88 protein-coding genes and 1 pseudogene are annotated in these 111,047 nt (G+C 37.1%); 22 read left to right on the top strand and 67 right to left on the bottom strand.

The window, feature by feature from the left end:
• Window positions 1–381 precede the first annotated feature (381 nt).
• The 4 genes from DWW96_RS08765 to DWW96_RS08755 form a co-directional block, all read right to left on the bottom strand.
• Window positions 382–672 (bottom strand): cyclase family protein, encoded by a 291-nt coding sequence (locus tag DWW96_RS08765; protein ID WP_117910151.1) that lies wholly within the window; start codon window positions 670–672, stop codon window positions 382–384.
• Window positions 618–1,193, bottom strand: a complete 576-nt coding sequence (locus DWW96_RS08760; protein WP_117910150.1) for a hypothetical protein — start codon at window positions 1,191–1,193, stop codon at window positions 618–620. Before DWW96_RS08760 ends, DWW96_RS08765 begins: the two co-directional genes overlap by 55 nt.
• A 161-nt stretch (window positions 1,194–1,354) precedes the next feature.
• On the bottom strand, window positions 1,355–1,504 hold the full coding sequence (locus DWW96_RS14265) for a hypothetical protein (RefSeq protein ID WP_181988212.1): 150 nt from the start codon (window positions 1,502–1,504) through the stop codon (window positions 1,355–1,357).
• Complete coding sequence (locus tag DWW96_RS08755; protein ID WP_117910149.1) at window positions 1,501–1,875, bottom strand: MmcQ/YjbR family DNA-binding protein; 375 nt, start codon at window positions 1,873–1,875, stop codon at window positions 1,501–1,503. The genes DWW96_RS14265 and DWW96_RS08755 overlap by 4 nt, the downstream gene beginning before the upstream one ends.
• A gap of 247 nt (window positions 1,876–2,122) precedes the next feature.
• Here DWW96_RS08755 and DWW96_RS08750 point away from each other — a divergent pair, with 247 nt between their 5' ends.
• Window positions 2,123–2,446: a MobC family plasmid mobilization relaxosome protein gene (locus tag DWW96_RS08750; protein WP_055180592.1), complete on the top strand. Its 324-nt coding sequence runs from the start codon at window positions 2,123–2,125 to the stop codon at window positions 2,444–2,446.
• On the top strand, window positions 2,413–3,771 hold the full coding sequence (locus DWW96_RS08745) for a relaxase/mobilization nuclease domain-containing protein (protein ID WP_117910148.1): 1,359 nt from the start codon (window positions 2,413–2,415) through the stop codon (window positions 3,769–3,771). Before DWW96_RS08750 ends, DWW96_RS08745 begins: the two co-directional genes overlap by 34 nt.
• A gap of 176 nt (window positions 3,772–3,947) precedes the next feature.
• Here DWW96_RS08745 and DWW96_RS08740 read toward each other — a convergent pair.
• Window positions 3,948–4,297: pseudogene (locus DWW96_RS08740) on the bottom strand (helix-turn-helix transcriptional regulator).
• Between the two features lie 147 nt (window positions 4,298–4,444).
• Here DWW96_RS08740 and DWW96_RS08735 point away from each other — a divergent pair.
• From DWW96_RS08735 to DWW96_RS08715, 5 genes are all read left to right on the top strand, one after another.
• Window positions 4,445–4,642, top strand: a complete 198-nt coding sequence (locus tag DWW96_RS08735; RefSeq protein WP_015515114.1) for a helix-turn-helix domain-containing protein — start codon at window positions 4,445–4,447, stop codon at window positions 4,640–4,642.
• Window positions 4,623–5,312: a response regulator transcription factor gene (locus tag DWW96_RS08730; protein ID WP_117910147.1), complete on the top strand. Its 690-nt coding sequence runs from the start codon at window positions 4,623–4,625 to the stop codon at window positions 5,310–5,312. Before DWW96_RS08735 ends, DWW96_RS08730 begins: the two co-directional genes overlap by 20 nt.
• Window positions 5,309–6,250, top strand: a complete 942-nt coding sequence (locus DWW96_RS08725) for a HAMP domain-containing histidine kinase (RefSeq protein ID WP_117910146.1) — start codon at window positions 5,309–5,311, stop codon at window positions 6,248–6,250. The genes DWW96_RS08730 and DWW96_RS08725 overlap by 4 nt, the downstream gene beginning before the upstream one ends.
• A 98-nt stretch (window positions 6,251–6,348) precedes the next feature.
• Entirely contained in the window at window positions 6,349–7,272 is a 924-nt protein-coding gene (locus DWW96_RS08720) for an ABC transporter ATP-binding protein (RefSeq protein ID WP_117910145.1), read from the top strand.
• Window positions 7,265–7,972, top strand: coding sequence for an ABC transporter permease subunit (locus DWW96_RS08715; protein WP_117910144.1), 708 nt, complete (start codon window positions 7,265–7,267; stop codon window positions 7,970–7,972). Before DWW96_RS08720 ends, DWW96_RS08715 begins: the two co-directional genes overlap by 8 nt.
• Before the next feature lie 341 nt (window positions 7,973–8,313).
• Here DWW96_RS08715 and DWW96_RS08710 read toward each other — a convergent pair whose 3' ends face one another.
• The 33 genes from DWW96_RS08710 to DWW96_RS08565 form a co-directional block, all read right to left on the bottom strand.
• On the bottom strand, window positions 8,314–10,779 hold the full coding sequence (locus tag DWW96_RS08710) for an ABC transporter permease (RefSeq protein WP_117910143.1): 2,466 nt from the start codon (window positions 10,777–10,779) through the stop codon (window positions 8,314–8,316).
• Window positions 10,776–11,447: an ABC transporter ATP-binding protein gene (locus tag DWW96_RS08705; protein ID WP_005341592.1), complete on the bottom strand. Its 672-nt coding sequence runs from the start codon at window positions 11,445–11,447 to the stop codon at window positions 10,776–10,778. The genes DWW96_RS08710 and DWW96_RS08705 overlap by 4 nt, the downstream gene beginning before the upstream one ends.
• Window positions 11,448–11,555: 108 nt before the next feature.
• Complete coding sequence (locus tag DWW96_RS08700) at window positions 11,556–12,692, bottom strand: HAMP domain-containing sensor histidine kinase (protein WP_117910142.1); 1,137 nt, start codon at window positions 12,690–12,692, stop codon at window positions 11,556–11,558.
• Entirely contained in the window at window positions 12,665–13,354 is a 690-nt protein-coding gene (locus tag DWW96_RS08695) for a response regulator transcription factor (protein ID WP_117910141.1), read from the bottom strand. Before DWW96_RS08695 ends, DWW96_RS08700 begins: the two co-directional genes overlap by 28 nt.
• Window positions 13,355–13,692: 338 nt before the next feature.
• Window positions 13,693–16,449 carry a YodL domain-containing protein gene (locus DWW96_RS08690; protein ID WP_117910140.1) on the bottom strand — a complete coding sequence of 919 codons (2,757 nt, stop codon included), beginning with the start codon at window positions 16,447–16,449 and terminating at the stop codon, window positions 13,693–13,695.
• 80 nt (window positions 16,450–16,529) lie between these two features.
• Window positions 16,530–24,212, bottom strand: a complete 7,683-nt coding sequence (locus DWW96_RS08685; protein ID WP_117910139.1) for a DEAD/DEAH box helicase family protein — start codon at window positions 24,210–24,212, stop codon at window positions 16,530–16,532.
• Window positions 24,213–24,280: 68 nt separating this feature from the next.
• The gene (locus DWW96_RS08680; RefSeq protein ID WP_117910138.1) at window positions 24,281–25,369 is read right to left on the bottom strand and encodes a DUF5688 family protein; all 1,089 of its coding nucleotides are present in this window, start codon (window positions 25,367–25,369) and stop codon (window positions 24,281–24,283) included.
• Between the two features lie 6 nt (window positions 25,370–25,375).
• The gene (locus DWW96_RS14260; RefSeq protein ID WP_008688072.1) at window positions 25,376–25,516 is read right to left on the bottom strand and encodes a hypothetical protein; all 141 of its coding nucleotides are present in this window, start codon (window positions 25,514–25,516) and stop codon (window positions 25,376–25,378) included.
• Window positions 25,517–25,604: 88 nt separating this feature from the next.
• Entirely contained in the window at window positions 25,605–31,895 is a 6,291-nt protein-coding gene (locus DWW96_RS08675; RefSeq protein ID WP_117910137.1) for a SpaA isopeptide-forming pilin-related protein, read from the bottom strand.
• A gap of 69 nt (window positions 31,896–31,964) precedes the next feature.
• Window positions 31,965–34,037, bottom strand: coding sequence for a DNA topoisomerase 3 (locus DWW96_RS08670; protein WP_008688070.1), 2,073 nt, complete (start codon window positions 34,035–34,037; stop codon window positions 31,965–31,967).
• Window positions 34,038–35,450 carry a DUF4366 domain-containing protein gene (locus DWW96_RS08665; protein WP_347496339.1) on the bottom strand — a complete coding sequence of 471 codons (1,413 nt, stop codon included), beginning with the start codon at window positions 35,448–35,450 and terminating at the stop codon, window positions 34,038–34,040.
• Window positions 35,422–35,724, bottom strand: a complete 303-nt coding sequence (locus tag DWW96_RS08660; protein WP_008688068.1) for a DUF4315 family protein — start codon at window positions 35,722–35,724, stop codon at window positions 35,422–35,424. Before DWW96_RS08660 ends, DWW96_RS08665 begins: the two co-directional genes overlap by 29 nt.
• Before the next feature lie 42 nt (window positions 35,725–35,766).
• Window positions 35,767–38,538, bottom strand: a complete 2,772-nt coding sequence (locus DWW96_RS08655; protein WP_347496340.1) for a peptidoglycan DD-metalloendopeptidase family protein — start codon at window positions 38,536–38,538, stop codon at window positions 35,767–35,769.
• Window positions 38,539–38,586: 48 nt separating this feature from the next.
• On the bottom strand, window positions 38,587–38,697 hold the full coding sequence (locus tag DWW96_RS08650) for a hypothetical protein (protein WP_008688066.1): 111 nt from the start codon (window positions 38,695–38,697) through the stop codon (window positions 38,587–38,589).
• Between the two features lie 16 nt (window positions 38,698–38,713).
• Window positions 38,714–41,170, bottom strand: coding sequence for a VirB4-like conjugal transfer ATPase, CD1110 family (locus tag DWW96_RS08645; protein ID WP_181988213.1), 2,457 nt, complete (start codon window positions 41,168–41,170; stop codon window positions 38,714–38,716).
• Window positions 41,052–41,516: a PrgI family protein gene (locus DWW96_RS08640; RefSeq protein ID WP_024720790.1), complete on the bottom strand. Its 465-nt coding sequence runs from the start codon at window positions 41,514–41,516 to the stop codon at window positions 41,052–41,054. The genes DWW96_RS08645 and DWW96_RS08640 overlap by 119 nt, the downstream gene beginning before the upstream one ends.
• Before the next feature lie 23 nt (window positions 41,517–41,539).
• Window positions 41,540–42,409: a VirB6/TrbL-like conjugal transfer protein, CD1112 family gene (locus DWW96_RS08635; protein WP_055057307.1), complete on the bottom strand. Its 870-nt coding sequence runs from the start codon at window positions 42,407–42,409 to the stop codon at window positions 41,540–41,542.
• 12 nt (window positions 42,410–42,421) lie between these two features.
• On the bottom strand, window positions 42,422–42,637 hold the full coding sequence (locus tag DWW96_RS08630) for a Maff2 family mobile element protein (RefSeq protein ID WP_017144663.1): 216 nt from the start codon (window positions 42,635–42,637) through the stop codon (window positions 42,422–42,424).
• A gap of 123 nt (window positions 42,638–42,760) precedes the next feature.
• Entirely contained in the window at window positions 42,761–44,620 is a 1,860-nt protein-coding gene (locus tag DWW96_RS08625) for a VirD4-like conjugal transfer protein, CD1115 family (RefSeq protein WP_330678029.1), read from the bottom strand.
• 23 nt (window positions 44,621–44,643) lie between these two features.
• The gene (locus DWW96_RS08620) at window positions 44,644–45,135 is read right to left on the bottom strand and encodes a PcfB family protein (RefSeq protein ID WP_117910135.1); all 492 of its coding nucleotides are present in this window, start codon (window positions 45,133–45,135) and stop codon (window positions 44,644–44,646) included.
• Between the two features lie 82 nt (window positions 45,136–45,217).
• The gene (locus tag DWW96_RS08615) at window positions 45,218–46,012 is read right to left on the bottom strand and encodes an ATP-binding protein (RefSeq protein WP_117910134.1); all 795 of its coding nucleotides are present in this window, start codon (window positions 46,010–46,012) and stop codon (window positions 45,218–45,220) included.
• On the bottom strand, window positions 46,012–46,830 hold the full coding sequence (locus DWW96_RS08610; protein WP_024720795.1) for a replication initiator protein A: 819 nt from the start codon (window positions 46,828–46,830) through the stop codon (window positions 46,012–46,014). The genes DWW96_RS08615 and DWW96_RS08610 overlap by 1 nt, the downstream gene beginning before the upstream one ends.
• A gap of 9 nt (window positions 46,831–46,839) precedes the next feature.
• On the bottom strand, window positions 46,840–47,718 hold the full coding sequence (locus tag DWW96_RS08605) for a replication initiator protein A (protein WP_117910133.1): 879 nt from the start codon (window positions 47,716–47,718) through the stop codon (window positions 46,840–46,842).
• Window positions 47,711–48,103 carry a hypothetical protein gene (locus tag DWW96_RS08600; RefSeq protein WP_008688048.1) on the bottom strand — a complete coding sequence of 131 codons (393 nt, stop codon included), beginning with the start codon at window positions 48,101–48,103 and terminating at the stop codon, window positions 47,711–47,713. The genes DWW96_RS08605 and DWW96_RS08600 overlap by 8 nt, the downstream gene beginning before the upstream one ends.
• 13 nt (window positions 48,104–48,116) lie before the next feature.
• A complete protein-coding gene (locus DWW96_RS08595) occupies window positions 48,117–48,515 on the bottom strand; it encodes a single-stranded DNA-binding protein (protein WP_117470892.1) in 399 nt (132 codons plus the stop codon).
• A 13-nt stretch (window positions 48,516–48,528) separates the two neighbouring features.
• Window positions 48,529–48,927: a hypothetical protein gene (locus tag DWW96_RS08590; RefSeq protein ID WP_008688044.1), complete on the bottom strand. Its 399-nt coding sequence runs from the start codon at window positions 48,925–48,927 to the stop codon at window positions 48,529–48,531.
• A gap of 131 nt (window positions 48,928–49,058) precedes the next feature.
• Window positions 49,059–49,370 carry a DUF6050 family protein gene (locus DWW96_RS08585; protein WP_022068206.1) on the bottom strand — a complete coding sequence of 104 codons (312 nt, stop codon included), beginning with the start codon at window positions 49,368–49,370 and terminating at the stop codon, window positions 49,059–49,061.
• Entirely contained in the window at window positions 49,367–49,528 is a 162-nt protein-coding gene (locus DWW96_RS14255) for a hypothetical protein (RefSeq protein WP_164468309.1), read from the bottom strand. The genes DWW96_RS08585 and DWW96_RS14255 overlap by 4 nt, the downstream gene beginning before the upstream one ends.
• Before the next feature lie 4 nt (window positions 49,529–49,532).
• A complete protein-coding gene (locus DWW96_RS14545) occupies window positions 49,533–49,667 on the bottom strand; it encodes a hypothetical protein (RefSeq protein ID WP_008371487.1) in 135 nt (44 codons plus the stop codon).
• Window positions 49,664–50,569 (bottom strand): ParB/RepB/Spo0J family partition protein, encoded by a 906-nt coding sequence (locus tag DWW96_RS08580; RefSeq protein WP_117470891.1) that lies wholly within the window; start codon window positions 50,567–50,569, stop codon window positions 49,664–49,666. The genes DWW96_RS14545 and DWW96_RS08580 overlap by 4 nt, the downstream gene beginning before the upstream one ends.
• Window positions 50,559–51,344, bottom strand: coding sequence for a ParA family protein (locus DWW96_RS08575; protein WP_117470890.1), 786 nt, complete (start codon window positions 51,342–51,344; stop codon window positions 50,559–50,561). Before DWW96_RS08575 ends, DWW96_RS08580 begins: the two co-directional genes overlap by 11 nt.
• A gap of 59 nt (window positions 51,345–51,403) precedes the next feature.
• A complete protein-coding gene (locus tag DWW96_RS08570; protein WP_117910132.1) occupies window positions 51,404–52,255 on the bottom strand; it encodes an Arm DNA-binding domain-containing protein in 852 nt (283 codons plus the stop codon).
• A 12-nt stretch (window positions 52,256–52,267) separates the two neighbouring features.
• Window positions 52,268–52,453: a helix-turn-helix domain-containing protein gene (locus tag DWW96_RS08565; protein WP_117910131.1), complete on the bottom strand. Its 186-nt coding sequence runs from the start codon at window positions 52,451–52,453 to the stop codon at window positions 52,268–52,270.
• Window positions 52,454–52,654: 201 nt separating this feature from the next.
• Here DWW96_RS08565 and DWW96_RS08560 point away from each other — a divergent pair, with 201 nt between their 5' ends.
• The 4 genes from DWW96_RS08560 to DWW96_RS08545 all read left to right on the top strand — a co-directional run bounded on the left by DWW96_RS08560 (window position 52,655) and on the right by DWW96_RS08545 (window position 55,086).
• On the top strand, window positions 52,655–53,266 hold the full coding sequence (locus DWW96_RS08560; RefSeq protein WP_117910130.1) for a helix-turn-helix transcriptional regulator: 612 nt from the start codon (window positions 52,655–52,657) through the stop codon (window positions 53,264–53,266).
• Window positions 53,267–53,297: 31 nt separating this feature from the next.
• Window positions 53,298–53,957, top strand: a complete 660-nt coding sequence (locus tag DWW96_RS08555) for a hypothetical protein (protein ID WP_117910129.1) — start codon at window positions 53,298–53,300, stop codon at window positions 53,955–53,957.
• A gap of 492 nt (window positions 53,958–54,449) precedes the next feature.
• Complete coding sequence (locus DWW96_RS08550; protein ID WP_117910128.1) at window positions 54,450–54,833, top strand: hypothetical protein; 384 nt, start codon at window positions 54,450–54,452, stop codon at window positions 54,831–54,833.
• Window positions 54,820–55,086, top strand: a complete 267-nt coding sequence (locus DWW96_RS08545; RefSeq protein WP_117910127.1) for a hypothetical protein — start codon at window positions 54,820–54,822, stop codon at window positions 55,084–55,086. The genes DWW96_RS08550 and DWW96_RS08545 overlap by 14 nt, the downstream gene beginning before the upstream one ends.
• 70 nt (window positions 55,087–55,156) lie before the next feature.
• Here DWW96_RS08545 and DWW96_RS08540 read toward each other — a convergent pair whose 3' ends face one another.
• The 12 genes from DWW96_RS08540 to DWW96_RS08485 all read right to left on the bottom strand — a co-directional run bounded on the left by DWW96_RS08540 (window position 55,157) and on the right by DWW96_RS08485 (window position 70,146).
• On the bottom strand, window positions 55,157–56,164 hold the full coding sequence (locus DWW96_RS08540; RefSeq protein ID WP_117910126.1) for an AbiH family protein: 1,008 nt from the start codon (window positions 56,162–56,164) through the stop codon (window positions 55,157–55,159).
• Window positions 56,165–56,594: 430 nt separating this feature from the next.
• A complete protein-coding gene (locus tag DWW96_RS08535) occupies window positions 56,595–58,247 on the bottom strand; it encodes an RNA-binding domain-containing protein (protein WP_243003054.1) in 1,653 nt (550 codons plus the stop codon).
• Between the two features lie 41 nt (window positions 58,248–58,288).
• Window positions 58,289–59,683: a nucleotidyltransferase gene (locus DWW96_RS08530; protein WP_117910125.1), complete on the bottom strand. Its 1,395-nt coding sequence runs from the start codon at window positions 59,681–59,683 to the stop codon at window positions 58,289–58,291.
• Window positions 59,684–59,695: 12 nt separating this feature from the next.
• Entirely contained in the window at window positions 59,696–60,790 is a 1,095-nt protein-coding gene (locus DWW96_RS08525) for an SAVED domain-containing protein (RefSeq protein WP_117910124.1), read from the bottom strand.
• A 232-nt stretch (window positions 60,791–61,022) separates the two neighbouring features.
• Window positions 61,023–62,273, bottom strand: a complete 1,251-nt coding sequence (locus DWW96_RS08520) for a hypothetical protein (protein ID WP_117910123.1) — start codon at window positions 62,271–62,273, stop codon at window positions 61,023–61,025.
• Window positions 62,274–62,332: 59 nt separating this feature from the next.
• On the bottom strand, window positions 62,333–64,990 hold the full coding sequence (locus DWW96_RS08515; RefSeq protein ID WP_117910122.1) for a DEAD/DEAH box helicase family protein: 2,658 nt from the start codon (window positions 64,988–64,990) through the stop codon (window positions 62,333–62,335).
• A gap of 12 nt (window positions 64,991–65,002) precedes the next feature.
• The gene (locus DWW96_RS08510; protein ID WP_117910121.1) at window positions 65,003–66,676 is read right to left on the bottom strand and encodes a site-specific DNA-methyltransferase; all 1,674 of its coding nucleotides are present in this window, start codon (window positions 66,674–66,676) and stop codon (window positions 65,003–65,005) included.
• Window positions 66,677–66,699: 23 nt separating this feature from the next.
• A complete protein-coding gene (locus tag DWW96_RS08505) occupies window positions 66,700–66,960 on the bottom strand; it encodes a helix-turn-helix domain-containing protein (protein ID WP_117910120.1) in 261 nt (86 codons plus the stop codon).
• A gap of 116 nt (window positions 66,961–67,076) precedes the next feature.
• Window positions 67,077–68,852, bottom strand: a complete 1,776-nt coding sequence (locus tag DWW96_RS08500) for a relaxase/mobilization nuclease domain-containing protein (protein WP_117910119.1) — start codon at window positions 68,850–68,852, stop codon at window positions 67,077–67,079.
• Entirely contained in the window at window positions 68,831–69,193 is a 363-nt protein-coding gene (mobC, locus tag DWW96_RS08495) for a plasmid mobilization relaxosome protein MobC (protein ID WP_044986917.1), read from the bottom strand. The genes DWW96_RS08500 and mobC overlap by 22 nt, the downstream gene beginning before the upstream one ends.
• A gap of 217 nt (window positions 69,194–69,410) precedes the next feature.
• The gene (locus DWW96_RS14015; RefSeq protein ID WP_158562675.1) at window positions 69,411–69,629 is read right to left on the bottom strand and encodes a hypothetical protein; all 219 of its coding nucleotides are present in this window, start codon (window positions 69,627–69,629) and stop codon (window positions 69,411–69,413) included.
• A 193-nt stretch (window positions 69,630–69,822) separates the two neighbouring features.
• Window positions 69,823–70,146 carry a hypothetical protein gene (locus tag DWW96_RS08485; protein ID WP_243003053.1) on the bottom strand — a complete coding sequence of 108 codons (324 nt, stop codon included), beginning with the start codon at window positions 70,144–70,146 and terminating at the stop codon, window positions 69,823–69,825.
• A 282-nt stretch (window positions 70,147–70,428) separates the two neighbouring features.
• Here DWW96_RS08485 and DWW96_RS08480 point away from each other — a divergent pair, with 282 nt between their 5' ends.
• On the top strand, window positions 70,429–71,022 hold the full coding sequence (locus tag DWW96_RS08480; protein WP_117910117.1) for a helix-turn-helix transcriptional regulator: 594 nt from the start codon (window positions 70,429–70,431) through the stop codon (window positions 71,020–71,022).
• Window positions 71,023–71,198: 176 nt separating this feature from the next.
• Window positions 71,199–72,449: a site-specific integrase gene (locus tag DWW96_RS08475; RefSeq protein ID WP_181991200.1), complete on the top strand. Its 1,251-nt coding sequence runs from the start codon at window positions 71,199–71,201 to the stop codon at window positions 72,447–72,449.
• 162 nt (window positions 72,450–72,611) lie between these two features.
• Here the strand turns inward: DWW96_RS08475 and guaA are convergent, their stop codons facing one another.
• The 12 genes from guaA to DWW96_RS08415 form a co-directional block, all read right to left on the bottom strand.
• Window positions 72,612–74,159, bottom strand: coding sequence for a glutamine-hydrolyzing GMP synthase (gene guaA / locus DWW96_RS08470; protein ID WP_117910115.1), 1,548 nt, complete (start codon window positions 74,157–74,159; stop codon window positions 72,612–72,614).
• Window positions 74,160–75,132: 973 nt separating this feature from the next.
• Window positions 75,133–77,973 carry an excinuclease ABC subunit UvrA gene (gene uvrA / locus DWW96_RS08465; protein ID WP_117910114.1) on the bottom strand — a complete coding sequence of 947 codons (2,841 nt, stop codon included), beginning with the start codon at window positions 77,971–77,973 and terminating at the stop codon, window positions 75,133–75,135.
• 128 nt (window positions 77,974–78,101) lie between these two features.
• Window positions 78,102–80,078 carry an excinuclease ABC subunit UvrB gene (uvrB, locus tag DWW96_RS08460; protein WP_022088694.1) on the bottom strand — a complete coding sequence of 659 codons (1,977 nt, stop codon included), beginning with the start codon at window positions 80,076–80,078 and terminating at the stop codon, window positions 78,102–78,104.
• Between the two features lie 300 nt (window positions 80,079–80,378).
• Window positions 80,379–81,554: a S41 family peptidase gene (locus DWW96_RS08455; protein ID WP_117910113.1), complete on the bottom strand. Its 1,176-nt coding sequence runs from the start codon at window positions 81,552–81,554 to the stop codon at window positions 80,379–80,381.
• 99 nt (window positions 81,555–81,653) lie between these two features.
• Entirely contained in the window at window positions 81,654–82,925 is a 1,272-nt protein-coding gene (locus DWW96_RS08450; RefSeq protein ID WP_022088696.1) for a M23 family metallopeptidase, read from the bottom strand.
• Window positions 82,926–83,027: 102 nt separating this feature from the next.
• Entirely contained in the window at window positions 83,028–83,936 is a 909-nt protein-coding gene (gene ftsX, locus DWW96_RS08445; RefSeq protein ID WP_022088697.1) for a permease-like cell division protein FtsX, read from the bottom strand.
• 2 nt (window positions 83,937–83,938) lie between these two features.
• Window positions 83,939–84,607, bottom strand: coding sequence for a cell division ATP-binding protein FtsE (gene ftsE / locus DWW96_RS08440; protein ID WP_022088698.1), 669 nt, complete (start codon window positions 84,605–84,607; stop codon window positions 83,939–83,941).
• An 82-nt stretch (window positions 84,608–84,689) separates the two neighbouring features.
• Window positions 84,690–85,781, bottom strand: a complete 1,092-nt coding sequence (locus tag DWW96_RS08435) for a helix-turn-helix domain-containing protein (protein ID WP_022088699.1) — start codon at window positions 85,779–85,781, stop codon at window positions 84,690–84,692.
• 247 nt (window positions 85,782–86,028) lie between these two features.
• The gene (gene ugpC / locus DWW96_RS08430; protein WP_022088700.1) at window positions 86,029–87,147 is read right to left on the bottom strand and encodes a sn-glycerol-3-phosphate ABC transporter ATP-binding protein UgpC; all 1,119 of its coding nucleotides are present in this window, start codon (window positions 87,145–87,147) and stop codon (window positions 86,029–86,031) included.
• A gap of 164 nt (window positions 87,148–87,311) precedes the next feature.
• Window positions 87,312–88,142 carry a S1-like domain-containing RNA-binding protein gene (locus DWW96_RS08425; RefSeq protein ID WP_117910111.1) on the bottom strand — a complete coding sequence of 277 codons (831 nt, stop codon included), beginning with the start codon at window positions 88,140–88,142 and terminating at the stop codon, window positions 87,312–87,314.
• A 249-nt stretch (window positions 88,143–88,391) separates the two neighbouring features.
• Window positions 88,392–89,099, bottom strand: coding sequence for an acyl-ACP thioesterase domain-containing protein (locus DWW96_RS08420; RefSeq protein WP_022088702.1), 708 nt, complete (start codon window positions 89,097–89,099; stop codon window positions 88,392–88,394).
• Between the two features lie 3 nt (window positions 89,100–89,102).
• Window positions 89,103–90,617 carry an immunoglobulin-like domain-containing protein gene (locus DWW96_RS08415; protein ID WP_022088703.1) on the bottom strand — a complete coding sequence of 505 codons (1,515 nt, stop codon included), beginning with the start codon at window positions 90,615–90,617 and terminating at the stop codon, window positions 89,103–89,105.
• A 366-nt stretch (window positions 90,618–90,983) separates the two neighbouring features.
• Between DWW96_RS08415 and DWW96_RS08410 the strand changes: the two genes are divergently transcribed.
• From DWW96_RS08410 to DWW96_RS08395, 4 genes are all read left to right on the top strand, one after another.
• The gene (locus tag DWW96_RS08410) at window positions 90,984–91,766 is read left to right on the top strand and encodes a hypothetical protein (RefSeq protein WP_117910110.1); all 783 of its coding nucleotides are present in this window, start codon (window positions 90,984–90,986) and stop codon (window positions 91,764–91,766) included.
• Window positions 91,767–91,789: 23 nt separating this feature from the next.
• Window positions 91,790–92,584 (top strand): MBL fold metallo-hydrolase, encoded by a 795-nt coding sequence (locus DWW96_RS08405; protein WP_117910109.1) that lies wholly within the window; start codon window positions 91,790–91,792, stop codon window positions 92,582–92,584.
• 84 nt (window positions 92,585–92,668) lie between these two features.
• Window positions 92,669–93,451, top strand: a complete 783-nt coding sequence (locus DWW96_RS08400; protein ID WP_158562673.1) for a fibronectin type III domain-containing protein — start codon at window positions 92,669–92,671, stop codon at window positions 93,449–93,451.
• Window positions 93,452–93,484: 33 nt separating this feature from the next.
• Window positions 93,485–94,519: an asparaginase domain-containing protein gene (locus DWW96_RS08395; protein ID WP_117910107.1), complete on the top strand. Its 1,035-nt coding sequence runs from the start codon at window positions 93,485–93,487 to the stop codon at window positions 94,517–94,519.
• 456 nt (window positions 94,520–94,975) lie between these two features.
• Here the strand turns inward: DWW96_RS08395 and DWW96_RS08385 are convergent, their stop codons facing one another.
• The 3 genes from DWW96_RS08385 to DWW96_RS08375 all read right to left on the bottom strand — a co-directional run bounded on the left by DWW96_RS08385 (window position 94,976) and on the right by DWW96_RS08375 (window position 99,670).
• The gene (locus tag DWW96_RS08385; protein WP_117910105.1) at window positions 94,976–97,093 is read right to left on the bottom strand and encodes a SulP family inorganic anion transporter; all 2,118 of its coding nucleotides are present in this window, start codon (window positions 97,091–97,093) and stop codon (window positions 94,976–94,978) included.
• Window positions 97,094–97,314: 221 nt separating this feature from the next.
• A complete protein-coding gene (gene rlmD / locus DWW96_RS08380; RefSeq protein WP_117910104.1) occupies window positions 97,315–98,709 on the bottom strand; it encodes a 23S rRNA (uracil(1939)-C(5))-methyltransferase RlmD in 1,395 nt (464 codons plus the stop codon).
• A gap of 10 nt (window positions 98,710–98,719) precedes the next feature.
• Window positions 98,720–99,670 carry an HD domain-containing protein gene (locus DWW96_RS08375; RefSeq protein WP_117910103.1) on the bottom strand — a complete coding sequence of 317 codons (951 nt, stop codon included), beginning with the start codon at window positions 99,668–99,670 and terminating at the stop codon, window positions 98,720–98,722.
• Between the two features lie 124 nt (window positions 99,671–99,794).
• On the opposite strand from DWW96_RS08375, the gene DWW96_RS08370 reads away from it, so the two are divergent.
• From DWW96_RS08370 to DWW96_RS08360, 3 genes are all read left to right on the top strand, one after another.
• The gene (locus DWW96_RS08370; protein ID WP_117910102.1) at window positions 99,795–102,167 is read left to right on the top strand and encodes an endonuclease MutS2; all 2,373 of its coding nucleotides are present in this window, start codon (window positions 99,795–99,797) and stop codon (window positions 102,165–102,167) included.
• Window positions 102,168–102,310: 143 nt separating this feature from the next.
• Window positions 102,311–103,015, top strand: coding sequence for a response regulator transcription factor (locus DWW96_RS08365; RefSeq protein ID WP_022088711.1), 705 nt, complete (start codon window positions 102,311–102,313; stop codon window positions 103,013–103,015).
• A gap of 127 nt (window positions 103,016–103,142) precedes the next feature.
• Complete coding sequence (locus DWW96_RS08360) at window positions 103,143–104,573, top strand: HAMP domain-containing sensor histidine kinase (RefSeq protein WP_117910101.1); 1,431 nt, start codon at window positions 103,143–103,145, stop codon at window positions 104,571–104,573.
• Window positions 104,574–104,788: 215 nt separating this feature from the next.
• Here DWW96_RS08360 and DWW96_RS08355 read toward each other — a convergent pair whose 3' ends face one another.
• Window positions 104,789–105,535: a sporulation initiation factor Spo0A C-terminal domain-containing protein gene (locus DWW96_RS08355; RefSeq protein ID WP_158562672.1), complete on the bottom strand. Its 747-nt coding sequence runs from the start codon at window positions 105,533–105,535 to the stop codon at window positions 104,789–104,791.
• Between the two features lie 223 nt (window positions 105,536–105,758).
• Between DWW96_RS08355 and DWW96_RS08350 the strand changes: the two genes are divergently transcribed.
• Both DWW96_RS08350 and DWW96_RS08345 read left to right on the top strand, forming a co-directional pair.
• Window positions 105,759–106,478: a helix-turn-helix domain-containing protein gene (locus DWW96_RS08350; RefSeq protein ID WP_022088714.1), complete on the top strand. Its 720-nt coding sequence runs from the start codon at window positions 105,759–105,761 to the stop codon at window positions 106,476–106,478.
• Window positions 106,479–106,717: 239 nt separating this feature from the next.
• Entirely contained in the window at window positions 106,718–106,888 is a 171-nt protein-coding gene (locus DWW96_RS08345; protein WP_022088715.1) for a 4Fe-4S binding protein, read from the top strand.
• Between the two features lie 84 nt (window positions 106,889–106,972).
• Here DWW96_RS08345 and DWW96_RS08340 read toward each other — a convergent pair.
• Window positions 106,973–111,047: fibronectin type III domain-containing protein (locus DWW96_RS08340; RefSeq protein ID WP_147339819.1), on the bottom strand; the 4,075-nt coding region annotated here is incomplete at its 5' end.

The raw sequence follows: 111,047 nt of genomic DNA, 5'->3' as shown, positions 1-111,047 counted from the left end.
TTTTATTATGAAATCCTTGAGAATAAGCTGTCAACTTTTTTTATACCACACCAAAGATAATGCACTATCAACACACTCTTAAGTTTGCTTCTAAGTCTTATTTCCATAACTTTAGGGTTAACCATACGCAAGACCAATCACTCTCGGACAATACTCATGATTTTCGGTAAAAAACGTAAAAGAAATAAGAACAATTAACAAAATGTATAATAACAATCAATAGCGACTAATGATTTTCATGTAAAAGGACACCAAACTATACGGTGTCCTTTTCAAATTCTTACGTCATATCAAGGCTCATTCAATCGTGGTAAATTCGTGGTAAAATGAGTGCTTTCCTATATTTCAAAATGCTTGAAAGTATAGTGTTTATGCGGATAATCAAAAATCAGATATAAAATTTAACTTTAAAGAATAGTCATTATTTTCTGCAACTTTTTGGGAACAGTCAATTACACATAGTGGCATTACACATTCTTTTAATTGAATTTTTTCCAATGTTCTACCTGTTTTATCCGCATGTGCAGGTACATCAACGTGGGTTCCATATTGTCCGGGAAATGAATATGTATATGCCTTTACTGGGTAGTGGTCAAAATCTAGTTTTATCTCCTTTTTTAAAGGTTCAAATCCTGGCCATCTAGGTGTATTTTCCCCAAACTCATGTGACAAATCTGAAACTCACATATTCTTATTTCTTCGCAGTCGAAATAAACGAATTTTACAAAAAATCCATCTATCCCCAAACGCTCGAATAAAAACAGGGTTTTTTCATTCTTTTCATATGTATTGCATAATGCAATAATCAATTTTCTTTTATCTTTCCCCCAGTAATCAGGATTATCCTTATCCATATTTTCTATATCAAATAATAATTTTATAAATGCTCCCCCTGGTTTTATATCATCTGGGTGATTGAAAATATAATTTTCCATCTCATATAATGCGTTTGTTAAATTATCCACATTCTCCAATACATTCTGATTGAATTCCCCTCTCATATTATCGTAATATTCCTTTAATTCCGTTACATCTTGATTTGGGGAATTAAAGTTTCCAAACCAAATTTCTAATATTTCTAAAGTGCGTTCAACTTTTCCCCAAAAATGCATTAATTCCTTTTCTGCATAATGGAATTCTTCCCCACTGAATTTCTCTTTCATTCTTTCAAAAAAATTTCTTAATGTGTTCAATTCAGTATCTGCTTGTTTAAATTCAACAAGTAGAAATAATATCTAATCACCACAACATCTTCTGTTTCTTTTTCCTTTGACTGCATACACACTTTCAACCTTTCTCTGTGTATCTCTTACAATTGGTCCACACGTTTTTACTCTATACACACAATACACCCTCAAAGTATGGGGGCAAATTTCCTGCTCAGATCTGCATCTGGCTGTTTTACAGCATCAATCAAATCGACCTGACACTCTTCTACTATGCCCTTTACTAATTTTTCTGTATTTCCATGATGCACAGATGCATATACAATTGCTTTTCTCATTTGTTTTCCTTTCTACCTGCTCCATCAATCAGGTCATAACTCATATCCAAAAAGTCCAGTATCTTTGCCTCACTGACCGAACCATCCAGTAAAATCGTGATCCAGTGCTGTTTATTCATATGGTATCCTGGCAAAAATCCATAAGTCTGAATAATCATGCGGGTCATTTCTGGATCGCACTTTACATCCATGATGTCAACCAGATCATTTCCCTCTAATCTCAGTTTCGATTTTTCAACCGTCATGATCACTGCATACCATTTCCCATTTTTATGTCGAAGTACTGCACTGTCCGGTAGTTTGCTCCATAAATATTCCGGAATTGTGCCATACTGATTCTGCACATATTCAAAAATTTCTTCTTTCTTCACAATCTATTCAACTCCTGATTCTTCTGATATCCTGCCCATAATCATACCACATTTTCGTATCCCGTACTACCTGCCAAATTCTTTTGCATTTTCCCGGTTCTCCTGACTTTAACTAATAGAGGGATAAAACAGCAAGGACAGGAAGTGTATATACACTTCCGAAAAACCAACAATTTAGGGAACCCTGCCCTAAATTAAAAACTCAGAAGTCACTACTTCGAAGAACCAATGAAAGGAGAATCTGCCTATGGCAAAGAGAAAAAGAAATATACAAATTTTGTTTTGTGTTTCCCCGGAAGAAAAAAAGCTGATTCGCAGAAAGATGATTGAATCAAAAACAAAAAATATGGGAGCTTACCTTCGTAAAATGGCAATCGACGGTTACATCGTCAACACCGACACTACTCCGCTAAAGAAACAGTATGAGGAAATGCACAAGATTGGCGTAAATATCAATCAGATTGCGAAAAAAGTAAACAGCACCGGAGATCTGTATCCGGAAGAAATGCAAGAATTGAAAGAGATGGTGAAAGAATTATGGCGTATCTTAAGATCTTCCCCATTAAAGTAACAGACAAGAAAGCTCTGGACTATATTACAAATCCAGATAAGACAGATGAAAAACTGTTAGTTTCCAGTTTTGGCTGTTCTCCGGAAACTGCAGATCTTGAATTTTCTATGACAAGAGAAATGACAAAAAAGAATGGAATGGACAAAGGTGATAACCTGGCATTTCATCTGATCCAGTCATTTAAACCTAGAGAAGTTGATGCCGAAACTGCCCATCGCTTAGGGCAACAATTTGCAGATGAAGTACTGAAAGGAAAATATGAATACGTGATCAGCACCCATGTTGATAAAAATCATATCCACAATCACATCATCTTCAACGCTGCAAGTTTTGTTGATCATCACAAGTATGTTTCCAATAAGCGGAGCTACCATAAACTCTGCAGAATCAGTAATCGTATCTGTCACGAAAATGGACTTGCCACCAGTATGCCAACCGGAGAAAAAGGCAAAAGTTATAAGGAGAACATGGAATATCATCGTGGCACCAGTTGGAAAGCTAAACTTCGTGTTGCGGTTGATAAGGCAATCTGGTCCTCTATCAATTATGAAGAATTTTTACAGAAAATGCAGTTGGCAGGATATGAAATACGACAGGGAAAAAATTTATCCTTCCGGGCACCTGAGCAGAAAAATTTCACCTATATGAAATCTCTCGGAAGCTACTATACAGAAGAAAATGTCCGACTCCGCTTAGAGAAAAATCGTTATAAGACGAAAACTCCGAAGCCTTTGTCCAGAGAAGCTCGCCTGTATATCAATATCTCCACCTATATCACAACAGGCAATCGTGAATGCTTTGAACGCTGGGCAAAACTGAATAATCTAAAAGAAGCTGCAAAGACGTTCAACTATCTCTCCGAAAATAATCTCTTAAACTACGAGGACTTCCAACAGCATATTTCCAATGTTGAAAATTCCATCAAAGCGGCTGATCAGCACATCCAGAAAATCAACACTGAGCTAACCACGCAGAAAGTCATTCAAAAACATTGTGACTCTTATCGGCTCTGTCGTAAAGTTATCGAAGATGCAAAATCAGCTCCAAATCCCACAGCATACCGGAGCAGACATCAGGCTGAATATCAGCTCCACGATTCGTTAAAAAAAGAGCTTCAGGATTTCGGCATTACCAAAATCCCAAGCTCTGAAAAAATTCAGAAACGAATTGACAATCTTGTATCTGAGAAAGCATCTACTATACGAGAGAAGCAGGAATTGCGGAAAAAGCAACTAACACTGGATATCATTCAGCAAAACTTTTCAGCACTACTCAACACGCAAAATATTGCATTATCCCATCCACTTCCCGAAGAAACTTTGTAATCGAATAGGCGGGGATTTTGATTAAATCCCCGCCTATTCGATTATTGAAGAGAAGATGTATCTTTCTACTGTTTGTTAGTCGAACATAATATACTTTACATTGCTTTATGATTACTTACTTTAAATTTTTAGATTTATTTTTCTCTACTCTCTCAACGATCTAAGCCTTGTTTGTGTTACTCCGTATTCCTCACGCTTTTATAAACTAATCTTTCTATTACAACAAGCTCTTTTTCATTCATAGAATTTAGGAGTACATCAATGTGCTTTCTGCAAGAGCTTGACCTTGCCCCTCCGTCCGCATGAATAAACTGGTCAACTGAAACGTCAAACATGGTAATGAGTTTAACAAAAAGGTCGAAACTGGGATACTGACCTTTGTTCTCAATATTCAAATGGTACGGGAGTCACGGTCTACTAATTCCGCAACATAGGATTGTGTCCATCCCTTTTCTTCTTTGGCTCGTTTGAGAGCCGCCCCGAGGCCGTGAAAGTCAAACCTTCTTTCTTCTTGGTCCATTCTCATATCACCCTATATCATTGTACATTTCGGGTCGGGTTATGAGAATGTAATGAGATTTTACACAAGGTAGTATTTCATTTCATCAATATGCAGCCTCCAACTTGTATTGTTCGAGATAAAGAACTATAATGTACTCTGTGGAGGTGCGAAATGGACTATATGACATTGAAAGAGGCCGCCGAGAAGTGGGGCGTGACACCTCGTAGGGTAAATTATTATTGTGCTGGTGGGCGTATCCCCGGTGCTGTGAAAATGGCCGGTGTTTGGCTGCTCCCTAAAACTGCGGAGAAGCCGACTGATAGGCGCAGAAAGGAAGGAAAAAAGAATAATGAAGATTCTCTTAATTGAAGATGATATAGAAATAAGTGAAATGTTATGTAGCTATCTTATAGCAGAAAATTTTGAAGTTGTCTGCGCTACCGATGGTCAAAAGGCATGTGAGGCTTTCGACATTGGTTCTTATAGTATCGTCTTGTTGGATTTGATGATTCCCAAAATTACAGGTATGAATGTAATGAAGTATATTCGTCAAAAAAGTACGGTGCCAATTATCATCATTTCTGCAAAGGATTCGGATTCCGACAAAACTTTAGGTTTGGGCCTCGGTGCGGATGATTATATTACAAAACCGTTTTCCATAACAGAGGTTATGGCGCGTATTAAAGCAAACATACGGAGAAATACCGAATATGCTGCCGTACAGCCAGAGCAAACGAAACTTGTGTGGGGCCCATTGGTTATGAACATGGAAAATCACACCGTCACAAAATCAGGCGAGATTATCGAACTGACCGCAAAAGAATTTGATATTTTACGACTGCTTCTGGAAAACCCACAAAGGGTCTACACAAAGGCTCAAATCTATTCTTTAATTTGGAATGATGCCTATATGGGGGATGAAAATGCCGTCAATGTTCACATCAGCCGTTTACGAACGAAAATTGAGGATGATCCACGAAAGCCACAAGTTGTTATAACTGTATGGGGAATTGGCTATAAGCTGGGAGAACAGAAATGAGCAATGCGATAATTATCTTTTTACTAACCCTCTGTATTATGATTTTAATCTGTATCATTGTGTACCAGCAGTTTGTATTCCATAACGGAACAAAAGCAAAAATACATGAGATCAGCAGCAAATTGAAAGAACTTCTTGACACCGACAGCGACGAAAAAGTGACAGTCTTTACCGATAATAAGGCACTGATAGAGCTTGCAACACAAATCAATCGAATGTTGGAAGATCGGCAAAAAGTAAAAGTTGAGTATCGGCGGGCTGAAATGGCATCCAAAAAGATGTTATCTAACATTTCCCACGACATTAAAACTCCCATGACAGTGATTCTTGGCTATTTGGAGATTATGCGTTTGAACGGAACCCAAAGCAATGAAATGTTGCAAAAGGTAGAAAGCACTGCCCAGCGGGTAATGGGATTGATTACACAATTCTTTACGCTTGCTAAATTAGAGGCTGGCGATACAGATATGCCATTGGAGCGTTTGAATGTGAACGAAGCCTGCCGGGAAAATATTTTGGATTTCTATGAACTCCTTTCACAAAAAAATTTTGAAGTGGAAATTAACATACCCGATCATGTATTGTATGCAAATGCCAATAAAGATGCGTTGCAAAGAATTATGTTCAATTTGATTTCCAATGCAATTCGCTATGGCGGCGATGGAAAATATTTAGGTATGTTTTTGTGGGCAGATCAGGCACATATCTATATAGACATTGTGGACAGGGGCCGTGGAATTGAAAAAGAATTTGCCGATTCGGTTTTTGATCGGCTGTTTATGATGGAAGATTCCAGAAATAGTGCTATGCAGGGAAATGGTCTTGGACTGACGATTGCGAAAAATCTTGCCTTGCAACTCGGTGGCGATATTACTTTAGAAAGTCATCCGCACCAGAAAACAGTTTTCACTATTACGCTCAAGAAAATGGCCTATTAAACCATAGGTCATTTTTTCAAGAAAGAAATTTGTAAGAATTATTCAAGAGTTTTGAAAATCGAACTTTCTATAATGTCAGTAGAAAGGAGGGCAAGACAATGCCATTTATTTTACAAACAAGTGGTCTTTCTAAAAAGATCGGTAGTAAGGCACTTGTCACTGATGTTAATATTCATATTCCCAAAGGGGAAATTTATGGTTTTCTTGGTCCTAACGGAGCTGGTAAAACCACAGTGATGAAGATGATTACTAACCTTTGGAAACCTACCAGTGGGACTATTGAGGTGTTTGGAGAGGTATTGACTCCAAAATCCTATGAAGTCTTAAAAAGAATGGGAAGTATCATCGAGTTTCCCACCTTTTATGACCACATGACCGGGCGTGAGAACTTACAGCTTCATTGTGAGTATATGGGCTATTACAATGTTGACAGTGTTGAAAGTGCGTTGCAAATGCTGGACTTGACATCAGCAGCCGATCAGCCGGTCAAGAACTATTCCCTCGGCATGAAAGAACGCCTCGGAATTGCAAGAGCCATTATGTGCAAGCCGGAACTGCTTATTCTCGACGAACCCACAAACGGCCTTGATCCAGCAGGAATGAAACAAATCCGTGATTTATTAAAAACACTTTGTTCGGAGTACGGTATTACCGTTATGATTTCAAGTCACATTTTATCTGAAGTGGAGAGTATTGCGGATACCGTTGCTATTATCCATCACGGAAAAATGATGAAAGAAATTCGTATGCAAGATATTGAGGAAATTAACCTCAATTATGTGGAGCTTTCTGTCACGGATGAAAAGCGGGCTGCCTATGTCTTGACTGAAAAGTTGGGTCTGCAAAATTTTAAGATTCTTGACAGCGGTAAAATTCGCATATATGACCATGCAGCGTCTACCCAGCAGTTGACGAAAATACTGGCTCTGAATGATGTTGAAGTTGTGAGCATTGGAAAGAAATCTGAAACGCTGGAGGACTACTTCTTGAAGCTGACCGGGGAGGTGAAATATCATGCTTAAACTCATTAGGCTGGAATGGAAAAAGAATAATGTAGGCAAGTACATTCGCAATGTGGTTATCATGTCGGCTCTGATCTGCCTGTTCATATTTGCCCTTTGCTATTTGGGAATTGCCAATGATCCTGATACGGGTGTTCCTGATGCGGTGCCGGGTAACAGTGCGATTTCTTCCTCTATCGAGCTGTTTACAAGCATGGCTTTTCTGGTGTTTACCAGTGTCATGTTGTCCACATACATTGTGAGCGCCTATAAAAACAAAACCATGAACTTAATGTTTTCGTATCCAATTAAGCGACAGAAAATTCTCGTTTCTCAAATGTTAGCTGTATGGATTTTCAATTTTGTGGCTCTGGTGCTGACAAAACTATTGATTTACGGCTGCATTTTACTTGGTTCACAATTCATGGTTTCCTCATTCCCACTGGACTACAACATGGCAAGTATGGGGTTCTATATTCAGTTACTCTTAAAGTCCGTTGTCATTGTAACCATGAGTTTTATCGCCTTGTTTATTGGTATGGCTATGAAGTCCTCAAAAGCTACCATCGTATCATCTTTTCTGCTGATTTTTTTGACACAGGCTAATGTGGGCGATTTTTCTTTGGCGGATAATGCCATTCTTCCTGTTGTACTTATGATACTTTCCTTAATCTTTGCGTTTCTCTCGATTTACAATGTGGAAACTAAGGATTTGAACTAAAATGCTCGATGAAAAGGAAAGTTCTTATAGTGATGCCAATTATAAATTGATATTAAATAGTTATTAAACTGCCGGGCGACGGCAAAAGAAAAAAAGCCGTCGTCCAGCAGACACATTTCCATGCGCCTATGAAGCGGCGGCTTTGAGAAAAATCAGAGCCGCCGTAATTTAGAAATGACGCGTGAAGATATGATATGCTCCCTTCTAAGTAGACAAGAGAAATAATAAAATCTTGTTTATTTAGAAGGGATTTCTTTATGGCACGGCGGTCCTTTTAATCATATTTGGCAATTCTGTTTTTTTATAGCGTTTCCCTTTGTATATATGATGTTTTTAATATATTACTCTGCATATCGTATCCGATCAATCAAACTCAATTTTCGGAAATTTGCAGATACTCCATATGTGAGCAGTACCTGTAAAAAGGCAACCACACAAATCAAAAGCACTGCTGGGACCACTGGAAAATGATACTCACTGATCTGAAACATGTGTTTGGTTTTTGCATAAAGAAATGCACCATATCCTACAAGACTTCCAATGCCCACAGAAACTGCCAATGTTCCCAAAGTATAGATGATTCCTTCCAGTTGCAGCATACGGATCAACTGTTTTTCAGACATTCCTATCGCCTGTATCATTCCAAGCTCCCGCCTTCTTGTGTAAATACTGTTCATCATAGTGTTCACAAGATTCATGATTCCAATTCCACCCAGAATAATCAGAAATGCATAACACAAAACGCTCATCAACCGCATATTCTTTTCCCACTTCTGAAGTTGCTCTTCATAACTTCCTGTCACCAGGTATTCACTGTTGTCGGCAAGTGCCTGAAGTTCCTGATATGCACTGTTCTTTTTCTGATCATTCACTGTGATTTCCAGTGTGTAGTTCAGATTATTGGGATTCATTTTTTCCAACACTGATTGGGGCAGATAAAATGAACTTCCGCCAAGGCTTTCATAGTAATCTCCGATGGCTCCTATCTCAAAAGTCTTTTCTACCTGATCATCTCCCATATTCAAAACCATCTTCAAGGAATCTCCCACTTTCAGTTCCGGGAACCAGTATAGCATATTAGCAGACATGAGGATTTTATCTCCTTTTTCCAATTCTTCATATGTCACATGTCCTTGTATCTCTCCTTTTTCCAGCGTTTCTGCATAAGATGCATCCAGTCCAATAATATCCGCGCCCCAAATTTCACCATCCATAGATAGTTTCGGAATTTCGCCATTCATAAATGTTTTTACCTTTACCTCTTCCACACCGTCTACATCACGAACCTGATCAATAAACGCTTTCGTCAAAGGGTTATTCTGCTGAACCTGTCTCCAGTCTCTGTCCGGATTCATTTTGTCCCCACCCCATGTTTCCAATTCAATTTTATAATCAGATTCAATATCCTTTCTTGCAATTTCTTTCGGTGCCGCGCAAGATAAAATAGTTGCCACAACCATGAACAGAATACCAGTTGCTCCTAATGTAACAATCGTAATCCCAGTCCTCTTTTTATTTCTTGCCATATTTGCTTTTGTCAAACGAAAAATCGTGAGATTCTGATAGCCTTTCCGTACTTTTTTCCCACGTTTTTCTAACCCCTGATAACGCATAGCCTCAATGGGCGAAACTTTGGCAGCAATTCGCATCGGTTTTGCCAAAGAAACTGCGGAAGTAAAGAGCACTGTCATAATGGTAATCGCATAAATCCACCAGTGCAACAAAGATACCTCACCATTTTTTACAAGTTCTGCTGCTACCTGCATTAGAGGGTCTTCGCCTGCCATAAAAGTAATCATCTGTTTCATAATCCATCTGGACAGGAAACTACTGATAAGCAATCCTACAGGGAGGGCAAGCGCCGTAACAAGCATTCCTTCACGGAATACCATCTGCCGAATCTGTCTTTTGGTGGAGCCTATGGCTTTTAATTTTCCATATTCCTGTACTTTTGGTATCATAGACACATAATAAATACTGTAAATAGTCAGGATTCCTGCTAAAACAACCATAACGATTACCACGATCATTCCTTTTACAAATGACGGATCCGTATAATTTGCAACCAAATACTCTCTGTTTTCTACCACATTTCCCTCAGGTACACCAAAATCCTCTCCGATTTCTTTTCCCCTCTCTTCGATTTCATCTGTTGTCATATGCTCTGCATCTGCCAGACGGAACATCACACGATATTCTCTGTCTGCTTCCGGTATCATCTGTTTCGCATATTCCATGGAATTCATCACAAAATACATTTTCTTTTCTTTATTCAAATCAGAAGATTCCATAAAGCCACAGATGCGGAAAGTGTCTTCTTTCGCATATCCCATACCGTCTTTTTCGTAAATTTGGTATGGAATCGTGATTTCATCACCCAATTTCCCCTGAATTCCCAGTTCCTCTAAAACTCCCTTGGAAACAACAATATCTTTTTCATTTTTTGGGAAAGTTCCTTCTTCTAACTCCGCTTTGTTCAACCGAATCCCATTATTATCCATAGCGGTCATAATGATTGTGGCATCATCATCTATAATCTGTCCCAAATCCATTCTCAGACCGATTTCTTCTATATCATTATGCACCTGAAGTGCTTTGGTGTTTTTCTCGGAAACTTGGCGGAACATAATATGGTAAGTTGGATAATAAGCATCCACCGATGCAAGCTGTACGCGGATCATTCCATATCCCACCGTTAAAACAACAAATATCAGAAACGTAGTCAGTGCAATGGCGCATCCACATAAAAAGTTTCTTCCTTTGTTCTGTTTTACATTGGCAAGCGCTGTTTTTGTTACTGTTTTCATGCTCTCACCACCTTACCGTCTTCAATGACAATCATACGGTCAGCCATCTGCGCAATGGTCTCATCATGCGTGATCATAACCAGTGTCTGCCCATATTCTGAAACACAGGATTTCAACATAGAAATCACTTCTAACTCCGTCTTGGAATCCAAATTTCCTGTTGGTTCATCTGCTAAAATAATCGCCGGGCGGGATGCCAACGCTCTTGCAATAGCAACCCGCTGCTGTTGCCCACCAGAAAGAGTATTCGGTAAGGATTTCAATTTATCCTCCATTCCGATTCTACAGATAATATCCATAACATACTCTGTATCCACTTTCTTTCCATCCAATCCAATGGGTAGCACAATATTTTCCCAAACATTTAAGGATGGTACTAAATTATAACTTTGGAAAATAAACCCAATCTTTCTTCTGCGAAACACTGCAAGTTTTTCATCTTTCAGTTGAAAAATATCTCTTCCTTCTATCAAAACCTTTCCGGAATCAGGACGGTCCAATCCTCCCAGCATATGAAGAAGAGTACTTTTTCCCGATCCAGAACGTCCTACAATTGCTGTAAATTCACCTGGTTCGATTATTAAATCTGTATGGTCAATAGCTTTCACCAAATTATCGCCTTTTCCATAATATTTCACAAGATCTCTTGTTTCTAATATTGCTTTCATAAACTTTGAAGCCTCCTCTTTCTTTGCTAATGTCATTCTATCAATCCAGTCTTACAGTAGGCTTACAAAAAGCATAACAATTTTGTAAGAAATCTTTTTTTCAGAAATCTATTTCTTTGGTAATGTCACCACAAAATTATTACCGCCTTCAGGTGCTACTTTTACACAAATCGTGCCTTTCTGCTCCTCCAAAATTTTTCTGGCAAGATAAAGTCCAACCCCAGAGCCCTCCTGTTTTTTTACATACTCTTGGTTTCCTCTGTAAAAACGCTGAAATACCCGATGCGCCTCTTCTGCCGGAATACCTGTTCCCTGGTCGATAAATTCCAGCATCATGCAGGTAGCAAGCTCTGTTACCCGAATTCGGATTTCTGTATGCTCCGGCGAATACTTTACTGCGTTGTCTAAAATATTTACGAACACTTCTCCTGTCCATTTCGAGTCGTGTACAATTTGCACATCCTGAAATTCATCCAGAGAAATATCTATGGATTTTTCATACGCTTTCATATACACACTGTTTACAGCCTGTACCAATGTATTTTTCAGACTGCCCATCTCTGGCTGAATCTGAATCATCCCAGATTCCAATCTGGACACATGAATCAGTGAATCCAAAAGATTTTCCAGTCTTTGAATTTCATCCCATTCCTTTTTATAAAATTCTTCCCGTTCCTCCCAGGTTAAATCGGCAGACCCCGCCAGTTCACAACTCATCTTCAATGAAGCAATCGGTGTTTTCAATTGGTGGGAAATATCTGTAATTAAAGATTTTGTATTGTTTTCTTCTCTGGAAAGTTTTTCTCTTACTTTTTCAAAATGATTCTGCAGTTCTATATATTTTTCCCGAAGTTCTTCCTGGTTATTTTCATCTTGCTGCCGGTCTCTTTTATTTTGCAAAAACAAAACCCATGAAACTCCAAGTCCTGCCACAAAAACCATCGCCATTCCTATTCCATATGCAGCAAAAGTTTTCACGCTTCTCCCATCAAAAGGAGTATACCCGTAACGCTCCTCCAGCTCTTTCCCCGCTTCCTCTTCCTGACGATTTCTTTGCTTTCCTCTGTCAAATAACTCTATATACTCCGTCTCCTGTTCCGGATGGGACAGCACTAACGCCCCTAATTTCCCCTGCTCTTCCTTGTATAAACTATTTCCTGCCAGAAACAGCAACAATATCTCTGTCACAAACAGAAAAAGCAGCCCTGCTGCCAGAGCTACTCCTGTACGCTTTCTTCGGTCCATATATATCCCATCCCCCTTACATTTTGTATATAATCATTCCCGATTTTTCCTTTCAATCGGCTGATATTTACAGGAACTGTATTATCGTCTACAAACTGCCCGTCAACATCCCAGACATACTCTAAAATCTGTTCTTTTGATAAAATCTGCCTTGCGTTTTCCATAAAGTAAATCATTATCTGAAGTTCCTTTTTACTTAATGTCAAAGGAGTCACTCCATCAGCATTTCGTTTTAACGCTCTCATTTCTCCATAATTTACTTCGATATTTCCCGATAAGATTCTGTTGTGTCCGCAGACTCCTTCCACTCTTCTCATAAATGCCTGAACTTTTGAAACCAGTACCATCAGGCTGAATGGCTTTGTAATATAATCATCCGCCCCTGCATCATAGCCGTTTACCATATCAATTTCCGAATCCATTGCCGTGAGAAACAGTACAAAGACTTTGCTCTTATTTCGAATCTTCCTGCAAAACTCCAGTCCGTTTCCGTCCGGCAGAGTAATATCACTGATTACCAGATCTATTCTATTTTCATCAAACAATTTTTCTGCCTCTGAAATCTGAAAAGCGGAAAAAACCTGATACCCTTCTTTCTGCAGTTTTAGCACGATTCCACGGTTCAGATTCTCATCATCTTCCAATAACAAAATTGTCCTCATTTCATCTACCTTCCTAATCTCCTAACATGATAAACAATCACATTTTACCACACTCCTCCAAAACTGCATAGTATCCACCTGCTCTCCAGAAAAGAAAAAGGACCGCTGCACCTCTATGGTGGTATGCGCCCCGTCAAGTAAACAATTAAAAAAAATATAGGTTTTTTGCTACCCAGATCATGCTGGGTAGCATTTTTATGCTGCCATAAGCATGTCATGGTATTCCATTGGAGTTAGAATACCGAGACCTCGTTGAGGTCTGTCGTTTCTGTATCATTCAAAACAAAAAAGCCGGAAGCCACGTTATCATCCGTGACCTCCGACTCATTGTGCTTATACTACACTGTCCTTACACCCAAATCAGCTCCTCTCTCCGGCTTATCTTTTCCCTGCTTTTCCTGGATGATTCTCTTATTGATTTCCAATCGTTCATGGATTGACGGTTTCTTTTCTTTTTCTGGCATTGTCTTTTTCTGTACTACTGCCTTTCTTTCAGCTTTCCCTGCGTCCTTAACTGCTGTATTTATTTCAACACCAGCTCTCGGCACAGCTTCTCTGCTCTCATTTTTCTCTGCCACCTGCTGTTCTCGTCTCTCCTTCACACCTTTTTCTTCCAGACTGCAAAAACTCTGCAAATGCGGCAGTACATGATTCTGCATATCCGTCAGATCTTCCATATACTTCTGATACTCTTCATTTCCTTTTCCTTGCTGATAACTAATCCAGCTTTCATCCGTCAATTTCATTTCATTCTGCATCTTTAACTGACTGATGATACCTCCGTTTCCGGTACCAATATCTATCTTCCCCTGAAAATGGTGCAGCATTTTGTCACCTTTCTCAGCATAATATACTGTAAAAAACATTTGTGCTGTCGTTTTTGGTTCGTTAGTGTTTGGATCACGATCAGCATACCAGGCTTTGTCCTGTTCTACGGTTTTTGAATCCAGATCAGATAACTTTTGACATCTTGGATTCCCCAGCTCACTTTTCTCACAATAATTCACATACACCATTGGTTCCATATCTTTTGGAAGCTCCGGTTCATAGGCTTTCAGTCTTTCCATCAATACACCTGCACGAACAGACAAGTCGCATTCTTCGTCTACAATATCCTTCAGATAAGAAATATAAGAATGTGTATTGCCACTCTGCAAATCCAACATCACCTCTTGTACCGTATTTTCTCCCGGCTCCACATTATCTCGATACTCATACGGATCAAAAGCTTCTGCAATCTCATCCAGTGCCTCTGCCAGCTGTTCTGTGGTCATCTTCTCTGGATACATTGCTTCTCGAACATCCCTCATCGGTACATACTTGTAGTCCGGCAATGCTTCATGAATTTTCTCAATCCCTTCCCGTACCAGTGCAAGCTCTCCATAAAACCGAACATCATCCATCAGATTTCCAAGTACTGTATTTCCTTTTACGATTGCAAATTCAGCATCATCGTAGTAACTGTCTTCCGGATCACGATAGATAATTCCCATCGAGCATCCCAGATACGCAGTTTCTGGATTCTCCTTATATTTTTCATAGACTGCAGCTATCTGATTAACATCGGTACTTTTTTCATAAGCTCCCATATCATGGAACTCATCACATTCTGTGGCAAAGTATTCCAGATAAGGTTCTTTCTTCAGTGGCATATTGTTAAGTACATTGTCAATCATGTTATAATTCGCCTCTTCCAGTTCTTCTACCTTAGCCAGTGGCTTATATTCGCCCTGGCTTTTCTGAATCTCTGCCATTACAACCTCATCCATTTCTTTCACTTTTTCCATCAACTGATCATAATCCCCACGGATGCGTTCTCCAGTCCAGCCTTCGTCTTCCAAAAGTTCCTCTGCCGCTTCTTCAATAGAAATTTCATCATTTTCATAGACGCCACCATCCATCAGACGGAAATCTTCATCGTAAAAGGAATAATCGTATCCTTCTTCTGTCCTCTGAATAGCAAAATACCGTTCTCCTACCTCATATGCCAGTTCACTAAGAACCTGTTCTTCCAGATTCAAGAAAGAATCCAGCTGTTCAAAACTGATACTGTCTACAAAATGAGCTGTTACTTTTTCCCCATCATTCAAAACAACGATATCACTGACAGACAGGGAATGCCCACGGAAGTCTTTCGGTCTATCAATGTTGAACCTTTCAAAAATATCATCCAGTGACGTATTTCCCAGTAATTCTCCAACATAGACCAGCTTATAATCTTCTTTTTTTATCTGCATACCATGACTTTCAATAAAACTCATATTCATAAATGCATAATTTTCGCCCGGTGAATCATCTTTGATCTGATAAATACCAAAGGTTCGCCTTGTTCCTAACAACAGGTTTGCCTCTTTCAAAGACTGAATCTGCGGATATTTCTGTATTTCCCATTCCATGTTACGGAAACGCTCCCGTTCTGCCATGGACATCTGATAATGCTGCGGTCCTCGTTCGATTTCCTTGCGTTCCGTGACATAGATTGGTGATGAAAAATTAGTGATCAGATAGATATCTGCTCCGGCATCGTATAATTTCAGTGCTTCTTCCTGGTCAATGACACTCATAGGCTCCTGAAATGCTCCAAAATCTTCATCGGCATAATCCAGATCCTGATCCCTTATCCGTTCCCACATCTGTAATTCCATGCCAAACAGCCCTTCGTGTGCCTGTATCATTTCTTTACTTGCATACTCTCCCTTACCGCCATCGCTACCCAGGCAATAAATCTTAGAACCCATTCTGTGATAATCCAAAGCTGCTTCTTTTCTGAGCGGCACCATGTCTTCTGCTGTATATCCATAATCACGTAATTCCAGCTTACCTATGGTTGGATCTGGTAGGTCCTGAATATCCATTTTTGCATCATCCAGAAGTTCCTCTACTTTATCTTCATCTGCCTGATTGATTGCATCTGTCAGATTTTTTACCAACGTCCTTACTTTCTCTTCCTCGCCAATCAGATTTGCATATTCAAAAATCTGTTCTTTTACATCTACTGGAAGCGCTATTCCCATGTGTTCTGCACGGTCTATCTGTTCCTGCGTAAATTCCTGCATTTTCTGCGTTTCTTTTCCTGTTATCATATTTCTCGCCATATAAATTCCTCCTGTGTTCTAAAAAAAGGCATAACCGGCAGAACCTTCTTCTACCAAATTATGCCATCTTTCCTGTTTATTTATTCCAGACCGAAGTCCCATTTTCTGGTTTCCTTGCCAGTTTCACTTTCCCGCTGACTCTTTTCTTTATAAATCTGCAGTTTCTCATGAATAGAACCTCGTACCGGTCTTTCTTCTTTCTCTTTTGATTCCGACTGCTCTGTTTCTGTATCTTCCCGCTCATCCATATTGAGAAGTGCATTTAACTCTGACAGTCGCTCCAGTTTCTGGTTCAACTCCTCTTCTTTTGGAAATGGCTTCCCGACTTCCTCTTTGGCATTTGTCATCTGCTCCTGTACCGTTTCCAGCCGTTGTTCTGCTTCTGCCAGTTTTTCCGGATAACTTTCTAAAAGATTATTGATACGAATGATATTTCCCAGGGCATCGGCTCCCAACCGAACTTTAGCTACCGATTCATGCTTTACAGACAGGATAAACTCTTTGCTCCAGCTGTCGAATTGGATTCTCATGTTAAATCCCTGATAACTTCCAATGTCCATAGCTGCATCTACAGACTTAATGTCTTTGCAGACCGCCAGAAGAGCCGCTCCTGCCTCTTTCTTTTCTGTGAACACTTTGCCACTGATTTCCATAGAAAACTGCTCTGGATCTGTAATTTTATGCTCAGAAAAATGAGCGATATCTGCCTTGTAGCTGTCAATGATCTCCATCAATTTTGCAATCTGTTGCGGAAAATTCCTTGCAATATCATCTTCCAGTCGGTATTGGTTATTCATGTGGTTCGCTTTTAAAAGCTTTAATTTCGCCACATCCACATCCAATGCCATCTTCTCTTTTACTGCTGGATTTCCGGTTGCCAGTGCTTTGACCTCTGCATAGGACAGTGCCGCTTCGTCCACATCTTCGCAGCTTCTGACCGGTGCTTTGCTGGTCATGATCTGGGAAATAAACTTCTGCTTGTTTTCGATCAACTGCCACATGTAGCTGTCAAATGTGGATTCAGTTACATACCGGAAGATATGAACCTTTTTATTATGGTTTCCCTGACGGATAATACGTCCTTCCCTCTGTTCCAAGTCAGATGGTTTCCAACCAATATCCAGATGATGCAGGGCAATCAAACGATCCTGCACATTGGTTCCTGCACCCATCTTTGCTGTTGAGCCAATCAAAAAACGAACCTGTCCGGATTTCACTTTCCCAAACAGCTCCGTCTTTTTTGCTTCTGTATTTGCATCATGAATAAACGCAATCTCTTTTTCCGGTACACCTTTCTCTATCAGTTTCTGCTTCAAATCATCATAAACATTGAAACTGCCATCGCCTTTCGGTGTGCTCAAATCACAGAAAATCAACTGTGCTGATTTCTGTGCTGCTGTATCTTTCCAGATTTCATAGCTTTTCTCTGCACAGACTGCTATTTTGCTTTCCGGATTATCTGGCAATAATTCATTCACCAAACGCTGATCCAATGCTAACTTTCTTCCATCATTGGTAATTTTCAGCATATTATCAACCGAGGCATCTACCCCACCGTTTCTGACAACTTCTGCACGTTCTCCCAGACTTTCTACGATTTCTTTCTGCTGTTCTGTTGGTTTCAGCACCACTGTTTCATATTCCGCTTCCGGCACAGGAAGCTTTAACTGATCAGAAGTCTTGATATCTGCAATCTCCTTGAACATATTCATCAGTTCCGGAATATTATAAAACCGTGCAAATCTGGACTTTGCACGATATCCTGTTCCTTCCGGTGCAAGTTCAATGCTCGTGACAACTTCTCCAAAAGTGGAAGCCCAGGAATCAAACAATCCAAGTCCCATATTTTGTAATTTGCTGTTCTGCAGATACCGCTGCATAACATATAATTCCGTCATGCTATTGCTGATCGGTGTGCCCGTAGCAAAGGTAATGCCTTTTCCTCCGGTAATCTCATCCAGATACTGACATTTATTGAACATATCCGCCGACTTCTGTGCTTCGTTCTGCGCAATCCCGGCTACATTCCTCATTTTTGTATAGAGAAACGCATTTTTATAACTGTGTGCTTCATCGACATACAAGTGATCCACGCCCAGTTCTTCAAACGTAACTACCTGATCTTTTTTCTCTTTCTGATTCAGTTTTTCCAGTCTTGTCTGCAGGGTTTTTCTGGTCTTTTCAATCTGTTTGACAGTATAACGTCCGCCGTCCTGTTCATACCTTGCACTCTGGATTGCCATTTCCAGATCATCAATCTGCTTCCGCAGCATAGCTTCCTGCCTCTCATCAGAGATTGGAATACGCTCAAACTGGGAATGTCCAATGATAATGGCATCATAATTCCCCATAGCAATTCTGGCACAGAATTTTTTTCGGTTTGCTGGTTCAAAATCTTTCTTGGTTGCAACCAGGATATTGGCTCCCGGATATAACTGTAGGAATTCTGCACCCCACTGCTCCGTCAAATGGTTTGGCACGACAAAGAGATTCTTCTGTGATAATCCCAGTCTTTTACTTTCCATTGCCGCCGCTACCATTTCGTAGGTCTTCCCAGCTCCTACTACATGTGCCAGAAGCACATTGTCTCCGTAAAGCTGGTGTGCAACTGCATTTTTCTGGTGCGGACGAAGTTCTATTTCCGGATTCATTCCTGGGAAAGTCAAATGACTGCCATCATATTCACGGGGACGGATGCTATTAAATCGTTCATTGTACACCTTTACCAGTCGTTCACGCCTCTGCTGATCTTTAAAAATCCAGTCTTTAAATGCTGCTTTCATGGCATCCTGCTTCTGCGATGCCAGCATGGTTTCTTTCTTATTGAGGACACGGATTTCATCACCATTCTCATTGACACTCTTATCATAGATGCGTACATCTTTCAGGTTCAGGGTATCTTCCAGAATCTTATAGGCATTTGCTCTCTCAGTTCCATACGTTGCATAGGCAAACGCATTTCTTGGACTGTCGGCATTCTTTCCTGTAATCCTCCACTCACCATTTACCTCAGAGAATTTTACCTGTATTTCCTTCTGTGCAAGATACCATGGCGTATGAAGCAGTTCTACCATAAAATCCTGATAATCCGAAGGTTCAATCCATGTGGCTCCAACACGTACCTCAATCTCAGATGCTTCCAGATCTCTCGGCTGAACCGCCTCCAATGCACGGACATTCGGTGTAAATTCCGGGTGACTCTCGGCAATGGTTCTCGCAGTGTTTAATTTATCCCTGACATTTCCAGATAAATACTCATCTCCACTCTCCCACTGGTCTGTCAGTGGATTCTTAAAGATAACTCCAACCAGTTCCTCCGTGATTTTCTCTTCAGTCTTTCCGGTCAGCTCTGCCATATAAGGAAGGTCTACCTTTGCCCTTTCATTCAAAGATAATGCTAACGCCTCTGTCGCTGTTTCTACGCTGGTTACTGCTACTGCCTTTTTGATGGTTCGTTTTGTAAACATATCTGCTTTTCGCTTCAATGTTCCATCTTCGTTCAGATCTTCCAGAGAACACAATAGGCAATAAGAAGAGTCATCAGAAAACGCCCGTTTGTTGGCATTACTTCCAATGACTCCATACTTTACCGTGTAGGTATCATATACTTGATTCAGTTTCTCCTGCTGTTTCTGGATTTCTTCGTCTGTGACGGATTCCTCCATCTGCATGGCGATCAACTCACGAACAGTATCACGGATTGCAACCATGCCTTTCACACGTTCTGCAGTGGCGGCAGGCATTTTCACCTGATTCATCAAAGAATTGACACGGTAATATACCTGATCATCTACTACCGTATAGCTGTAATTTCTAACATTTGGATCAGCCGGAATACTCTCTGGCATCTCATCCAGTTCTGCTTCCACATCTACTGCTGGTGCCATGCTTCCCTTGATGTGTTTTACTGCTTCTTGTAATTGTAATTCCAAATCAGCACCTTCCATTGGAGCACAGGTTGTTTCCATACCATACGGACCGGACACTTCTTTCATCTCACCCAGAATCATTTCCGGATGCTGAACAAAATACTTGTTAATGGTAATCCCATTTGCATCACTCTCCAAATTCACCCAGTCTGGCATCTCTTTTGTGAAACTCTCACGCTTCTGGAAAAACAAAATATCAGCACTGACTTCTGTTCCTGCATTTGCCTTAAAAGCTGTGTTCGGCAGTCGGATTGCCCCCAGCAGGTCTGCACGCTCTGCCAAATATTTCCGGACTTCCGGTGATGCCTTGTCCATAGTTCCCTTTGTTGTGATCAACGCAGCTACACCACCTGGACGTAACTGATCTATAGTCTTGGCAAGAAAGTAATCATGAATCATAAAATTGTAGCGGTCATATTGACGGTCATTGACCTTATATGCACCGAATGGCACATTTCCGATTGTCACGTCAAAGAAATCATTGGGATAATCCGTCTTCTCAAAGCCTTTGATCTGGATATTGGCATCTGGATAGAGAAGTTTAGCAATTCTGCCACTGATGCTGTCCAGTTCCACTCCATAGAGTTTGGACTGGTTTAGATTCTCTGGAAGCTTTCCAAAGAAGTTCCCGACTCCCATAGATGGCTCCAGGATATTTCCCTTTGTAAATCCCAGATTCTCCAACACCTGATACATACTTTCAATCACAATCGGCTGTGTATAATGAGCATTTAATGTGGAAGCTCTGGCTGCAGCATATTCTTCCGGTGTAAGGACGGTCTTTAATTCCAGATATTCTGTCTCCCATGCAGATTTTGTCTCATCAAATGCATCTGCAAGACCTCCCCAGCCGACGTACCTGGATAAGATTTCCTGTTCCTCTGGTGTCGCATTGCGGTTCTCATCCTCACATTTTTTTAACAGCTGAATAGCCATAATATTGGCTCGGAATTTCTCCTTCGGTGTTCCCTGTCCAAGTTCATCATCTGTGATATGGAAGTTCGTTGCTGGAATCAGTTCTGCTATTCCGTTAATCTCTTCCAATGATTCTTTTTCTTCCGATACCTCAACTTCTCCCGACAGTTCTTTTTCTTTTTTATCATAATCTGTCCACACACGTTTAGAAATAGCAGTAAAATAGGAAGACTCTTCCTCCATGATTTCTTCCTTGATTTCCCGTAATTTATCTAAGGTATCCGCATTTACAGTTTTGTTGTGATAATGATAATAAAGTACTTCTTGTCCGAGTTTTACATCCAGACGTTCCAATTCTTGTGTTGACATTCGATTCCAAATATCATCTTTTTCCGTATGAATCGTGAAACCTTCTCCATCATCATGATATTCTAATGTGTATTGAAGTCGATTCGCTTCTCCCTTAACTTTGCAATCAAAATCGTGGATTTTTGTTCTGGTACCAGACATATATTCTGAATCAACTAATCGCAAATCAGTTATATCTTCCGCTGTCAAAGTATCCTGCTCCAGCTGTTCTCCTAACATCTGCTGTGCTTCTTCCAAATCTGCCAGTCTTTGTGCTTCCTGTCGTTCTTCGTACTTTTCCATTTCTTCCGGTGACAAATAATCATCTGTGCGGATTAACTGGCGAACACGTTCTGCAACCTTGTTCCACTTTAATAAAACTTCTACCTCTGGACTGCCAATTTTCCCTTTTGCAAGTTTTAATCCTTTTGCATCATGGGATGCGTCGGAAGCATCTGCTCCTGGTATTCCGGGTGAGGAACCACCTGTTCCATACTCATTTTTCAGGAACTCAGCTGCATCTTTCATATCATGATGTTCCATGAAATACTCATAGATTCGGTTACGTCCTCCTGCAGTAATGCCGCCTCTTCTTAACACTGCGTCAATTTCATCCTGTGTGATAAAGGATAGTGCCGGACGTTCGACCGTAAATTTCTGGTCTACCCAGGAACGCTCCCTCTGAAGATCCTGAAAGCGTTGGAAATATTCCGGATTATGCTGAATCTCCCAGCGGTGATAATCTCCCGGATTCTCATCCATATATTTCTGTAGCCATTCAAAACGATAGACAATCGCATCTGCTTCCTCTTGATCTGTCCATGCTCCACTCACTACATCCTGCCAGTCTGAATATGATTGTTTCTTTTCCCAGTTTCTGCAAGTATCCCGAAAATGAAGTGCAAGAAGATTGGTCATTTCTTCCTGCTCCTGTTCAATGGCATTATTGGAAATCAAATTATCCACGTAATTTCCATCCTCATACATATCCCGAATTCTGTTCGCTGCTTCTTCCCACGTAACCATGCGGTCAAAGTTTCTTCTGGCAGAGTCCCCTCGCCGGATACGGATACCATCATTGTCATACCAGATACTGATTTTCCGACCATCTATGGTAAATCCTTTGCCACCAGTTCCATATTCATCTTTCAGAAAACTCCGCATTTCTTCATTATCCAGACCTTCAATCAGTCTTGCTGTAATATGAAACAGTGTATTTTTCTGTCCGCTTCCCGTGCGGAGAATATCATTTACCACTTCATCGGAAATAAGAAAAGCGGCTGGCTGTTCCAATGCAGCTGCCGCTTTCCTTATTTCTCCTAACTGTTCCTCTTCTGTTGGGAACAGACTTAACTGTAAATAATCTCCTGAATCACCAGCTCCTCTGCCTGTGCCTTGATCTGGTTCATGTGTCTGGTCCATGCCATCCCGTCTGCCATTTTGTCCGGTGCCGGATCTTTCTCCAGAAGTTCGTTCATCAGGTCGTCTACTCTCTGTCTTGCCTGGCTGTCGATCTCCATCAGATGACTGTCCAGACGGTTCTGCAGTGTCAGAATGTTGAACCTGGCTACCTTGTGATTTCTCAGATACTCTTTCCGCATCATTCCGTACTTGCCGATGGTTCCTCTCGTCTCTTCCAGGCTGATATCTGGAATCTGATACTCTCCGTTCTGGCTGTAACTGATCTCTCTCATAGTCTGTTTCCTCCTTTTTTTCTTCTTTATCTTCTGTGTTATCTGTATTACTTTCACGAATTAACGTGTTAAATTCATTATAAGCTACTTCTTTTTCTTTTGCAACCGTTTTCAGGTCATTTTCCAGATCATTCAGAACATATCGTCCAATCTGCATCAGAACTGGTCTGCTGATCTCGTTGACTGCACTTCCCAGATGTCCTAATACTTTCAGCTGATTGAAGTCCGTAATATGCCGAAAATCCTCTGCATCCAGATATTCCTGTACATCCAGTCCACACCGCTTTAGTAATACATACCAGACACTATTGGTCATCAGTTCCCGGAATTCTACTTCCTGATTCTGTTCGTCCAGTTCTTCCAAAAATGTCCCTGTCACATCCAGTCTCAGTTCTTCCAATGCATCTGGAAGCCATTCCTGCATACTCTCCTTCGCTGCCTGATGCAGACTTTCAGCAAGTCCTCCTTCTGTATCTTCCAGTGATAACTGCTCCTGCAGATAATCTGCCACCAGATGTTCTCCTTCTACTGGAAGATTCCATAACTGAGGATCCTTTCCAAGATTCCGCACTTTATAAGTGTCCTGCACATCAAATACATACCGAAGTTTTGTTTTCGGTCCGGAAGTGTTGTCAATCAAGGCAATCCCCTTGGATCCCTTTTTGATCCAGCGGTACATCTTCTGATTCCATATTTCCATGGATGCTACGGCAGTTGCTTCCGGTCGCTGTGCATAAATTAAAAGCTGTTCTGGAAAAGTGTATTTGTACAATCTGGATGCAGTGTTTAGGAATCGCATCCATTCCTGCGGACTGGCAGCTACATCTTTTGCCACCTCTTCCGTCAGCTGTTCCATTGCATATAATTTATTTGCCATGTGCTACTCCTTTTCATAAAATCAGGGACTGCTTGGCACAGTCCCCTTAATATCATCGTTGTTTCTCTTTATAATGCTGCGGCAAGATCTTTTGACTTATTCTTCGGCACTTTGTCTGCCTCTTTTGCCTTGATCTCTGCCTTGGCTTTCTCCAATCTTCCATGGATTCCACCTTTTACTTCCGCTTTTTCAGTTGCTTTTTCTTTCTCCAAACGAGCTTCCCTGCGCTCAGCATTTTCCATTAATGCGGTCTTTTTATCACAGAACTGAACCTTATCAGAAAGCTGTTCCTGTCTTTCCACCTGTGTTTCATTCACTTTTTGTACCATCGCATTTAATTCCGGAACCTGAAAAATACCGTTATCAGGGAGAATCAGCACTTCATGAACGGAAGATGGAATGACAAAGTAATCGCTTCCCAGGCATTCCCCGATCTGTTTTCGAATATCTTCCTGCAGTAACAAGGATGCTCCATTCAGCTTTGATTCATTCGTAAGGCAGAACATTGGATTCTCCACGGTTTCCATATCCAGTTTTTCATTTAAAAGATTTTTTGGTGTTCCTCCAAAAATCATGGATTCGATAATCTGTGTCATATCCACCAGTTGCACTCCTCTGTTCTTATCTGCCATCATCGCATCTGCCTGAATCTGTTCAACAGATACTCCCCATTCGTTCATCAGAGAAACTGTTACCGGAATACTGCTGATTCCCTCTCCATTTTCCTCCAGGTTTACTGCATAATAAGCCGCAAAATCTCCGTGTTCTGTGACTACCTTATCTGCCAGACGATCGGTATTCCATTCCTTGTCACAAATTCTTACCTGTAACTTATTTTTCATCTTTTCATAATCCAGAATATCTGGAACTCCCATATCAAAAAATTCTGCTTTTCCCTGTGCCTCAATACGCATATCAGCTACATCCCCAACACAAGAGTCTACATCTTTTCCATGGATATATTCCTGGTAGAGGGAATCCAGATAGACTGTCGGTACGATTCTCTGATCTCCGTTTGGAATCGTAATACCTGTCAGCTTCAAACCATTGTTTTTTTCTACTTCCTGAAGTTTAATTTCTGCGTCCTTATAAGACTCTGGCAGATACTCCTTTACATTGTCTTTGACATATTCATAAAATTCTTTTCTGTTCATCATACGCTTTTACCCCTTTCTGATCATGTGATGGTTCATTCTTTTTCTGCTGACCATCTGCTCGGCTTTCTTCTGATAAGCCATCATTCTCTTTACTGTTTTCTCCTGGTTTTTTCGTGCTTCCTGTCTTTTTTCCATTGCTTTCATCATAGTTTTCTGTTCCTTTCTGTGATTTTTTTGTATGAAAAAGGGAGCCTCACATAGAAGCTCCCAATCATAACCGTTGGTTTTAGTTTCCTTATTTCCTTTTCCTGCTGATATAAAGTCCTGCCATACCTCCTGTGGAGATTACAAGAAGCAAGATTGGCAGCCAGATATTCGTGCTGTCACCTGTTTTCGGTGCGTTTGATACCTTTGTCTCTTCATGGGACTGTGGTATATCCGGTGTGTTCGGTGTTTCTGGAACTTCCGGTTTCTCATTTGTCAGATTAAAGGTAACTTCTACAACCGGTGTACTGTCATCTGCATAGGCAAATGTCACTTCATGCTTGGTCTGATCCAGTGTGTATCCGTCCAGTGTCTTTGTTTCCACCAGATAATACTTGATAGCGGTATCATATTTGCCGTTCTTAAATGTGGCAATCTCATACAGCTTACTTTCTGCATGACCGGCAGCATCTGTCTTTAAGGTTTCCAGAATTTTTCCTTTGCTGTCACGAAGTTCAAATTCTACCCCTTTCAGCGGTTCTCCTGATGATTTATCTGTCTTATTGAGAATCACTTTTCCCTTGGCAGTGTCATCTTTCATAGCTACTTTCTGGATTTCTCCAGTATCCTTTACTTCAAAACTAACATCCGATGTCAGAAGATATCCTTTCGGTGCCTGCTCTTCACGTAAGGTATATTTACCGATTGGAAGTTTTTCGATATAGTGTGCTTCCTCTGTGGAAGTCCAGCTCTCTACTACCTGATCATCCTTATCGAGAATCGTCAGTTTCGCACCCGGAATTTCAGTTTCTCCTGTGATATCTGTCTTACTGATCTGCACTTTTGTCACATCATCTTTCATCTCTACTTTCTGAATCTCGGCTGTATTTTCTACTGTAAAGGTAATACTTTCTGCAGTGGCATATCCATCTGCCGGTTTTGTCTCTGTCATGGTGTATTCCTTGCCAACCACCAGTTCTTTGATCACATGGGATTCTTCCGTAGAAGTCCATTCATCTACTGTGTTGCCATCTGAATCCGTCACTTTCAGGTGTGCACCTGGAAGTTCTTTACCTGTTGTCAGGTCTGTTTTGGTCAGCTCCACTGTGGTTGGCTGATTCTCAAAAATAAAGTCGTAGCTTACTTCTGCCTGGTCTTCTCCGGCATATTCAAAGGTAAATTCCTGTACTTCTTCTGTTGTAACAAATCCGTCCGGCGCAAAGATCTCTTTCACATAGTATTTTCCGTCTACCGGAAGATCTGCCGTAAAAGTAATCTGTCCTTTTTCATCCGTTACCCGCTGCTCGATCAGACTGTCTTTCTCAAGGAGTACCTCGCCCTTTGCATTTTTGATATCTTCACTGGTATAAAGACCAAAGACACCACCTGCAAGAACACGTTCTGTATCTTTTTCTTTCTTCAGAACCGTAACCTTTACTTTCTGACGGGCATTCTGCCATTTCTCATCATAAGTGATGACTGGTGTGTCCTGATCACGGTAGGAAAGGTCAACATATCTCGGCTCTTTGTCCAGCACATAACCATGGGCTGTTTTTACTTCCTTCACATAGTATTTTCCTGCCGGAAGATCTCCCATCTGTGCAATACCATTGGAATCTGTGGTAATGGTTCCCACTTTTTCATCTGCTTTGAAATAATCTTCACTGACACCATCTGCCGCTTGGATATCTTCCGAAGCAAATACGTCGAACGTCACATCTGTAAGACTTCCGGTTACATACTCAAAAAGATGCTCCACAGTACCTTTTACATGATCCAAAAGTGTCACCTTATCCAGAAACTCTCCATTTTTGTTGATGATCAGAAGTCCTGTCGGAACTTCATCTTTCATCTCTACTTTCTGAATCTCAGCAGTATCTTCCAGCGTGAACTTCACATCCGTTGCTTTCAGATATCCATACGGTGCCATTTCCTCACGAAGAGTGTATTCCTCTCCAACTGTCAGTCGTTTGATCACATGTGGCTGATCTTTTACAGAAGTCCACTGATCCACAACATTTCCTTCTTTATCAAGAACAGTGAGTTTTGCCCCATCCAGTTCCACACCTGTGGTTATATCAGATTTTGTAATTTCTACTGTTGTCGGCTGGTTCTTTTTCACTGTTTTCAGTTTTACTGTCTTCACATCCTGTCCCTGGTAAGAAGCATCCAGATTCAGAACTTCATCAGAGGATACAAATCCCGCCGGTGCTTTTAACTCTTTCACATAATACTGTCCAAGCGGCAGATCCAGCGTACATGCTGCAAGACCATCGTTATCAGAAGTCATTTCCTGCAGAAGTGTATCTGCCTTTACAATGATCTCACCTTTCTCATTCTTCAGATCTTCTGTGTTATAGATGCCAAAGACAGCTCCTGCTACGGTTGCACCATTTTCTGCATCCTGTTTTTCTACCTGGATTGCAACTTTCTGGCGGTCATCGCCAACCATCACTTCCTGTTCGATCACAGGTGTATCCTGATCCGCATAGACAAATGCGGCATCCGATCTGTCATGGTTCAGGACGAATCCTTCCGGTGCAGTCTTTTCTACCACATAGTAAGAACCAAGCGGCAGGTTATCAGCAACTGCTTTTCCGTCTTCCCCGGTCGTTACCGTTGTTACCAGTGCATCTTTTGCATAGATCAGCTGTCTGTTCCCGTTTTCATCTTTCTGATAATCCGGTGTATAGATATTTTCAGCTGCATAGACATGAAATGATGCACCCTTCAGGTATCTTTCTTCATAAACAAAATCCTTTTTAAATCCGGTCAGCATCTCACCTTTTTTATAGATCGTCAGCTTTCCTTTTACCGGATGGTTCTCATAGTCTACCGTAATAATGGCATCTCCGCTCTCAGAATCCATCTGGTATGCTGTATTTGCATCCACCGCAATCTCTACATAGTTCTTATTGATTGTGTACCCTTCCGGTGCGTTGACTTCCTCAATCCGGTAATGTCCGATCTTCAGATTCTTCGGCATGATCAGATATCCCTGGCTGTCCGTAAAATAGGACTTGTGAGTAGTTGTCACTGGGTAAGTTGTTACCTGCTCCACATACTTCTTGTTGTCCAGGTCATATACCTTAAATTCTGTTCCGGCAATCAATACAGATTTCTTTGTTTCATCGTCTTTTTTCACGATTTTCAGTTTTGCCTTAAACTCTTCATCCAGAAGCACTCGCCAGATCTGTGGCTCGTTTGGATGATGTTCTGTGATATTCACTTCAAAATCATCGACTGGCTTGTAATTGTGCGGTGTTGTAGTTTCACGCACGATATAGCTTCCAAATGGTAATGGAATACTGCAGGCATACCCTTTTTCATCTGTGAAAATCTCAGTTGCTCCATTTTCTCCACTCACTACTGGTTTGGCAGAATCAAAATCATAGCTTCCATCTGCTTTCTTTGTAAGGGAAGATTTCAGATAAACTGTAAATCCGGCTCCGGATAACAGATCTGCATCGGTCTTTCCATTGTTGGCTGCTTTGATGATCTGAAATGGCTGTTTGATGACCTGCTCACTGGAAGTGCACTCTCTTTTTACTTCTGCTGTCATATCTCCTTCATAACTGCACACAAGATCATGCTCTTCTGTATCTGCCAGGTATCCGGTCGGCGGTGTGATCTCTTTGACATAATATTTGCCAAGATATAAACCTTTTACAGAAGACTGTCCTTTGTCATCTGTTGTAAGAGATGCTACCTGTTCTCCTGCTTTATAAATAGTTCCGGTTGCTCCGTCCGGATGCACGATATCTTCACGGGCATACAGACCATAAACTGCACCTTTCAGTGTGGCATCTCCCTGTGGTACTGCTTTTCCTGTTTCTTTATCAACTTTGAATAAATTGATCTTTGCTGTCACACGGTCATTGCTGAAGGTATGGGCAAATGATACGGTTGCTTCTTTATCATTGGTGTAAGAAAACTTGAACGTATACACATCTTCTGTATTTCTTACATAGCCTTCCGGCGCTTGATCTTCTTTTACGGAATAGGAATATCCAATCGGAAGATCTGCTGTGAATTTTGCAGTTCCATCTGCTCCAGTAGTGGCTTTCTCAATCAGTGTTCCTTTTTTCTCAACAACGGTTCCGTCTGCATTTCTAATATCATCGGATGCATACAGAGCAAAAATACCGCCATTCAGTGGTTTCTTTGTATCTTTATCCTGTTTTACTACGGAAACATCTGCTTTCTGTCTTTCGTTGTTAAAAGTCACATCTGCAAATACAACTTCTTTATTCTGTCCGGCATAAGTCAGAGTCACTGGCTTTTCTTCGCTGCCGTTATAGAAATTGTCCGGTGCTTTTGCTTCTTTCACCACATAGCTTCCAAGATGCAGATTCTTCAGTATAACAGAACCATTCTCTCCCGTAGTCAGATTATCTTTTACCAGGTCACCTTTGCTGTACACTTTTGTGCCATAAGCAGTTACGATATCTGCCCCGGCATACACGTTATACACTGCATTTTTCTGTCTGCGGTTTTCATACTGGAATACTGTTCCATTTTCACTGACATCTGCTCCGGTAAGAACCTGTCCTTCTTTGTAAATGGTAAGCTCTGCAAGCTGTTCTTTATTTTCTACAGTCACAGAGGAAGTCTTACTTGCTACCAGTTTTACATTTGTTGCCGTTGCATTTACTACATATCCCTGTGGTGCTGTGATCTCTTTCAGATAAACGGTATCCTGTGTCTTGATGATCGTAACAGAAGATTTTCCATTCTTATCTGTTGCCGGCATCTGAGTGATCAGCTTTGTACAAGCCTCATCGCTGTATACACCGAATACTGCACCTGCAAGATTGACATCCGCTGTATCGTCTTTCTTTACGATTTCGATCGTAGCCTGTTCAATCCAGGACACCTTTAAGCTTACATATTTTTCATCAGCGACACCTTCTCCAAACACAAATGCCAGATCCTGAACACTTGCATTCGTAGTCAGTTTATATGCTGAATAATCTTTTGTAATACTACCCTTCATTTTTGCAGAAAAAGTAGCACTTACATCTTTTGTCTGTGTCAGAGGTGCTGAGAGATAAAACGTAGTTCCTCCTCCAATTGTTACGCTTGCACCTGCCGCACTTACAGTTCCAGTAGATACATTATGGAGCTTTACACCCTTTGGTAAGTCCATTGTAATTTTCTGCTGGGAAGATGCATTAAACTTAATGTTCTCCGTTCTCTGAACATTTCCATCTACATAAGCTTTTACATTCGGTTTTGAAAATGACATCGCTACATCTGGTATTTCCGGCTTATTCACACAATAATTATAGAGTTCTTTTGCCAAAGCCTCGCCTGTAGCATTTGTTCCATAGAATGCATCACTGCTTCCATTGGCATACGATGCAGCCATGTGAATAATGATGAATCTTTTTCCTTCTGAGAAATCCGTGTGTTTATTCGCAAAAAAACTTTCGCTCCCTGCGGCATCTGTACCGTAATAACACACTTTTGCTAACGCCTGATTGTCCCCGATCTTTGTGATTGTATAATTTCCAGATCCTGGTCCTGGTTTTGCTGGCTGTACACAATACGCAGTTGCTCTGACGCTTCCGTAGCTGATATAGTACGGCTCTGTCAGATAGGTTCCAAGATTATAATCTGCATATCTATACAGAGGTCCTTTTTCAATCGTTACCTGCTGTGTAGTTCTTGCTGAATAAGCCGAAACTGCTTCAAATGTTGCAATCTCTCCCTCTTCCATAGAATCAAGATCCACCCATTCGTCTCCTGCCTGTTCCAAAACATCGTGAAGCTCTAACCCTGATTCTTCATCATAGGTATCCTGATTCTGTGCCTGCTCTACTAAATCATCAAATTCATCAGCATCAATATCGGTAATCTCCGAGTCTGCTTCGGAATCCTCCGCTTCTTCTGTCTGCTGTTCACTGCCAGCTGTTTCGGATTCGGTTACCGCTTCACTCCCTGCAGTTTCTGTCTGCACTTCTGTTTCTTTCTCACGCACAATCAGCTTTCGGCTGATCTGATACTTCGGATGCTCCTGATTTACCGGTTCCACATAATAGACCGCTTTGTAAGTGTCCGCATGATCTGTCGTAAAATCCTCATCCTTGTCGTTCTTTGCTTCCTCGAATGTGACTTTAACCTTGTCAGCATCCTTGATTTCCAGTCCTGTGTAGTCTGATTTCACATCAAATACACTGCCTGTTTCGATTTCATAATCTTTGGCAGTCACCACCTCATCTTCATCCAGAAGGTCTTTCACTTCCTCATAAAGTGGCGGTTTTTCCTCTGGCTGAATCTCCGCTGCATATGCAGTCATCGGAGACAACACGGTACTAAGCATTGTCATGCCTGCCAGCAAGCCAGATACTACTTTTCTAAAATTACCTTTTTTCTTCATGCTAAGGTCCTCTCTTTCATAATATTTGTATGAAAACAGACAGTCCTTAGACTGCCTGCCATACACTACTTATCGTTGTGGGAAAATCAGATTGAACTGCACATTCCCCTCGCCGGGATCAACCATTTCCACAGTTGCTTCATACTGTCTCCCTGTTTTTCTGGATACCAGATCTTTATAATGGATTTTTCCTTTAGACAGGAACTTCTTTGCTGCCGCCTTATCCATCTTTTTTCCCTGGCTTGCAAGGAATTTATCATTCTTCCACAAGGTAAAAGCACAGTTCCGATCAGAACAGTAAAAGTTTACTTTTCCTTCCCTGACATCAGCTCCACAACGGGGACATTTGCCAATGACTTCTCCTTTTGCTTTTCCCTGAAACTGCTCTTTCTTTTCTTCTGAAATACCCTGATATCTGGCAACCAGTTCCTGCATCAGCTCTGTAATCCCATTTAGGAATTCATCTGCTGTCTCTGTATTCTGGGCAATGTGATTCAATGCCATTTCCCACTCTGCTGTCATCTTCGGAGATTTAATCTCATCCGGCAGAACCGTAATCAGCACATTGCCATCATCTGTCGGCACCAGATTTTTCTTTTCCCTTTTCACAAAACCAGACTGAATCAGTTTTTCAATGATTGCTGCCCTTGTTGCCGGAGTACCAAGTCCTTTCTTTTCCGTATCTTCGGTCAGTTCTTCATTTCCTGCACGTTCCATCGCAGAAAGCAGGGTATCTTCTGTGTACTGTTTCGGTGGCTGTGTAAAATGCTCCGATACAAAAGAATCACAAGGACCGTAATGCTTGCCTGCCCAGATATCCAGCTCCGGCTCTTCTTTCTCACTCTTTACGCCAAAGAACTGTTTCATTTTATTTTCGATTGCCTTGAATCCTTCCTGCTTTGTTTTCTTTGCCGTGAGATAAAACGTATGATAATTACAGGTAATCTGACATTTATGGCTCTCATAAATATAAGGATCTGCGGTTGCTGTCAGTACCCTGGCACTGATCAGATACAAAATCTTGCGGTTTCGCTCTTTCAGTTCACCAATATCTGCTTTGGCTACTTCCATGGTTGGGATAATCGCATGGTGATCAGATACTTTCTTTGAATTTAATACCTTACTCACGTCCGGCTGATATTCCAGGCCTTCAGCATAAGGCATTTCCCCAAGTAACATCTGAATCAGAGTTTCTGTGCTTTCTCCCATCTCATCTGTCAGATACTGGCTGTCTGTTCTCGGATAAGTGACAAGCTTCTGCTCATACATCTCCTGCACGGCATCCAGCGTCTGCTGTGCGGTATAGCCAAACATTCTGTTTGCTTCCCTCTGAAGAGTGGTCAGATCATAGAGTTTTGGAGGGCGTACCGTCTTCTCTTTCACATCATCCTTTTCCACTTCGCACATACGCTCCCGACAGTCTGCAACCACTTTATCTGCATCCTCTTTTTTCTGAAAATGCTCTGTGACTGCATCCATATCATCAAACTTGATATGAGCCATATAATATTTTTCTTTGGTAAATTCCTTGATCTTCTGATTTCGATCCACGATCATGGCAAGCGTTGGTGTCTGCACTCTTCCGACTTTCAGATTCTGGTTATACAGAACGGAAAAAAGACGGCTCGCATTGATTCCCACCAGCCAGTCTGCCTTTGCCCTGCAAAGTGCTGACTGATAGAGACTGTCATAACACGAACCGTCTTTTAATGACGCAAATCCATCTTTAATTGCCTGTTCTTCCATGGAAGAAATCCAGAGCCGCTTCATCGGCTTTTTGCATCCTGCCTGCTCATACACCAGACGAAAGATTAACTCTCCTTCACGTCCTGCATCAGTAGCACAGATCACTTCATCTACATTGGAATCTCTCATCAGTTTTTTCAAGATTCCATACTGCTTCTTTGTTCCATCCAAAACCTTGTGTCTCCAGCATTCCGGCACAATCGGCAGATCTTCATATCTCCATTTTTTATATTTTTCATCGTATTCCGATGCATCGCATAATCCAACCAGATGTCCTACGCACCAGGAAACGATATAACCGTTTCCCTCCACGTAGCCATCTTTTCTTGTTCTGGCTCCAAGCACGGAAGCCAGTGCCATCGCAACCGATGGCTTTTCTGCAATCACTAATTTCATTTACTCCTGCTCCTCTTCTTCATCTTCTAGTACATCATCATTGAAATCTTCATCTCTCAGAATTTCCGGTTCTGCACTTTCTTCCTGCTCATCTGCATCGTCTACTTCCCGTTTTTCTGACTCTGAATCTTCGGATTCATCTTCATCCTCTTCCATCTCATCCTCGTCATCATATTCATGCTTTGGTTTATAGACTTTGAAGTAATATCCCCCTGCCGTAGCTCCGACTGCAACCAGTGCGATCAAAAGATAGGTTCCAAATGGACTTTTATCTTCTGGCATCTGAATGTCATCCTCTACCTTATCTTTCTCGGATGACTCTGTCGTTTCCGGTTTTTCTTCCTCTGCTTTTTTCTCTGGTTCTGCATAAACCGTATCCACTTCCGGAAGTGTCACTGAATCAGAAAGTGTGAAGTTCATCAGATCTTTCTCACTGACTTCGGTAAGGAAATACACATTATCCTGAGATTTTGAATTGTCGATGATCAGATAGAAAATCTTACCACTCTTCGTTGAAATGGTATAAAACTCTTTTGTGCCTTCCGTAGCTGTTTTTGTAACGGATTCTGCCGTCTCGCCTTCTTTATTAAGCTGTTCCTCAATACCTGTCACTGTCCGATCATCCACGGTTCCTTTTGCATCTGTCGGCTCAGAAGCCTGTGCATCCTGTGGAAGCGGAGAAGTCGTTGTTTTTTCAGTCCCCGTTGCATCTGCACTGGTCGTAGTTGCCATTGCACCATTGCTGACACTGGAAGATTTCTGTTTTTCTGCCTGCTTCTTTGCCCATTCATAATAAGGATTCTGCAACACATACTTTTCAGAAGTATTTCCAGCTCCGTCTGTTACCGTAATCTCAATCTGTTTTGTAGTAAAATCTTTCTGTGTCAGTTGCACTCTCAGCATTCCATCCTTCAAGTCTGTATAAGTGGTGCCATTGACTGTTACCGCAGTAATCCCGGATACTGTATCATTCCCCTGAATCGTCAGCACACCATCTGTCAGAGAAGCAGAAAGTGTCGGCTTTTCCGTGTCATAACACTTAATAGAGCGATTCTGCTCATAGACCTTTCCCTCACCATCTGTCACACGCACATACACTGTCTGATTTCCAGTGATCGTGATACTTCCGCTTCCGGTTACATCCTGCCAGCTTCCATCTTTTCCTGCTTTTGCTTCCATCTTTGCTATTGAGAAACCTTCCGGCATATGGCTGGCATCTACCGTAACAGCAATGGTTGTTTCTCCCTGTTTCCAGCCATCCGGTTTCTCAATCGTAATCGCAGGTGTGGTATTCTCAGCTGCATAAGCAGTCTGTGTCTGGAGCAAAGGTGTTGTCAGGCAAAGAAATGTCGTTGCTGCAAGCAAGCCCTTTTTTACCCTGCTTTTAGTAATTGTTCTCTTCTTCTGTTTCATTTTTTCCAGATTCATCATCGGCTTTTGTTTCCTCCTTCTGTATTTCCACCCTGCCGGGCAGTTCATTTTTCATTCTCTTTTTGAAAGCTTCCAATTCCGGAATACTCATATCCATTGCACGGATAATTCTTACAATTTCCAGATTTTCCGCTTCTGTTTTTGCAATCTCCGCAGCCTTGAACCGCTTTAAGTCTGCTTCATATCTGGCTTTGGATGCTTCCATTTTTTCCTTGGCTTTCTCATAATCCGCCGTTGCTTTTTCAAGACTTTTCATCGCTTCTCCTTTCCGGACGGCTGATGCAGCCGCCCTTTTTTCTTACCATCGTCCAAATCCATAGAAATGGCTCTGCCAGTATGGTGAATTGATGGACGTGTACTGCACCGGATGACCGCAATGGATCATCTGACCATTGCCTACATAGATTCCAATGTGCGTTACCGGAACTCCTGCATCATAAGTGCCTGTAAAAAAGATCAGATCTCCCGGCTGTGCTTCTGACTGAGATACCGGCGTGCAGATGTCATACAGTCCCTGTGCAGTCAATCTTCCTGTATTCCTTACACCAGAGTTTGTCAGGCAGTAACTTACAAATCCAGAACAGTCAAATCCACTTGGAGAATATCCACCCCACACATACGGTGTTCCTAGATATCTCGCTGCTTCGTTCAACAAACGCTGTGCCGCTTCACTGGTGTATTCATTGCCGCCAAAGCCTGCCCCTTCTCCAGTTTCCAGATAAAAGATCGGGTTTAAGCGCTCTCCATTTTTCAGAAGTTCAATATGAAGATGGCTTCCTGTAGAATTTCCAGTATTTCCTACAAGACCAATCTCATCACCTTTCGTGACGGATACACCTGCAGATACACTCCGGCTGCTTAAATGTGCATACCGCAGTTCATAGCCTTTACTGTCCTTGATCACAACATAATTGCCATAGCTGTCGTTATAAGCAGAAGTTGTAACCGTTCCGGTCAGCCCTGCCATTACTTTTGTTCCCTCCGGCGCTCCGATATCCATACCATTATGAAGCTGATTTGCTCCTGAAATTGGATGAATCCGATATCCATAATAACTTGTCACACTGGAATACCAGTTAAAATCAACCGGTGTCGCAAACATCTGTAAATTACCTTTCGTATCGTTATAGGCACTGAACAGTTCTTTCTGGAAAAATCCCAGCCTGTCCTGACAGATCGACATCAGATTTCCGCTGTTTAAGGTGACATTCAGCACATCTACATCTCTTGTCCTGGTCACTTCCACTTCCTGGCTTCCATTATCATCTGCCAGATAGCATTCCCAGGTCTTATGACCATGTGCGGATGCTGCCGCATGACTGTCATAATAGACATCAAACTGTACACCGTATCTTGCGAAAGCTCCGGTATCTTCTACCGTATATTCGACACCATTCATGACCACCTTTGTTCCCATTGGAACAAACGGATTGGAAGCATCTACTGCTAAGGTATGATTGGCTGTTGGATATGCTCCACTGGCAGTCGGTCCTCCACTCCAAATACCACAACAGATTGGACAGTTACAATATCCGCTTGTTACAACCTGTCCCAACGATTCTCCAACTCTTACTGTTGCTGTCTCTGTCACAGTTTCATTGACTGCTTCAGTAGTCAGATGATATTGCTCTGCAAACAATGCATCCAGTTCAGGCTTGACCTGTTCAAAAGTAAACTCCTCATACTTTGCTGACAGATAACTGATTAGGATAAACGGATCATGCTCAATAGGTCCGATGTTATATCGGTATTCCTCATGTCCCGGTTCTTCAGACTCCATGTTGTTAATCCGCTCCTGCAGATTAGCTTCCAGCTGTGTATAATACAGTTCCGCTTCCCGGATTGCTTGATCCGATGACAGATAACTGGTTCCCGTGTAAGTGATCACATTTTGTAAAAACACTGCAGAGCATGACGTGACATTCGTTATAATCAGAAACATCAATCCGATCAGAACTGCCACACTGATATACACCTTCCGGTTTTCTTTAAAGAAGTTGGTGACTTTGCCGCCAATCTTCTTGATATAATCAATCGTACCTTTTGTAGCTGTACCTACGGTCTGTTCACTTCGCTTTGCTTTGGCATAATCCCGTTTGATCTGTTGCTTCTGAATCTGTTTTTTTAGCTTCTTCTGCTCCTGACGGGCTGCCGCCTGTGTCTGTTTCTCTGCCTGTCTCTCCAGTCTGCTTCTCTTTCTGGAAGCCCTCTGTTTCCTTCGTCTGGCACTTCTCTGTTCCAGCCGGTAAATACCTTCGCAGCCTTCTTCCAACTTATGGGCACCTTCTACTGCCGCATTATCGTCTTCATTTTTACTGATCTCACGGTGCAATGCTGCGGAAGTTGCACTTCCTGCTTTCTTAACAACAAAAGCTTTTTCTGTTTTCACAGATTCCCCTTCGCCAAACTTCAGGCGGGATTTCTTCTTTCCAGAACCCTCTCCTTCATTTGCCTGATAAACCTGTGCCTTCTTGGAATGCTGCTTTGCTTCCTTTTTCTTTCTTGCTTCCTCATAAGAAAACTTTTTGGCTTTTTCCTTCTGTTTCTGATGACGGAAATTGACTCCATCCGTATCCATCTGGTTCAATTTCTCCATATCTTTGTCATTTTTCACAGAAGCACCAGTCTCTTCATAAGCAAATTTCAGACGCTGTTTCTGCTTTGGTTTCTTACTTCCACCATTCTTCTTACTCCGGCTGTCTCCTCTGTTTTCTGAAAGATCCGCACGTTTTTCTTTCAGTCTCCCTGACTGGCTGGCTTCGGATTTTTCCGCAAATCTTGATTCTTTTCTGTTCTCAGCACGGATTCTTTTCCGGTTTTGTTGCTTTCTATTTTGTCCAAAATCCTCACTTTGGTTCTCCGTTCGCATCAGTTCCGGTGCATCCCTGGATTTTTGCACAGAGGGACGGATATTTTTCCCACTCCGCTTAGACTGGCGGGGAGACTTATCCACAAGGTTTTCTGCTTTTTCCCCCTGTTTTATTCCCATCTGCACATCACTGGCACGGTTACTGACACGAACAGAAGATTTATCCGTCAGGTTTTCTTCCACCAGACCATCTTTGGTCATCTTCTGGACCTTCTTATCCCTGACTTTCATTCTCTGTTCTGCCACTGATTACTCCTCCTTCTTCGGATACCCTTTCCCTGCCTGTAATAAACAGAGAAAAGCGATGCCAAATACAGCACCGCCACTAAAAGTTAATACATATGAAATTGCTCGTAACATTGTCTTCTCCTTTGATTTAACCTGCTTCGGAAGTTTCCTCCAAGCGGGTTGTCATGATTTTATAGAGGGAATTCTTCGGGAATCTGTCTACAAATGGGATAATGACATTTCCATAGAACAAAAGTCCTTCCCCCTCATTACTGTTGGTTACATAGGACAGCTGGGTTGGTGAGATATTCAGCTGTTTTGCAAGAATCTGCCTGTCTCCGGAAGCCTGGTTCAGCATATAAATAAAATCTGAATTTTCAAATATATTCTCTATCTCCCTGGAAGACAACAAATCCTTAATATTCTGGGTGATACCAGTTGGAATACCACCCCATTTACGAAATCTCTTCCAGATTTCCACACTATAAGCTGCAGTCTGCTCTTCCTTCAAAAGAAGATGGAACTCATCCACATAGTATCTGGTGGACTTATGGGCAGAACGGTTCATCGTTACCCTGTTCCAGACCTGATCCTGGATTACGAGCATCCCAATCTTTTTCAGCTGTTTGCCAAGTTCTTTGATGTCAAAGCAGACAATACGGTTATTGATATCCACGTTCGTCTGATGGTTAAATACATTCAAAGAACCTGTAACATAGATTTCCAATGAAGTGGCCAGTCGCTGTGCTTCTGGCTCTTCCTGTTTTCTCAGAAGGTTGTATAAGTCCTCCAGGATTGGCATCTTCTCCGGTATTGGATCGGCAAGGTATTCCTGATATACTAACCGAACACAACGGTCAATAATCGTTTTTTCTACCGGCTCCAGTCCATTCTTTCCGCCAACAATCAACTCACACAGAGATAAAATAAAATCTGCTTTTAATGACAGCGGATTGTCTTCCTCGGAATAATTCAGGTTCAGATCCATCGGATTGATATACTGGTCAGATACCGGTGAAACCCGAACCACCTGTCCATGCAGCGCCTGCACAAGTGCCGAATACTCGGCTTCTGGATCGCAGACAATGATATCGTCTTCCGTAATCAGAAAACAGTTCGTAATTTCCCTCTTTGCTGAAAATGACTTACCAGAACCTGGTGTACCAAGAATCAGTCCATTTGGGTTCTTCAGGCGTTTCCGATCAACCATGATCATGTTATTGGATAACGCATTCAATCCATAATAAAGAGCTTCCCCTTCCTGAAACAGTTCCTGTGTCGTAAATGGCACAAAGATTGCGGTTGATGATGTGGTAAGCCCTCTCTGAATTTCAATTCGATTGACTCCAAGCGGAATGCAGGACATGAGTGCTGCTTCCTGCTGATAATCCAGCTGTTTTAAGGAACAGTTATATTTCTGTGCGATTCCCTGTACCTGGAAAATATTATTCTCCAGCTTCTGCCGCTTCTTTGCGGTATTCATAACCAGAACCGTCACAAGGAACATTCGCTCATTTCTGGACTGCAGATCTTCCAGCAGGTTTTTCGCCTCTTCTCCATAGGTTACAAGGTCCGATGGAAGCACGTCCATATCATAACCGGAACGTACTGCCCGCTTCTGCTCTTCAATCTTCATCTTATCCAGATCTGAAATCTTGCTCTTGATCATCTTAATCGCAGAACTCTGGTCAATGGACTGGATATGAATGTTGACATTGATGCTGTCATCCACATCCAGGAAATCTGCAAGCATCCGGTCTGTCAGCTCCGGTGCAAGAATCTGCAGGTAACTTACACTTCCCATCGTTCTTCCCATCAAAAATGTCTGATTCTTGGAAAAGTTAAAGGAAGTCGGTGCAATAAAATCTTTGGTTTTTAATCCGGTTTCCGGCAGCATCTTATACTGGAACTTAAATGGTTCGATCCGATCCTGGTTGAACACATGATACAGAATCTCAAGCCTTTCCAGTCCATTCAAGGAATGTGCCTGTGCTCCCAGAACCTTAAAGTTGTTTAAGATATCTGTTTCGATTCTTTCAAGTCTTGGTCTTGCTACCTTCAGACTTTCTGCTTCGATTCCAAAAGTGATATACTTCGTCTTTACCAGACCATTATTTCCCTTGGAAAGCTGATTTTTCAGCATAGTACGGTACTCTTCACGAATGGCATTAAAGTCATCCGTCTGATCCGGAATATCAATGCTTTTTTCAAATTCTGCCACATCCACCTGCTGATTGATGAAGGACAGCTGCACACTAATGGAAGAATCAAAGTAATTTAAGAAATCACAGTAATTCTCAAATATCGTGGTCTTATCCTCGTTTAAAGCAAGCTGATAATTGATGTCGTAAAACTGAATCGTCTTGGAGAAAAAGGTCTTTGTCACCTGGCAGATACCATCCTGCAACATCCGAATATACGGAATACTCTGCTGTGCAGTTGTAGGAATGCTTTTCTGTTTCCTGCGGTCCCGTTCCTGTTTCTTCTTACGCTTTTCCTGTTCTCTTTCTTTTCTGCTTTTTTTGTTTCTTCTTTCCTGACGGTTTCTTTTTTCCGCCAGGGACAGACGCTCCTGCTGAGTCTCCTGCTTTGTCTTTTTTGCCATCCGGCACACCCTCCTTTTTTACAAGGGTGGAAATCTCCTGATAAAAATTTTCTGTCTTATATGGTCTTACTGCCGGACAGATAAACTTCTGTCGAATAATATTTGCCACCACTTTTTCAAAGGGAAGTCCGTCTTTTTCATACATTGCCATGAAGAAAAACGGAAGCATGATCGTTACCATCAAAATGGCAGCAATACTGGAACCGATTGGTTTTCTCATGAACAGATAAAACGGAATTCCCACAACTGCGGCAAGTGAAAAGAAAATCAGCTGCCGCTTTGTCAGATTTAATGCTACTTTTGTTTTGACCTTGGTAAGGTCTTTTGGTACTGGTACATACGCCATGGTATGCGCTCCTTTCCTGCCCGTTAGTGGGCATTGAATATCGATTTGCTAAGGCTTCCGGTCTTGAATAATGAAAATGCAAGAATCACGGTATAAGCCGCTACTGAAAACATTGCTGCATGAAGGTCACTGGATATGGTCATTGCATTTACTAAAACTGCATAAATTCCCACACAGACCATCATGAAGAATCCCTGAAATGCCAGTGCGAACAAGCCTTTTAAATAGTTGTTTCCGATATTGCCCCATTCCTTATTGGTCATGGTGGCAAACGGAATTGGTGCTATGGAAGTATAAAGGTAAATTTCTATCATTCTTCCGTACAAAATAACGGTTATGATGATTGACAGAATCCGCATGGTAATACTGATCAGCAGCGTTTCCATGGATAGCAGGAACAAATCCCCTAACTCCATATCCTCCAGGGCATCCACAATTCGTGTAATTGCTTCTGTTGCATCCACCGCAGTGTTTCCTGATATCACCCCGGCGGCATTATTGACCACATGTTGGCCAACGTCAAAGACCGCCATCGTGATATTGAACGTATTTGTCACCAGATAAATGGCTACATACGCTTTGAAGATCCAGAGGAAAATGTTATAAGTCTCAAATTCATGGAAATTGTTTTTTTGTGTTACCATCGTGATCAATTCATAGCACAGGACAAAGGTGATGATCAGTCCCGCAATGGGGACGATCACCGTTTGGGATATATTCTGAATCAGATTAAAAATCCCTGCATTCCACCCCTGCGGTGTCTGTCCCACCTGCCCGGCTATGGTTCCCACCTGCTCATTGACAGACGTGAACATGTTATCCAAACATGACTTGATAAGTCCGATCAGGATATCCTTTATCGCTTCCGTAATTCTCTCAATGATGGTGTTCATCTACCACTCCTCTTAAGAGAACAATGTTGCCAGCTGTGGAATCAGGGTAGTTCCCAGCAGCATGATTCCGGCACCAGCCATCAGCTGTTTGATGCCCTGGCTCTTAGCGCCGGGATTGTCATTTCCATATCCTTCCAGAAGGTTTACGACACCCCACACACCAAGACCTGCGCCGATTGCGACTACAAGAGTTTTTAAAGTTGTAATTGCACTGCTAAAAAATGCCATATATTCATAAACCAAAACTGACTTCTTTCAGGTGTTTACGGGAATGAAAAAACACCGACTAAAAAGCCGGCGCACCTAATGTCAGTTATTCCTTTCCTCATTATTTTTCGTTCATTCCCAAGGTTACTCCGACAGTTCTACATGAATCACTTCCACCTCTTCTTCGGGTTTCGGTGTGTACTGCGGATTTAACTCTTTCTCTACTTTGTACCGGTTCTTCTCGTTTTCATCTGCAAGAAGCCGATAGTTTTTGTGTTTCGTGATATCATATTTATCCGAGAAAAATGGTCTGGCACCACGGATCTGCAGGATACATTTTCCTCCATCCATGACTGCAATCTCATCTTCCGTCATCAGCTGTTTGCCTGTTTTCTGGTAATTCAATCCAAAGGACTTCTGATTACTCCTCGTCTCCGAAGTGTTATACAGGTCAATGGTTTCCTTCCCCAGAAGCTCACTCATTTCCTTTAAGGTGGTTTTCTCTTTGCCACCAAGAAAAAGTGTAGTATCACAGTTGCCCAGAATGGTATCTGCACTATCCTTATACATTGCCTTTAACTGACTCTGGGACTGCAAAATAATAGAAGCAGAGATTTCCCTGCTTCGTATGGTTGCAATCAGCTTGTCAAACTGAGGAATCTGTCCGATGTTGGCAAACTCATCAGCGATGACACGCACATGCACCGGAAGTCTTCCACCATATTCATCATCTGCCTTATCGCAAAGCAGATTGAAAAGCTGTGACTGTAACATGGCAATCACAAAGTTAAAGGTTGTATCTGTGTCGGACATAATCAAGAACAAGGCTGTTTTCCTGTCTCCGATCTTATCCAGTTCCATTTCATCGTAAGACATGATCTCACGAAGTTCTGCGATATCAAATGGGGCAAGTCTGGCTCCACAGGATATCAAAATACTTTTCGCTGTCTTTCCAGCCGCCATTTTGTATTTTTTATACTGTCTGACCGCAAAGTGCTGCGGATCTCTTTCTTCCAGTTCCTGGAACATCATATCCACAGGATTCTGGTAAGTTTCATCCTCTTCACGCGTTTCGCTTTCATTCAAAAGATCCAGAAGGGTATTCAGATTCTTTTCCTCTTCATCCCCTTCATACCAGATAAAAGCAATCAGTGCTGTGTACAGCAATTTCTCTGCTTTCACCCAAAAATCTTCGGAAGCTTTTTCCCCTTCGCCTTTGGTATTCACAATGATTGTTGTCACCAGCTTCAGGATATCTTTTTCAGACCGTATATAAGCAAATGGATTGTAATGAAGCGATTTGGAAAAATTGATGGTATTCAGAACCTTAATCACATATGGCTCATGAACTACTTTTCCGGATTTATCTTTCATGATATTTCCATTCTTATCTTTCTTAGGCGGTCCCTTTGCTAACATCTTCCCGCACTCCTCAATGAGAGTGCCCTTTGGATCTGTAATGACCATGGAACAGTTCATCTGCATGACCGACGGCTTTACAAAAAATCGTGTCTTTCCGGAACCACTGCCACCGATGACCACGATATTTTTATTTCTCGCATACTTCGGCTGCTTTGGTCTGCTCTCCATGGTCAGTGCTTCTGTTGCTGTCAACGGAATATTCATCCAGGGATCCTCTGACATATAAGGCTTTATATCCTCTGCAGTTCCCCATCTGGCTGAACCATACTCGATTCCCTTCCGAAGTTTCTTTGCATCTGACTGTTTCTGCCAAACCAATAGTTTTAAAATAACTGCGACAGTAACTCCAACCAATAGATCTCTAAGGTCAAAACTCAACAGAATCCCTGTAAAGATCCGATCTGCATGTTCCATCGCATATAACAGTTTGTTCCCTATATCTTCTCCGGGACTGCTTCTGTATAAGCAGGATGCCCGGTCCGCATAAAAAGCGGTCAGAACATAGGGAAGATTGGTAAGAACCAGTTTCTTTTTATCCAGGGCGGACAGCCTGACCCCAGCCTTATTCTTCCACTTCTGCATCAGTTTATTGCCGTTTTGTTTCTTCATCGGCTCTGTTCCTGATGTCGGTTCTTTACTTTGTCCTTCGTCTTCTTTGGCATCATTGCCCGGTAAGCTGCAAGACGCTTATGAATAGAAGGCTTATTCGCTTTTTGAATCTGTTTCTGGGAAAACTCACGGAAAGCAGCATTGAGGGCATCCTGATCACGTCCCTTGAAAAATACCAGATAAACCGGCGGCTCTTTGCTCTTGTCTTTTTTCAGAGCATAATTGATCCCGTATTTTCTGGCATAGCGTTCAAAGGACTTGATATTCTTATTTGTGATCTCGATATTGACCATCCCGGCATTCTGTTTTGCCAGCTCTTTTACCGTGACCTTTCCCTGTTTCGGCTGATTTTTCTGTGCTTTCTTCTCTACTGATTTCTGCCTCTGATGACGCAGATACGCAACAAGAACCTTTTTCAACAGGTCTGCCGTAATCTTAGTAGCCCGAATACAGAACGTGACCGTTTTCTGAGTTACCTCTTCCTGCATGACTTTTCCCTCCTTTCAGCGATTCAACTGCTGTCCAGATCTGTAATCATGGCAACCACCCCCTTTAATGAAAAAAGACAGATTAACCGGTAATCAGGTTCTGCACCTGTACGAGTTTTTCTGTCCCTTCTTCTTTTCTCTTATCTTCTCCACCACAATAGATGGGAACACACATTTCAAGTATTCTACTGTAAATACGCTGATGGGCAGTATCCAAGTCTGTGGATTTCATTTCATTCAGTCCCAGATTCGTTGTTACGATCAGCGGAAGCATTTTACAATAGCGGCTGTCTATCACATTATAGACCTGCTCCAAAGCAAACTCGGAATTTCGTTCTATTCCCAAGTCATCAATAATCAGCAGCGGATAATCCACAAGATTTTGTATAATCTGGTTCTTATCTGCCTGATAGCTGGTCATTTCATTTAAAATCCTGGAAAAGTTTGTCATCATGACACGTTCTCCCTGTTCCAAAAGTGCATTTGCAATACAGCCTGCAAAAAAGCTCTTCCCGGTTCCAACCGGTCCCATCAAAAGCAATCCTACATTTTTTCTCTTCATATCTGTCCAGTTTTCTACATACTGCCTGGCGATTAGTATCTTCTGGTTGCTTCCATTGTCATTTTCAAATTTCCATTCCCAGAATCTTCTTTCCCGAAGTCCGACGGATTTTCTCTGATAAAGCTGCCGCTGTTCTTCTTCCCGCTGCATCTTCTCATCCAGTTCCTGCCTGGCTTTTACCTCGCATTCGCACAAACAGGACACTACATGCTCAAAACCCATCAGACTGACTTTCATCTGTTTTCTTTTTCCACAGGTGCCACAATGAAGACATCCCTCTTCGTCCAGATAATCTGCTGTTACTTTGTTTTCCATCACAGGCTTTCTCCTTCCTGAAATTCATATTTATCCATTCCTATCCTGGTTCCATCCCTTTCTGCCCAAAGACAGATTGTTGCAAAATGGTTTTGATACTCTTTTCCACTGGATTTCATATAAACAGAAAGATGATCAATCCGTTTCTGGTAATCCCATGGAAATAGCGTCATCAACTCCTGCAGTTCAGCTTCCGACAGAACAACATTTTTAAATCTACCATATTGACTGAATTTTTCTTCCAAAGCGGGTGTATTGCCCTTACTCTTATCAGTATGATTCTTTTCAGTCTTATTTATCTTAGTATTACTTCCATCCAGATTCTTGCAGTCCGGACTTCTATTTTTTTGCGTTCCGGACTTCCAGTTTCTTGCAATCCGGATTTCCAATTCTTTGCAGTCTGGATTTCCAGTTTCTGGCATTCCAGAAACAAAGTATCTTACTGGCTTTCCTCTACTCCGTTTTACAAAATTTTTTACATATATGACAGAGGGACGATTATTCCCCTGCCGATACCGCTCGATCAATCCAATCCCATGCACACTATCCAGCTCATATAGAAGCTTTGTCACTGTCGTATGCGACATTCGCAACAGCTCCTGCAATTCTGCGATCGTGTAAATGATATAGACATAACCCTCACTGTCAATCCAGCCATTTTTCTTGGACAGGCTGATTCGATCAAGCAGAATTCCATAAAGGAGCTTTGCGTCTGTGGACAGACTTGCAAACTCTTTTTCTGTGAACAGAGCTTTTGGTATCCGAAAAAAAGAAAACTGGTCAGATTCTTCTGCTCTGAAATATTCAAAATCTGCCATAATATTTTCCTACTCTTCTACATCAAAATCACAATTTGCTGCACTGCCTGTACCATGGCACATCTCATCAAATACAAAATTGAATGATTGAATCATTTCGTCCAAATAATAATTTCTGGCCTTCTTGTTACAAGCATACATATCACCAATAAAGCCTTCATCATTCCCCATCGCATGAGCAAGGGTTTCCAGGACCTTCATAAACTTCTTTTTTGAACAGCTTTCATACTGTCTGTTCACATATTTCTGGATATCTAACACACGAGCAGGATTATTTTCATTTTCCTCCAGAATTCCAAATGCAAGATCCATACCAAACTCATATCCATCAGCCTCAATTTGATCAATATCCATCTCTCCAAGCTCATCCTGGTATCCTCGCTTTTCCATTGCAGTTAAAGACGTTTCATATTGATCAATATATCCCATATCCGCAATAGTTTCAAAAATATCTCTGGATGCTTTCACCATCTTATCCATAATAATTTCTCTTTCAGCCAGCGGCATATTTTCCATGATAGTATCTAATGTCATCATTGATTCTTCCTCCATCTCATTTTCATAAATACCATTGATATAAAAGTGGTTCGCCTTTCCATTGTTTGGAATGATACGCACCAGTTTACCAACCTGAACCAGTTCCTGTACTGCCTGATCTACTCCATACCGAGTCGTATTCAGGTCTTTCTTTATTTCACTTTTGGGATAGATAACAAACAGATTCCCGTTATGATCTACCCAGCCATTTTGCACCGCAAATTTCAAACGATCCAGAAATAAGCTGTATAGAATCTTTGCTGTATTTGACAGATTTTTGTATTTTTCCATCTGAAACAGCACCTTTGGCACCTGCAGACAATCTACCGGCATATACTCCATCTTACTCATTGATTGTTTCCTCCTTCTGTTTGTACAGCACTTCGGCTGAATTAATATTGATTTCCAGCATCCCTACAAACACCTGATAGTACAGCAGGCATATCTGTTCATCCTCTCTTGCCAGATACAATCCTTCCAGTTCATTGGACGGATGTTTCATTCCGTATACTGCCTGACAGATGTCATGGATTTTCTCACATTCCACACTTCTAAGATGCATCTCCAAGGTGTGATTAAATCTCTGCCAATCCTCCAGTTTCTGATTTACTGCCATCATGCACTGGAACAGTTCCGCTGCTTCACATGCTGCTGACAGCACTACATTTTTGTTGTTGATACTTCCATCGGCATTTTTCATATGCCCTACCATATACGCCTGATCTACTGAAACCATCTTTTATCCTCCTCTATCTAAACGGCATTTCTTCTTCCATACCCTCTGGGATCTCTAAGAACCCTTCCGCATCTTCTGGAAACGGTGGTCTGTCAACCATTTTTGCACCTGCGAATTCAATCCGGTTTGCATACACTTCGGTGGTATAGATCTTTTTCCCGGTATCCTTATCTTCATAATTACCTGTGACAATCTCGCCTTCCACCATGACCTTCGTTCCCTGCATCAGATAATCTCTGGCAAATTCTGCTTTCTTTGCAAAAGCCTTTACCGGAATGAAACTGACTTCATCGGAATAATTTCTTCTGACTGCCAGAACAAACTTGGCAATCTTATGAAGTCCTTTTTCATTCTCCACTTCGTTGTATCCGGGATTTCTTACTAATCGCCCGGAAATAACTATTGTATTCATTGGCTTACCCCTCCTATGCTTTCATTGATTTGTAACAGATACCGATACATGGTCCACATTTTCCATAGGCACATCCGTAACATTCATCTTTTTCCAACTCTTCTTGCTTCATTTCATCGGCAAACATTCCTAACAGTGTTGTGTAAATCTTTTTCATTGCCAGGAACTTTTCTTCTGCTTTTTCCATCTTCTCTTTGTAAAATGGGATCAGTTCACGAAGAACTGGATGGAAACGTTCATTTTCATCATCCCAGGCACAGGTTTTCATCATACAGCGTGGCTGTTTCTCATAATTGCCCAGATAATATGGGCAGAACGTACAGCCTCTTTCTTTAACAATTGCCACCGGAATCACTGGCATCTGACTTTTGATTTCCTTTGTTACATGCTTACTTTCAATTCGCTCTCTCATCTTAAAAATCCTCCAAGAATATATATATTTGCAAAAGGGAATTCCCCTGAATTGCCTGTTTTTAAGCACAAAAAAAGAGGCAGACTTACGATTTTTATTTTCGCAAGCCTGCCTCTTATCAATCTAATATTCTATTTTCCAATGACATACCGTATAAACACGTATATCGCTCTGATCACATACACTGGAATCATGATGCTTCCAATCAATGCTCCAATAATGACACTTAATGCAGCCATCCCAAGTGTTGCTGTGGTATCCATTCCTCTCGGAATTAGAATCAACCGCATTTTATGTATTCCAAATGGAAGTCCGGCAATAAATACCCACCAGAACCAATCCGTCTGCCCACTGACTTTCATAATTGTTTTTGTCATCCAAAACCAGAATACCATAAATGCCAGTGGCAGAATTGATTTTTTAATTACATCTTCAATCGTCATCTTTTTTTCTCCCTCTGTCTGATTCCTTCCGCCACCTCCCGATTAAGGTTTGCCAATATTTCTCTAACCACAGGAGAATCCAATCGAAAGGTTTCCAGATCTTTCTCCGTGAGCTCCCTTCCGTTCGCATCATATCTTCGTACAATTTTTAAAGCCATACTTTCACTTCCTTCCTGCTGATAATCCTAATGTTTTCAACAAATGTTTAAACTTCTCTCTTTTCATCCGTTTAACACGTATCTTTTCTATCTTTTTCAGATAGACTTGTATTCTACTTGCCATATCTTCATTGCTCATTCTTTACCCTCTCTTTCTGCCCACGATGCCAGAAGCATAAATATAATTTCTTCCATCTGAGTCTTTGTATATGTCTCTGGAAAATATTGTTTCAATTTCTTCGCCGGAATCTGCACCTGAACTTTTTCAGTACTTTCATTCATGCAAATCTGATCAATCTCCGAATACGTCAACATCCGCTCTTTTGAAATCTGTTTCAATTCCTTTGCCTGCTTCAAGGACGGTACCATATTGTGATTACTCATATACTGAAATAATATCTGCTGCTCTTCAGTTCTCAAATAAGAAAGTTCAACAGCTGTGTTAAAGGGAAGCTTCTTCTCGTCTGCCAATTCTAATAGCTCTGCTACTAACTCTGTCAGATGAATATATCGAAGAATCTGTCTGGAACTATCTCCTGTATTCTGACTGACTTCTTCTGCCGCCAACTTCTTGCCAACTTGGCAAGAAGTTAAATCAGATCGTTTTCCCTGACGCTTTAACGCCTCATATTTCATTTTATAAGCAAATGCCTTTTCGCTGATCAGCAGCTCTTCTCGTTGAATGTTGGAATCTACCATAATCACCGTCGCTTCATCATCTGTAAGATCTTTGATGATAACCGGCATTTTCTCTAGTCCAGAAAGTTCACATGCTCGTTTTCGCCGATGACCAGCTACCAGCTCATAACCACCGGATTCTCTCAACCGCACAATACCAGGAACCAACACGCCATATTGTGTAATACTTTCCGCTAATTCTTCCATTTTCTTATCATCTCTTACTTGAAACGGGTGATTCGTAAATGGATGAAGACTTCCTATTGCTATCTCACTAATTCCATTGGTTGTCTCTTCGTTTGTTCCAAACAATGCATCAAGCGGCTGTAAGGAAACGGGAGTTGCTCTTTTTTTAGATGGCATCTTTCAGCACCTCCTCCGTCACTCTCCGATAAGCTTCTGTAGCTTTGCCTTTCGGATCATAAGAGAAAATACTCTGTCCTTCTCTGACTGCTTCCTTCATTCTTACAGAAAATGGAATATAATTATCGAAGATATGAATTTGACCTCCATATACATTTCTGAGAAGTTCCATATTATTCCTGGCATCATTCGTATGAGCATCCACCATCGTAAACAGAATTCCACCGACTTGCAGCTTCGGATTGATTTGCTTACGGACCTTACCGATCGTTTTTAATAACTGCTGCAATCCTTTGATTGGCAGGTAAGACGCTTCAACCGGAATTAGTACTTCATCTGATGCAGCCAGTGCATTGATTGTGATCATTCCCAATGATGGCATACAATCAATGATAATTGCATCATATTGATCCTTGATACCATATAAAATCTGTTTCAATACATATTCCCTGCTCATTGCATTTACCAACTGTACTTCCGTACCTGCCAGTCCAATGTTAGAACAGATAATGTCTATTCCTTCTGCCTGATGCCTGATATAACAGTCTGAAGGAATATCTTCATCTTTCATTACTGTATCCATAAGAGCTGTAAGTGTTTCATTACTTTCATCACAATCACGATATCCAAATCCTGCGGATACATCAGACTGTGGATCTGCATCTACAATCAACACTTTCATATTCTTTTGTGCCAATCCTACTGCTAAATTAGCTGTACATGCGGATTTTCCCGTTCCCCCTTTTTGGTTTACAATAGAAATAATTCTAGCCATTTTTTCATCACCTTTCAATCAATAAAAATGACCGAATCAGCTAAACAGATTTTCATCCATTACGAGCTAATTCGGTCCTGTTTTTCGCTATTAAATTGTAATATCACCACTTTCGTGATACAGTAAAAGCATCTCAGATAAAAGCGGAAATTTTCTTTCATCTGAATAAGTTTTTTATAAAAGGTAGGCCTTTCCTTCATAAATTTGTTGATTCGTTGCAAGTTTTTTTCAGGACCAAATCGACTCAACCCCTTGTATTTACTGGGTTTCCGTTGATTTAGTCTTATTTTATCATCATCATCACCAATTCTAAGCCCACACCAATAAAGTATTTCAAATCCATAATATGATTGTGGTTTATCTGCCACCTGCTCAATAAATTTCTGGTATTCCTTCTGCGTCCAGAAATCAACATTTCTATCTCTTGCACTGCCCATGTTCCCAGCCTTGCTTGCGACATTCCATTTAAGCCCATAATATCTGACTGCATGATTAAGCATTGCACTTAGCTGATTATGAATTGTTCCAAGATATGATTTTGAAAAGCTCTTACCATTTTGAGTTGTTAAGCTCTGAATTTCTCTTTGCCACTCAAAAATGTCCGTTACCTTTAATTCATTTATTTTTCTCTTGCCAAGATAAGGAAGAATTTTTGTTAAAATTATGTATTCCTTTTCTTCCCAAGTGTTTGGTCTTACCTTATGACTTACATCTCTTTTATATAATTCAAAGAAATCTTCAATGGTCATATCCAGGTCCTGGTGGTCTTGCAGTTTGAAATGTCTTTCCCAATCAAGAGCTTCAGATTTTGTTCTGAAGCCTCTTTTGGTTTTCTGTTTTCGCTCACCTTTATAATTTTTGTAATAACATCTAACTTCCCATTTATCTGTTTTGGGATTCTTAAAAACCATTTATTTCACCTCCTATTTAGTCTTAATTCCATAGATTCGTTCTTCAAAATACTGTCTGCTAAGTCTCCCCTGAACAGTTACAAACCCCTGCTCTTTAAGTTCATTATTAAGTTTTCTAATAATCTTATAAGCCATAGCTTCTGAAACTCCCATTTCCTTTGCTACATCGCTTGCTCTAACAAAAAGTGTATCTGCCATAATATCACCTCCTACCTATTTAAATTTCATTACTTTGTACAGTGCATTTTTGAACTGTGTTGTACTCATTTTATCAGTTCACTTTTGCACTGTCAAGTAAAACATTTCACTTATGACTGTTTTGTAATCTTTATATTTCACAAATGAACTGTTTATGATATAATACAAGCAGTTATAAAATGATATGGAAGGATATGTTTTATGGGAAAAAATAAAAGAGATTTTTCTTTAAATGCTAAAAATCTTGCCTCAGCAAATTTAGGACAAAAGATTAGATTTTACAGACAAATTGCCGGCATGACTCAAAAAGAATTGGGATCTGCCTGTGGTGTAAATGAATCAACTATAAGAAATTATGAACTTGGAAATCGCTATCCGGATTCAGACACTATATTTGAGATTTCAAATGCTTTGGAGATTTCTCCATACGTGCTTGCAACTCCTGATCCTATTTCAGCTGCAAGTTCTCTACAATACTTATTCAGTATGGAAAAAACTTTGGATTTGACTCCAACAACTATAGATGGAAAAGTTTATTTAGAGGTATCTTCCGACATAGACGTAAACGATGCTACTGTTGCTCCTCTTTCAAATCTTAAAAGAATGTTTAGCCATTGGGCAACAATGTATGAGAAATTTATCAATGAAGAAATTGACGAGGAAACCTACCTATTATGGCAGGCAAAGTATTTAAGCTTTGGAACCGATTCAGCTGACTTCTTATTGGATGCAGAAAACGAAAAAGCTATCGAAGTGGATAAGAATATCTCTGATGCAAAGAAGAGATTTAGGAAAGCTAATTTGAAGGATTAAATTTATATGTTTATTTAAGAGAGATGATAAAATGGGAAAAAATATCAACGAATATATCAATAAATTTATTGATAGTTACCATAACGATAAAAACGGAAGATATAGATCATATGATCACTGTAGAGAAAGTTTCTTAAAATATAAAAATGATGAAACCATGTACAATTATATAACATTAAATTTATATGCCTACCTAGCTAGTTGGGGTATGCTACGAAATTCTTTTTTAATGCAAAAAGATTATTTATTTAGTAAGCCTGTTGTCGAAATACTTTGTAAGGATAAATATTCAAATTTAATAAGTTTTAATCCTTTTAAAGAGAATATTATCACAGATCTTGAAACTATAATGAGTTTAAGAGATGAAATAAAAGAGTACTATATGGGTCAAACTTATATAGAAGATGGTACTAACAAAACAAAAACAATTTCCAATGTAACAGATACATTAATTACTAAAATCATATTAGGAACTCTTGGATGCGTTCCAGCATATGACCAATATTTTGTAAAAGCGCTACGTCGTAACAAAATAAATGGGGTTTTCAATTTAAATAGTATGAAGCAAATAATTCAATACGCCAAAGACAACAAAGAAGAAATCGAAAAAGCTTGTAATAAACTTGGTGATTTGTACACCCCTATGAAAATTATAGATATGTATTTCTGGGAAGTTGGAATTGAAAAATAGAATATTGGTATTTCAGTCATAACCACCCCTGCGGTGTCACTGCAGGGTCTTTTTATTTTATAAAGGAAAAATATGTAATTTTATCAGTTCATAAATGTACGCTTTTGAACGTTTTTTATAAAAAATAGCAAAAAATATTGTCATTTTATTGTCACTCTAAAAAAGAAAAAACCTACAAACCCTTTATTTATGGGGTTTGTAGGCATATAGAATTTATTTTTGCATTATTCAAACTCTTCCCAAGGGAAGTATCATCAAATCGAAAATGCTGATTTTATGCGGCATTTCACCGCATCTGTTTCATCAAATGTTACTCTTTTCATATCGTTTTCAAAAACTTTAGTAGCAAATTAGTTGCAATGATTCAATATTGCTTTTACGAAATCCATGGCAGATATAATCTACTTTTACTACTAAAAACGAATAATCAAATGTGGCTTGCGGGTGTTTAACTGTACCTGCTGCCACACCCACTATGAAAGGAGCTTTTCTATGAGCAATCAACACAAACATCCAACTATAAGCTTTAGAATCAGCGATGCTGAACGTAAACAAATCGAAGCCCGTATTCTTGCCAGTGGAATGATGAAGAAAGATTACTTCGTCCGTTCCTGCATATATAACCGAATATGCGTTGTTGGCAAGAAAGAAACTATATATCCTCTTGTGCAGACTGTTAATGCATTATATCTGCAATTACTTGAAATGCAGAAAGCATTTACTAATTGCTGTAATCAACAAAATTTAAGCAATCTTCCTACCAATGATGAAATTAAGGAACTACAGACCAACTATAACAATATGCTTACAGCCATCATTGATCTGCTTGATGGTGCTAAGTATCTGTGGGAAGGAGAACCCAATGAAACAAAATAATCCTTGTTACCTGCTTGGTATGTATGAATCTGATACTGATTCAGTTATTGTTAATGCCATCAATGATACATATACCGGCACGCCTCTTACTATCAGTTGTGAAAAATGCAATTCAGCAGTCTTACTTGATACACCTGATGATATCGCGTATCTATATCGGCTAGCACAAGAGAATCCTCTGCTGTATGCTGAATTAGCTTGTAAACCTAATGGATTACAGGAATATGTGGATGCTATGAATGAATTTAATTAATTTAATTAAACCAGTCTCACTTTTTATATAAGAGACTGGTTTAATATTTTAACAAATGCTACTAACACATCTACATTCTAAATTCTGCATAACTACCATTATACCCTGCCTCTGTAATTTTTCTTTTAAATTCATTCCTGCGTTCAGTCGAATCATATTCTTCAAAATACCACATACACTCTTTTATTTTCTTCGATTTCCTAATTCTATCACATATCTCCCTAATATATGGCATATCTACATTTGAATATGATAACCCCACTGAATATATATTTTGAATGTCTGCTTTTTCAATATTTTCAAAAAATGCTTTTTCATTAAATATATTTTGATCCACATCCTTTATTAATCCCGTTTTAGCAATAAGAATAGCATTTCTTATATTTTCATCACTATAAAGTAAATTATGCTCTTTTAAATTTAGTAATTTCTCCTCATATCCAATAATCAAATTACAATAATCCTTACCGATTGAAACCATATCCTTACGTTTTTGTTCTTCATAATTTGTCTCTCTTGTCCCATGTATATGGCAGATATTATGTTTACATACCCCATATATTCTTTCAAGCGTTTCTGTATAATTAAATGATAAAACGAAATCTGTATCTCCTCTAATTATTTTCTCTAAATTTGATTTCTTTTGGGCTTTTGACAAATCAATAGTATTAATCCAACGAAAAAAGAAACCACTAATATCACATATTGTTTCTTGTATTTTCATAGCATTATCAATAGTGTATCCCCATTTTTCAAGTACAGAATGAATGTTAAGTTCACTTAAATATGTTTCAAAATCAGACCATTTCATATCGGATTTTTTATTAGATACCTCATCTATGAGCCAATAAATCAAGCGTTCTTCCTTCCAATATTCAGCACAGACCCCTTTTTTACACCAAATTTTCTGTTCTGGTAAAGAAGGAATTTCGGTGATTTTTATGTAATCTTCATCATTATCTTTTATACCTTGATTAATTTTTATCCTATCACTAAGATATTTTTTAAAATCTGCATATTTTGTTGGTAAACCATGTGCTATATCAAAGCCATTTCCTATAATAAATAAATTTGACATATCAATAACCTTCTCCACTAACTTATTTTTTATTCTAAAATACACCAAATTAGTTGTTAATCCCAATGGATTGCAGAAATATGTAAATGATATGATTAACTTTAATTAACCCCACATATCATAGGTATATCTTAGGTTGCTTTTCAATTAAATCCCTTGACTCAAATTGACTAAAGTCTTCTTTTTCTGAACTTGAACTAAAAGAAATACAGTTCTCAAATCCAAATCGCTGTTTGCATGCAGCAATCTTGTATAACTTTAAACAATCTCCCTATTATTCTAATTATACATCCAACTCGTTTTTTAACTTGGCGTCTAATTCAATATGCCAAGTTAAAATGCCATGATAAAGCTACACATTTACTGACTTTTGTCTTTACACTCATTTTAACTCGTTCTCTAACTCGGCATTGCCAAGTTGAATAACAAATTAAATTTCTTTTAAAATATATTTTGCATACCTTCCACCATTACTCATTTCAATAATGTTTTCTTCTTTCATTTTTTCAATTGTACGTCTTGCCTGCTGATCCGTAAATCCACACAACTCTTGTACTGTACTACGATTAATATATCCTTGCAATTTAATGTATTCTGTAATCATATCTTTTGCTTTAATATACTGTACTGTTTTATCTCTGGTGTACTCTATATCTGACTTTACTGCCTCATAAACCCGTGCTGTCAACATGTATTCCTTTCCAGTGATCTCTATTAAACCAAATTTCATTAATTCGGCACAGCATTTTCTTGCTTCTTCAGCCGATATCTGAGCCACTTTCTGCACATCAGCAAATTTAATCTTTCTGTTTTCTACAATATAACGCAATATCATTAACTGTGATAGTGATAAATTTATCTGTTTTGAATCCTGTTCTTTTACAATAAATCTTACAAAATCAGGATCTTCCATAGCACTTTCAATCGTAAGCTGTACAGAGTCACTAAATACACGATATACCGGATATGGTTTTCCCATAGATACCATTTCTTTATATATAATGTCAACGCCCTGCCCTGTTCTCTGAACATATTTTAAGCTCTGTAATGTTTCTGCTATCAACTTGTTTCTCGGAGCTGAAGGATGAGTAATAATATTATCAGCTGTTATTCCATCTAGAAATCCTCCTGGATTTTCAATCACAATCTTATCTGGATAATGCTTAACATACACTGCTCCCATCTGTTGATAATCACGATGTGAGAGAGCATTTAATAAAGCTTCTTGAAATACCTTTTCTGAAAAATCTGCCACTTCAAGTCGGAATAATCCGATCTGCACATTTTCAATTTTATTCTCATTCTGAATTTTTTCTGTAAGTCTGTCCAGAATTGTAATAATAGGCTGCTTCATATCAAGTCTAGCATTATATTCTTCAAGATTATCCTTTCCATAATGCAAATAGATAACCTCTGCCTGTGGCAGTAATCTCTGAATAGACTGTTCTTTTCCCACAAAAAGCAATCCCGCTATAGTGAGTCTAATCTGACCATTCTCCTCAACAATCAATTTTAAATCACGCAAAAATGCCATATCATCTAAATCAGGCAATGTAGATGAAGAATCTCGTATCTTCAGTTTTTCCTTCAAAGCATACACAACCATAAGATTGATATCATCGACTGAACTTTCTGCTATTATCTGTGACGAGAAATCGTTAGAATGATATGCTGAATAAATATTACTCATTTCATCTGGATAATATGGTTTAGAATTTTTCCCTAACCGCTTTAAACAGCGCCCATCCGTTGTAGCATATGTTTTACCATCTGCTTCTACAGATATTGCTATAACTTTCTTTCCTTCATATTCTATTTCCTCAATTTCCGTAAACATTGGTGGTCTGGTTTTATCATATATTGATTCACTAATCGCCTGTATATCATATTTACCTGTACATCCCGTAACATCACAATTATCCTCTACGCCAAGATATACTGTTCCCCCCTTACAATTAGCAAATGCAATTAACTCATCAACAGCTAATGAAATTCTTTCTTTCATATTATGAGCTTTTATCCACGATTTGAATTCTATGTCAATAGATTCGCCTATTTCTAATGCTTCCTTTAATGTTTTCAACTAACCACTTCCTTTACTTAAAATTCAAATAATATATTCTATTATAATGAATCATTTCCAATTGTCACATCAACACATTCTCTAGCAACACATTTGTTGTCTTTAACAATGTAGCAATCTACATAATGACTCCCTTTAAAGTCAGAGTGTTCTATTTTTTTCTTACCCTTATTCTTTTCAATTTGACCTCTTATACAATTTCTTTTATAAGCCTCTTCGCCAACATTTCTTACCTTCCACCACACACTATATGGCTCTGGTACATTCGTCTTTCTCATCTCTAACTCAATAGATAAGCCTCTAGGAATTACTTTCTTAAAGACCGGAAATTTATCTAGGAATTCATCCTTATATAACCAATCATGCGTACAATTTGCTTTTACCTTGCAAGTGACATCAACAAAATATTGTTCTGTACAATCGTCTACTAAATCCTCAATAAACTGTTCTGTATCTGTATACGAATATAGTGACTTTAAAAAATCTCTACTTTCGGATATAGCTTTTTCTTCATTCCAATATTCGTGATTAAAGAATTTATACCATGCTTCTTTTACATCATCTTCTTTAGAATCTTTATCTAAAATCACTTCATCCAATTTCGACAATTCTGCACTCAAATGATTCTTCCATCTATCCATCTTGTCATAATGTGATTGTACTGTATTCAAAGATTTCGTAGTATCTGTTGGATTATATACTTCAACATTCCATTGTAATCTGTTATTTACAGCTTTCATTGTGTAATAAAAAATTTCATCCAACCGTTCATATAATGTTGCTATTTTCTCATCACATAAAACCGTTTGAATCAGACCTCCCGGCATTTCTCCCCAGCTATCTCTTGATTTGCAGAACATCTTTGAAAGCCTAATTACTTTTCTTAAGACAATACCTTTGTTATCTATTTCATCCGAAAACCATTCATTGATTGCTTTAGGATTCCTTTCTTCCCATTGCTGTGGTCCAGCATGTTCATATGTATATTCCTCATCCCAAGAATATTTTTTATATCTTCTATACACTGCAAAATCAATATGATAACCATCTGTATATGAAACTGTAACACAGTTCTTTTTAACCTCGGGATCATTTTTAAGTTGCGTACATTTTTTCTTAAGAGCTTCACACACAATATTCTTTGCTTTAATTGCACCTATATCATTCCCAAGATTATCCTTATCAAAAATAATTGCAACATCAATGTCATAATCTTTGTTATCATTCTGAACAACTGTATACATTGCCATGCTACCTTGAACCAAAGTATCAGCAACACTATACGATGTATAATTTTCCTTGTTATACTCTATCAATCCACTTTTTAATCTTTTGATATTAGTATTCTTTTTCTTTCTTAATTCATTTTGATCTTTTCGACTCAAAACCACATGATTATTATAAAAAGTTTCAAATTCCTTCGATAAATCTACCAAATATATTCCTCCTTAATTTTGTATTAACTCACCTTTTTTATACTGTCCCTGAGATTCTGTAACTGCTATTCCAAAAGGATATAACTTTGTTCCCTGATTTACAAAATGATATGCCACTATTTTTTTCACTCTGTTATTATTTTGAGCTATCATTCTTCCAATCTCTAATGACATACAGCTCGGAATAGAGGCTACAAGATTAATCTGATTTAAATGCGGATAATTTTTCCTTCCTAATGCTTCAAGTTCATCAAGAATAACCTTACGATAATTTTGAAGTTGCTTTATATAAGTAATGTTATTATCCTTGCAATCATCCAAATATATTTCAATAATATCCTGCTCACCAAAATCTTTTAATTGATGTTTTTTTATTCTTCTCGTTGTAGAAATAGCCACAATAATTGATTCAGCATTCACATTAGGATTATCCATTTCTTTAATCTTTAATTCTGGAAAATTAGCCTTCTTCTTTGTAGATAATTGTATGAATTTCTCATCTTCTCTTTTCCACTCAAAAAAAATTTTAGGTTCACAATCCACCAAATAAGTGCCAGCTAAAATTGTATATGGAATAGGCGCGGTACCAGTAAAACCTTTTTGGAACTCAGCACTTCTATCTTTGAACTTAGTACACTCTTCTTCTATTTTATTCACAATAATACTATTAGTTTTCTCGTCTATTCCCATATTGAATACATTTACAAAATCTATAAATCTTTCCCTTATTTTGTAATCATTCAATTTAAGTTGCTTTACATTTTGCTTATCGCCAATCTCTCTCTGAGAATACAATCCAAACATATTAAGCACATAAAATCTGTCTCTAATAAAGAGTAAAACCAAAATGCCTACTACCAATAGTACAAATCCTGTTACTAAGCTCCATACATTTACATCATCCGATGCTTGTTTTCCTGTAATCTGAAAAGAAAGCAACCCCAAAACATTGTCAATCAAGGCAGGAAATGCACCTACTATAAGTTCCATTCCTGCTGCAATAATTCCTGCCCCTAATGAGTTATCAGGACTAACTATTTTCGCAATCATATCAACTATAAAAAATATAAGAACCATTCCAACAAGTACAATCAATATATAATTCAAGATTATGATACCTCCTCCAATATCTATCTTAATAATTTAACCAAACTCTTTTCCAGTTCAATATTTGTTTCCAGGTATCCTCGAAAAGCTATGGTCATCACGGATTTTTGAAGCATATATTCAATTTTCTATAGATATACGATAAAAATACTTTTCAAAAAATCTTGAATTGATTTTATTAATTCTCTACCTATTCTTCTCTAAATTTATGCTTTTCTTCTCTTTTATGCCTTTATGCACATATTATAGCTAAAATTGCAATAATCACTGAAATTACTGCAATGACTTGATTACTCTTCGTGTAATTTATTTCTGCCATTTTTTCCATATAATCGTATTTCTCTTCATATATTTTCTTGTAATCTTCTATCTTAATATATTTGTAATCTTTTAGTCTGCACTTATTATTCCCCTTATATAAAATCCAATTTTTATCAAAATCTTTCATCAAATCTTGTTCGCTGCCTCTTAATGGCTGACATTCTGAAAAACTTCTAACTTGCTTAAATAATTTGATTATTTCTCTATTAAAATATATTTTCTTACGTCCAGATACATATTTTGAATATTCTTTTTCAAAGAATGTAAGTTCTGATTCCCCCATTATTCTCAAATAGAATATGTTTCCATATTTCATTACATATTCGCTTATATCAAACTTAGGAACCTCATTATCTCCTGATAAAAGTACATATTTTGTGCTATCATAATTTCTATTAAGAATAATATTCTGGTCTTTATTGTAATAAGAAATACATAAATTATCCCCAAGATATATTTTATCAATATCTATAGATTCTTTTCTTATTTGATAAACAATACTAAGCAATTTCCTTTTTGTGCCTGTTTCTGAAAAAAATAATGATGTAACAAAATGCTGGCATATATACTCAAAATAATTTTGATTCATTTCATAAATTATCTCCAGTTTATGACAACCATCAATATTAAAACTTTCAAAATAATCGTCATCTGTTATTTGTGGCAAATAATCTATTATGAATTGATTACGATTTTCTTCATTAAGCATAATACTAAAAGAAATATCATATTCTACAAAGGCATAGATATCATTCATTTGTGTTACAGTTATATCTATGCTCTTTATATATTTAGAGTCTATAAATTGCACTTCCGCAAGTCTGCCCAAAAAGCAATGTTCCTTTTGCATATGTACATAGTCATATTTATGCAGAATTGTTGGTTTCCTATATAAAACATTGAATACCTTATACTTTTGGGGTGATAATTTATAAAGACTATTAACTAACTTTGTCATCCCATCATTTGATAAAATGTCATAAATTTTAACCTTTGGTACATAATAATTTAAAAAATAATCTGTGTGCTGTTTATTTCCACTTTCTTTTTCAATTATTCTGCAACAATCCCTTGTTTGCCTATCAACATATTCACGGTATTCTATCTGATCAAAATTTTGCAAATAAAATGCAATTTCAGATTTAATTTTTCTATGTTTCATTTATACAATCATTCTCCATTTTATCTACATCTCATATTTTAATAAATCCAAACAAAATACTAGAGTTCCTTAACAATCCTCATAAACTCCTCATATGAATAAGCACCATTATATCCAGGGTTCTTTGTCTCAAACACCATATAATACTTATACATTCTTCCAGCCATCTCTGCCCACTTTGCTCCGATTTCGGCTTTTTCTCTGGATTCAGAGTTTTCGAGCTGATCACCTTTAGTTTCTATCAGTAAAAGTTTACCGCTTTCTGTTCTCACCATAAGATCCGGATATGCGTTTACAGCACCATTTATGGCAAATCCTTTTCTTGCCATATTTCTATGCCACCATTTAATATTGTTTAATGAGGATAATTCCATGACAACCTTTCTTTCATATTCGGTATCAAACTTTTCCTCTTCGTTATATAATGATTTTGGTATTGATGCTATTGTTTCTGTCGGGCTGATTTCTTTCGGTAGCTTATATGACGACTGGCAAGAAATTTTGTCTTGTTCCACCCACTCAAAAAACATTTTCTTTGCATATTCATTTAAAAGCGAATTAACTTTTTTATTAATTTTCAGGACATAGATACCTGGTGTCTGTTCCATATCTGTTAATTGATCCTCTGTAAGATTCTGAATAATCCTGTCTACATATACCTCCAAATCTCTATCATTTATCGCATTATTCTTTGATAATTTCTTTATTATCATATCCTTACACAGACGCATTTTTCTATCTGACGGCTGTTCATCAAACCACTGTTTTACATTCTGACTATCAAAGCCCTGCAACTTCCATGCTTTTGGCATTGCATCTGAATCATCAATATCAATTCTTGCAATTTCTGAATCTATGCTGTCAAAATCAATTACCGTATCCTTATCTAATAATGAAAATCCCGCATACAAATTTTCTTTCGTTAATACCTGATGCTCATGTTCAGAAAACAGAGAACGTCCTGTTTCTATCATAAACTGCGGTATTTCTATCTGTCCTGCTTCACTAGCATATAACTGATTTACTTTGTAATGCTTCATCTTATTTCCAACCTCTGGTGGCACTGGCAGATATTCTTCTGTTTCCTCAAAGTCTTGCCAATACAATTCATTCTGTGTTTTTGCATGGTCAAGCATATCTGTTACCACATCATTAACCTCAGATTGACTCTGTGATTCCATATTATCATTATTTACGAATGGTGATATTTGTTCCCTCACAAAGTCTATATTTAAAGAATCTATCTCATCCGACACATTATTTGTATCATCAGTTACATCATTATCTAACTTTAACTCTGTCTGTATATTACCAGCTTGTTCTACTGAAAATTCAGTATCCTGTTCCACATAATCGTCTATACGATAATCTTTACTCGTAAAGCCAGCCGCATTAAGTCCTGCTACTACCTTGTCAAGTGTTGCATAAAAGGCATTTGATGATGTAATAACATACGAAAGATTTAATACTTCTCTTTCGTTCTTTCTCGTATTAGGAAGTCTGAGAATTCTTCCTAAAATCTGTTCTACATCTATGCTTGATGTTCTATTTGCGACTGTTGCCAATATATATGCAAATGGACAATCCCATCCTTCCTTTAATGCATTAACAGTAATAATATATCTGATACTACAATCCTTGCTGCTTAAATCTATATTTTTTAACTCATCTCTATCCGCAGTCTTTATTGCAATTTCAGATTCTGGTATCCCCATATCAATAAGAGTATGCTTTATCTTATCATAGGTTGTACTGTCATCATTGGTTCTAGGCTGAGCCTGAAATAAAACAATTGGTCTGATATATCTGCCACCATTTTTCTGTTCTTCAACCGCTTCATTTTCTAATTTTCTTCTTAATGAAATTGCAGATACAAAAACATCTTCCTGTGATTTTCTGTTATAAACAATTACAGGTAATTTAACCATATTTTCTGCTTTAAGCTGTCTTGCATCTACAAACGAGATAATATTACTTCCATTTTTCGGTGTGGCTGTCAAATCAAGTACAAATGAAGGATTGAAATTCTGTAACATTTCTTTACTGAGCTTACTTGTAGCATGATGACTCTCGTCAACAATGACAACCGGATTTAATTTACGGATAACCTGTATCAATGCTGTTTCATCCGTATCTTCCAACAAGGAACCACTATCCTGTTTAAATCTCACAAATGGCAACAGACTGCCATTCTCCTGATAAGCTTTTCTTCCATCCTTTTTGCTCGTCCGAAATGAATCATAGCTTAATACAAATACGGATAAATTATCACTAACCGAAGTTGGATTAAAATTCTGTCCATTTAACAATTGTTGTTTAGAATAAATTTCGACCTTATTACCAAAATCAACATCTATTTTCTTCCTATAATCATGATTCTTATCTGTTAATGTCCTATATGTCTGAGTAAGTATTGCATCTGATGGTACGAGCCATACTACAGCTTTTGGATGTATATGTGGCATAGAATCAAATATTGGCTTAATTGAATTTGCCGCCAAAAATGTTTTTCCACCACCTGTTGGAACTTTGAAGCATACCTGTGGAACTCCTGCTAATTCCGAATTGTATGGCGGCATTCCGTCTATCCCCACATTCACTCCCTTTCCATTCCATAAGGTGCTATATGCTGAACTTATGCTCTGCTTCTCTATAAGCAGTTCTAAGAATCTTTCTAAATCTCTTATAACCTGTATCTGATAATTTTTAAGTTCCATACCTTGTCCTTTCTAGATATGCTCAATATCTCTTGGTATTTTCTTAAATGTAATATTCCACTTCTGTAAATCAATATCTGATAATGCACAAGAATCAGCATATATAATATATGCCTGGTTCTTTACATTTACCATTGCTAAAAAAGAATAGTCAAGTATTGTAGCCTTGTCCTTTTCATAATAGAAATAATATGCCGTATCATTATAAGAGCCAAGATAATATTTCTCCTGTTCGTTCTCGGCATACTCAAGCCCATTGGTTTCTGTGTACCAGATATATTTCCTAATTTCAGCTGTAGCTATATCTTTGTTGATAGTTCCATCCTGCAAAAACAATGGACTTCCTAATTCATAATATGAGAAATTACCGCCTGTTCCATCTACTGCATTCTTTCCTTCCCCATAACCATCAATCACTCTTTTTACACGTTCGGCTGTTATTGTGTCAGCATAATCTCCCATCTCAACCAGAATAAATTTACGATTGCCACCATCTTTTTTATTCATGTTTAAAACAGCATGAGCGGTTGTACCTGAGCCTGCAAAAGAATCTAATATAATGTCATCTTTTCGGCAATAAAAACTAATTAAATATATTACCAAATCAACCGGTTTAGGAAAATCAAATTTCACACCCATTTTTGCCAACTCTGTACTCATATTTTGTGTGCTACCTAAGTTCTGTAAAAGCGAGAGAACATGACTAGCATCTCCTCTTTTTTTTATCATTTCGATATTTCCAGTTTTTGTAATTTCAAACACTGTATCTTGTCCCTTGGTATCCTTAACTGGGTTAAACCCATTATTAATATACTTTATTAATATGTTCTTTGACGACCAACCGCTTTCAACTTCTACCTCATTAATTAAACGTCCGCCTTCTATAATTGCATCTGCTCCATAATATGGAAATTTATCTTTCCTCGATTTTATTATCAAATCACTGACCGAGCACGGAAAACCTATTGGTAGCTTTATTGTTGACATAGGATTTTTAGGTCCGTTCTTGACAACTGTATTTCTCACTTCTTCATTATATATTTTACTATTTTCAGAAGCACTTGGATCTATTGCCTGAGGAAGTCCAACCTCATCAGCATTCTTTATATAACACAAAATATACTCATGAACATTCTTTATCTTCGCCTGATTATCAAAGTTCCCATCCGATCTCCATATTAACTGTGCAACAAAATTTTTCTTTCCAAATATATCGTCACAAATTATTTTCAAATAACTACATTCATTGTCATCTATACTGATAAATACAATTCCTTTATCGGATAATAATTTATTTAATAATACTAGCCGAGGGTACATCATGCATAACCATTTATCATGTCTAGATAAATCCTCTCCTTCATCACCAACAGTCACACCTAACCACTTTTCTATCTTCGGGTCATCCACACTATCTGAATATATCCATGCCTTATTTTTTTCTGAACTCTTCCTAGTGTTATATGGAGGATCAATATAGATACATTTGATTTTCCCCTCATACTGTGGCAAAAGAGATTTTAATGCTTCTAAATTATCGCCATGTATAATCATGTTCTCACTGTAAATATCATCTTTATGCTCACCATCTTCATCATAACTATACTTGCGTTCAAGAACTTTATATGGCACATCATTATGATGATTTATTACCTTATCTTTTCCTAACCAATCCAATGTAGGCATATTTACTTGCTCCTTATCTATAATTATTGCAGTTTTTCTATTGTCTCAATTATCATTTCAGCTTTATCCGTCAACACATACTTTCCTCTTGTTTTTTGCTCGACGAAATCCTGTTTTTGTAACGCACTAAACATACTATTAATCTTCATTTTGCTACATTTCAAAGTTGTAGCTATCTGTTGTTGTGTTAATGGAATCACTTTCTCGTCTAATATTATAACTTCATTATCATGCATCAATTTCAAAAGGTCATAATAATCATTCAAAAATAATCCGATACCCATATTTTCTCCCTTAGTTGCAAATAAAAATGTATAGATAAATCATATCACATTTTTGTTGTATTTTAAATATCATTTTTTTGTTATCTATTTATCTTTAACAGCTAAAAGCAGAGGAATTACCTTCCTCTGCCCCTATTTCCTATCTTATCTCTTACCTTTTCTTTATCAGCATCTCTGCTAACCGTTTTATCATAAATCCTCTGAAACTCCTCATAAAGTTCATCCCCATCCAGCTTCATTCCAAGTTTTTTCATTACATCCGAGAACAGTCTTATACTTCCACTTACATCAGCAATATCAAATCCGAATATATCTGCCTTAACAGAATTACTGACATTCTCATAACCACCAAGCTCTGATATTCTCCTGACAATCCAGTCAGCTTTGTCCACAGGTTCAGTTTCTCTAATTTCCACATATTCACCTTTATCTGTTACGTCAGTAATATGTTCATCCATTCTTGCCGTATTTACATCAGACACATTACGAATATCTGGCATTACAGACGTATCATTCTGATTATTGTTAGGATTCATTACCTCAACATTTGTATACGGCTCAACAACCGCTTCTGTTGTTATCTCATCCAGCATATCCTCTTCCATCCCCGGTATCTCAACATCCCTGTCAGCAACAATCTCCGCCTTCCCCGACACCGCATAATAAACTGTATACAAATCTTCTTTTATAATGTCATCCGCAAGCTGTATCTGCCTCTTAATTTCCCTTTTCTCCTGCTTCAGTTCGTCCAGTTCTTCCTGCACTTCCACATGCCATATCTGATATTCCCGGTACTGCTCTTCATTCTTTATACTGCGTTTCCGACTAGAGCTTTCTCTGTATATCTCATGCTGTCTGTCCTCAATCTGCTGGATTTTTTCTTCCTGCTCACCTATGAAATCCACAAGATCCACAACACTTTTGATGTCATTATTTACAAGTAGCAGATATTCGTCCTGCAACCGATGAAACCTCTTCAAATCCTCTGTATACTTTGCTCCGCCGACTACAAAGCGCTTCTGCTCTACAATCCTTAACCTGTACAGCTTTGCATAAAACTTCTTCTGGAATGGTGACAGCTTCGCTCGGTGCAATCCTCTGATATCCGACGAATAAAAGTAAGGCTTTGCCATCCAGGGCATATCCACATGATGCCTTAACGTCTCCTCTGAAAACATTTCGTCCAGCTTTGCCAGTTTATGATAATACCGAAATCCCGGTGCCTGCACCTCCATCCATGCGTCTTTCTTAAATACATATCCAAGTCTTTTCATCAGATATTTAAAATGCTCCACATTTCCGGCTGCATATGCACACATCTTGGCATCACGAAGAATTATTTCTTTCATGGACATTTCCTTTTCCCACTTGTCCCTTCTGATATTCTTTGGATTCTTGCTGTACTCTGCCGGCATTATGGAAAGTCCAAGTTCATCACAATATTTATTTGTGATAGGCTGGAGATGATTCTTCCAGTTGCTTTTCGGTGAATTGTATTTCTTGCCGGTTGTCATGCTGACACTGTTCCAGATAAGATGTCCATGCATATGCTCTCTGTCTGTGTGGACTGCATACACAGCCTCATAATCATCACTAAGCACATCCTTCGCAAAGTGCTCCAGCACATACATTGCCTGCTCTGCCGTCACTTTTTCTTCCGGTGAAAATGATATGATCACATGATACCCCTGCCTTTTACCCGTCTTATGAAAAATGTTCTTTGTCTCTTCCATCTGCTCAAATGCTGTATCCGGCAGGCAGTTAATACCGCCCACCAGTACACATTCTTCTGTCTTATCTGGATTCTGAATATATTCCAAAGCATTCTTTAGGTGTGATGCTGGATTTCTACCTTCCGATTCCATGATATTTAGGATCTTTGTAATCGCCATACTTCCATCACCTCCCCGAATGTTTTCTTTACCTCATCCATACTGCTCTGCAATTTATCAATATCGCTGTAATACAATCTTCCCTGTGAATTGCCAAGCTTAACCACCTGATTAATATTATTTGCAATACCTGCAATAACACGAATTATTTTTGCCCTGTCCTCTGGATAACTTGTATCAATGTTGCCTCCTGTCCGAATTAATTCTCTTATATAGGCACTTGCTGTCATTCCTGTTCGCTTAAGTGCCGCTTTCAGAATATCCATATCTTTCTCTGACAGCTTCACCGATATCTTATAATCTTTCCTGTCAGACTTGTATCTTCTCTTTCCATCTGCCATACGTTTTTCCCCTTTCGTAATTTCCAAATTCTGTATCAAACCACTCTCTTTTTATCTGTACCATTGCTTTTTTCATCCTTTCTAAAAGTTCTGCTTATAGGTTTTGCAAGATGCGGAAAAGGTCGGACCTTTTCCCGAAAAAATATAAACGCATCAGCGTTTACATAATTTTTCGTCTTGGCAGGAGCACCTGCACCCTGTATATGATATGTGGTGGTTAATGTACCACCACAATTACTGATATGGTGGTTGAAGTTCCACCTGATTTAAAAGTGGTGGCACTTTTTGCCATCACTTTGCTTATTTGGTGGCACTTTCCGCCACCATGACTTTTTTCTCGCTTATCTGAGTGGTGGCGCTTTTTGCCGTCACTTTGCTGTTTTGACGGCGCTTTTTGCCCCCACTTTTGCATTTTGACGGCACTTTTTGCCTCCACACTTTTTCGGCTCTGATTTGTGCGGGGGCGCTTTCTGCCCCCACTTTGTGGTTTTGGGGGCTCTTTCTGCCCCCATTTGCACGTTTTGGGGGCGCTTTTTGCCCCCACTCGCTGGATTCACCTATTCAGTTGTCTCTTTCACCATTACATCTGCATCCAACATCACATTTTCTGCTATCTCAGCACCATCTTCCTACAATTCATTTGTTTCAGGCGGTATATCCACTTCATCCTGTTCACTTATCACAGAATCCCCAACTGCCGCTTCATAATCCATTTCTTCTGCAACCTTGCTTCGTTTACGCTGTGGCTCATAATCCAGATTGTAATAATCTTCGTAACCATAGATTTTCTGTTCAAAGTACTTCCTTGGACATTTACCCCGCATGGTGAAATAACCTTTTGCTTCAAGCTCTGCATTATATTCCTTTATAATTGCATATGCCTTTGTCATCCCGATACCAAGCATCTGGCTTATCTCTCCTGCATCTATGAATGCTTCCTTTACACCCTTCATGCAGCTCCTCCTTTCATAAATTGTTATTTTAAATACGTGTTTTCACAAAGCAGCTATCCTGTTCTTTATTTATTCCGTATTTTTAGTTCGTGTTTATCTTAATATCCTTTTCAGAATTTGTCAATAGAACTTTTTGCAATTACGCACTTGCAATTCGTTTTTATTTATGATAAAGTAATCATACAATCATAAACAAGTCACTTACTGATACGTATTTCATTTATTATCAATCTTATACGCATCTTTACAACGGACTATTTCATGTAAAGGAAGGTGGACAGAATGACTAATTCTCATTCCATTAAAATCACTATGTCTTCTCCAGAAGAAATCGGGAAGGCAATACAGAAACAGCGCAGAGCACAGAAGATTACTCAAAAGGAGTTTGCACAGCATCTTGGTAAATCAGAACGTACTATCCAGAAATATGAGTCTGGTGAAATACTAATGAAGATAGATGTTTTAAAACAGATTGCTAATGAATTAAATGTTCCATGGCAGGAACTTTTATCTCCAGAAGATAATATTCCCAAAGATAATACGACCACTGAGTACCCGGCATATGAATTCCACACTATGTCAGATGTAATCAATGCTCTCTTTGCCATAACTGAACTTACTGACTTTTCATTTGAGCTGACCAATACCAAACCCCCAGAAAATACTGAATGGACCGCTGGGATTAAGGTTAATGGCAAAGGCGATGGAAAATATGATGCAGACTTCTGTCTCTTTATGGAAAACTGGATAACAAAGAAGAATATGCTTCAGACAGGAAAGCTTTCAAAAGAAAAGTTTGATTCATGGAAATCAGATATGTTAGCATATTATAAGGATTCCCGACTGGATAATGAAGCTGATTCAAAAACTGAATAATTGCAGGCTTACACCTTTAGTAAAGAAAAAGCTCCGGCACACTCCTTCTCGCAAAAGGAATAACCGAAGCTATGTAAGTGATTGACCCGAAGGCTTTATAATCACCCTGAACAAGTAGATTATATCATAGCCTTTTGATGATTGCACAACAATTTTACAAAAAGGAGATGATATTCATGCCAGCTTACAAAGATGAAAAAACTGGTAAATGGTTCGCCAAGTTCTATTATACGAACTGGCAGGGAATCAAAAAACAGAAGTGGAAAAGAGGCTTTGCCACCAAAAAGGAAGCCTTAGGATTTGAAAGAGATTTTCTGGAAAAGCAGTCTGCCAATCCTGACATGACATTTCAAAACCTTTATGAAATTTATATGGAGGATATGGCCGCAAGACTTAAGCAGTCAACTCTTCTGACAAAAAAGGCGGTACTACAGACGCATATTCTTCCATTCTTCGGTAGCAAGCCGATAAATGAAATCAAAGCCTCTGATGTACGAAGATGGCAGGCGAAGCTTATGAGTTCGCCGAATAATTACTCCCAGACCTATCTGAAAAAGATTAACACGGAGCTTAACAGCATCATCAATTACGCCAAGCGTTTCTATGACCTTAACACCAATCCCTGCGGCAAGGCAGGCACCATTGGAAAAGCAAAGGCTGAGGAAATGGATTACTGGACTTACGATGAATATATTGCTTTCCGTGAGGGTGTAAAAGACAAGTCGCTATCGTATATATGCTTTGAAGTCCTGTACTGGACTGGTATGCGAGAAGGTGAACTGCTTGCTCTATCACCTGCTGATATTGACCTTGATAACAAGACAATATCCATCAACAGAACATATCAGCGGATAGAAGGAAAAGATGTATTTACATCACCTAAGACAAGAAAAAGTAAGCGAAAGATTCCGATTCCGGATTTTCTCTGCCAGGAGCTATCAGACTATATCCAGTCAAGGTATATGCTTGACGCAGATGAAAGGCTGTTCCCGGTAACAAAATCATATCTCTCACACGAGATGATAAGAGGTTGCAAAAACACAGATGTAAAGAAGATACGAATCCACGATATCAGGCATTCGCACGCCAGCTTACTTATTAATCAGGGCTGTGATGCGCTGATGTTAGCAGACAGGCTCGGACACGAGAAAGTATCCACAACACTTAACACATACTCTCATCTGTTTCCACATAAACAGCAGGAGCTTGTGCATAGTCTGGAATCATTGCAGGCAACAGATTCGCCAACACCTGAACCACCATCTGATAACCCTCTGCTTGAAGCAATAGGTATCACCTGTGAAGTATCTCATGCTCAGGACAACGGCTCAGATGTAACAATCCGACCTCAGTTTGGACCTGCGTTAGTACCACCAAATACCGCATCAGGGAAAATCATCCAGATGCCACAAAGAAAGATCATATAGAAGAAATCCAGCAGTCATCAGGGTTTCTTGCTATTAAAGTTAATAATAACCATATGAAGACGATAGAAAAAAGAGTAGTTGCTATTAGTAGCAAATTAGTAGCAGAGCAAAAGAAAAAGTCTCGGAATCCGCTTGTTTAGCGGATTCCAAGACTTGTGGCTCTTATTCAAACTCAATAGTTCCAGGTGGCTTACTCGTCAAATCATACATTACTCTATTGACTCCTCGCACCTCATTTATAATTCTGCTCATTACCTTTGATAATACTTCATACGGTATTTCTGCAGCTTCTGCTGTCATAAAATCTACAGTATTTACTGCACGGAGTGCAATGGCGTAGTCATATGTTCTTTCATCACCCATTACACCTACGCTTCGCATGTTTGTGAGCGCTGCAAAATACTGTCCGATTGTTTTGTCCAATCCGGCATTTGCAATTTCCTCGCGATAGATTGCGTCTGCATCCTGTACCATTTTAACTTTCTCAGCTGTTACTTCGCCGATGATACGGATTCCAAGTCCCGGTCCCGGGAATGGTTGGCGGTATACAAGATAATCAGGTATGCCCATTTCTAAGCCGGCTTTTCTTACTTCGTCCTTAAACAAGTCACGGAGTGGTTCGATTATTTCTTTAAAATCTACGCAATCAGGTAATCCTCCTACATTGTGATGTGACTTGATTACTGCTGATTCACCACCCAATCCACTTTCTACAACGTCAGGATAAATTGTTCCCTGTACTAGAAAGTCTACTGCTCCGATTTGCTTTGCTTCTTCTTCAAATACACGGATAAATTCTTCTCCGATAATTTTACGCTTCTTTTCAGGTTCAGTTACTCCTGCTAATTTGCTATAGTAACGTTCCTGTGCATTTACACGAATAAAGTTTAAGTCATATGGACCATCAGGGCCAAATACAGCTTCTACTTCATCTCCTTCATTTTTACGAAGTAAACCGTGGTCTACAAATACACATGTAAGCTGTTTTCCAATTGCTTTTGAAAGCATTACTGCTGCAACAGATGAATCTACACCACCTGATAATGCGCACAATACTTTCCCGTCTCCAACTTTTTCGCGGATTGCCTTAATTGATTCCTCTACAAATGAATCCATTCTCCATTCACCTGAGCATTGGCATACTCCACGAACAAAATTGTAAAGCATCTTTGTTCCTTCCTGTGTATGAAGTACTTCAGGATGGAACTGTATTGCATAAAGTTTCTTATCTGCATTTTCTGCTGATGCACAAGGGCAGTCCTTTGTATGAGATGATATTTCAAATCCAGGTGCTACCTTTGATATATAATCAAAATGACTCATCCAACAAATTGTTTTAGGTGAAACGCCTTCAAATATCTGTGAATTTGTTTTATCTACGATTACTTCTGTTTTACCGTACTCGCGAACGTCTGCACGTTCTACCTTTCCTCCTAAAACATGCATCATAAGCTGTGCTCCGTAGCAAAGTCCTAAAACAGGAACTCCCATTTCAAATAATTCCTTTGAATATGTTGGAGAATCAGCTTCATAACAACTATTAGGTCCTCCGGTTAAAATAATTCCCTTTGGATTCATAGCTTTTATTTTTTCAATGTCAGTCTTATAAGAATAAATCTCACAATATACATTGCATTCACGAACTCGTCTTGCAACCAGCTGATTATACTGGCCACCAAAATCAAGTACGATTACTAATTCTTTCTTCACTATAATTCCTCCTAATTAATATGTGTTTCCACTTAAATCGTTGGCTAATTTTCGAAAACATTTATTAAAACTAAACTTTATTCATTTTGTTTTCTCCTATAATGACTTTAACCAATTTATTGTAAAATACGATAAATGCTATTAATATCATTAATTGTATTTTTTTCAAATCATTAACAATTCTACATTATTTTTAATATTAAAACAAGTAGGCTATTGTTAAAACCATAACAATATAAACCTTTTCTTAAATTAACAAAGCACCTGACATTTATTAATATCAGGTGCTCGTATTTAAATACCTTACTTCTAAAATTGATTCATTAGCTGCAGATCAAACTTCATTAATCATTAATCTTATATGAAACTATATTCCCTTACTTTACTTTCGATTTATCATACCTAATCAAAATCGTGTTTCAAAAATACCATCTGCAAATAATTTAATATATCTACATATATAAAGATGTTATCTTTCAAATCTCTGTAACAACTTTGCCACTTGGAGATCAATAACCATCCTTCAATCCACTCTCTTCTTACAACTCTTCCGATCCGTTGTACCTTATGTAGATAATCCGGTAACTCCTTTCTTACCTATATTTGACTAATATTCACTCGATTCCAATTGTTCTGTTTTCCTAGTACGGATTAAATAAATATTGGAGTCTCTCGTTTTCTCCTATAGGACTTTTTCCCATTAAACATTCCTCTTGGATACTTACTTAATTTTCATCTCATGACACGTTCTAATGATAATTTTTAGAAGCCTTACGGTATTAATTTCTTATTAAGTTTTAATGTACTTTTCCTTTAACTTGTAACTATAATCTAGCACATTTTTATGCAGTTTTAAAGGGTTTAAAAACATGTTTTTAATCTTTGTAACCATTGCTGTTTTTGGCCTTTTTAAATCCTTTTTATTTTCCTGTTTTTTATGAAAAATACACAATATTTTAAAATGTCAACTTTATTATTTTTTGTCTTTTTCCAAATACTGTTTTACGTATTTTGCAGTATAAGATGTAGGGTGTTTTGCTACCTCCTCAGGAGTTCCCGAAACTACAACAGTTCCACCTCTGTCTCCTCCATCAGGACCCATGTCAATAATATAATCTGCGGTTTTAATAACATCAAGATTATGCTCTATTACAACTACCGTGTTTCCTTCGGCTGCAAGCCTTTGTAGAATTTCTACTAACTTGTGTACATCTGCAAAATGAAGTCCTGTTGTAGGTTCATCAAGTACATAAATTGTTCTTCCCGTACTTCTTTTACTTAATTCTGTAGCAAGTTTAATTCTCTGAGCTTCTCCACCGGATAATGTAGTTGATGGCTGTCCTAATTTAATGTATGACAATCCAACATCGTATAAAGTCTGTATCTTGTTATGAATTTTTGGTACATTTTTGAAAAAGTCCAATGCCTCCTCAACTGTCATATCAAGTACATCGTATATGCTCTTTCCTTTATACTTAACCTCTAATGTTTCACGATTATATCTCTTTCCACCACATACTTCACATGGCACATAAACATCTGGAAGGAAATGCATTTCTACCTTTAAAATACCATCACCTGAACAAGCTTCACAACGGCCGCCTTTAACATTAAAACTAAAACGACCTTTCTTGTAACCTCGCTCCTTAGCATCCATTGTATTTGCAAATAAATCTCTAATAGTGTCAAATACCCCTGTATAAGTTGCCGGATTAGAACGTGGAGTTCTTCCTATTGGAGACTGATCAATATCAATAATTTTATCTAACTGCTCTACTCCCTCTATTGTCTTATGCTTTCCGGGAATATATCTTGCTCTGTTTAACTGTTTTGCAAGAGATTTATATAAAATTTCATTTACAAGTGAACTCTTACCTGAACCTGAAACACCTGTTACACATGTAAGCACTCCTGTAGGAATTTTTACATTTATATTTTTTAAATTATTTTCCTTTGCTCCAACGATTTTTAGCCAACCTGTCGGTTTTCTTCTTGTTTTTGGAACAGGAATCTTTATTTCACCACTTAAGTATTTTCCTGTAATTGAGTTTGGATTCTTCATAATATCTTCAGCCGTTCCGGTAGCTATAACTTCACCTCCGTGGGCTCCTGCTCCCGGACCTATATCTACTATGAAATCTGCTGCTCTCATTGTATCTTCGTCATGCTCAACTACTATCAATGAATTACCCAAATCACGCAAATGTTTAAGTGTTGCAAGTAACTTATCATTGTCATTCTGATGAAGACCTATACTTGGTTCGTCTAATATATAAGCGACTCCAACAAGCCCTGACCCTATCTGGGTTGCAAGACGTATTCTCTGAGCTTCTCCACCGGATAATGTTCCCGTTGCTCTTGAAAGACTTAAATAGTCCAATCCTACATCAACCAAAAACTTGAGTCTTCCCTTTATTTCTTTAAGAATTTCATCGCCGATTTTATGTTGCATTTCTGACAGTTCAACATTTTCCAAAAACTCTCTTAAATCCCTAACAGGCATTTCTGTCATCTCATAAATATTCTTATCTGCAATTGTTACAGCAAGCGATTCTTTTTTTAATCTTTGTCCGCCACAATTCTTACACGGTGTAATTCTCATGTATGTCTCATATTCTGCCTTTGTTGATTCTGCACTTGTTTCTCTATATCGTCTTTCAACATTTCTTATAAGTCCCTCAAATGCAATATCATAAACACCTTCTCCACGCTGTCCTCTATAATGAACAGGCACGGAAACTCCATTTGTTCCATGTATCAAAATATCATGAATTTCCTGTGGATATTCTTCAAACGGTGTATCTAAATCAAAATTATATTTTTTACCTAAAGCCTTAAGAATGGCATTTGCAAAGCTCTTACCATCATTTGCACTCTGCCACCCAAGAACAACTATCGCTCCCTGATTAATACTTAAACTTTTGTCAGGAATCATTAAATCCTCATCAAACTCCATCTTATATCCTAATCCATAACAATCAGGACACGCACCAAACGGATTATTAAACGAAAAACTTCTCGGCTGAATTTCATCAATACTAATTCCACAATCCGGGCATGAAAAATGCTGACTAAATGTCATTGGTTCTCCATCAATTACATCGATAATCATTAAACCATCTGCTAATTTAAGTGCATTATCAATAGAGTCATTAAGTCTCTTTTCCATTCCTTCTCTAATTGCAAGTCTATCTACAACTATTTCAATATTATGCTTTATATTCTTATCTAATGTTATGTCTTCTGTTAGTTCGTACATATTTCCATCTACACGAACACGTACATATCCACTTCTTTTCGCTCCTTCAAGCACTTTTTCATGGCGTCCTTTTCTTCCTCTAACAACCGGTGCAAGAACCTGAATCTTTGTTCTTTCAGGAAGTGCCATTATCTTATCCACCATTTCATCAACAGTCTGTTTTTTTATTTCGCGGCCACATTTCGGGCAATGCGGAATACCTGCTCTCGCAAATAAAAGTCTTAAATAGTCATATATTTCCGTAACAGTTCCAACTGTAGAACGTGGATTTCTATTTGTTGACTTCTGGTCTATTGAAATTGCCGGAGGAAGTCCTTCTAAACTTTCTACCTGTGGTTTTTCCATCTGTCCTAGGAATTGTCTTGCATAAGAAGATAATGATTCCATATATCTTCTCTGCCCCTCAGCATAAATTGTATCAAATGCAAGAGACGATTTACCTGAGCCACTAAGACCTGTCAATACGACAAATTCATCTCTTGGAATATCTATATCTATATTTTTTAAATTGTGCTCTGCTGCACCTCTGATTTTTATATATTTTTTATTATCCAATTGTCTGTCCTCTCTACATGCAGGGTGTTCTGAATATTAATTAAAAATAACAAGCTGTAAATTCACTACAATTATTATAATTATATTTTCTCTCAAACCTCTTACACTATGCCAATATTCAAATCTGTTTAATTCAAATATTTTCGCAAATCTGCTATCTTATCTCTAAATTCTATTGCTGACTCAAAATCAAAATCAGCTGCTGCCTTCTGCATTTTCTTTGTCAGCTTATCTATCAATTTGCGAATTTCCTTTGGATCCATTGATTCCGGATCTTTCTCAATATCATTAATCTTCTTGTCCACTTCTTTTGAAATACTAATAAGGTCACGCACTGCTTTAATAATAGTTTTTGGCGTAATTCCATGCTCCTTATTGTACTTCATCTGTATATCTCTACGACGATTTGTCTCATCTATGGCAACCCTCATTGAATCTGTAATCTTGTCCGCATACATGATTACATGTCCTTCTGCATTTCTTGCTGCACGACCTATCGTCTGAATAAGTGACGTCTCAGATCTTAAAAATCCTTCCTTGTCTGCATCAAGTATCGCTACCAAGGCAATTTCAGGAATATCAAGACCTTCCCTTAAAAGGTTAATTCCTACAAGTACATCAAATTGGTCAAGTCTCATATTTCTTATAATTTCTGCTCGCTCCAATGTATCTATGTCCGAATGAAGGTATTTAACCCTGATTCCAACTTCCTTCATATAGTCAGTCAAATCCTCTGCCATCCTCTTAGTCAAAGTAGTAACTAATATTTTATTCTTCTTTTCTACTTCTTTATTAATTTCAGAAATTAAATCATCTATCTGCCCTGCAACCGGTCTCACTTCAACCTCAGGATCCAAAAGACCTGTAGGTCTGATAACCTGTTGTGCTCTTAATAACTCATGCTGACTCTCGTATTCTCCCGGTGTTGCCGAAACAAACATAATCTGATCAATCATGCTTTCAAATTCATCAAAATTAAGTGGTCTGTTATCTTTTGCTGATGGAAGTCTGAATCCATAATCCACCAGTGTTGTCTTTCTTGACTGATCGCCTGCATACATTCCTCTAATCTGTGGAACTGTAATATGCGATTCGTCTACTATTATTAGAAAATCATCTCCAAAATATTCCATTAATGTATGAGGTGTCGCACCCGGCTCTAATCCTGCCATATGTCTTGAATAATTCTCTATGCCTGAGCAAATGCCGGTTTCCCTAAGCATTTCCATATCAAAATTAGTACGCTCGGCGATTCTTTGTGCTTCAATCAGCTTATCCTCACTCTTAAAATAAGCTACCTGTTCTGCCAGTTCTTTTTCAATTGCCGCAATTGCTCCTTCCATCTTTTCAGGTGGAATAACATAATGAGAATTAGGGAAAATTGCCACATGTTCCAGTCTGTTCTTAACTTCACCTGTTAATGTATCAATTTCCGTTATCCTGTCCACCTCATCTCCAAAAAATTCTATACGGACTGCCGTGTCGCCATAGGAAGCCGGAAATACCTCAACAACATCTCCTCTTACACGAAAAGTACCACGCTTAAAATCCATATCGTTGCGATCATATTGTATCTCTATTAATTTTCTTATTACTTCATCTCTATCCTTAATCATTCCCGGTCTTAGGGAAACAACCATATTCTTATAATCAATTGGATCTCCTAAGCCATAAATACAGGAAACTGACGAAATAATAATAACGTCTTTTCTTTCCATCAAAGCCATTGTTGCCGAATGTCTTAATTTATCTATTTCATCATTTATTGCCGAATCTTTTTCTATATAAGTATCTGTACTTGGCACATACGCCTCCGGCTGATAATAATCATAATAGGAGACAAAATATTCCACTGCGTTATTTGGAAAAAATTCTTTAAATTCACCATATAACTGAGCTGCCAAAGTCTTGTTATGAGCAATAATCAGCGTTGGTTTATTAAGTTGTTGTATAACATTCGCCATTGTAAATGTCTTACCTGAACCTGTTACACCTAATAAGGTTTCACACTGATTACCTTTTTTAAATCCTTCAACTAATTCTTCTATTGCCTGGGGCTGATCCCCTGTCGGCTTAAATTCTGATACTAATTCAAAATGATCCATAAAATACCTCTGTTATATTTATCCCCTTATTTTATGTGATGCCAGAGTCAAAAGGTCTAAGTTCCACATGAGTTTGCCCACAAATAGGGGTCGCCCTGCAAACGAATTTTATAAAGAGTTGATAAATAGCATTATTTGCTCACAAATAGGGGCTTTCGCCCTAGCATCATATTATTTCATTATAAAACTTTTACTCTATTCGATATCTTCTTAGTATTGCTACCTGATTAGTATATCATTCAGGCAAAAAAAAGTACAGAACAAAATCGAACTTTTGTTCTGTACGCTTTTAACAATTTTTTATTCTTCTGACAATGTATCTATTGCTTTTTGTAACTGGTCATCTCTTTCTGTCTCAGAATTTTCTTCTACTTTAATATCCGGTTCAATGCCTGTTCCCTGAATATTAACTCCACTTGGTGTAAAATATCTCTGTATCGTAAGTTTTATTGCCGAACCGTCAGATAATGGCATTATTGTCTGTACAATTCCTTTTCCAAATGATGTATATCCTATTATTGTACCTGCCTTAAAATCTTTAATTGCCCCTGCAAAAATCTCTGCTGCACTGGCACTGTTTTCATTCTGTAAAACAACCATAGGCATATCAAGGCAATTTGCATCAGATTTTTGTTCCTCTTTATTGCCATCTTTATCCTCAGTGTACACCAAAACTCCCTCAGGCAAAATATCATCTAACATATTTACTACAGTTTTATACATTCCACCCGGATTATCTCTAACATCAAAAATAATAGACTTCATTCCCTGCTTCTTTAAACTTTCCAAGCCCTCTTTAAACTGATTGTATGTAACCTCATCAAATTCTGTTATCTGCATGTATCCTATATTATTATCAAGCATTTTTGTTTCTATTGTAGGAACATTAACTTCATCTCTTTCAATTTCCATATCAATATACTTTGATGTAGATGGACGATATACTGTGACTTTAACCTTAGTTCCTTTATCTCCTTTCATCTTTGCAACAACGGAGCTTAAATCTTCACCGGTTACTTCTTCATCTTCTACTTTATATATAATATCCTTAGCTTTAACACCCGCCTTATCTCCAGGTGCTCCGTCAAATACTCTAACTGCAGTAATTACTCCCGTATCATTATTCTGGCTAACAACAACACCTATTCCACAGTAGCTTCCGCTAGTACTTTCAAGCAATGACTGATATTCTTCTTTTGTATAATACTCAGAATATGGATCATCTAATCCATTTAAAAGACCTTTATAAATACTGTCTTTTATTTTTTCATCATTCTTATTGTCATTGTAATCCAAATAATAATCATCAATCAATTTATTTAGATAATTCATCTTTGTCTGTACTTGTGATGCAATGTTATCTGAGCTATTTGTCTTAATTATTGTTGAAATTGTACCTGCTGCAAATCCACCTCCAAATACAAACACAACAACCAAAATTACGCCTATTATTTTAGCAGCTTTCTTTTTTTTCATAATTTATATGTCTCCTTATAATAGTTATTTATATTTTTGCCGTATATAACAGAACAAAGGCACCCACTATTTTATCTTAGTAGTGTGCCTTCGTTTTCTTTATTTGCTCACGTAATTCCAAGGACTTACATATGCCCCATTTAATCGTACACTAAAATGCAAATGATTTCCTGTTGACGAACCTGTTGTTCCTACAAGCCCTATAACGTCTCCCGCACTTACATTTTGTCCTGCTGATACAATTAATGCAGAACAATGCATATATACAGTATATACACCATTGCCGTGATCTATTCCAATCCAGTTTCCTGCTGTTGTACTATAGTTTGCCCACGCAACCTGTCCTGATGCGGCTGCCACAATTCTTGTTCCTGCCGGAGCCGGTATGTCTATACCTGAATGATATGACTGTTTGCCTGTAAATGGATCTGAACGGTATCCAAAATCAGATGATACTGTGCTATATCCAGGCAAAGGCCAAATATATCCTGTTGCAGAATTTACGGTATTTTGTGTACTTCCTGCATTGCTGTCAGTATTTGGATTTGTCTTAGTTACTCCTGTTGAAGCAGAACTCTGTCCTGTACTTTTATTAGCATTCTGAGCTGCAAGTGCTGCTTTTCTTGCTGCCTCTTCTCTTGCCTTTTCAATGCTTTCCATTTCCTGAATAACCTGTTTCTGATTGCTGATTTCATCATCTATATTATCTTTGCTTTTCTTTCCTGCAGCAATCAGGTTATTATATTCTTCCATTTCTTTTTCTTTTGCATCAGACAATATCTGCAAATCGCTCTTTTGTTTTGAAAGCTTTGTTTGCAAATTCTCTAAATTAGTTTTACTGTCTTCTAACGCAACTTGAGTATCAGCAATTTCCTGCTTTGTCTCTTTCATTTTATTTAACATTTTTCTGTCATATGATGAAATTTCTGATATGTATTCTGCCTTATTAAGAAAATCTCCAACACTCTTTGATGACAAAATCAAATCCAACATCTGTGTATCGCCATTTTCATACATAAACTGTATTCTAAGTTTCATCGCAGCATACTGATTCTCTATGCTTGTCTGAGCATTCTCTAATTTTTTCTCGTTTTTCTTTATTTTCTTTTCAGTTTTATCAAGTTCATTCTCGTTGTCATACATTTGTTTTGAAATAGCTGAAACCTGAGAATCCACTGTATTAATAAATGTTTTTGCGTCAGCCTTTGATTTTTCCAAACCATTAATCTGCTGTTGAACATCTTCCTGCTCATTCTGCAAATTATTTAATTTATCTTTTTCGTCCTTAATTGTAGCTCTAGACGGCACTGCCGTTCCTATTATTAAGCTAAGGACAAGAAATCCACACAATATCTTGTTTCTTTTTTTCATGAACATTCTCCTCATATATGTGTTGCCCCCTCCCTTCGGTCGGCGGCTATTCGTCGGAAACATTTATAGAAAATGAACTTTGTTCATTTTGTTTCCTCCTCCTTAAACCTTTAAGTGCTTTCTAATTGATAAAATACTTCCTACAAATCCAATTCCTGCACCAATTCCTAATCCCATAGGAACCAATACTGCAAAAATTGTGCTCTGTGGTAAAAATACAATTATAGAAGATAATGCGCTAAACTGCTGCATTACGAATTCGACAACCTTTTCATATAACACTTTAATAAGTACTAATGGAATTGTTGCTCCTACTAAACCTATAACTATACCTTCTATGATAAATGGTGCTCTTACAAAAATATTTGAAGCACCAATTAACTTCATTACTTTTATTTCTTTCTTACGAACAGAAATACCAATCATTACCGTATTACTAATAAGGAAAATACCTACAGCAAGCAATACAACAATTATGGCTACAGATGCATATCCAACAAGCCTTCCAAAGCTTGTCATTGCGCTTACTGTTCCTTCTGAATAATTTACTGCTCTTACACCCTCTACCTGAGACATCTCATCTGAAAAGCTTTTCTGGTCTTCTATATTTTTCAAATATACTGTATAAGATGCTGAATTTGCCAACGGATTGTCATCCTTAAATCCTTCTGCTAAATCTTCATTCTGTTTAAAATATTCTACTTTAAAAATATCCCACGCTTCTTCTGCTGAAGTAAATGTGTAATTTGCCACTTTATCATTTGCAGCTATCTGCGCCCCTATGGCATCAATTCCTGCCTGATCTATTCCTTCGTTAAAAAATATAGTAATTCCTACCTGGTCTTCTGCTGATTTTACAATGTACTGGAAATTTACTACAATTGTATAAAACATACCAATCAGAAATACACAGGCAGCTATTGTACTAATCGAAGCAAGTGAAAATAATTTGTTTCTCTTTATATTTACAAGCCCTTGCTTAAGGCAATATAATGCTGTTCTAATTTTCATCTTTAATCCACCTTACTGTCGCTTACCTTTATTCCTTTTTTCATTGTAATTACTCTTTTTTGCATTCGCTCAACTATTTCCATATTATGCGTAACTACAACTACCGTCGTTCCCTGTTTGTTAATCTCATCCAACAATTTCATGATTTCCCATGAATTTCCCGGATCCAGGTTTCCGGTTGGCTCGTCTGCCAATAACAATGCCGGCTTATTTACCAACGCTCTTGCAAGTGCAACTCTCTGCTGTTCACCACCTGATAACTCATTTGGAAATGACTTATATTTTTCAGAAAGCCCAACTAAAGATAACATTCTAGGAACATTTTTCTTTATTTCTCTTGTGGACACACCTATTACTCTCTGTGCAAATGCGATATTTTCATATACATTTCTATCTTTCAAAAGACGGAAATCCTGAAATACAACTCCTACTTTTCTTCTGTATTTTGCAGTCTTTCCTGATCTTAGTTTTCTTAATTCAGTATCGTTTACGATAATTTTTCCTTCTGTCGGTTCTAATTCCTTCAAAAGTAATTTAATAAATGTTGATTTGCCTGAACCGCTTGTTCCTACAACAAATACAAACTCTCCATCTTCAATTTCTATATTAAGGTTACTTAGCGCCGGTGCACCATTACCATACGACTTAGTAACATTTTCAAAAGTAATCATTTTCTTTGTCCTCTCACCCTGCCGTGACTCCTAAAAGCATTTGAAATGCGCAGAAAAACTGCGCATTCCATTATAGCCGTATTTAGAATTCATTCATACTATCCATGTAATTCATATATTTTACTACCATTAATGCAATCTTAAATGTTATTGCATCTTCAAACACTCTTAAATCAAGTCCTGTGCTCTTTTGTAATTTATCTAATCTGTATACAAGTGTATTTCTATGAATATATAACTGTCTTGATGTTTCAGATACATTCAAATTATTTTCAAAGAACTTATTTATTGTTGTAAGTGTTTCTTCATCAAAATCATCAGGTGACTTTCCATTGAAGTTTTCCTTTATAAACATCTTACAAAGAGGAATAGGTAACTGATAAATCAAACGTCCAATTCCTAAGTTGTTATATGCAATAACACTCTTATTGCTATAGAAAATCTTTCCTACATCTAAAGCCATCTTTGCTTCCTTATAAGAACGTGACACTTCTTTTAATTCTGAAATAATTGTACCATATGCAACTGTTGCCTTAACCATTGCTTCTGTATTTAACATATCAACAATTGTTTCTGAAATCTTCTGAACATCTTCATATCCTTGTTTTTCTTCAAGATTCTTAATTAATATTATGCTCTTTTCATCTACTGCTGTAATAAAATCTTTCTTCTGTGTTGCAAATAATGTTCTGACAGTTTCTAATGCAACACTGTCTTTTTCATTCTTTGTTTCAATAATGCACACAACTCTTCTTGTATCCATGTCTATGTGCAATTTCTTAGCTCTGTTATAAATATCAACCAACAAAAGATTATCTAACAAAAGATTCTTTATGAAATTATCTTTATCAAATCTTTCTTTATACGCTACCAAAAGATTCTGTATCTGGAAGGCTGCCATCTTTCCAATCATAAATACATCATCATTTGCTCCCTGAGCTATTAAAATTAATTCTAACTGGTTCTCATCATATACCTTAAAAAATTGGTATCCCTGAACAGACTGGCTATCTGCCGGTGAACCTGCGAATGCAATTATAGCATCTTTAAACTGGTTTCCAATCTGGGAAGTACTGGCAACTATTTTTCCATCTGTATCAGCAACATATAAGTCAACTCTTGATATGTCTTTTACTCCTTTGATTGTTGATTGTAGTATCTGATTTGAAATCATTCTGTATACCTCTATTTCTTTTTAATTTAATGCATCCCAACATTTTGTTTTCTAAGAAATTATAATTTAAAATTATAAATTTTATGTGTACGTAAATCTTTTCTGACTAGAGTTTATCTTTTTATTTCCATCAAAATAAACTCAACACATTCTTATTCTATAGTTTAATATAATTTTCATTAAAAAAAAAGAGAAAATACACTTTTTTTGTGCATTTCCTCTTTTTTTCACATTTATTTCATTTTTACTAGTTTGTGATAACCTGTTCTGTTTCTTTATCAAAGATATGCAACTTTGTAAGATCCATTGCCATTCTTACTTCATCACCAGGTCTAGCCTGTGTACGAGGATTTACTCTTGCTGTACAATCGAATCCTTCTACATCGAAGTATAAGTAAACTTCAGCACCTAATAATTCGTATAATCTGATTGTTGTTGTAAATACACTTTCAGGTGACATTTCAATGAAGCTTTCTTCATCATGAATATCTTCTGGTCTGATACCCATAACAACTGTCTTTCCAACATATCCGCCTTCAACTAAAGCTCTAGCCTGATCAGCTGGTACTGTGATGTACTGTCTTGCCTGACCAATGTGAAGTTTAACATCTTCTCCATCTCTTTCAACTTCAGCGTCGATGAAGTTCATCTGTGGTGATCCCATGAATCCTGCTACGAATAAGTTAACCGGATTATCATATAAGTTCTTAGGTGAATCTACCTGCTGAACTACACCATCTTTCATAACTACGATTCTTGTACCAAGTGTCATAGCTTCTGTCTGGTCATGAGTAACGTAAATGATTGTTGCTCCTAATCTCTTATGAATCTTAGCAATTTCAACACGCATCTGAACTCTTAACTTAGCATCTAAGTTTGAAAGAGGTTCATCCATTAAGAATACCTTAGGATCACGAACGATTGCACGACCCATAGCAACTCTCTGTCTCTGACCACCTGATAAAGCCTTTGGCTTTCTGTCAAGTAAGTGTTCCAAATCAAGAATCTTAGCTGCTTCTTTAACTAATCTTTCAATTTCAGCCTTAGGTACTTTTCTTAACTTAAGACCGAACGCCATATTATCATATACTGTCATATGTGGATACAAAGCGTAGTTCTGGAAAACCATTGCGATATCTCTATCTTTAGGTTCTACATCGTTAACTAACTTGTCTCCAATATATAATTCTCCTGATGAGATTTCTTCAAGACCTGCAATCATACGAAGTGTTGTTGACTTACCACAACCTGATGGTCCTACGAAAATGATAAATTCCTTATCCTTGATTTCAAGGTTAAAATCTTTTACTGCAACAAATCCGTTAGGATATACCTTGCTAATGTTTTTTAATGATAAACTTGCCATAAGTTCCTCCTCTAATATCTAGTGCCTGGCGCAACATACTCCGCAAATCACGCCTCCGTACTCTTCTTTATTACAGTGGTTATTGTAAATCAGCCCCAGAGAAAATTCTATATTGTAAATAGACAAAATATAATTTTATAATTTGGCTAAATTGTATATCGGCATTATTCTTTTGTTAATTTTATTGAATTTACCCCAATTGACACCTTACGTTCTTTGAGCAATCTGCCGATACCACGCTTAAATTCGTTTTTACTCATATTAAAATCATTTTTAATAACTTCCGGTTTTGCCTTATCTGTATATGGCAACTCACCACCCATTGCCTCTATTATTTCATATATTTTCTTTGCATCGTCTTCCATTTGCAAATATGCTTTCTTCTGGAGGCTCAAATCCATCTTGCCATCTTTTCTTACATTTATAACTCTTGCTTCAATCTGCTCACCTATCTGAACATTTCTGTGGAGTTCTCTTTTTAAAAGCATTCCGTGATATTTGTTATCTACTGCTACAAATGCTCCAAATCTTTCATTATAATTGTAAACTATACCTGAAACCTGATCATCTTTCACATATGGCGGATTATCTTCCAAATAATCGTATACATTCATGGTTCCACATAATCTGCTACTCTTATCAATATATAAAGCTATCAAGTATCTTTCACCCGGTCTTACCTGCGTTGTCTGTTCTTTATATGGAAGGAACAAATCTTTTTCAAGTCCCCAGTCAAGATATGCTCCATTTTTTGAAACATCTTTTACTGTAAGCATTGCTACTTCACCTAATGTTAATAGTGGCTGATTTACAGTAGAAATCAGTCTGTCCTCTGAATCTCTGTATATAAATACTTTTATTGAATCGCCAACACTAATATCCTGTGGTACCTGTTTCTTTGGTAACAATACCTGTTCTCTTTCATCCCCAAGATATACTCCTATTGTTGACTTTCTAACTACCTTTAATATCTGATATTTTCCTAATTCAATCATGTGTTTCCGTCCTTTCTGTATCTGTTTTTATTTATAAATATTTAAATGCCTGCCATAATATATTTTCTAACTATTTTTTAATTTTTTAATTTTAATCAGACATTTTATTAATTATTTACGACTTTATTATATTTTATAAGGCGGGAGATTTCTACTCCCGCCTTAATATTTTTATTCATTATTCCTAAAATGTTAGTCTAAAATCATTTATCCTTATTTCTGAGTAATGAATTGTTTTATTTTATAATGCTATTTATTTTGCAGTCTTACCTTTGCCAGTACATTCTCATCTTTATCTTCAAATGTAATTTCAATTTCATTTTCCTCACGATGCAAATATGCTGTCATCATTTCGCCTTCCATAGCTTCCTTATTATAGATAATATCAACCTCATAGTATTCAAAATCTGCCGGTACAAATTCTGCTGCAACCCTTAAGTAATCAGCATTATTCATATGACCATTATTATCTATATAAGTCTTTAGGACTTTAAATTCACCAACTTTTTCCCTTTCAGAAGAGAATTTGATTTTTCTGTCAGCCTTCAAATCATTTATTCCTTCTTCAATTACATATCCTTTTCTTTCTTCCTCGGATACTCTTATGGGATGGCGTGTTTCCATGTCCATTAAAACCCATATACTATCGGCTTCTACTAATTTTTCACCATCTAGCGATTCTATTTGAAATTTTCTGTCTCCATAAAAGCTGCTAAAACTACTTGCTGCCGTTCCAACACGGACTTTTTCGCCATATCTTAACTTCTTTTTTAATGAGATTTTGTATGAAACAAGTATCCATCCTTTGTTAACCTGTTTCATATGCTCAACTCCCATTCCTATGCTTGAAGACTGCATATTAGTGCAATCCTGCAGCAAATTTAAAATTCCATATAGTGGCAAATTTCCATTTCTGTCAACAGCACTGTAGCTTATCATTGTTTCAAATGTATACATATCTTAATATCTTTCTGACCAATCTTTATCCTGATTAGCTGAATTTTTTGTTGTCTGTGGTGCAGTTGTTTCTTCCTGCTTTGTTGTCTCAGCAGGCTTTGTTGTTTCTGGTGTAGTAGTTGTTTCTGGAGCCTTTGTTGTCTCCGGTACAGTAGTTGTTTCAGGTGTCTTAGCAACTACTGTTACTGTTACTTCAACTTCTCTTCTTGTATAAGCAATTCCTCTGTTAGCTGCTGCATATACTACCTTGTATGTTCCGGGAACATTTGAATTAACTGTACCTGTAATGCTTACATTCTTAGCGATATCAATAGCAACGCCCTTAAATGTCTTTAATTCTGAAACATATTTTAATGGTTCAAATATTTCACCCTGATTAATTGTAATGTTAGTGTTTACAGTTAATTTAACTCCTCTGTCAACAACATTGTACTTAACTGTTGTTGTTCTTGTTTTCTTATTATTTCCTGTTACTTTGTATACAACTTTGTAAGTTCCTGCTTTATCAAATGTAACATTTCCCTGTTTTACTCTTACTTTGTTGCCTGCTTCATCAATAACTTTTACCTTGATTTTCTGAGTCAAATCTTTTCCTGATGCTGCCTGTGCTGTTACACCATTTAAAAGATTCTGAGTTGTTGTCATCGCAACTGTCTTTTTCTTTTTATCAACTAAAATCGTAGGTTTCTTATTATCAATAACATTAAATTTAAATGTCTTGCTTGTCTTCTTTCCAAGTTTATCTGTTATTCTATATGTAACTTTATATTTACCAACTTTTGCTGTATTTACTTTTCCTTTTACTTTAACCTTTGCTTCTTTAGCTGTTAATTCATTTCCAGCTGAATCCTTAATTAAAACTAAGTCTTTTACATTAACCTTTGAACCAAGTTTAACTGTAGCTGTTTTAGCTGTTATTGTTGGCTTGTTTCCTCTGAATGGATTCTTTGGGTCTGGGTCTGTTGGGTCCCATGAAGTACGTGATTTTGTTGAAAGTGGTGTAAATGATGGTCTTCCTAATGGATCATCTTTCTTTGTTCCGTTAAAAATAACTACCTTTGTTTTTAATGCACAATTGTCATAAATCCATTTTGCATCTTTGCAAAGTAAACGAACACATCCGTGAGATGCTTTGTTACCCATTACGTTGTATGCTGATACTGACATTGTTGACTTATCACCATTTTTGTAATACCAAACTGAGTGGAAAAGTATTCCATCCCAAGTAATTCTTGTACAGTACTGTGCATAGCAGTTACCAATCATTTCATGCCATTTATATTTTACAGGAGTATAAAATGTTCCTACAGGTGTTTCATTACTTGGAGAACAAATCATAGCCTTAACCGGCTTCCCGTCTTTATCATAGACTGTAACACAGTTTGTCCCTTTATTAACTTTAATAACGTAATCTGTTCTTTCTTCAGCCTGTACCGGTGTACTAAACTGACCAACTGTAGTAACACAAAGTACTAATGAAAGTACTAACATCATTAATTTTTTCTTCATTGTTTCCATAATTCCTTTCCTATAATATAAGGGTTATTTATAATCGTAAAATATTATACACTTTAAATTTTGAATAATCAAATACTATTGGATTTTAATTTTAAATAGGTTATAATCGACTTATTAAAATTGTTTCAATTCACATCATACACATATGATGTTGTGGCAAAAGTCCCATTTTTCATGCCATGGATTGTTACGTACGACGCACTCCTACTGGCATTACACATATTAACACATATTATATTATTAATATTTATTACAAATGTTATCTCTTTAAAATTTCATTTGGTGACATCAATGGATACACTTTTTTTGAAAATATAACATTTGTATTATTTTTTTAGGTTTGTACATATTAATAAGGAGGATTCTATGAAATTATCCCGTGGTAAGCTTAGTATAATTTTATTTTTACTTGGTTTCTTATTTATTGTTTTAGATGTTAATATCGACACAGGAATAGCATATCCTAACAATTACAATAACTCTGACAACGTTATTGGTGAATTTCAATATTACAATATCAAATCAACTTATGGAGCTTCCTGTACTTATAAAATGATAGAAGACAAGCATGACAGCTCTTTGTCTGATGATAATTCAGATGCAGTTTCAACTAACGAGGCCAAAGTAATTGATAAAGTATTTTTTGACAATATTCATATAGATATTTTTAATGATATTGTCGGATTTATTTTAATTGCAATCGCCGCTTTTCTTCTCAAGAACAAAGGCAGCCGTCAATTTAATTATGCTATATTACTCAGTATTATTTCTTTAATTCTCAGCATTATTATTTATATTCTGCCATTTTTCGTTAATGGAATATTGCTTTGTAATTTAGTATTTGCTATTGGTTTTGCATATTTGTTCGCTGGTGTTATAACAACATTTTTTTACACTCACGGCTTTCTTAAATTAGCTCCGGGAATTGCATGTCGTGATGAGCGTAGTTGGATAAAAGCTGCATGGTATGTAAGCGTAGTTGGATTTGTATTGGCAACTTTTGTTTACTGGCTCGGTTCCGATTATCATGCTTTAATTGTAACCGGCAATCTTTTCACGTTTGTAATTATTTGTCTTATTGTTGTATACTATTTATTAGCGAAAAGGTGTTTAGACTATATTAATGAAAATTATAATTCACAAAAATAATATTAAAGCCGAGGTTTAACATTATGAGTATTAATTTTTCATTACGAATGAAAAAATCTGTCAGGCATATATTTTTTGTATGCCTGATTTTTATTTTACAATTATATCTGCCTCAATTTATTGTTGATGCTAACGCAGGACAAATGTCAATGACTGCCATTTATGCCGGACGTGGAGATTGCATTTTAATGGAAAGTGAAGGACATTATATGCTTGTTGATTCAGGTGTTAATACAGAAACTGAAAATATTGTTACTTATCTTAAATCGCTCGGAATCTCAAAAATTGACTATGTTGTTTCCACGCATCCTGATGGAGACCATGTCGGTGGATTTGCCCGTATCTTTAAAGAATTTGAAATCGGAGAAACTTTTTGTTCTCCATGCTCAAAAGATTTAGATGTATTTTATGCCTTTATGGAAGCTTTAAAAGCTGAAGGATGCCCTTATTCTAACCCTTCATATCTTCAAAGCTGGTCATTTGGCGATGCCACAGTCACATGCTTATATGATGGAACTATGGGCTCAACTTATAATGAATGTAGTCTTGTTTTAAAAGTTACCTGCGATGACAGATCAGTTGTGTTGACCGGAGATTTGCCTTCTACGATGGAAGAAAAGTTATTGGCAATGGGAATTGATTTTAAATGCGATGTATTAAAAGTTGGTCATCATGGTGCCGCATTATCTTCTTGTGCGGATTTTTTAGATGCATGTGCACCATCAATGGCTGTTATTTCATCCGAAAGGGGCAATGAGACTACTCTTCCAAAACCATCTGTTCTTAAACGATTGGCTAGAAGATTTATTAAAACTTAACGTACTACAGACGGTAATGTTAAAATTAACTTTGTAAATGGCGAAATAACTACAGATGCACAGGAAAATAATCCATATGTTTCTTTGAAAAATGCTTCTGTAACTCTTAGTCAGAACATTTATACGTGCAACGACTCAGAGCAACGCCCTGACGTAACAGTAACTTATAACGGACAGGTTGTATCTCCTGACAATTACACTGTCGATTATTCAGACAATGTCTATTCCGGCGTAGGTTCTGTTAAAGTAATAGGAAATGAGATTAAATATTTAAGTTCATGTTCCGCTGATTTTTTAATTTTACCAAAGCAAGCTAAAATTACATCAGCTACAATTAGCCGTTCCAATGAAATTAATTTAAAATGGACTACCCAAAACGGAGTAAGCGGGTACACTATACAATATTCTAAAGACAAAAGGTTTAAAAAGCACGTAAAAACTATTAAGGTTGACGGAAAGGATTCAAAAACCGTCATCAAAAAGCTTCCTTATAATACAAAATATTATATACGTATGCGTGCTTATACTAATAATGTAGGAATTGGAAATTGGAGTAAAACAGTTTCAGTAAAAACTAAAAAACAGCCAACACTAAATTCCATTAAATTTGCAAAAAAGAAATTAAACAAGTCTAAAGAACTCAAGCTTACATGGAAAACTGATAAAAATTGTGACGGATATTTTATTCAGTATTCCTATGATAAGTCATTTAAAAAAGGTGTCAAAACCGTCCGTGCATCAGGCGGCAAGACATCTACATATAAAAAACATTTGAAAAAGAAGAAAACATATTATTTTAGAATCCGTCCATATAAAATGGGAGTTCCTGCAATAAACTATGGAAAAATTATTAAGGTTCGTACATAATTTTGCAACGCTTCCAATACTTAGGAGCAATTTATGAAGAAAATTTTAGTCATTTTAACCGGAGGAACTATTGGAAGCAAAGTCGAGGGAAAAATTATCAATACCACTGCTGCTTCCTCTTATAGACTTCTTCAGTTATATAATGAGAAATATGCTGATGATACTGGATTTGAAGTAATTCAGCCGATTAATATTTTAAGTGAAAATCTTACTCCTGTAGAGTGGGGCGTTTTATGCAATTGCCTTTTGGAATTAGATTTTGAAAAATATCAGGGAATCATTATAACACATGGTTCTGATACACTTTCCTATACATCAGCTTTAATTGGAACAATGTTTGAAAATTGTTCTATTCCAATTGTACTTGTTGCAAGCAATCTCGCTTTGGGACTTCCTGGTAGCAATGGCATGAACAATTTTAGAAATGCTGTATGTTTTATCAAATCAAGTGACATAAATGGCGTTTTTACTATTTTTGAAAATAATAAAGGTGAAATTCCTGTTTATCTTTCCACTCATATTGTGGAATCTGACCCATTTACGGACCAGTTTCGCAGTTTTACAGGCAAATATTTTGGCAAAATGATTGATGAGAAATTTGTTGCAACTGAAAACTATCCTTGTTTAATGGAATCAGATGATATTTCATTAGCTGAAACATATCATCATACGAAACCGAGTGATATTTCATTGGCTCAAAAGCATCAATATCCTGCGAAATCAGATGATATTCTGTGGAATGGGAACTTTGATAATAAAATTTTGTTAATTCATCCTTATCCCGGATTAAATTATAATAATATTGATTTAAGTTCAAAGCCTAAAGCTGTACTTCATTATATGTATCATTCAGCGACCGCATGTACAACTGATGGCTATTCTATTATTGATTTTGCAAAAAAATGTAACGATTTAGGCATCGACTTTTACTGTGCATCTTTCAAAAACAAAGATGCTGCTTTATATGACAGCAGTGCAAAAATTGTAAATTCCGGAGTAATCCCACTTTACAATATTTCCTGTGAAGCTGCCTATGCGAAATTAATTATAATGTATAATGCTGATTAAATTTTATTAGATATTATAGTTAAATTCATTATTTAATTAAATTGATTCTTTAAAGTGTTGATATATTTTTATAGCCTTAAGTATAAAACTACCAGCCGGACCTTTAAGCCTGACTGGTAGTTTCTTATTATTTTCTAACTATTTCTTAACTATAGTTTTTCTAACTTTACTCCATTCACTATAGTAAGTTTTTCCATTTACTATTTTATAAGCCCGAACTTTAAAATAATATGTATTTGCTTTTAGTTTTGTGATTGTCTTCTTCTTTGTTGTTTTTTGTTTTGTCGTATTAGCTATACTCTTCTTAACATTGTCAGTCTTTGAAACAATTCTCTTAATTCTCTTTACAGTAATTGTTTTTGTTGTATTTTTTGTAAAAAAGAAGCATTATTTATTTCTATACTCAGGCATCAAGCAGTCATTTTGGGGCGTCATCTGGTACGATAATTTAAATTTCTAATTATTATCACTTTCCCTTAAATGCTCGATAAGATTAAACACTTCAGGATGTCTTTGTCTTAAATGTTCATCAAGAATATGTCTTCTTTCCTTAAATCGCTCTGCCATTTCCGGATGCTCATTTTTAATTCTCTCATGAATTTCTTTTCTATGTTCCTCAAATCTGGTAGCAATGCTCTTTTCATCTTTTCCTGAAATATTAACGATTTCCTTCAAATGTTCTTCTAAATGTTCTAACCATTCATCCTCGTCAAATGCATCCATATGAGACCAACTTCCGTGGAAAAGTTTTTCCATATCTCCCGTTTTCTTTAGCTGTTGAATCTGTAAAACTATCTGTTTTTCTATTTGCTCCTCGCTTTCAGCTCCAAACGCCCATACGAATTCCTGTACTTTGTTATCCGCACGCTTTCTTGAAGCACTTCTTTCTTCATTTTCAATTCCACCCTCTAACGGATATGGTCTTGCGATTCCCATATCTTTTAATGCTATATGTATTGTTCTTCTTACCCTTCCCTCTTCTATCATATATCCAAGCCCAAGAGTTCTTATCTGCTCATTTACCTTTGCTATATGCTCAGTCATGTAAAATCGTATTCCTTTTTCCTTCAAAGATTTATATAACATTGCAAGTCTGTCTGCTGCTGTTATATCTATGCTTCCTATTCCACTTGCATCTAAAATTACTGCCTTTGTATCAGGTTTTATACTGTCTTCTATATCACGCTGCAACACTCCGATATTTGCGAAAAACAAATTACTGCTAAATCTGTAAATAATTACACCTTCTATGGCATGAATCTGATTTCCTTCTTTCAAATCCCTAAAATGTCTATGTCCCGGCTGTATTCCAAGAAAACATCTTGATGGTTTTGAAGTTCTTATAATCATTTCTGTAAACGAAAGAATTATTCCTATTAAAACTCCATTTATTGTTCCAAGTAATAGTACGCCTAAAAATGCTCCTACAAAAATAAGAAATTCTGTTCTGCTCAATTTCCAAAGTCGTGCTGCAAGGTCAAACTCTGTTGCTCCCAAAAGTGCTGAAATAACAATTGCTGTTAAAATTGGTATTGGCAAATAACCTATAAACCCTGTTCCACAAATAAGCAACACTATCATTGAAAGTCCTGCAACAATTCCTGTAAGTTGAGTTTTTGCCTGATATTGTTCTCCCATTGCAGTACGTGAGACGGAACCATTAATTGGACAGCATCCTGTAAATGCCGCCATAAAATTTCCAACTGAAAAAGCCAGGATTTCCTGATTATCATTTATACGATAATTATTTTTTTGTGCGAAACTATTTTCTGCCAATAAGGTTTCTGCCATTATTACTACTGCTACAGATAAACTTATTGTTATTGTCTGCTGAATCGAAATAATAGAAAAATCCGGAATGCTCCACTTTGGGAGTCCCGGTTCCACGGCACTTAAAGTATTTATTCCCCAATCTCTTATTGGCATATTTAATGTTATTATTGTTCCCGCAAACATAAGCACTACTGCCATTGGAAACTTTGGTATTAATTTTTTTGAAACTAATAATATAACAAGAGCTATCACCCCCATTATTACAGATGGAATATTTATGTGTTTTCCTGTTTCAAATGTGTGCTCTGCCAGTTCAAAAAATTCTCCTGTTCCTGATGTTCCACCCATTATTTTAGGAATCTGCATTAATATAATCGTTGTACATATTCCTGTTATAAATCCACCCATTACAGGCGCTGAAATATAATTTACAAGTTTTCCTGCCTTCATAAAATAGAATGCAAGCAACCATACGGCCACAAAAAATGTCATTACCGGAACTGCTGCAATTGCCTCGTCTGAACCTAACTCTATATTAAGGCTTAATAAAGCAGAACCAACAAGAGCTGCCGGAGCCGCATCGACTCCAAATATAAATTGTGGTGATGTGGAAAAAAGTGCAAATGCAAGTATCGGAAACACTGAACCATATATTCCATAAACTGCCGGCAATCCCGCAATCTGAGCATATCCCATTGATATAGGAATAGACACGGCCATTATTATAATTCCGGCAATTATATCTTTTATAAGATTTTTTCTATCATAATTTTTTAAAGTATGTAATAGTTTTATTTTCATTTTTCAGCCTTTCAGTTTTTCTTTTATTGTAGTATTAAATCTTTATCAATGAAAACATATGTATTTTAGATTCTGTTTTTATTTAGAAACTGTACAAAATGATATATATCCCTTTCATTGGATGTCCAGTAAAAGGGGTACATATCAAAATGTCAGCCTCTAACTTTTGGCCTTTATAGCCATATATTTCTGCCAAATCTTTATCTAGCATTACCTGCCCCTTAGTTAGGTTCTTTTCGGCTGAGCAAGCAGACCGTCTCCACATGAACCGTCTGACCAAACATATCGCATGGTGTTGCTTCCTTTAATTTATATCCATTCTCGCTAAGCCATTTTACATCTCTTGCAAGTGTTGCACTGTCGCAACTTACATACACAACACGCTTTGGATTCATTTTTACAATTGTAGACAATAATTTTTCATCACACCCTTTTCGCGGAGGGTCAACAACTATAACATCCGGTTTACACTCAGCTTCATTTTCGTGTTTAGAAAAATATTCTGCAACCACATCTTCTGCAGCTCCCACAAAAAATTCTGCATTATTTATATTATTTATTTTTGCATTTAATTTTGCATCTTCAATTGCTTCAGGTACAATTTCAACACCTAACACTTTCTTTGCCTTCTTTGCGAGGAATAAGGAAATGCTTCCAATTCCACAGTATAAATCCCATACAATTTCATTTCCTGACAAATCAGCATATTCCAAAGCCTTATTATATAACTTTTCTGTCTGAACAGGATTTACCTGAAAAAATGATAATGGTGAAATTCTAAATTTTACATCTCCAATATAATCTTCGATATATCCCAGTCCATACAAATTTATAATTTTGTTACCTAAAATTACATTACTCTTATTTGTATTAACATTTAAGGACACACTCTGCATGCCTTCTAGTTTACATAACTTCTCTACCAATTCATCTTTATTTGGTAACTTTCTACCATTTATAATGGTGCATACCATTATCTGTTTTGTTTTTGCACCTATTCTTATAAGGACATGACGCACTAATCCTTTATGTGTAACCTCATTGTATGGTTCAATCTGATATTTTGTCATGAATTTTTTCACAATATCCATAACTTCTTTATTAATGTCCCTGCCATCTAATTTAAGTCCTAAATCACAACTGTCTATTCCAATAATTGAATGTGTTCTTCCGGCATAAAATCCCGAAACAACATTACCTTGCTTATCTAAACCTACAGGAAACTGTGCTTTATTTCTATAATTAAACGGTTCCTCCATTCCTATTATATCTTTCATTATAAAATCATCCTGTCCACCAATTCGTACAAGATTGTTATACACTTTATTCTGTTTAAACTTAAGCTGTTCTTCATAGCTTAAACACTGAATCTGACATCCACCACACTGTCTTGCCACACTACAACGTGGAGTCACCCTATCTTTTGATGGTTTCTTAATCTCCATAAGTCTTGCAAATCCAAAATTTTTATTTGCCTTCATTACTTTGACAGTGACTTCATCACCAATTACCCCATCTTTGACAAAGAGAGTATAGCCATCAACTTTGCCTATACCCTCTCCGTTTACTCCTAAATCTTCAATTGTTAAATCTATAATGTCGTTCTTTTTAACCATGAATATTCCTTTACTCGCTTGTCTTTCTGATATTTGTTTCCAGTAAGCGGTTATAACCTAACCATTCATCTGAAGACTTATTTGCATTAGCCTTAAACAATTCTGCCATTGTTTCCATCTTAGCATCTGTATTATCTGCGAAATTAAGAGCCATAGCTTCAACTAATGCCGGTTTCTTTGGTGAACCATATTCAAGTTCTCCGTGATGAGCCAAAATACAGTGCTTTAATTCCACTAACTGAGTCTTTGGAAATCCACTAATTGTTCTGGCAATATCTCCTACCATTTCTGATCCCATAACTATGTGACCTAAAAGTTGTCCTACATCTGTGTAATCATTTAAAGGGAATGAAGATAATTCATATACTTTTCCAATATCATGACAAATTGCTGCAGTTATAAGCAAATCCTTATTTAACATTGGATACTGCTTTGTGTAGAATTCACACAATCTTGTTACTGAAACTGTATGCTCAAGTAAGCCACCAATAAATCCATGATGAACACTTTTTGCTGCTGAATGATTTTTAAATGCTTTAGCAAATTCCTGATTTTCTATAAATAATTTGCTAAGCAACTGCTTATAGTATGTATTCTCAACTTTTGAAATAAATCCTAATAATTCATTAAACATATCCTCAAGATTCTTATCTGAAACAGGCAAATAATCAGAAGGATCATATTCTCCCTCTTTTGCCTTTCTTGCTCTTTTAATCGATAACTGTGTCTGACCATTAAATACAGTTACGTCACCACTTACTTCGACGTAATCTAATGCATCAAAATCATCTATTCCCATTGATCTTGGATCCCATATTTTGGCATCCAAAGAACCTGTCTTATCCTGAAGGATTACATTTTCATATTCTTTACCTGTCTTTGTCATTGCAACATTCTTTTGTTTACATAAATAGATTTCCTGAATCCTTTCGCCTTCTCTCAATGCTTCAATATATTTCATTTCTTCCTCTTTCTAAGCCAAATGGCCACTACACTAATTTTACTAAGGCATTTTTCCCTTTACCTTGCAACTGTTCTTTATTATAATTGATTATGAATTTAAATACAAGAATTGGAGTATTATCATGAACAAAAAGGTCTTAAAAACTCTTGAATATAACAAAATTATAGACAGACTTTCAGATTGTGCGTGCTCTGAGCTTGGAAAAGAAAAATGTCGCAAGCTTGAGCCGATATCAGATTTAAATAAAATAAAAAATTTACAAAAGGAAACTGCTGACGCTCTATCACTCGTGTGGCAAAAGGGAAGCGTATCATTTTCCGGATTACATGATATAAGTGCAAGTCTTAAAAGACTTGAAATTGGCAGTGCACTCGGTGCCGGAGAGCTTTTAAAAATCAGTTCTTTGTTAAAAATTGCCTTGCGCGTAAAAACATTTACACGTAAAGAAGATGCAGATGGTGAACCCAACAGTCTTGACCAATTATTTGACAGCATTGAACCTTTGTCAAACTTAAATTCTGAAATTACAGGTTGTATTCTTTCAGAAGATGAGATAGCCGATGACGCTTCAGCTAATTTGAAAAATATCCGTCGACAGATAAAGATTACTAATGATAGAATTCATTCTCAATTGAATTCAATAATTAATTCTCAGTCAGGGCGTACTTATTTGCAGGATGCATTAATTACAATGCGTGACGGTCGCTACTGTGTACCGGTCAAGCAGGAATACCGCAGTGCAGTTCCCGGCATGATACATGACCAGTCTTCAACAGGCTCTACTCTTTTTATTGAGCCTATGGCGGTTGTCAATTTGAATAATACACTTCGTGAACTTGCATCAAAAGAAGCTGATGAAATTCAGGTCATTTTAGCAAATTTAAGTATTTTATGTGCTGAGCATTTATACGAATTAAAAACAGATATGGATATTCTTGCTGAACTCGATTTTATATTTGCAAGGGCTATACTTGCTAAGAATATGAAAGCAAGTGAACCTATATTTAGTAATAATAAGCAAATTAATATTAAACAGGGACGTCATCCATTGCTTGACCCACATAAAGTAGTTCCTATTGATATACATTTAGGAAAAGATTTTACTTTATTAATAGTAACCGGACCAAATACCGGTGGTAAGACAGTTTCTTTAAAAACTGTAGGTTTACTTACATTAATGGGACAGTCCGGTCTTCACATTCCTGCATTTGAAGGAAGTATGTTAGCTGTATTTAATGAGGTATTTGCCGACATCGGTGATGAACAAAGTATTGAACAAAGTCTTAGTACTTTCTCTGCCCACATGGTAAATACTGTAAATATTTTAAACGAAGCTGACGAAAATTCTCTCGTTTTGTTTGATGAATTAGGCGCGGGAACTGACCCTGTAGAAGGTGCTGCTCTTGGAATTTCCATTTTGTCATTCTTAAAAAATATCGGAACACGCACAATGGCAACAACACATTATAGTGAATTGAAGTTATTTGCCCTTTCTACTGACGGTGTAGAAAATGCCTGCTGCGAATTTAATGTTGAGACTCTTCGTCCAACATATAAACTGTTAATTGGAATTCCCGGAAAAAGTAATGCTTTTGCCATTTCTTCAAAGCTCGGACTTCCTAATTACATTATTGATGATGCAAAGAAACGTATTGATTCAGAAAATGAAAAATTTGAAGATGTCATTGCAAAATTAGAAGAGAGCAAACTTACAATTGAAAAAGACCGTGAGGAAATTGCAGCCTATAAATCGCAAATTAAATCATTAAAGCGGGATTATGAATTAAAAAATAAACGTTTAGATGAACAACGTGAAAAAATTATTACTAAAGCCCGTGAAGAAGCGGTTGATATTTTAAAGGATGCAAAAGAATTAGCTGACGAGTCAATAAGAACAATTAATCAGGGCTCTAAATCTCATAATACAAAGGCTATGGAAAAATCCAGAAGCAAACTCGGCAGCAAATTAAAGGAAAACCAAAGCGGTCTTTCCATGAAAGCTTCCGCTGCAAAGAAAAAGCACAAGCCTTCTGAATTTAAAATCGGAACAGGAGTTAAGGTTCTTAGTCTTAATTTAAAAGGAACGATTTCTACTTTACCAAATGCCAATGGAGACGTTAATGTACAAATGGGTATTTTAAATTCCAAGGTTAACATTTCTGATTTAGAGATTCTAGATGAGCCTGATGTAAAAGCACCTGGTCTTGTCCGAAGCAACACAGGTAAGATAAAAATGGACAAGGCTAAAAACGTAAAAATGGAATTAAATTTAATTGGCAAAACTGTAGATGAAGCTATATTTGAATTAGACAAATATTTAGATGACGCTTATATAGCACATTTGCCTCAGGTTTACATAATTCATGGAAAGGGGACCGGTGCTCTTAGAAGTGCTATCCAGAATCATTTGAAAAATCTGGGTTATGTAAAATCATACAGAAACGGCGAGCATGGCGAAGGCGGTGCCGGAGCTACTGTTGTTACATTTAAATAAAAGTATATACAATGTTTGTTCATTTATGTATGTTACACTTTATTATGTTAATTTATGCATATGAAAATGTTGCTTCTTTGCGAAAGCAACCGTATATGTATAAATAATTTCAAATATTTATGTGAATATTATTGGAGGATATTATGGTTAGTAAACAGAAAATTTTAATAGTAGATGATGATGAACATATTGCAGAATTAATCTCTCTTTATTTGACAAAAGAGTGTTTTGATACCCGTATTGAGCATGACGGACAGTCTGCAATCACAGCATTTAAGGAATATATGCCTGATGTTGTTTTGTTAGACATTATGCTTCCCGGAAAAGACGGTTATCAGGTATGCCGTGAAATAAGAATGGAGTCAAATGTCCCAATTATTATGCTTTCTGCCAAAACAGAAGTTTTTGATAAGGTTCTTGGATTGGAACTTGGAGCAGATGACTATATGATTAAACCATTCGATTCTAAGGAACTCGTCGCAAGAGTCAAAGCTCTTTTACGTCGCGCAAACCAGACAACTTCTACTACTACCGGTGGAGCTGAAGTCGTTAAATTCCCAGACCTTACAGTTAACCTTTCTAATTATGAAGTAGTTTATAAAGGTGAAACTCTTGAAATGGCACCTAAGGAAATTGAACTTTTATATTTCCTTGCTTCCTCTCCAAATCAGGTCTTTACAAGAGAACAGTTATTAGACAATATCTGGGGATATGAATATGCCGGAGACACCAGAACCGTCGATGTACACATTAAAAGAATTCGTGAAAAAATTCACGACAGCGACACATGGGCCCTTTCCACTGTTTGGGGTATTGGATACAAATTTGAAGTACACAGCAAAGCATAATTTATCAAGATGCTAGGGTCAAAAGGTCTAAGCCCACATGAGCTTGCTCATGAGTGGGTAAAGTACCTTGTGCCCCGCCATTATAACAAATAAAGATTATGTTGCTATTTACAAATTGGAGATTACTATGAAGGATTCTATTCTTGAAAAATTTTTTATTGGTTATATTTCATTTGCAATTTTAGGTATGTTGATTATTACCTATTGGTCAACAAATATAACCTATAATCATTTGGTTGAAACAACAGCGTCGCAATTATACAGCTACGCTACTGTTGCTTCCAAAAATATTGCTGACGACTGCAACTATTCACTTTCAGATATTACTGATTTTGAACCATATGTGGAAGATTTTAATAAGATTTTAAATTCTGAGGTTTGGATTTTAGGTTCTGATTTTAACTTAAAGTATTCAAGTGATGGTTCTGATTTAACCTCTGATTCTTCAAAGTCAATTATTATTTCAAATTTTAATCCTGCAGATTATCAGAATGGAGGGCATTATCAGATTAGTAATATGTACAACATTTTTAAAACCGACATGCTTCATGTTGTCCACCCGATTAAATCTGGTTCATCAAGCCCTTACGGTTATATGCTTGTACATGTTTCCACAGCATCAATAAAATCTTCAAGTTACACCATAACAAAGATTTTTTATTTAACATATTTTATAATTTTATTATTGTCGTTAATTATTTTCTTCAATTTTGTTTGGTTTATATATGCACCTTTAAAGGATATAAGAACTGCAGCAATGCAATATGCTCAAGGTAATTTTGATTTTGATCCTATAAAAATATATTCAGATGATGAAATTGGTGATGTTGCCAACTCATTAAATTATATGGCAAGCCAATTAAGAGACAGCAACGAATATCAGCAAAAATTTATATCAAATATTTCGCATGACTTTCGTTCTCCTCTTACTTCTATAAAAGGTTATATTGAGGCTATTATGGATGGAACCATTCCACCTGAAATGCAAAATAAATACCTTGGAATTGTTTTATCTGAAGCAAACCGACTAGAGCATTTAACTAACGGTCTAAGAGATTTAAATGTTTGGAGCAATAAAGGTCCTGAACTTATTTTAGAAGATTTTGATATACTTGAGCTTATACATAGTTCTATTGAAACTCTCGAAGCTGTAAGTTCAAAGAAAAATATAAAATTAACTATTGTTAATGAAGCAAAGAAAACTATTGTCACTGCCGATAAAGGTAAGATTGAACAGGTTATATATAATCTCATTGATAACGCCATTAAATTTAGTTTTAATGATTCTGAAATTATTATCAGACTATACAACAATCGCGGTAAATTATTCTGCGTTATCAAAGACAATGGAATTGGTATTTCCCATGATAATATTAATAAAATCTGGCAGCGTTTTTATAAGACAGACTCTTCAAGAGGTATGGATAAAACCGGTTCCGGGATTGGGCTTTCCATTGTAAAAGAAATTATTTCAGCGCACAATGAAACTATTGATGTTATAAGCACCGAAGGAGTGGGAACAGAATTTATTTTCTCATTATCACTCGCAAAAAAATAATTTTAATTATAAAAACAGACATAATTACCTAATAATTATATAAAAAAAGAACCACTATTATTTTAAAGAATTGATAAATTACTTCGGTGTAAATTTACAAAGTAATTTATCAAATATGCTACACATACATCGCATTTCTTTTTAATAATAGCAGTTCTTTTTTGTCTTTTACCCCAATATAGCTTAAAGCATTCCCCATATAGAGTTTTGCCTAACTACCTATATGAATTAATTATGTATTGTGACATTGTTGCAATAAATTCTGAATTTGTTGGTCTTTTTCTTCCTTTATCTAAATTAACGCAAAATTTGTTTTTTAAATCACAGTCACTATTTTTATTCCAAGCAACTTCAATTGCATGTCTAATTGCCTTTTCAACTCGTTGCGGTGTTGAATCATATTCCTTTGCAATGTCAGGATATAATATTTTTGTAACTCCCTCTAGCACTCCCTGATCTTCTGTTGCTCTTTTTATTCCTGTCGCTACATATCTGTATCCTTTTAAACTTGCTGGAATACCTAACTGAATCAGTGAATTTGCAATTATAGAATCTACACTATAAATTGCACTAAATGTTTCACTATTTTTATTTTCTCCGATTATACGCTTAACTCTGTTCACTATTGTGTTTACATCATATGGCTTAACAGCAAAATAATCTATTCCCTTATCAAAGGCCTCCCTAACTATATTTTGTTGATTAATTACAGATGTAAGAATTATTTTTATATCATATTTGCATTCTTTTATATAATCAATAATACTAAATCCATCTATTCCTGTTAGCAGTAGTTCCATTATGACTATATCCGGATTATATTTATTAATTGCTTCCAATCCGTCTATTCCATTTTCTTCAACTGATACTACCTCAATGTTTTCTTCACACTCTAAGCTTTTACTAAGCTCCCATACTGCCTTCTTGTCATTGTCAATTACTACAATCTTGGTTTTACTCATTAAAACACCCCTTGCTCTCATAATATTTTATTAATGAATAAGTCGTATTTTCGCCTTATTCTGCTATATGATAAGCCACACCCCAAGCTTGTCACCTACAGCTAACTTGAATTTATTTAATTCTTATAATAAAATATAACTGTAACCAAAGTTATTTAAAAGAACTTAAATTGCACTATTTTAATTTTCTAAAATTTTAAAAAGTGCCATCGAAGGAACCAAAATGAATCTTAAACAATTTGACTTATTACAATATACTAACACTGTTGTAGAGACAATTAATCAGATTCTCAATGAAAGAAATTGGACTTTAAAGAAATTATCTGATGTTTCCAACATTTCATATGACACTCTAAAAAAACTGATGAGCGGTCATACCGGATGTCCTACAACATATAACTTAATAAAATTATCTCAAGCATTAGGTGTCTCAATAGATTATCTATTAGGACTTGACAGACATCTAAATATAGATTACACAAAGCTCCCTGAAAGAGCATGTAATCTAATTTCTGAAATAGCAAATTTTGAAACAAAATTGTACAACTTAAATCAACTTCAGGGCAAAACCTATATTCCTGTCATTGTTCCAACCGGTTGCATGGGAGACGAAATGTTATTTGACAGTTTTTATGCCGATTACATAGATGTTTCATCTTATGAGGAGGAATTCGGTTCATCTATGATGTGCGGAATAAAAGTCACTAATAAATCACTTCATCCGGCATACCTTAAAGACGATGTTTTGATTATTGCAAATGACCGTTCTCCTGCCTACGGAGAAACCGGTATTTTTCTTAAAGGACGTCATGTTTATATCAGAAAATATGAGTATGGCACTCCTTCTGTGCTTAAACCTGTAAATGGTTTTGGAAAAGATATTGTTGCTACTGACCCATCTGAATGGTATGTATTCGGGAGAGTGCTGACAGTTATTAGGTAATTTTTATAATGGTAAATATATTAACTACAAAGTGATATTACTAAATGCGAAACAATAAATGAGTATTCTTTTACTTCTATCCGGATATGAATATTCTTTTTAATATATGCACATTTTTTCATATATTTTATAGGTCCATTTTTTACCTAAAATGTTTATTTTTCTCATCACTTAGATGTTGCAATATGTAATTATTTGTATTATTATTACTGTATAAAACTATAAAGGAGGCATACATAATGGCTTACAAAATTACAGATGGTTGCATCGGATGTGGTGCTTGTGAAGGAGCTTGTCCAGTTGGAGCAATCTCAAACGACGGTAGTGCTTGCGTAATCAACGCTGATCAGTGCATCGAATGTGGTGCTTGCACAGCAGCTTGCCCAACAGACTCAATCGTTTTAGACTAATTTAAAATCGGACGATTAATATTTAGAATCTAAATATTAGAAAAATATAAACAGGGTTGTCATAATGACAACCCTGTTTATATTTTATTTTGTTTTTTTCTTTTTAACTTTAGACCATTTTGAATAATATGTAATATTATTTTTAACTACATATGTTCTTATTCTAAAATAGTATCTTATATTTGGTCGCAACTTATTTATTTTCTTTGAACATTTCTTACCTACTTTAACATTTACTCTCTTGCCTTTACATTTTTTAGTTAAACCATACTGTATTTGATATCCTGATACATTTTTCGCTTTCTTCCAATATATTATCAATGATTTCTTTCTTCTAGATATTTTTACTATACTTGTATTCTGTATATCACATAACTTTTTTTCTGTTTCTATAGAAACTTGTTCATTATTGTGTTCACTATTAATCACTTGATTTTCTGCTTTATTTCTATCATCTTTTCTTTTATTAACATTTGTTTCTTCACTAGTTACCTGATTACTATCATTACTATTATCATTAATGATATATTTACTGTCATTTTTAATTGGAACAACAATTGTTTCTTTTTTTAATTTTCCCTCTTCTGTTGAACTTCCAACATATATAGGTACTATCTTTTCAATATTTGTTCCTTCTATTTCAATATGTAAATTTGTATCTCCATTTATCTTACCAAATACTTGTATTTCATAATTATTTTTATCATTTGCTTCTAATAACTCTCCAATAGCAACAATATTATTGTTTTCAGCATAAATCTTTATATTATCTCTTGTTGAACCATTTGTATTTAGTTTTATAACATGTTCCGTATTTAATCCAAGATATAAATAATCTATACATTCTAACATTATGTCACTTTTTACAGTATCTTTTAAATGTTTTTCATCTGTAGCAATGCCATCGCTATTTAAAATTTCATCAGAGGCATATAGATTAATTTCATCTCCTTTTTGTATTTTTGTACTCGAATAATCCACTCTATACTCTTTTGCATATACATTTCCAATCGAATCCTTTTCTTCTGTATCATATGATAAATTAGATTCTATTACTTTTCCTTCCTTATCTGTAATTGTCATATTTTTTACAGTTTCAGGGTTCATATATTGATCAAATTCTATTATAGCAAAGGTTTCATATGCCTTAAAATTTATAACACTTGGTTTATTTAAATTTTTCATTTTAAGTAATACATTTGTTTGTATTGGTGGTACTTGCAACCATTCCGAATATGTAGTTTCATATCCTGCTTTCTCTGCCTTAACCTGCCAATATCCCTCCGGGACATCCCATGCATATGACCCTGAATCATCTGTAACTATTGGATTATACTGATCATATTCGTCTGCATTCCATAATATTGGCTTCTCATCCTTCAAATCATTTTTATAATAAATAGTGGTCTTTACCCCTGAAATTCTATTATTTGTAACTCCCTCATACACATATCCACTTGGATCAATAATCCATTTCAGGAATAAATCACTCAAACTGATTTTTCCTTGCAAATAGTCATCAAAATCTCCTGATTCTATAGACGGAAGTACATAATAATTTAATGCTAACAATGCTAATGATAAACCTACACCAACTCCGGTTCCAGCACACATGTACGCAGTAATTCCAATTGCATTTGATAAATATGTAAACATTAATTTTTCAAAACTTATAGCTGCCATTTTTTGTAGTTGGGCACTTTTTGCCTGTTTTTGGGCTAATGTTAAATTTGGATTCATATATATATCCATTTTGGTTGTCATTAAATCAAAACAATCAACTCCAAATGTAGCTGTTGCAAACATATCATTTGCTGCATATCCCACTAATGTTTTATCTATTCCTATTGCCTTACAAACTGAACTTGTTGCATTTTTATTTGCTTGTTTCACTACATATTTATAAATGCAATTATCATTACTAGAAGGATCTATCATATATGTAATAATACTTTCTGGAGTGACTTCTGTTTTCATCATAAGTAAATCCTTGACAAAATCTCTTTCTCCCGTTACATATTTTTCAAATCCATATTTAGTTAAAGCATCATATACATCATTTGTATATTTAGCAAAATCCCCTGAATGCATATTTATAGTCTTAATTATATCTCCTATTGCTTTAATATCTTTATCAGTTAAATGAGTATTTATTTCATTTTCATCATTACTATACATCGATATCAAGCTATTGCTTTGAGATTTATTTAATTCACCTTGTAACTCTTCTGCATAATCATCAAATGATAATTTATCAAATTTATAATTAATTACATCACCACTACCTAATGTAATATTTGTCTCATAATCACTATCAGAATCTTTTATTTGATTTGTTTCTGCATTTCTCCATTGTTCCGGTATATTTGATTGATCAAATTTGGATAATTCAATACTACCATCATTATTTACTTTTGTTTTTTCCTCTAATTTATTTGTATAAATTATCGATAAATTACCTGGTACATACCTTGCATCATCACCAAAAAATCCTTCTGTAATATATGCTTTTTCTTTTTCGTTCCATTTAGCTTCTAATTTTTTTTCTTCTCCATCCCTATTGCTTATAACATATACATGACTTATTTTTTCTCTGTTTTTATACTTAATTTTAAAATTGTAATTTTTCCCAGGTTGAAATGTAATATATTTTATTTTGTCTGCATTAAGTATATTAAATTCATTGTAACCATTTTTATATTCATGTGCTTCAATATATAAAGATGCCTCTATTAATTTAGGACAATCTAATAAAGTTGTCACTTTTTTCGAAACAACCTTTTGTTTACCATCAGCACTTGTTGATTTTATTTCTATATCATATTCCTTATAAGCTTCTGGGTTAAGCAACTCAACATTTGTTTCAAATCGACCTGTTTTAGATATATTTATTGACTTATCCAACTTACCATCCACATATACATCTACATTTTCATTTTTAGGCCCTTCTCCTCTGATTAAAGTTTTTACTTTACTTTCACCTTCTGAGAAATTAATTTCATCACTTGTATCAAAAGAAATATTAAAACATTTTTCACTTATAGCCCCTATATTTTCGTTATATAACTTATTTTGCTTTTTGTATTCTAATTTTGCATAGCTTGATATTAAACAGCTTTTACCTAAATTTGTATATATAGTATATCTTCCATTTTCCTCTTCTATTGGCAACGTCACTACATTATCTGTTGAAATTGTAAATTCACTAGTATCTAGTATCTTATTATTGTATTTTATTCCTTTTATTGAATATTTTAATGGTAATTTTACTTTAAGCTGTCTTTCTTCACTATTTTCTAATGCATTATTTTTTAAGTAAAAATCTATATTTAATGCTACTTGTCCATCAGAAGTCACACTGTTTACAAAATATGTAGTTTTTTCTTTTCTTAATATACTATCATTATTACTTTGATCTATTGTATTCTTAAATTGAACATTTATATTCTTATCTATAAAAGTAAACATAGATTTTGAATATTTATTAACATATGCAACTACATCATTTACATTTTTAAAAGCTTCACCATTAATTTTTTCAATAGAATCACCAATATTCAATTTCGATAATTCTGTACAATCAGCAAAAACTCCTCTTTTTAGTTCATTAACTTCTGACATAATATTTACAGACTTTAAATTTTTGCACCCTGAAAATGCCCACTCTCCTATTTTCATTACGCTTTCCGGTATTATTATCTCTGTTAAGTTACCGCAATCAGAAAATGCTCCGTTTCCTATTGTTTCTATTCCCTCTGGTATTGTAATCTTTTCAAGTCCCGTACAGTTTTTAAATACATACTCTGTTACTGTCTTTGTTCCTTCCTCGAACCTTACATCTTTAAGATTGCTGCAGCCTCTGAACGCTCCATCGCTTTTTGAATCATAGTATGCACACCATACTTTCTCCAATGTTTTTGGTATCTCTATTTCCGTCAATCCTGTACATTCTCCAAATGCTCCATACCCCATAGTTTTAATATTCTTCGGTAGTTTTAATCCTGTTAGTTTTTTATCATTCTGAAACGCATTTGCTCCTATTGTTTCTATTGTGTCCGGCAGACTTACCTCTTCCAACTTTTCACAATTTTCAAATACATTGTCTCCTATTATTTTTACTCCATCGCCTATTTCTATTCTTTTTAGTTCTCTTGTGCCT

Origin of the sequence: Eubacterium sp. AF17-7 (genome assembly GCF_003461285.1) — a bacterium.
In the GTDB taxonomy this organism is placed as follows: domain Bacteria; phylum Bacillota; class Clostridia; order Lachnospirales; family Lachnospiraceae; genus Eubacterium_U; species Eubacterium_U album.
Note: the sequence above shows the minus strand (reverse complement) of the source record. Positions and strands in the feature narration are given on the sequence as shown.

Coding starts and splice junctions, on each gene's coding strand:
- DWW96_RS14265 (WP_181988212.1), bottom strand. CDS start 1,504: ATGAGAAAAGCAATTGTATATGCATCTGTGCATCATGGAAATACAGAA.
- DWW96_RS08750 (WP_055180592.1), top strand. CDS start 2,123: ATGGCAAAGAGAAAAAGAAATATACAAATTTTGTTTTGTGTTTCCCCG.
- DWW96_RS08745 (WP_117910148.1), top strand. CDS start 2,413: ATGGCGTATCTTAAGATCTTCCCCATTAAAGTAACAGACAAGAAAGCT.
- DWW96_RS08735 (WP_015515114.1), top strand. CDS start 4,445: ATGGACTATATGACATTGAAAGAGGCCGCCGAGAAGTGGGGCGTGACA.
- DWW96_RS08730 (WP_117910147.1), top strand. CDS start 4,623: ATGAAGATTCTCTTAATTGAAGATGATATAGAAATAAGTGAAATGTTA.
- DWW96_RS08725 (WP_117910146.1), top strand. CDS start 5,309: ATGAGCAATGCGATAATTATCTTTTTACTAACCCTCTGTATTATGATT.
- DWW96_RS08720 (WP_117910145.1), top strand. CDS start 6,349: ATGCCATTTATTTTACAAACAAGTGGTCTTTCTAAAAAGATCGGTAGT.
- DWW96_RS08715 (WP_117910144.1), top strand. CDS start 7,265: ATGCTTAAACTCATTAGGCTGGAATGGAAAAAGAATAATGTAGGCAAG.
- DWW96_RS08710 (WP_117910143.1), bottom strand. CDS start 10,779: ATGAAAACAGTAACAAAAACAGCGCTTGCCAATGTAAAACAGAACAAA.
- DWW96_RS08705 (WP_005341592.1), bottom strand. CDS start 11,447: ATGAAAGCAATATTAGAAACAAGAGATCTTGTGAAATATTATGGAAAA.
- DWW96_RS08700 (WP_117910142.1), bottom strand. CDS start 12,692: ATGGACCGAAGAAAGCGTACAGGAGTAGCTCTGGCAGCAGGGCTGCTT.
- DWW96_RS08695 (WP_117910141.1), bottom strand. CDS start 13,354: ATGAGGACAATTTTGTTATTGGAAGATGATGAGAATCTGAACCGTGGA.
- DWW96_RS08690 (WP_117910140.1), bottom strand. CDS start 16,449: ATGGCGAGAAATATGATAACAGGAAAAGAAACGCAGAAAATGCAGGAA.
- DWW96_RS08685 (WP_117910139.1), bottom strand. CDS start 24,212: ATGGCAAATAAATTATATGCAATGGAACAGCTGACGGAAGAGGTGGCA.
- DWW96_RS08680 (WP_117910138.1), bottom strand. CDS start 25,369: ATGATGAACAGAAAAGAATTTTATGAATATGTCAAAGACAATGTAAAG.
- DWW96_RS14260 (WP_008688072.1), bottom strand. CDS start 25,516: ATGATGAAAGCAATGGAAAAAAGACAGGAAGCACGAAAAAACCAGGAG.
- DWW96_RS08675 (WP_117910137.1), bottom strand. CDS start 31,895: ATGAAGAAAAAAGGTAATTTTAGAAAAGTAGTATCTGGCTTGCTGGCA.
- DWW96_RS08670 (WP_008688070.1), bottom strand. CDS start 34,037: ATGAAATTAGTGATTGCAGAAAAGCCATCGGTTGCGATGGCACTGGCT.
- DWW96_RS08665 (WP_347496339.1), bottom strand. CDS start 35,450: ATGAAACAGAAGAAGAGAACAATTACTAAAAGCAGGGTAAAAAAGGGC.
- DWW96_RS08660 (WP_008688068.1), bottom strand. CDS start 35,724: ATGAAAAGTCTTGAAAAAGCAACGGCGGATTATGAGAAAGCCAAGGAA.
- DWW96_RS08655 (WP_347496340.1), bottom strand. CDS start 38,538: ATGACCAAAGATGGTCTGGTGGAAGAAAACCTGACGGATAAATCTTCT.
- DWW96_RS08650 (WP_008688066.1), bottom strand. CDS start 38,697: ATGTTACGAGCAATTTCATATGTATTAACTTTTAGTGGCGGTGCTGTA.
- DWW96_RS08645 (WP_181988213.1), bottom strand. CDS start 41,170: ATGGCAAAAAAGACAAAGCAGGAGACTCAGCAGGAGCGTCTGTCCCTG.
- DWW96_RS08640 (WP_024720790.1), bottom strand. CDS start 41,516: ATGGCGTATGTACCAGTACCAAAAGACCTTACCAAGGTCAAAACAAAA.
- DWW96_RS08635 (WP_055057307.1), bottom strand. CDS start 42,409: ATGAACACCATCATTGAGAGAATTACGGAAGCGATAAAGGATATCCTG.
- DWW96_RS08630 (WP_017144663.1), bottom strand. CDS start 42,637: ATGGCATTTTTTAGCAGTGCAATTACAACTTTAAAAACTCTTGTAGTC.
- DWW96_RS08625 (WP_330678029.1), bottom strand. CDS start 44,620: ATGCAGAAGTGGAAGAATAAGGCTGGGGTCAGGCTGTCCGCCCTGGAT.
- DWW96_RS08620 (WP_117910135.1), bottom strand. CDS start 45,135: ATGCAGGAAGAGGTAACTCAGAAAACGGTCACGTTCTGTATTCGGGCT.
- DWW96_RS08615 (WP_117910134.1), bottom strand. CDS start 46,012: ATGGAAAACAAAGTAACAGCAGATTATCTGGACGAAGAGGGATGTCTT.
- DWW96_RS08610 (WP_024720795.1), bottom strand. CDS start 46,830: ATGGCAGATTTTGAATATTTCAGAGCAGAAGAATCTGACCAGTTTTCT.
- DWW96_RS08605 (WP_117910133.1), bottom strand. CDS start 47,718: ATGAGTAAGATGGAGTATATGCCGGTAGATTGTCTGCAGGTGCCAAAG.
- DWW96_RS08600 (WP_008688048.1), bottom strand. CDS start 48,103: ATGGTTTCAGTAGATCAGGCGTATATGGTAGGGCATATGAAAAATGCC.
- DWW96_RS08595 (WP_117470892.1), bottom strand. CDS start 48,515: ATGAATACAATAGTTATTTCCGGGCGATTAGTAAGAAATCCCGGATAC.
- DWW96_RS08590 (WP_008688044.1), bottom strand. CDS start 48,927: ATGAGAGAGCGAATTGAAAGTAAGCATGTAACAAAGGAAATCAAAAGT.
- DWW96_RS08585 (WP_022068206.1), bottom strand. CDS start 49,370: ATGACGATTGAAGATGTAATTAAAAAATCAATTCTGCCACTGGCATTT.
- DWW96_RS14255 (WP_164468309.1), bottom strand. CDS start 49,528: ATGGCTTTAAAAATTGTACGAAGATATGATGCGAACGGAAGGGAGCTC.
- DWW96_RS14545 (WP_008371487.1), bottom strand. CDS start 49,667: ATGAGCAATGAAGATATGGCAAGTAGAATACAAGTCTATCTGAAAAAG.
- DWW96_RS08580 (WP_117470891.1), bottom strand. CDS start 50,569: ATGCCATCTAAAAAAAGAGCAACTCCCGTTTCCTTACAGCCGCTTGAT.
- DWW96_RS08575 (WP_117470890.1), bottom strand. CDS start 51,344: ATGGCTAGAATTATTTCTATTGTAAACCAAAAAGGGGGAACGGGAAAA.
- DWW96_RS08570 (WP_117910132.1), bottom strand. CDS start 52,255: ATGGTTTTTAAGAATCCCAAAACAGATAAATGGGAAGTTAGATGTTAT.
- DWW96_RS08565 (WP_117910131.1), bottom strand. CDS start 52,453: ATGGCAGATACACTTTTTGTTAGAGCAAGCGATGTAGCAAAGGAAATG.
- DWW96_RS08560 (WP_117910130.1), top strand. CDS start 52,655: ATGGGAAAAAATAAAAGAGATTTTTCTTTAAATGCTAAAAATCTTGCC.
- DWW96_RS08555 (WP_117910129.1), top strand. CDS start 53,298: ATGGGAAAAAATATCAACGAATATATCAATAAATTTATTGATAGTTAC.
- DWW96_RS08550 (WP_117910128.1), top strand. CDS start 54,450: ATGAGCAATCAACACAAACATCCAACTATAAGCTTTAGAATCAGCGAT.
- DWW96_RS08545 (WP_117910127.1), top strand. CDS start 54,820: ATGAAACAAAATAATCCTTGTTACCTGCTTGGTATGTATGAATCTGAT.
- DWW96_RS08540 (WP_117910126.1), bottom strand. CDS start 56,164: ATGTCAAATTTATTTATTATAGGAAATGGCTTTGATATAGCACATGGT.
- DWW96_RS08520 (WP_117910123.1), bottom strand. CDS start 62,273: ATGAAACATAGAAAAATTAAATCTGAAATTGCATTTTATTTGCAAAAT.
- DWW96_RS08515 (WP_117910122.1), bottom strand. CDS start 64,990: ATGGAACTTAAAAATTATCAGATACAGGTTATAAGAGATTTAGAAAGA.
- DWW96_RS08510 (WP_117910121.1), bottom strand. CDS start 66,676: ATGCCTACATTGGATTGGTTAGGAAAAGATAAGGTAATAAATCATCAT.
- DWW96_RS08505 (WP_117910120.1), bottom strand. CDS start 66,960: ATGGGTATCGGATTATTTTTGAATGATTATTATGACCTTTTGAAATTG.
- DWW96_RS08500 (WP_117910119.1), bottom strand. CDS start 68,852: ATGGCGATTACAAAGATCCTAAATATCATGGAATCGGAAGGTAGAAAT.
- mobC (WP_044986917.1), bottom strand. CDS start 69,193: ATGGCAGATGGAAAGAGAAGATACAAGTCTGACAGGAAAGATTATAAG.
- DWW96_RS08485 (WP_243003053.1), bottom strand. CDS start 70,146: ATGAAGGGTGTAAAGGAAGCATTCATAGATGCAGGAGAGATAAGCCAG.
- DWW96_RS08480 (WP_117910117.1), top strand. CDS start 70,429: ATGACTAATTCTCATTCCATTAAAATCACTATGTCTTCTCCAGAAGAA.
- DWW96_RS08475 (WP_181991200.1), top strand. CDS start 71,199: ATGCCAGCTTACAAAGATGAAAAAACTGGTAAATGGTTCGCCAAGTTC.
- uvrB (WP_022088694.1), bottom strand. CDS start 80,078: ATGGATCATTTTGAATTAGTATCAGAATTTAAGCCGACAGGGGATCAG.
- DWW96_RS08455 (WP_117910113.1), bottom strand. CDS start 81,554: ATGAAAAAAAAGAAAGCTGCTAAAATAATAGGCGTAATTTTGGTTGTT.
- DWW96_RS08450 (WP_022088696.1), bottom strand. CDS start 82,925: ATGAAAAAAAGAAACAAGATATTGTGTGGATTTCTTGTCCTTAGCTTA.
- ftsX (WP_022088697.1), bottom strand. CDS start 83,936: ATGAAAATTAGAACAGCATTATATTGCCTTAAGCAAGGGCTTGTAAAT.
- ftsE (WP_022088698.1), bottom strand. CDS start 84,607: ATGATTACTTTTGAAAATGTTACTAAGTCGTATGGTAATGGTGCACCG.
- DWW96_RS08435 (WP_022088699.1), bottom strand. CDS start 85,781: ATGATTTCAAATCAGATACTACAATCAACAATCAAAGGAGTAAAAGAC.
- ugpC (WP_022088700.1), bottom strand. CDS start 87,147: ATGGCAAGTTTATCATTAAAAAACATTAGCAAGGTATATCCTAACGGA.
- DWW96_RS08425 (WP_117910111.1), bottom strand. CDS start 88,142: ATGATTGAATTAGGAAAATATCAGATATTAAAGGTAGTTAGAAAGTCA.
- DWW96_RS08420 (WP_022088702.1), bottom strand. CDS start 89,099: ATGTATACATTTGAAACAATGATAAGCTACAGTGCTGTTGACAGAAAT.
- DWW96_RS08415 (WP_022088703.1), bottom strand. CDS start 90,617: ATGGAAACAATGAAGAAAAAATTAATGATGTTAGTACTTTCATTAGTA.
- DWW96_RS08410 (WP_117910110.1), top strand. CDS start 90,984: ATGAAATTATCCCGTGGTAAGCTTAGTATAATTTTATTTTTACTTGGT.
- DWW96_RS08405 (WP_117910109.1), top strand. CDS start 91,790: ATGAGTATTAATTTTTCATTACGAATGAAAAAATCTGTCAGGCATATA.
- DWW96_RS08395 (WP_117910107.1), top strand. CDS start 93,485: ATGAAGAAAATTTTAGTCATTTTAACCGGAGGAACTATTGGAAGCAAA.
- DWW96_RS08385 (WP_117910105.1), bottom strand. CDS start 97,093: ATGAAAATAAAACTATTACATACTTTAAAAAATTATGATAGAAAAAAT.
- rlmD (WP_117910104.1), bottom strand. CDS start 98,709: ATGGTTAAAAAGAACGACATTATAGATTTAACAATTGAAGATTTAGGA.
- DWW96_RS08375 (WP_117910103.1), bottom strand. CDS start 99,670: ATGAAATATATTGAAGCATTGAGAGAAGGCGAAAGGATTCAGGAAATC.
- DWW96_RS08370 (WP_117910102.1), top strand. CDS start 99,795: ATGAACAAAAAGGTCTTAAAAACTCTTGAATATAACAAAATTATAGAC.
- DWW96_RS08365 (WP_022088711.1), top strand. CDS start 102,311: ATGGTTAGTAAACAGAAAATTTTAATAGTAGATGATGATGAACATATT.
- DWW96_RS08360 (WP_117910101.1), top strand. CDS start 103,143: ATGAAGGATTCTATTCTTGAAAAATTTTTTATTGGTTATATTTCATTT.
- DWW96_RS08355 (WP_158562672.1), bottom strand. CDS start 105,535: ATGAGTAAAACCAAGATTGTAGTAATTGACAATGACAAGAAGGCAGTA.
- DWW96_RS08350 (WP_022088714.1), top strand. CDS start 105,759: ATGAATCTTAAACAATTTGACTTATTACAATATACTAACACTGTTGTA.
- DWW96_RS08345 (WP_022088715.1), top strand. CDS start 106,718: ATGGCTTACAAAATTACAGATGGTTGCATCGGATGTGGTGCTTGTGAA.